This window comes from Sulfuriferula thiophila (genome assembly GCF_003864975.1).
In the GTDB taxonomy this organism is placed as follows: Bacteria; Pseudomonadota; Gammaproteobacteria; order Burkholderiales; family Sulfuriferulaceae; genus Sulfuriferula; species Sulfuriferula thiophila.
Window position 1 is genome coordinate 1 of sequence record NZ_BHGL01000007.1, and the last position, 115,343, is coordinate 115,343.

General features: G+C 51.4%; 104 protein-coding genes and 2 tRNA genes (1 of these 106 running past the window's edge). 27 read left to right on the forward strand and 79 right to left on the reverse strand.

The window, feature by feature from the left end:
- The 7 genes from EJE49_RS04795 to EJE49_RS04825 all read right to left on the reverse strand — a co-directional run.
- Window positions 1-2,975: beta strand repeat-containing protein (locus EJE49_RS04795; RefSeq protein ID WP_189941712.1), on the reverse strand; the 2,975-nt coding region annotated here is incomplete at its 3' end.
- 194 nt (window positions 2,976-3,169) lie between these two features.
- Window positions 3,170-4,219 carry a cytochrome-c peroxidase gene (locus EJE49_RS04800; protein ID WP_124949284.1) on the reverse strand — a complete coding sequence of 350 codons (1,050 nt, stop codon included), beginning with the start codon at window positions 4,217-4,219 and terminating at the stop codon, window positions 3,170-3,172.
- A 315-nt stretch (window positions 4,220-4,534) separates the two neighbouring features.
- The gene (locus EJE49_RS04805) at window positions 4,535-6,703 is read right to left on the reverse strand and encodes an LPD7 domain-containing protein (protein ID WP_124949285.1); all 2,169 of its coding nucleotides are present in this window, start codon (window positions 6,701-6,703) and stop codon (window positions 4,535-4,537) included.
- A gap of 40 nt (window positions 6,704-6,743) precedes the next feature.
- Window positions 6,744-7,100: a plasmid mobilization relaxosome protein MobC gene (gene mobC, locus EJE49_RS04810; protein WP_124949286.1), complete on the reverse strand. Its 357-nt coding sequence runs from the start codon at window positions 7,098-7,100 to the stop codon at window positions 6,744-6,746.
- A 112-nt stretch (window positions 7,101-7,212) separates the two neighbouring features.
- A complete protein-coding gene (locus tag EJE49_RS14405) occupies window positions 7,213-7,461 on the reverse strand; it encodes a helix-turn-helix transcriptional regulator (protein ID WP_124949287.1) in 249 nt (82 codons plus the stop codon).
- Window positions 7,462-8,179: 718 nt separating this feature from the next.
- Window positions 8,180-9,475 (reverse strand): tyrosine-type recombinase/integrase, encoded by a 1,296-nt coding sequence (locus EJE49_RS04820; RefSeq protein WP_124949288.1) that lies wholly within the window; start codon window positions 9,473-9,475, stop codon window positions 8,180-8,182.
- Between the two features lie 208 nt (window positions 9,476-9,683).
- Window positions 9,684-9,758, reverse strand: a tRNA-Thr gene (locus EJE49_RS04825).
- 430 nt (window positions 9,759-10,188) lie between these two features.
- Between EJE49_RS04825 and EJE49_RS14365 the strand changes: the two genes are divergently transcribed.
- Window positions 10,189-11,883, forward strand: a complete 1,695-nt coding sequence (locus tag EJE49_RS14365) for a methyl-accepting chemotaxis protein (RefSeq protein ID WP_124949289.1) — start codon at window positions 10,189-10,191, stop codon at window positions 11,881-11,883.
- Between the two features lie 123 nt (window positions 11,884-12,006).
- Complete coding sequence (locus EJE49_RS04835) at window positions 12,007-12,963, forward strand: chemotaxis protein (RefSeq protein ID WP_124949290.1); 957 nt, start codon at window positions 12,007-12,009, stop codon at window positions 12,961-12,963.
- 130 nt (window positions 12,964-13,093) lie between these two features.
- Here the strand turns inward: EJE49_RS04835 and EJE49_RS04840 are convergent, their stop codons facing one another.
- Window positions 13,094-13,939, reverse strand: coding sequence for a 23S rRNA (adenine(2030)-N(6))-methyltransferase RlmJ (locus EJE49_RS04840; protein ID WP_124949291.1), 846 nt, complete (start codon window positions 13,937-13,939; stop codon window positions 13,094-13,096).
- Between the two features lie 40 nt (window positions 13,940-13,979).
- The gene (locus tag EJE49_RS04845; RefSeq protein WP_124949292.1) at window positions 13,980-14,714 is read right to left on the reverse strand and encodes an rRNA pseudouridine synthase; all 735 of its coding nucleotides are present in this window, start codon (window positions 14,712-14,714) and stop codon (window positions 13,980-13,982) included.
- Window positions 14,715-14,854: 140 nt separating this feature from the next.
- Here EJE49_RS04845 and sbcB point away from each other — a divergent pair, with 140 nt between their 5' ends.
- From sbcB to EJE49_RS04865, 4 genes are all read left to right on the forward strand, one after another.
- Window positions 14,855-16,285, forward strand: a complete 1,431-nt coding sequence (sbcB, locus tag EJE49_RS04850) for an exodeoxyribonuclease I (RefSeq protein ID WP_124949293.1) — start codon at window positions 14,855-14,857, stop codon at window positions 16,283-16,285.
- 22 nt (window positions 16,286-16,307) lie between these two features.
- A complete protein-coding gene (locus EJE49_RS04855; protein ID WP_124949294.1) occupies window positions 16,308-17,123 on the forward strand; it encodes a potassium channel family protein in 816 nt (271 codons plus the stop codon).
- A 135-nt stretch (window positions 17,124-17,258) separates the two neighbouring features.
- The gene (gene djlA, locus EJE49_RS04860) at window positions 17,259-18,032 is read left to right on the forward strand and encodes a co-chaperone DjlA (protein WP_124949295.1); all 774 of its coding nucleotides are present in this window, start codon (window positions 17,259-17,261) and stop codon (window positions 18,030-18,032) included.
- 52 nt (window positions 18,033-18,084) lie between these two features.
- Entirely contained in the window at window positions 18,085-18,888 is an 804-nt protein-coding gene (locus EJE49_RS04865; protein WP_124949296.1) for a tetratricopeptide repeat protein, read from the forward strand.
- A gap of 30 nt (window positions 18,889-18,918) precedes the next feature.
- Here the strand turns inward: EJE49_RS04865 and EJE49_RS04870 are convergent, their stop codons facing one another.
- The 9 genes from EJE49_RS04870 to cysS form a co-directional block, all read right to left on the reverse strand.
- Window positions 18,919-19,620: a class I SAM-dependent methyltransferase gene (locus EJE49_RS04870; RefSeq protein WP_223246758.1), complete on the reverse strand. Its 702-nt coding sequence runs from the start codon at window positions 19,618-19,620 to the stop codon at window positions 18,919-18,921.
- Window positions 19,580-20,038 (reverse strand): VOC family protein, encoded by a 459-nt coding sequence (locus EJE49_RS04875; protein WP_124949297.1) that lies wholly within the window; start codon window positions 20,036-20,038, stop codon window positions 19,580-19,582. The genes EJE49_RS04870 and EJE49_RS04875 overlap by 41 nt, the downstream gene beginning before the upstream one ends.
- Window positions 20,039-20,207: 169 nt before the next feature.
- The gene (locus EJE49_RS04880; RefSeq protein ID WP_124949298.1) at window positions 20,208-21,734 is read right to left on the reverse strand and encodes a hypothetical protein; all 1,527 of its coding nucleotides are present in this window, start codon (window positions 21,732-21,734) and stop codon (window positions 20,208-20,210) included.
- Window positions 21,734-24,169, reverse strand: coding sequence for a DUF4062 domain-containing protein (locus tag EJE49_RS04885; RefSeq protein WP_145962014.1), 2,436 nt, complete (start codon window positions 24,167-24,169; stop codon window positions 21,734-21,736). The genes EJE49_RS04880 and EJE49_RS04885 overlap by 1 nt, the downstream gene beginning before the upstream one ends.
- A 169-nt stretch (window positions 24,170-24,338) precedes the next feature.
- On the reverse strand, window positions 24,339-24,788 hold the full coding sequence (locus tag EJE49_RS04890; protein WP_124949300.1) for a hypothetical protein: 450 nt from the start codon (window positions 24,786-24,788) through the stop codon (window positions 24,339-24,341).
- 353 nt (window positions 24,789-25,141) lie between these two features.
- Window positions 25,142-25,912: a TrmH family RNA methyltransferase gene (locus EJE49_RS04900; protein WP_124949301.1), complete on the reverse strand. Its 771-nt coding sequence runs from the start codon at window positions 25,910-25,912 to the stop codon at window positions 25,142-25,144.
- Between the two features lie 4 nt (window positions 25,913-25,916).
- A complete protein-coding gene (locus EJE49_RS04905; RefSeq protein WP_189941714.1) occupies window positions 25,917-26,561 on the reverse strand; it encodes a MarC family protein in 645 nt (214 codons plus the stop codon).
- A 10-nt stretch (window positions 26,562-26,571) separates the two neighbouring features.
- Window positions 26,572-27,948, reverse strand: a complete 1,377-nt coding sequence (locus EJE49_RS04910; RefSeq protein WP_223246759.1) for an HD-GYP domain-containing protein — start codon at window positions 27,946-27,948, stop codon at window positions 26,572-26,574.
- 44 nt (window positions 27,949-27,992) lie between these two features.
- Window positions 27,993-29,360 carry a cysteine--tRNA ligase gene (gene cysS / locus EJE49_RS04915; protein ID WP_124949303.1) on the reverse strand — a complete coding sequence of 456 codons (1,368 nt, stop codon included), beginning with the start codon at window positions 29,358-29,360 and terminating at the stop codon, window positions 27,993-27,995.
- A gap of 92 nt (window positions 29,361-29,452) precedes the next feature.
- Here cysS and EJE49_RS04920 point away from each other — a divergent pair, with 92 nt between their 5' ends.
- Genes EJE49_RS04920 through EJE49_RS04935 form a run of 4 tightly spaced genes read left to right on the forward strand, consistent with a single transcriptional unit; the run spans window position 29,453 to window position 32,967 of the window.
- On the forward strand, window positions 29,453-30,451 hold the full coding sequence (locus tag EJE49_RS04920; RefSeq protein ID WP_124949304.1) for a nuclear transport factor 2 family protein: 999 nt from the start codon (window positions 29,453-29,455) through the stop codon (window positions 30,449-30,451).
- 19 nt (window positions 30,452-30,470) lie between these two features.
- Window positions 30,471-31,697, forward strand: coding sequence for a L,D-transpeptidase family protein (locus tag EJE49_RS04925; RefSeq protein WP_124949305.1), 1,227 nt, complete (start codon window positions 30,471-30,473; stop codon window positions 31,695-31,697).
- A 34-nt stretch (window positions 31,698-31,731) separates the two neighbouring features.
- Window positions 31,732-32,223, forward strand: a complete 492-nt coding sequence (locus EJE49_RS04930; protein ID WP_124949306.1) for a peptidylprolyl isomerase — start codon at window positions 31,732-31,734, stop codon at window positions 32,221-32,223.
- Window positions 32,224-32,967 carry a UDP-2,3-diacylglucosamine diphosphatase gene (locus EJE49_RS04935; RefSeq protein WP_124949307.1) on the forward strand — a complete coding sequence of 248 codons (744 nt, stop codon included), beginning with the start codon at window positions 32,224-32,226 and terminating at the stop codon, window positions 32,965-32,967.
- Here EJE49_RS04935 and EJE49_RS04940 read toward each other — a convergent pair.
- The 20 genes from EJE49_RS04940 to msrA form a co-directional block, all read right to left on the reverse strand.
- Entirely contained in the window at window positions 32,943-33,620 is a 678-nt protein-coding gene (locus tag EJE49_RS04940) for a hypothetical protein (protein ID WP_124949308.1), read from the reverse strand. The two genes, EJE49_RS04935 and EJE49_RS04940, sit on opposite strands and share 25 nt — an antisense overlap.
- Window positions 33,610-34,788: an O-succinylhomoserine sulfhydrylase gene (locus EJE49_RS04945; RefSeq protein WP_124949309.1), complete on the reverse strand. Its 1,179-nt coding sequence runs from the start codon at window positions 34,786-34,788 to the stop codon at window positions 33,610-33,612. The genes EJE49_RS04940 and EJE49_RS04945 overlap by 11 nt, the downstream gene beginning before the upstream one ends.
- A 143-nt stretch (window positions 34,789-34,931) precedes the next feature.
- Window positions 34,932-36,452 (reverse strand): amidophosphoribosyltransferase, encoded by a 1,521-nt coding sequence (gene purF, locus EJE49_RS04950; RefSeq protein WP_124949310.1) that lies wholly within the window; start codon window positions 36,450-36,452, stop codon window positions 34,932-34,934.
- A gap of 9 nt (window positions 36,453-36,461) precedes the next feature.
- Entirely contained in the window at window positions 36,462-36,950 is a 489-nt protein-coding gene (locus EJE49_RS04955; protein WP_124949311.1) for a CvpA family protein, read from the reverse strand.
- Between the two features lie 9 nt (window positions 36,951-36,959).
- Window positions 36,960-37,799 carry an SPOR domain-containing protein gene (locus tag EJE49_RS04960; RefSeq protein ID WP_124949312.1) on the reverse strand — a complete coding sequence of 280 codons (840 nt, stop codon included), beginning with the start codon at window positions 37,797-37,799 and terminating at the stop codon, window positions 36,960-36,962.
- A gap of 15 nt (window positions 37,800-37,814) precedes the next feature.
- Entirely contained in the window at window positions 37,815-39,062 is a 1,248-nt protein-coding gene (folC, locus tag EJE49_RS04965; RefSeq protein ID WP_124949313.1) for a bifunctional tetrahydrofolate synthase/dihydrofolate synthase, read from the reverse strand.
- Window positions 39,062-39,931 carry an acetyl-CoA carboxylase, carboxyltransferase subunit beta gene (gene accD, locus EJE49_RS04970; RefSeq protein WP_124949314.1) on the reverse strand — a complete coding sequence of 290 codons (870 nt, stop codon included), beginning with the start codon at window positions 39,929-39,931 and terminating at the stop codon, window positions 39,062-39,064. Before accD ends, folC begins: the two co-directional genes overlap by 1 nt.
- A 42-nt stretch (window positions 39,932-39,973) precedes the next feature.
- Window positions 39,974-40,771 (reverse strand): tryptophan synthase subunit alpha, encoded by a 798-nt coding sequence (gene trpA / locus EJE49_RS04975; protein WP_124949315.1) that lies wholly within the window; start codon window positions 40,769-40,771, stop codon window positions 39,974-39,976.
- 31 nt (window positions 40,772-40,802) lie between these two features.
- Window positions 40,803-42,002: a tryptophan synthase subunit beta gene (trpB, locus tag EJE49_RS04980; RefSeq protein WP_124949316.1), complete on the reverse strand. Its 1,200-nt coding sequence runs from the start codon at window positions 42,000-42,002 to the stop codon at window positions 40,803-40,805.
- Window positions 41,989-42,612, reverse strand: coding sequence for a phosphoribosylanthranilate isomerase (locus tag EJE49_RS04985; RefSeq protein ID WP_124949317.1), 624 nt, complete (start codon window positions 42,610-42,612; stop codon window positions 41,989-41,991). The genes trpB and EJE49_RS04985 overlap by 14 nt, the downstream gene beginning before the upstream one ends.
- A complete protein-coding gene (gene truA / locus EJE49_RS04990) occupies window positions 42,613-43,413 on the reverse strand; it encodes a tRNA pseudouridine(38-40) synthase TruA (RefSeq protein ID WP_124949318.1) in 801 nt (266 codons plus the stop codon).
- Window positions 43,410-44,063 (reverse strand): CbiQ family ECF transporter T component, encoded by a 654-nt coding sequence (locus EJE49_RS04995; RefSeq protein ID WP_124949319.1) that lies wholly within the window; start codon window positions 44,061-44,063, stop codon window positions 43,410-43,412. Before EJE49_RS04995 ends, truA begins: the two co-directional genes overlap by 4 nt.
- Complete coding sequence (locus tag EJE49_RS05000) at window positions 44,063-46,843, reverse strand: motility hub landmark protein FimV (protein WP_189941716.1); 2,781 nt, start codon at window positions 46,841-46,843, stop codon at window positions 44,063-44,065. The genes EJE49_RS04995 and EJE49_RS05000 overlap by 1 nt, the downstream gene beginning before the upstream one ends.
- Window positions 46,844-46,900: 57 nt before the next feature.
- Complete coding sequence (locus EJE49_RS05005) at window positions 46,901-47,920, reverse strand: aspartate-semialdehyde dehydrogenase (protein ID WP_124949321.1); 1,020 nt, start codon at window positions 47,918-47,920, stop codon at window positions 46,901-46,903.
- The gene (gene asd, locus EJE49_RS05010; protein ID WP_124949322.1) at window positions 47,917-49,032 is read right to left on the reverse strand and encodes an aspartate-semialdehyde dehydrogenase; all 1,116 of its coding nucleotides are present in this window, start codon (window positions 49,030-49,032) and stop codon (window positions 47,917-47,919) included. Before asd ends, EJE49_RS05005 begins: the two co-directional genes overlap by 4 nt.
- Before the next feature lie 15 nt (window positions 49,033-49,047).
- Entirely contained in the window at window positions 49,048-50,112 is a 1,065-nt protein-coding gene (gene leuB / locus EJE49_RS05015; RefSeq protein ID WP_124949323.1) for a 3-isopropylmalate dehydrogenase, read from the reverse strand.
- Window positions 50,113-50,129: 17 nt separating this feature from the next.
- A complete protein-coding gene (leuD, locus tag EJE49_RS05020) occupies window positions 50,130-50,768 on the reverse strand; it encodes a 3-isopropylmalate dehydratase small subunit (protein ID WP_124949324.1) in 639 nt (212 codons plus the stop codon).
- 67 nt (window positions 50,769-50,835) lie between these two features.
- Entirely contained in the window at window positions 50,836-52,239 is a 1,404-nt protein-coding gene (gene leuC, locus EJE49_RS05025; RefSeq protein WP_124949325.1) for a 3-isopropylmalate dehydratase large subunit, read from the reverse strand.
- Between the two features lie 62 nt (window positions 52,240-52,301).
- On the reverse strand, window positions 52,302-53,456 hold the full coding sequence (locus tag EJE49_RS05030; protein ID WP_124949326.1) for an MFS transporter: 1,155 nt from the start codon (window positions 53,454-53,456) through the stop codon (window positions 52,302-52,304).
- On the reverse strand, window positions 53,449-54,000 hold the full coding sequence (msrA, locus tag EJE49_RS05035) for a peptide-methionine (S)-S-oxide reductase MsrA (RefSeq protein WP_124949327.1): 552 nt from the start codon (window positions 53,998-54,000) through the stop codon (window positions 53,449-53,451). Before msrA ends, EJE49_RS05030 begins: the two co-directional genes overlap by 8 nt.
- An 81-nt stretch (window positions 54,001-54,081) precedes the next feature.
- Between msrA and EJE49_RS05040 the strand changes: the two genes are divergently transcribed.
- From EJE49_RS05040 to EJE49_RS05055, 4 genes are read left to right on the forward strand one after another with little or no spacing between them, the layout of a single operon-like run.
- Window positions 54,082-54,498, forward strand: coding sequence for a hypothetical protein (locus EJE49_RS05040; RefSeq protein WP_124949328.1), 417 nt, complete (start codon window positions 54,082-54,084; stop codon window positions 54,496-54,498).
- A 1-nt stretch (window position 54,499) separates the two neighbouring features.
- A complete protein-coding gene (nth, locus tag EJE49_RS05045) occupies window positions 54,500-55,132 on the forward strand; it encodes an endonuclease III (RefSeq protein WP_124949329.1) in 633 nt (210 codons plus the stop codon).
- 5 nt (window positions 55,133-55,137) lie between these two features.
- A complete protein-coding gene (locus tag EJE49_RS05050; protein ID WP_124949330.1) occupies window positions 55,138-56,226 on the forward strand; it encodes an FIST C-terminal domain-containing protein in 1,089 nt (362 codons plus the stop codon).
- Complete coding sequence (locus EJE49_RS05055) at window positions 56,219-56,647, forward strand: DUF1841 family protein (protein ID WP_124949331.1); 429 nt, start codon at window positions 56,219-56,221, stop codon at window positions 56,645-56,647. Before EJE49_RS05050 ends, EJE49_RS05055 begins: the two co-directional genes overlap by 8 nt.
- A 33-nt stretch (window positions 56,648-56,680) precedes the next feature.
- On the opposite strand, the gene EJE49_RS05060 is transcribed toward EJE49_RS05055, so the two are convergent.
- From EJE49_RS05060 to tpiA, 18 genes are all read right to left on the reverse strand, one after another.
- Window positions 56,681-56,974, reverse strand: coding sequence for a DUF2818 family protein (locus EJE49_RS05060; RefSeq protein WP_124949332.1), 294 nt, complete (start codon window positions 56,972-56,974; stop codon window positions 56,681-56,683).
- On the reverse strand, window positions 56,971-58,416 hold the full coding sequence (gene nuoN, locus EJE49_RS05065) for an NADH-quinone oxidoreductase subunit NuoN (protein ID WP_124949333.1): 1,446 nt from the start codon (window positions 58,414-58,416) through the stop codon (window positions 56,971-56,973). Before nuoN ends, EJE49_RS05060 begins: the two co-directional genes overlap by 4 nt.
- Window positions 58,417-58,453: 37 nt before the next feature.
- Window positions 58,454-59,941: an NADH-quinone oxidoreductase subunit M gene (locus tag EJE49_RS05070; protein ID WP_124949334.1), complete on the reverse strand. Its 1,488-nt coding sequence runs from the start codon at window positions 59,939-59,941 to the stop codon at window positions 58,454-58,456.
- Between the two features lie 36 nt (window positions 59,942-59,977).
- Window positions 59,978-62,002 carry an NADH-quinone oxidoreductase subunit L gene (nuoL, locus tag EJE49_RS05075; protein ID WP_124949335.1) on the reverse strand — a complete coding sequence of 675 codons (2,025 nt, stop codon included), beginning with the start codon at window positions 62,000-62,002 and terminating at the stop codon, window positions 59,978-59,980.
- 31 nt (window positions 62,003-62,033) lie between these two features.
- Complete coding sequence (gene nuoK, locus EJE49_RS05080) at window positions 62,034-62,339, reverse strand: NADH-quinone oxidoreductase subunit NuoK (protein ID WP_124949336.1); 306 nt, start codon at window positions 62,337-62,339, stop codon at window positions 62,034-62,036.
- Window positions 62,340-62,352: 13 nt separating this feature from the next.
- Window positions 62,353-62,970 carry an NADH-quinone oxidoreductase subunit J gene (locus tag EJE49_RS05085; RefSeq protein WP_124949337.1) on the reverse strand — a complete coding sequence of 206 codons (618 nt, stop codon included), beginning with the start codon at window positions 62,968-62,970 and terminating at the stop codon, window positions 62,353-62,355.
- A 21-nt stretch (window positions 62,971-62,991) separates the two neighbouring features.
- Complete coding sequence (nuoI, locus tag EJE49_RS05090; RefSeq protein WP_124949338.1) at window positions 62,992-63,480, reverse strand: NADH-quinone oxidoreductase subunit NuoI; 489 nt, start codon at window positions 63,478-63,480, stop codon at window positions 62,992-62,994.
- Between the two features lie 22 nt (window positions 63,481-63,502).
- Complete coding sequence (gene nuoH / locus EJE49_RS05095; RefSeq protein WP_124949339.1) at window positions 63,503-64,531, reverse strand: NADH-quinone oxidoreductase subunit NuoH; 1,029 nt, start codon at window positions 64,529-64,531, stop codon at window positions 63,503-63,505.
- A 1-nt stretch (window position 64,532) separates the two neighbouring features.
- Window positions 64,533-66,881, reverse strand: a complete 2,349-nt coding sequence (gene nuoG, locus EJE49_RS05100) for an NADH-quinone oxidoreductase subunit NuoG (RefSeq protein WP_124949340.1) — start codon at window positions 66,879-66,881, stop codon at window positions 64,533-64,535.
- A gap of 9 nt (window positions 66,882-66,890) precedes the next feature.
- Window positions 66,891-68,165 (reverse strand): NADH-quinone oxidoreductase subunit NuoF, encoded by a 1,275-nt coding sequence (gene nuoF, locus EJE49_RS05105; protein WP_124949341.1) that lies wholly within the window; start codon window positions 68,163-68,165, stop codon window positions 66,891-66,893.
- Window position 68,166: 1 nt separating this feature from the next.
- Complete coding sequence (gene nuoE / locus EJE49_RS05110) at window positions 68,167-68,640, reverse strand: NADH-quinone oxidoreductase subunit NuoE (protein ID WP_124949342.1); 474 nt, start codon at window positions 68,638-68,640, stop codon at window positions 68,167-68,169.
- Window positions 68,640-69,893, reverse strand: coding sequence for an NADH-quinone oxidoreductase subunit D (locus tag EJE49_RS05115; RefSeq protein ID WP_124949343.1), 1,254 nt, complete (start codon window positions 69,891-69,893; stop codon window positions 68,640-68,642). Before EJE49_RS05115 ends, nuoE begins: the two co-directional genes overlap by 1 nt.
- Entirely contained in the window at window positions 69,893-70,492 is a 600-nt protein-coding gene (locus EJE49_RS05120; RefSeq protein ID WP_124949344.1) for an NADH-quinone oxidoreductase subunit C, read from the reverse strand. The genes EJE49_RS05115 and EJE49_RS05120 overlap by 1 nt, the downstream gene beginning before the upstream one ends.
- Before the next feature lie 19 nt (window positions 70,493-70,511).
- The gene (locus tag EJE49_RS05125) at window positions 70,512-70,988 is read right to left on the reverse strand and encodes a NuoB/complex I 20 kDa subunit family protein (RefSeq protein WP_087446148.1); all 477 of its coding nucleotides are present in this window, start codon (window positions 70,986-70,988) and stop codon (window positions 70,512-70,514) included.
- Complete coding sequence (locus EJE49_RS05130; RefSeq protein ID WP_124949345.1) at window positions 70,979-71,335, reverse strand: NADH-quinone oxidoreductase subunit A; 357 nt, start codon at window positions 71,333-71,335, stop codon at window positions 70,979-70,981. The genes EJE49_RS05125 and EJE49_RS05130 overlap by 10 nt, the downstream gene beginning before the upstream one ends.
- 161 nt (window positions 71,336-71,496) lie before the next feature.
- Window positions 71,497-71,582 (reverse strand) — tRNA-Leu (locus EJE49_RS05135).
- Between the two features lie 48 nt (window positions 71,583-71,630).
- Window positions 71,631-72,008, reverse strand: a complete 378-nt coding sequence (gene secG / locus EJE49_RS05140) for a preprotein translocase subunit SecG (RefSeq protein WP_124949346.1) — start codon at window positions 72,006-72,008, stop codon at window positions 71,631-71,633.
- A gap of 25 nt (window positions 72,009-72,033) precedes the next feature.
- Complete coding sequence (gene tpiA / locus EJE49_RS05145) at window positions 72,034-72,789, reverse strand: triose-phosphate isomerase (RefSeq protein ID WP_124949347.1); 756 nt, start codon at window positions 72,787-72,789, stop codon at window positions 72,034-72,036.
- Window positions 72,790-73,003: 214 nt separating this feature from the next.
- Here tpiA and pstS point away from each other — a divergent pair, with 214 nt between their 5' ends.
- The 4 genes from pstS (at window position 73,004) to pstB (ending at window position 76,736) form a co-directional block, all read left to right on the forward strand.
- Window positions 73,004-74,050, forward strand: a complete 1,047-nt coding sequence (pstS, locus tag EJE49_RS05150; RefSeq protein WP_124949348.1) for a phosphate ABC transporter substrate-binding protein PstS — start codon at window positions 73,004-73,006, stop codon at window positions 74,048-74,050.
- A gap of 88 nt (window positions 74,051-74,138) precedes the next feature.
- On the forward strand, window positions 74,139-75,101 hold the full coding sequence (gene pstC / locus EJE49_RS05155) for a phosphate ABC transporter permease subunit PstC (RefSeq protein WP_124949349.1): 963 nt from the start codon (window positions 74,139-74,141) through the stop codon (window positions 75,099-75,101).
- 4 nt (window positions 75,102-75,105) lie between these two features.
- Window positions 75,106-75,951 carry a phosphate ABC transporter permease PstA gene (gene pstA / locus EJE49_RS05160; RefSeq protein WP_124949350.1) on the forward strand — a complete coding sequence of 282 codons (846 nt, stop codon included), beginning with the start codon at window positions 75,106-75,108 and terminating at the stop codon, window positions 75,949-75,951.
- A 23-nt stretch (window positions 75,952-75,974) separates the two neighbouring features.
- Window positions 75,975-76,736 carry a phosphate ABC transporter ATP-binding protein PstB gene (gene pstB, locus EJE49_RS05165; protein ID WP_223246760.1) on the forward strand — a complete coding sequence of 254 codons (762 nt, stop codon included), beginning with the start codon at window positions 75,975-75,977 and terminating at the stop codon, window positions 76,734-76,736.
- Between the two features lie 104 nt (window positions 76,737-76,840).
- Here the strand turns inward: pstB and glmM are convergent, their stop codons facing one another.
- The 4 genes from glmM to EJE49_RS05185 form a co-directional block, all read right to left on the reverse strand.
- Entirely contained in the window at window positions 76,841-78,196 is a 1,356-nt protein-coding gene (gene glmM / locus EJE49_RS05170; protein WP_124949352.1) for a phosphoglucosamine mutase, read from the reverse strand.
- Window positions 78,193-79,020: a dihydropteroate synthase gene (folP, locus tag EJE49_RS05175; RefSeq protein ID WP_124949353.1), complete on the reverse strand. Its 828-nt coding sequence runs from the start codon at window positions 79,018-79,020 to the stop codon at window positions 78,193-78,195. Before folP ends, glmM begins: the two co-directional genes overlap by 4 nt.
- 72 nt (window positions 79,021-79,092) lie before the next feature.
- Window positions 79,093-80,991 carry an ATP-dependent zinc metalloprotease FtsH gene (gene ftsH / locus EJE49_RS05180; protein WP_124949354.1) on the reverse strand — a complete coding sequence of 633 codons (1,899 nt, stop codon included), beginning with the start codon at window positions 80,989-80,991 and terminating at the stop codon, window positions 79,093-79,095.
- Window positions 80,992-81,061: 70 nt separating this feature from the next.
- Complete coding sequence (locus EJE49_RS05185) at window positions 81,062-81,682, reverse strand: RlmE family RNA methyltransferase (protein WP_124949355.1); 621 nt, start codon at window positions 81,680-81,682, stop codon at window positions 81,062-81,064.
- A gap of 36 nt (window positions 81,683-81,718) precedes the next feature.
- On the opposite strand from EJE49_RS05185, the gene yhbY reads away from it, so the two are divergent.
- Entirely contained in the window at window positions 81,719-82,015 is a 297-nt protein-coding gene (yhbY, locus tag EJE49_RS05190; protein WP_124949356.1) for a ribosome assembly RNA-binding protein YhbY, read from the forward strand.
- Window position 82,016: 1 nt separating this feature from the next.
- On the opposite strand, the gene EJE49_RS05195 is transcribed toward yhbY, so the two are convergent.
- The 5 genes from EJE49_RS05195 to dnaE form a co-directional block, all read right to left on the reverse strand.
- Window positions 82,017-82,472 carry a DUF4149 domain-containing protein gene (locus tag EJE49_RS05195; RefSeq protein ID WP_124949357.1) on the reverse strand — a complete coding sequence of 152 codons (456 nt, stop codon included), beginning with the start codon at window positions 82,470-82,472 and terminating at the stop codon, window positions 82,017-82,019.
- 2 nt (window positions 82,473-82,474) lie between these two features.
- The gene (gene greA, locus EJE49_RS05200) at window positions 82,475-82,951 is read right to left on the reverse strand and encodes a transcription elongation factor GreA (RefSeq protein ID WP_124949770.1); all 477 of its coding nucleotides are present in this window, start codon (window positions 82,949-82,951) and stop codon (window positions 82,475-82,477) included.
- Window positions 82,952-82,971: 20 nt separating this feature from the next.
- Window positions 82,972-86,178, reverse strand: a complete 3,207-nt coding sequence (gene carB / locus EJE49_RS05205) for a carbamoyl-phosphate synthase large subunit (RefSeq protein ID WP_124949358.1) — start codon at window positions 86,176-86,178, stop codon at window positions 82,972-82,974.
- Window positions 86,179-86,316: 138 nt separating this feature from the next.
- Window positions 86,317-87,444: a glutamine-hydrolyzing carbamoyl-phosphate synthase small subunit gene (gene carA, locus EJE49_RS05210; protein WP_124949359.1), complete on the reverse strand. Its 1,128-nt coding sequence runs from the start codon at window positions 87,442-87,444 to the stop codon at window positions 86,317-86,319.
- A 123-nt stretch (window positions 87,445-87,567) separates the two neighbouring features.
- Complete coding sequence (gene dnaE / locus EJE49_RS05215) at window positions 87,568-91,014, reverse strand: DNA polymerase III subunit alpha (protein ID WP_124949360.1); 3,447 nt, start codon at window positions 91,012-91,014, stop codon at window positions 87,568-87,570.
- A 117-nt stretch (window positions 91,015-91,131) separates the two neighbouring features.
- Between dnaE and EJE49_RS05220 the strand changes: the two genes are divergently transcribed.
- The gene (locus tag EJE49_RS05220) at window positions 91,132-91,959 is read left to right on the forward strand and encodes a sulfurtransferase (protein ID WP_124949361.1); all 828 of its coding nucleotides are present in this window, start codon (window positions 91,132-91,134) and stop codon (window positions 91,957-91,959) included.
- Between the two features lie 15 nt (window positions 91,960-91,974).
- Here the strand turns inward: EJE49_RS05220 and def are convergent, their stop codons facing one another.
- The 3 genes from def to pgsA are packed head-to-tail and all read right to left on the reverse strand — an operon-like array spanning window position 91,975 to window position 94,988.
- The gene (gene def, locus EJE49_RS05225; RefSeq protein WP_124949362.1) at window positions 91,975-92,514 is read right to left on the reverse strand and encodes a peptide deformylase; all 540 of its coding nucleotides are present in this window, start codon (window positions 92,512-92,514) and stop codon (window positions 91,975-91,977) included.
- A gap of 2 nt (window positions 92,515-92,516) precedes the next feature.
- On the reverse strand, window positions 92,517-94,409 hold the full coding sequence (locus EJE49_RS05230) for a potassium transporter Kup (protein WP_124949363.1): 1,893 nt from the start codon (window positions 94,407-94,409) through the stop codon (window positions 92,517-92,519).
- Window positions 94,410-94,418: 9 nt separating this feature from the next.
- Entirely contained in the window at window positions 94,419-94,988 is a 570-nt protein-coding gene (pgsA, locus tag EJE49_RS05235; protein WP_124949364.1) for a CDP-diacylglycerol--glycerol-3-phosphate 3-phosphatidyltransferase, read from the reverse strand.
- Window positions 94,989-95,352: 364 nt separating this feature from the next.
- Between pgsA and EJE49_RS05240 the strand changes: the two genes are divergently transcribed.
- The 3 genes from EJE49_RS05240 to EJE49_RS05250 all read left to right on the forward strand — a co-directional run bounded on the left by EJE49_RS05240 (window position 95,353) and on the right by EJE49_RS05250 (window position 102,166).
- The gene (locus tag EJE49_RS05240) at window positions 95,353-98,232 is read left to right on the forward strand and encodes a CHASE domain-containing protein (protein ID WP_124949365.1); all 2,880 of its coding nucleotides are present in this window, start codon (window positions 95,353-95,355) and stop codon (window positions 98,230-98,232) included.
- 72 nt (window positions 98,233-98,304) lie between these two features.
- Window positions 98,305-99,981: a diguanylate cyclase gene (locus EJE49_RS05245; protein WP_124949366.1), complete on the forward strand. Its 1,677-nt coding sequence runs from the start codon at window positions 98,305-98,307 to the stop codon at window positions 99,979-99,981.
- A gap of 61 nt (window positions 99,982-100,042) precedes the next feature.
- Complete coding sequence (locus tag EJE49_RS05250) at window positions 100,043-102,166, forward strand: FAD-dependent oxidoreductase (RefSeq protein WP_124949367.1); 2,124 nt, start codon at window positions 100,043-100,045, stop codon at window positions 102,164-102,166.
- Window positions 102,167-102,252: 86 nt separating this feature from the next.
- On the opposite strand, the gene EJE49_RS05255 is transcribed toward EJE49_RS05250, so the two are convergent.
- From EJE49_RS05255 to EJE49_RS05305, 11 genes are all read right to left on the reverse strand, one after another.
- Window positions 102,253-103,380: an HD domain-containing phosphohydrolase gene (locus EJE49_RS05255; protein ID WP_124949368.1), complete on the reverse strand. Its 1,128-nt coding sequence runs from the start codon at window positions 103,378-103,380 to the stop codon at window positions 102,253-102,255.
- 135 nt (window positions 103,381-103,515) lie between these two features.
- Complete coding sequence (locus tag EJE49_RS05260) at window positions 103,516-103,908, reverse strand: translational machinery protein (protein ID WP_124949369.1); 393 nt, start codon at window positions 103,906-103,908, stop codon at window positions 103,516-103,518.
- A gap of 138 nt (window positions 103,909-104,046) precedes the next feature.
- Window positions 104,047-105,033, reverse strand: coding sequence for an alpha/beta hydrolase (locus EJE49_RS05265; protein ID WP_223246761.1), 987 nt, complete (start codon window positions 105,031-105,033; stop codon window positions 104,047-104,049).
- A 348-nt stretch (window positions 105,034-105,381) separates the two neighbouring features.
- Window positions 105,382-106,497: a porin gene (locus EJE49_RS05270; protein ID WP_124949370.1), complete on the reverse strand. Its 1,116-nt coding sequence runs from the start codon at window positions 106,495-106,497 to the stop codon at window positions 105,382-105,384.
- Entirely contained in the window at window positions 106,490-108,076 is a 1,587-nt protein-coding gene (locus EJE49_RS05275; protein WP_124949371.1) for a sensor domain-containing diguanylate cyclase, read from the reverse strand. The genes EJE49_RS05270 and EJE49_RS05275 overlap by 8 nt, the downstream gene beginning before the upstream one ends.
- Window positions 108,073-108,477, reverse strand: a complete 405-nt coding sequence (locus EJE49_RS05280; RefSeq protein ID WP_124949372.1) for a type 2 periplasmic-binding domain-containing protein — start codon at window positions 108,475-108,477, stop codon at window positions 108,073-108,075. The genes EJE49_RS05275 and EJE49_RS05280 overlap by 4 nt, the downstream gene beginning before the upstream one ends.
- Window positions 108,478-108,828: 351 nt before the next feature.
- Complete coding sequence (gene uvrC, locus EJE49_RS05285; protein ID WP_124949373.1) at window positions 108,829-110,622, reverse strand: excinuclease ABC subunit UvrC; 1,794 nt, start codon at window positions 110,620-110,622, stop codon at window positions 108,829-108,831.
- A 2-nt stretch (window positions 110,623-110,624) separates the two neighbouring features.
- Complete coding sequence (locus EJE49_RS05290; RefSeq protein ID WP_124949374.1) at window positions 110,625-111,257, reverse strand: uracil-DNA glycosylase; 633 nt, start codon at window positions 111,255-111,257, stop codon at window positions 110,625-110,627.
- Window positions 111,254-112,339 carry a beta-N-acetylhexosaminidase gene (gene nagZ / locus EJE49_RS05295; RefSeq protein WP_124949375.1) on the reverse strand — a complete coding sequence of 362 codons (1,086 nt, stop codon included), beginning with the start codon at window positions 112,337-112,339 and terminating at the stop codon, window positions 111,254-111,256. Before nagZ ends, EJE49_RS05290 begins: the two co-directional genes overlap by 4 nt.
- Window positions 112,336-112,719 carry a holo-ACP synthase gene (gene acpS / locus EJE49_RS05300; RefSeq protein WP_124949376.1) on the reverse strand — a complete coding sequence of 128 codons (384 nt, stop codon included), beginning with the start codon at window positions 112,717-112,719 and terminating at the stop codon, window positions 112,336-112,338. The genes nagZ and acpS overlap by 4 nt, the downstream gene beginning before the upstream one ends.
- Entirely contained in the window at window positions 112,716-113,519 is an 804-nt protein-coding gene (locus EJE49_RS05305) for a radical SAM protein (RefSeq protein ID WP_124949772.1), read from the reverse strand. The genes acpS and EJE49_RS05305 overlap by 4 nt, the downstream gene beginning before the upstream one ends.
- 422 nt (window positions 113,520-113,941) lie before the next feature.
- Here EJE49_RS05305 and EJE49_RS05310 point away from each other — a divergent pair, with 422 nt between their 5' ends.
- The 4 genes from EJE49_RS05310 to EJE49_RS05325 form a co-directional block, all read left to right on the forward strand.
- Entirely contained in the window at window positions 113,942-114,397 is a 456-nt protein-coding gene (locus tag EJE49_RS05310; RefSeq protein ID WP_124949377.1) for a hypothetical protein, read from the forward strand.
- Window positions 114,398-114,520: 123 nt separating this feature from the next.
- Window positions 114,521-114,712, forward strand: a complete 192-nt coding sequence (locus tag EJE49_RS05315; RefSeq protein ID WP_124949378.1) for a helix-turn-helix transcriptional regulator — start codon at window positions 114,521-114,523, stop codon at window positions 114,710-114,712.
- Window positions 114,709-115,251 (forward strand): hypothetical protein, encoded by a 543-nt coding sequence (locus EJE49_RS05320; RefSeq protein WP_124949379.1) that lies wholly within the window; start codon window positions 114,709-114,711, stop codon window positions 115,249-115,251. Before EJE49_RS05315 ends, EJE49_RS05320 begins: the two co-directional genes overlap by 4 nt.
- A 1-nt stretch (window position 115,252) precedes the next feature.
- Window positions 115,253-115,343, forward strand: partial view of a hypothetical protein gene (locus EJE49_RS05325; RefSeq protein WP_124949380.1) — the 5' end (the start) only. The gene runs 818 nt beyond the window's last position; only the first 91 of its 909 coding nucleotides appear in the window; the start codon lies at window positions 115,253-115,255; its stop codon lies off the right edge, out of view.

The window sequence follows — 115,343 nt, forward strand, 5'->3', positions numbered from 1 at the left end:
CCCACTGAGTTATATACATTGACAGCCGCATACGTCGAAGTCGTCGGGCTTAAGGTTAACCCCGTAATACCCAGACCCAGGTTCTGTCCCGCTGTGGCGTTAAAAAACAATCGCGCTGTTCCACCAGTCTGATTTATGCTTCCAGCTACTGCAACCCCATCTGTCACCATAACCTTGTCATGCGACACTGCAACAGACAGCGTTACGGTAGATGTTCCTGGTTTGAAATAAACCGCATAGGTTCCTGTTCTAGGCAGCAGCGGCAGGTGAATCGAAGTGGCGGTGGCGGTGATGGTGCCAGATGCTAACAGGCTGTTATCGGGCTTATACACTTCATAGGCGACTGAACCGCCAGTTGGGCTCACCACAAAGTTGGATACATCTATGGTGAGGTAATCATTTTGAGTGCCGTCAAACAATGCCACACCGACCTTATTTGCTGTGGTGATTGCCAACGATTGTGCCGCGCCATCCACGGTAAGCTGGGCGTTGGCGATAACGTCTGTGCTCAATATGGTAGATGGCGGGATGATGATGCTGGCCGCACTCGTCGCACTACCGTAAGGTGTCGTTACCTTGATTTTGCCGGAACCGACACCCGTCGGTATCACTGTATTCAGCGTGGTGGCGGTAGCTGCTGTGATTTTGACTGCCAAACCGTTAATGGAAACTTTGTCATTGACGAGATTAGTCTGGAAGCCAGCCCCTGTAATTGCTAGGGTCGCCCCAGCATTAGCTATGGTCGGGGTAAAGCTGCTGATAGTAGGGGCACTGGTAGAACTACCCGCTATACTCACAATGAAGTTGCTGCTACTGGTTGCTGACCCTGCAGAATTGCTGACACTGATAGTGCCACTGGTTGCCCCTGTCGGTACGGTAACAACCAGTGTGCTGGCTGTAGCGCTGGTGACTGTCGCCTGGGTGCCGTTGAATTTAACGGTGTTCTGACTGGCTGTGGTGCTAAAGCCTGTACCAGTAATAGTAACGGTGTCACCTACCAGGCCGCTGTCTGGAGTGAACTCCAGTATGGTGACCGCACCTGCGCTCTTGCGGCTGACGGCGAGGATGTTGCCCACTGCATCATAGGTGTAGCTGGCTGAGTTACCAATGGCGTCATACATACCTGTCAGCTTACCCACTTCATCATAAACGTAGTTAATAGGCGCAACCATGCTGGTGGAGGCATTGACGGTGACACTGACAGTTGCTGAGGTGGTCACTGCGCCTTTGTTGTCGGTGGCTTTGGCGGTGAAGTTATAGCTACCTGCAGGCAGGCTGCTAAGACTATAGGTGTATGGGGATACACCTATCGATCCCAACAAGGTGCCGTTCTGGTAGAAATCCACTTTCTGTATCGTGCCGTCGCTGTCCGTCGCAGTAGCACTCAAGGTGAAATTGGCAGGTGCGGTGTAGATTGCACCGTTGCTTGGCGCCGTGAGGCTGACTGCGGGTGGGTTGTTGACAGTGATACTGATGGCAGCAGAGGTGGTGACAGCGCCGAGGTTGTCGGTGGCTTTGGCGGTCAGGGTATAAGTACCTGAGGCGACATTGTTCCAGGTTGCTGTATAAGGCGATGTGGTAGCGGTGCCGATTAATGTTGCGCCGTTATAGTAGTCAACCTTGACGACTGAGCCATCGCTGTCAGCGGCATTGGCGGTGAGGCTGATGCTGGCTGGCGGGGTGTAGGTGCTGTTATTGGCCGGGGTGACGATAGCCACAGTAGGCGCCTGATTGGCTTTAACGGTAATCAGTATCGCCGCGCTGGTAGTGACGCCGCCGCGGTTGTCGGTGGCTTTGGCGGTAAGGCTGTAACTACCTACTGCAACGTTACTCCAAGTGGCAGAGTAAGGTGCTGTGGTGGCGGTGCCAATCAATGTAGCGCCGTTGTAGTAATCGACTTTGGCTATGCTGCCGTCGCTGTCAGTAGCAGTAGCCGTGAGATTGACGCTAGCGGGGGCAATATAGCTGGCATTGTTGGCTGGTGAAGTCAGGGTAACGGTAGGTAAGGCGTTGACGATCAGGGTAACAGGGGCTGAGGTGGTAACAGCACCGAGGTTGTCGGTGGCTTTGGCAGTCAGGGTGTATGTGCCCGCTGGCGCATTACTCCAGACAGCGGCATAAGGGGTCGCGGTGGCAGTCCCTATCAATGTGGTGCCATTATAATATTCAACCTTGGCGACGGTGCCGTCGCTATCTGCCGCACTGGCAGTGAGGTTGACTGTCGCAGGGGCGTTCACCACGCTGTTGGTGACGGGGGCAGTGATAGAGACTGTGGGCGCCTGATTGGCGTTGACGGTGATGTTGGTGATTGTTGAGGTTGTTGTGGCACCAAGGTTGTCGGTGGCTTTAGCGGTAATGCTATAAGTGCCGACTGCAACGTTATTCCAGGTGGCTGCGTAAGGTGCTGTGGTGGCGGTGCCTATCAGTGTTGTTCCATTGTAATATTCGACCTTGGCAATAGTAGTACCATCACTGTCGGCCGCATTAGCCGTGAGGCTAACACTGGCGGGCGCAATATAAGTAGCGTTATTGGTCGGGCTGGTAATAGATACGGTTGGAGGGGTATTGGCCACTACAGTGACAGTAATGGCGGTTGAAGTAGTGGTAGCACCTGCGTTATCGGTGGCTTTGGCGGTGATACTGTAAGTACCCACTGCGACATTGCTCCAAGTCGCTGCATAAGGCGCGGTGGTCGCACCTGTTGCGATCAGGGTTCTGCCATTGTAGTAGGCAACACTGGCAATGGTGCCGTCGCTATCTGCGGCGTTGGCAGTGAGGTTAATTGTGGCGGGTGCGGCATAACTGCTGTTATTAAGCGGGCTTGCTATGGATACGGTAGGCGGCTGATTAGTGCCTCCCCCACTTCCTCTTGCACAGGCATTGTCCATACCCTGCGTAAACATGACACCAATGATCAATACCAGCGGCACAAGTGCAACGAGACCGCGCATGATGCGGCTAGCAATATTTATCACAACCCTCTCCCTGTTCAGCGCTTTATGTCGTGTGAGTGTCGACGCTTTTATTTCGTGTGATGACCCGCTTCTTGAGCAGAGCCAATTTTTTGCCATTTTGCAGGACAAAAGACTACACGTCAAACAGAATATGTCGTGTAAATATTAAGAATTTATTACCGCACAGGGGATGCCTGAATTATCTGACACGCGTATCAGGGCGCTTGTTTTTTAAGCACATACGGGCTGGTGAGTGCTTGCAAGAACGTTACCAGGTCGGTGCGTTCCTGGGGGGTGAGAATGAGGGGGCGATTAAGTTCTATACCTCGATAATAGACTTCGATGTCAACAGCTTCTTCCAGCGTGGCAATACTGCCGTCGTGCATGTACGGTGCAGTGAGCGCTACGTTGCGCAGGCTGGGGGTACGGAATTTGGCGATGTCTCGTGGGTTGAGGGTAACAGCAAAGCGTCCTAGCTCGGAGATTTCTGCGTCGGAGATGATTTGATGATCCAGTGGCTGGCTGCGATTATTGGCCAGGTGGGTGGTGATCTCGGCCAGCCGGGGTTCGATCTTGCGGTAGCCTATGCCCAGGCTGTGAAATTGGTTGTCGGTAAAGGTGGCAACGGGCGCTTCCATCAAGTGGCAACTGACACAACGCGCCCTGCCCTGAAAGAGTTCCATTCCACGGCGCGCGGATTCAGAGATCACATGCGTATCATGAGTGCGTACGTAGTCATCATAGGGGGCATCGACGGCTATCAGACTGCGCTCAAACGCGGCTAGGGCCTGGGTGATGTGTGCCAAAGTGATAACGGAAGAAGATGCACCAAATACTTGCTTGAATGCGCTTTGGTAGCCAGTATCTGCCTGCACTGCTTTGACTATCGCTTCATGATCTTTAAGCCCCTGCTCACGCGGGTTGATAAATGGGTCCTGAGCCTGCTCTTCGAGGGTAGCGCGGCGTCCGTCCCAGAACAGGCTGGTGGCGTGGTTGACGTTTAACAGTGTGGGGGTATTACGGGTTCCCAGTTGCCCGCTAATACCTTTGGCGACACGGAGCCCGTCAGCAAAGGCTTTCTCAGGTATATGGCAGGTAGCACAACTGGTGGCGCCATCAGCGCTGAGGTGTTTGTCGTTAAACAGGCGTTCGCCCAGTTTGATTTTACTGATTGAGGTAACCATATCAGCTGAATAACCACTGCTAATCACAGAGCAGGCAAGGATCACCGCGCTGACCAAGGTATAAATCTGCTGTTTGTTCATAAGCTTTAATTCAGGAATAAAGTTGGATTTTTACACAACAATAGAAAACAGGTTGCAGCAACACCTTGACTGACAAGCAGAATCAAACTAGGCGGATCATAGATCACAGCAAAAATTAAGCCCAACCAAACATTTCGTGGTCGTAACAATCAAGATACTCACTTAGAACCTCGCATTTCAGCGTTCACCCAATTGGACAACGACTGTCATTTTATATCGTTTTTCTGAGAGTATTTCTATCGTCAAAGCAATTGCTTTGCTCTCGAAAAAAGTTGATATTTTGAGAGTAAAACTATCCGTTCAATGACGGACTCGCTAGGATGGGTAAGGCATGTTATGTGCAGCAGCGTCAATATAACCACTAACCGGTTGTGCCAATGCGCCTTTAAACGTATCAGCCTCAACTGCAGACCGCCCTACTACTGTCGCTAAAGCTGACTTCATATCTGATATCCTCCGCACTGCTTTAGTCTTGTTGTCTTTAAGTGCAGTAGTCGCCATTCTCAAAATATCCCCATTGACTTGAACTGCCGATTTACCTTTGATGGTAATGCGCTGGCGAGTCAATGTTGGCCCATACTGCCTTAGGTTATCCCGCACAGTGACCCAGTCATTCGGCATACCCGAGGCTCGCGTCAACTTCATTTTTTCAACAACAGACTTTGCTTCTGACTTTCGCGCCAGGATAGCGCTGACTCGTTGTTTAATATCAGGCGGTATTGATTTGACCATTTTTGACATCTCATTTGATTTTATGTCGTAATGCTCAGTCGCTTCAGTTAATTTAGCCTCTGCCTGTTTCTCATGTTTGCGTTTAAACATGCCAAGTATTCTGTGCTGCCCCGCTTCTGCCAGACGCGATTTTGCCGATTGTAGCTGTGTAAAAGCGAAGTCTCTGGCTTCAAATGCGCGTTTCAAATCTGGCATTTCGATATAGTAGATATCGTTTGTAGCTTCAGGCATAGCCGCAATTTCCCTTTCAAGCTCGGTGATTTCCTCGTTCAGCAACTGGTATGATGCGGCGCCATCCTTGATATTTTGATCTACTATTTTCTTTAGCTGAGATATGGATACGGTATCCAATGCATCCGCACCGGACTCAAATATCGCTCTGCCAAGACCGGCTATTTCCAATTCCTCTTCGATACGAGCATCGGCCATGGCCGCCAACTTTTTGTCATGCACATCAAATCCACGTTTACGTGCTTCTATTGCAGCCATTTTCTTAAACTCGACTGTGCCAGATAAATGCAATTTTTGCCAGCCCTTGCTTGCTGCCAGATCCATGATCAAATCAATACTTTTCTGGTTCGGTCTGTGACTTGTTGTTATGACAGACCCCTTGTCTATCACGCTTGCCCCAAAACTGTATATCGCTATATTGCCACCCGCTGTTTCTATGATATTTGCATTTTTAAGCATTTTTGCAAGATCGTCACCATACCTTGCAGCAATCGATTTTATGCGCATGTCATTATCATTAAGCACTTGTTCACTCGCGGATACCGAGTTTGCGTATTCTGATCCGCCCTGGGGCGTTTCTGTGAGTTTTGTACTGATTTTAGCTAGCTGCTTAGCGCGATCTTGTTGGTTACTGGCCAGCAGGGGTAATGAGCCGAAATCAATAATTTTATCAATGTCGTATTTTTTGATGGTGCGATTTTGCGCTATCACTAATATGGAGCGTGTAATTGACCTTAGCAGTGGATATTCTCCGCCGTCAGCAGCAACAACGATAGGTACTTTATAGCCTCTGAATAAATTCAGCCCCTGGACATTTAGTTTGTCGATGAATTCCAACTGACTTGATGAGGATAAAAAGGCTAGGGCTATCAAGTCTCGCGTTTCACTCAGGTCTGTACCAGTACGCTTAGCCAACTCATTTTCCCAAGATTTTATGTCGGCAATAGGCCGCTTACCTACAAGCAGTCCAGCTTGACTCATTGAGTCTGCGACACTCGTCTTGCCTTCATCTCGCAGCTGCGCCTCTACCGCACAATTGAACCGACCTTTGATATGCATCATGCCGAATGTTGACTCAAGCACACGCGCCAGTTTTTCTTGTCGTGCAAAATTATTCTTTTGGTCGATCGCTCTGCCTGTTAATAGATGAACTGCAGCGTAGACGCGATGACAATGTTTGATTTTGCTGCCATCCACCCGAGCTTTGACATGTTTTACATCCAGGAAGGGCTGCCCTTCAAGTCCGAATTCTGTTTCATATTCATGCCAGATTGTTTGCCATTCGACTAGACTTAAGTCGCGCTCCGGGCTGACCGACACATGCAGCAAAGTACGTTTGCATTTATCTCCCCGACTGCTCGCCGATAGGGACTGCGCTTTCATTTCTTCGCAAGCGAGTACAAAATCGCGAGCATCAGCGTCGGATTCTATTATTTCATTATCATCAGTCTTACCTAAGTGGCGACCTATGTTTTCTGCGCCATTGTGCAATGCCACTTTAAAAATAATGCCAGTCGCCATGTTTTCCCCCGTGCTTTTATCGGTGATGACACATACTCAATCAAGGTCGTAGCTGAAAGTTGATACTGGTGACCACGAATTTAACTTCTGATAGTGTTTCGTCGATCTCGGATTGGGTAACATCCGCATACTGATTTAGCCTTTTGGCAATCTGGTTGAGATTGGCACCGACTCTGGATAAATCAGATCGCATTTGTGCAAGAGTCGTTTCCGCACGCTCCGTCAGGATGGGCATATCAACAAATGCGCGACGTAATACGGCGGAATAGGACATGCCTGTCGATTCACTCATTTCGACAAGTTGATCAGCTAAGGCCAGCGGCAAGCTGACTGTGAACTCGCGGCTTTTGATTGATTTATGCGAGCGGTTTTTCCACGCGTCATTATCTTTGTACATAGCTTAACTCTGGTTAGAAGTTGGATGTTGGTGCTTTTGGCACGCTAAGGTTTCCCAGGCAAATTCACTTCCAGAAGAAGTGCATTGCCTGGAGGCTAGGGAGAAGCTATCCCTACTTTTTGATTAAACCCAATGCGTATGGCGGATCGCACCGAGTTTCATGTGTGATCGCTGATTCGAGCTGATTCAACCGACTGGCCGCAATTTGATCCGCTACCCACCCATTAATTTCAGACCCAATCCAAGCGCAAGCGCGAGGTCCGAGCTTGACTGATCGTGGGAACAGACCGCCAGCCATTTTTTTATACAGGGTTGATTTCGCCAAGCCGGTTATTTCCAGCACAGCAGGTAGCCGTATCATGATTTCGTGAGGTTTTACTGTTTGATACAAATTACATCCCCTTATTGTAAAGAGGAACGAATGCAATTGACTTACCGCACATTTACGTTACAATAAACCAGTTCGACCTTTTATCTGATCGAACCACAAGAAAATATCTGCCGACGTTTTTTTGTTGCATCTGTTCCAAATCTGCTCTAAAAATCCACCGCTGGCTGCATCAACAGTTTGCGGTGGTACACACACCCCCCTTACAAAACTCAGTAAGTGAAAACAGGGTAATCTGCCCATAAAAATCTAGCAAGCGATTTTATTTCTTTCTTAAAAAAACATTACAAATCAATTGATAGGGAAATTTAAATGAGAACAAACATCAAGTAAATGCGTCTTTTTACCTGTTTTTTTGTATATTGAAATGCAGTGTATCTGGCTAAAAACAACAATGCGACAAGCAAATGCTATGTGTATATTAAGCCCTACACTCGCCCCAACCCCAACTCAAAACCAGCCGCCCATCACCATTTAAAATCGACCACTTATTACAATTACAGCACCACTTACTTATAGTTGAATTGCACTCCAAATTGAATCTGATCACTTTAATTTACATAGCTTCAGGGGAGTTATTAGGTATTTAAACAGTCTAATTTACAGCCAATATTTATTCTAAAATCATTGATTTTATTTTTTAGATTTACTCAACCTAACATCACATACACCCCATTCAGACATAGACAAATCACGATACCTTTTTAAACTCTAATATATCCGTGCCCTGCTTTAAAGCATAGAGATAATCACTCCATACCTGCATCATCACCTTACGTTCTAACAAATATTTAGCATGGTTGTATGTTGCCCTAATTTTGTCTTTGTCCTTGTGTGACAGTTGAGCCTCTACCAAATCACCCTTAAACCCCATCTCATTTAGTAATGTAGATGCCATGTGTCTAAAACCGTGCCCTGTGATTTCTTCTTGCGTGTTGTAACCAAGCGTACGCAATGCGTTATTGATTGCTCCGTCGGACATGGGCTTAGTTTCATCATTCGCCCCACAAAAGACGTACCGCAACTCGCCTGTAAGCGGCTGCATACCCTTGATGATTTCCACCGCCTGTGTGCTCAATAAAACCACATGTTCACGCTTACCTTTTCGCATTTTTTCTTTTGGAATTGTCCACCGTGCCGCGTCTAAATCTAGTTCGCTCCATTCCATCTGCCTTAGCTCTCCTGGGCGTGAAAACAACAGGGGCAATAATATGAGCGCACTTCTTACAACGTGCGTACCTCTATGGGTGTCAATGCGTCGCAATAATTCTCCGATGTCTTTAGGTTCGGTAATATGCGCAAAATTTTTGCCTTGAACAGGCTTCAATGCACCCTGCAAATCGACACAAGGGTTGCGATCGATCTTGCCAGTAACAACCGCAAATCTAAATATTCGATTACATAAAGCTAAAACACAATGCGCGGTACTGATCACGCCACGTTCCTCAATACGCTTCATGACGCCATGCATATCAGGCGTGCTTATTTCATCAATCGCGCGCTTACCTATCCACGGAATTACATCATTTTTTAACCAGCCCTCCAATTTTTTATGATGCTTGTCTGTGTGGACGGCTTTCTGACTGTCGAGATACTCAACAGCGACATGATGAAATAATCTATCTTCTGCAATTTGCAGGACTGCATGTGCTTGCACAACTGCGGCTTTTTTAGCTTTCTTGGTGACGTATAGGCTAGGATCTTCACCGCCTGACAATAAGGTTTTAGCTTCATTGCGTTTGATACGAGCTTCCGCTAGTGTCAATGAAGGATATGTACCAAGGGCAATCGTCTTTTGTTTGCCGCCAAACCTGTACCCAAATTTCCATTCTTTACCACCACCTAAATCTGGCAATGGTTTATCTTCGGAACTCTTTGGATTCTTACGTACTGGATAGATTAGCAATTGCAAACCGCCGCCATCTGACAATTTCTGGTACTTGTCTGTGGGTTTGGTATTTTTAACCTTGAGGTCAGTCAATTTCATATTCCATAAGCCTTTCGTTTAATTTGCTGTTTGATTTTTTAAAAATTTTCACAAAATATAGCATCAAACAACAAATCAACCAACAATCATCATGGGATTACATGGAACGACTTGGGACTACCTAAGACGCAAAAAAGCCCGAAAACCTTACATATATTGGGTTTAACGGGCTTTTCAGGACTTCTTGGGACTGCTTGAAACTAGTCTATGGTGCCCGGTGTCAGAATCGAACTGACGACTAAGCGTTACGAGTGCCTTGTTTTACCACTAGAACTAACCGGGCTGACAGCCTGCCATTATAGCCTACGACTTGATTGCCATCAACACTGCATACACCAGCGGGGCATTTCATGGCTACTTAAACCATCTGTGATCAGCCAGTTACACAAGCTTGATAAAAAATTTGTGCTTTCATATAAAATCTGCAACGATGTCAAAATAACAATAATCAATATAATCGCATTCAACCACAATCCACAGGAGCAAACCGTTCGCGACCATGCTTGCTGTAACATCCTTACTACATCCATAGCCAGCATCAGTCTCGAGCAGAACAGATTGTTAATTTAAATTTACAATTTAATCTAAACCAGAACACAGTATTGCCGCTATCCTTGCAACACACCTGAAATGTATTGCCGTAGAAACACTGGTAACAGCTAATGCAAGTGAATAGCAAAACCTTAACAACCATTTTTAATGAGGACAACAACATGCTAGCCAATGTCAAAATAAAAACGCTGCTTATAACTGCAATTGGCATGTTCTCGATGATGCTCGTCATTATCGGCACCTTCGGTTTACGCAATCAGGCCACGACTAACGAATCATTGCGCACTGTTTATTCAGATCGCACAGTAGCTTTGGGTGCGCTGGACCAGGTAATACGGGCGTCAGCCAACAACCGCCTGGCTATTGCCACCGCCATCATTAATCCCACTCCCGAAAACATCCAGAAACAACTCAGCGTGATCGAAAATAACCGCGAACGCATAGATAAAAACTGGGATGCCTACATGGCCACTTATGCTGATGCTGACGAACAGAAACTGGCAGCAAAGTTTATTGAAGACCGCAAAAAATATAGAGAAGAGGGATTAAATCCAGCTACAGAAGCACTAAAAAGCAACAACATTGAGGAAGCAAAACGCATTGCAAATACAACACTAGCCGCTCTATTTACACCACAAAGAGACGACATTAACGACCTGATCAAACTGCAGCTCGATGTTGCAGAACACCTCTATGCTGACTCACAAAAAAATTACACCTTCAGCAAGTATCTCTCCATCATCGCCATTGCGCTGGGTGTAGCAATGGCTGCCTTCTTTGGTTACTTCCTGATCCGCGCCATTTCCGGCCCGCTGGAAACCGCTATCCGTATAGCCAGCAAGGTTGCCGACGGTGATTTAACTCAAAGAATCGAAATCAACTCTACCAATGAGTTCGGTCAGCTCTTGCAGGCATTGAAGAACATGAATGCCAGCCTGGTAGATATCGTTGGCGAAGTGCGTGTCGGCACCGAGTCTATTGCCTCGGCCTCCGGCCAGATTGCTGCCGGCAACCTTGATCTGTCGAACCGTACTGAATCCCAGGCTGGCTCGCTGGAAGAAACCGCTTCGGCGATGGAAGAGCTGACCAGCACCGTAAAACAGAACGCCGACAACGCTCGTCAGGCCAACCAGCTTGCCGCCACGGCTTCGGAAGTCGCGTCCAAAGGCGGTGCTGTGGTATCCGACGTGGTCAGCACCATGGGTGAAATCAACGAATCTGCCCGCAAGATCGCTGACATCATCGGCGTGATTGACGGCATTGCGTTCCAGACCAACATTCTGGCGCTCAACGCCGCAGTCGAAGCGGCGCGCGCCGGTGAGCAAGGCCGCGGTTTCGCTGTGGTCGCTACCGAAGTGCGTAGCCTGGCACAACGCAGTGCCGCTGCGGCGAAGGAAATCAAGCTTCTGATTGACGACTCGGTCGAAAAGGTCGAGCAAGGTAACAAACAGGCCGCACAGGCAGGCACCACCATGGATGAAGTGGTCTCCAGTGTGCAGCGTGTTACCGATATCATGAGCGAGATCAGCGCTGCCAGCCGTGAGCAGAGCCAGGGCATCGAAGAAGTCAATCAGGCCATCACCCAGATGGACGAAACCACCCAGCAGAATGCCGCGCTGGTGGAAGAAGCCGCTGCCGCAGCCAAATCATTGCAGGATCAGGCTAATCATCTGGAAGAGCTGGTCAATAAGTTTCAATTAGAAGGCACGCAGCGCCGTCCGCAACAGTCCCGCGCCCCTATGAAAACCATATCTGCCAGCCGGCCAGTTGCGAAAGCGGTGAGCAAGCCCAAGCCTGCGGCCAGCAAGAAGATCACTGCAAAAGCTGCCAGCGACGAGGAATGGGAAGAGTTCTGATTCAGCAAACCATTTAGCGCAATGTCGTACATTTGCACAGCGTGTTAACACTTGGGTAACACGCCAGCTCTAAACTGGTTTGCAAACTGTAATTGAAACCTATAATTAAACGAGGCAGACAACATGAAATCGGTACAACAGGAAATCGACGAACGCACCAACCTAACGGGCTCCAACAAATTTGAGTTGTTACTGTTTACACTGGGCGAGAGCGCCAACAGCGATCGCTCCGAGCTGTTCGGCATCAATGTATTCAAAATCCGCGAAATCGTGGCTATGCCCCAGATCACCACCGTTGCCGGAGCGCCTGCGCACATGCTGGGCGTGGTCAATCTGCGCGGCCAGGTTATCTCGGTGATCGACTTGCCTGCCATCGTCGGCTGCGTACCCAAAACCGGTTTGAACATCATGCTGGTGACCGAGTTTGCACGCAGCACACAAGCGTTCGCTGTCGAATCAGTGGAAGACATCGTTCGTCTGGATTGGGGTCAGGTACTCTCGGCTGAGTCCAGCGCTGCGGGTGGCATGGTCACCAGCATCGCACGACTGGACGGCAATTCTGACCAGTCACGTCTGGTACAAGTGCTTGATGTGGAAACTATTTTGCGCAACCTGATGCCGTCCGAAGGGCCGGATGTAAATCCCGATACCATAGGTGAAAAAATTAAATTGCGCCCCGGCACCACATTGCTGGCCGCAGATGACTCAGTCGTGGCGCGCGCTTTGATAGAACAAGGCCTGGATGCGATGGGCATTCCTTACATCATGACCAAAACCGGCAAAGAAGCATGGGATCAATTGCAATCCATCGCAGCGGCAGCCGAAGCGGAAGGCAAAACCATACATGATAAGATTTCGCTAGTGCTGACCGATCTGGAAATGCCGGAGATGGATGGCTTTACCCTGACCCGTAATATCAAGCAGGATCCGCGCTTCAAAACCATACCCGTCATTATTCACTCATCACTCACCGGCACGGCTAACGAGGACCACGTCAAAAATGTCGGGGCGGATGCATATGTAGCGAAATTTGTGGCTGAAGAATTAGCCGCTACAATCCGCAGAGTACTCTCGAACTAAACGCAAACGGCTGTAACTGGGCATCACACCCCGCCAAGACCTGTGCTTGGCGGGGAATTACGCAACAAAAAACACCATTTTATTAAACGAAGTAAGTCACGACCGCTTAACTCAACTCCGCTATCCGAAGTTATCCCTCATGCGCCTCAAGTATGTACGCTGCGCCTGTATCCTGCCCCAGCACCTTGGTCAGATAAGGCATGACTGTTTTCAGGGTAGACATCAGTGTCCACGGCGGGTTCAGCACAAACATACCGCTGCCATGCATACCGAAACCGTCAGCAGATGGCGTATTCACAGTCAGGCTGACATTCAACCAGCTTTTTGCCGGCAGCCGCTTGAGACTCTCGGCGAAATGTTGCGATTCGTGGCGTTGCAGTAACGGATACCACACCGCATACGTGCCGGTTTCGAAGCGTTTGAGCGCATCTTTCAGCGTGGCCGGGACGCGCTGGTAATCCTGCTTTTCTTCATAAGGCGGGTCAATCAGCACCAGCGCGCGCCGCGGTGCTGGCGGCAGCAATGCCTTAAGCCCGGCAAAACCATCCGTCGCCTCAATGCGCACACGCCGCCCGGCACTGGCAAAATTCTCATGCAGCACTTTGCTATCGGTTGGGTGCAGTTCAAACAAACGTAGCTGATCCTGCTGGCGCAGCACCTGCATTGCCACCCACGGCGAGCCGGGGTAAATCTTGAGTTCACCATCCGGGTTCAACCCGCGCACCAGCGCCACATATTCCGCTAGCGCCGCAGGTAAATCATCACGCTGCATCAGGCGCGCGATACCGCTCATGTATTCAGCATTTTTAACGGCATAACCCTGATCCAGCGCATACAGACCAGCGCCAGCATGGGTATCTATCATCCAGTAAGGCTTATCCTTCTGGTTGAGATACTGCAACAAATGCAGCTCGACAAAATGTTTCAAGACGTCGGCATGATTACCGGCGTGGAAGGCATGGCGATAGCTCAGCATAGTGAAGTTTGCATCATAAAATTAAGAGTTGTGTAGTGCATCAGAATTGCTCACCCGCCAGCAAATAGCGCCACTTGCCCGGTTGCAAGCCAGCCATGGGCACGCGACCGATACGGATGCGTTTGATGGCCAGTACAGTCAGTCCGACTTTCTCGCACATGCCTTTGATTTGCCCCGCCTGCACACCTTTAAGCGCAAAGCGCAAACGGGTTTCGTTCTGCCAGCTCACCTTGATCGGCGGCAACGGCTTGCCATTCCAGGTCAGGCCGTGGTTGAGCAATGCCAGGCCATTAGGCACTATCTCGCCCGCCACTTCGACCACATATTCCTGCTCGACCTTATCGGCATCTTCAAATAGCTTGCGCGCCACCCGCCAGTCCTGGCTGAATACCAGCAAGCCACTCGTGCTGATAACCAGCGGCATGAGCATGCGCAAATCGCGCAAATGCCGCTGCAGAAATTGCAGGTCCGACTTATCATCGGCGGCACGGTTTTCCAGCGTAATGAATTGCAGCAAAGGATTAATACCGTTCTCGTCAGCACTCGCATCCACACCAACCGGTTTATGCAGCAGGATAGTCACCGGGTCCACGGTGGCAACGCTGGCGTCAGGCGACAATTCGACCTGCTGCTCCGGCAGCACACGGTAACCCACTACCTCGACCACCTGGCCGTCGACTTTGACCCAGCCGCCCTCGATATATTGTTCGGCTTCGCGGCGTGAACAAGGCACCATTTCAGCAAGACGTTTGGCAAGGCGTACGGATTCAGTCATGGCAGCACAATAGAGACAAGGGCGTTTATTGTAACCGCATGAGACTGCACCCACATAACGAATTTGCCATTCCCTGCCAAACCCGCAATAATCCCACTCAAACGAAAACCATTCACTCAACCCGTCACCCTGTTCACTCCATGCACACTTTTCTCTGGCACGACTACGAAACCTTTGGCATCAATACCCGCAGCGACCGGCCGGCACAATTTGCCGCAATACGCACCGATGCCGAACTGAACGAAATCGGCGAGCCCATCATGCTGTACTGCCAGCCAACGCCCGATTACCTGCCTGACCCGCAGTCCTGCCTGATTACCGGCATCACGCCACAAGTGTGCCAGGAACGCGGCATTCCCGAGTACCAGTTCGCCAGCCAGATCGAACAAGCATTCAGCCAGCCCGAGACCATCGGCGTCGGTTACAACACCATCCGCTTCGATGATGAAGTCACCCGGTTTTTATTGTGGCGCAACCTGATCGACCCGTATGCCCGCGAATGGCAGAATAGTTGCGGCCGCTGGGACTTGCTCGATGTGGTGCGTGCCGCGTATGCGTTGCGCCCGGAAGGCATCAACTGGCCAACCAATGACGAAGGCCGCGTCAGCTTTCGTCTTGAACTCCTCACCAAGGCCAACAACATCGCGCATGAAGCCGCGCATGATGCGTTATCCGACGTACGCGCAACCATTGCGCTGGCACGACTGATCCGCCAGCACCAGCCACGCCTGTTCGACTTCTGCCTGAAGCTGCACAAGAAAGATGCCGTCGCCGAGCAAATCAGCCTGCATGCGCCGCGCCCGTTCCTGCACATCTCCGGCATGATCCCGGTCGAACGCGGCTGCGTCATGCTCGCCTGGCCGCTGGCGCAACACCCCACCAACAAAAACGAAGTCATCGTCTGGGATCTGGCGTTTGACCCCGCCGAATTATTCACGCTGGATGCCGACACTATCCGCACGCGCATGTTCAGCAAGAGCAGTGACCTGGCCGAAGGTGTGAGCCGCCTGCCGATCAAAACCATCCACCTCAACAAATCCCCGATCGTCATCAACCAGTTAAAAACACTGAGTGACGACATGGCCGCCCGCTGGGGTGTCGACATGGCACAAGCACAACAGTATGCACAAACGCTGGAGCACGCGCCGAACATGAGCGCCGTATGGGCAGCCGTGTTCCAGCGCCCGGCCAACGGCCCGCTGGATGTGGATGAGGATTTGTACAACGGCTTCGTCGGCAATAATGACCGCCGCACGCTGACCCGGCTGCGCGGCTTGCCAGCCGATGCACTGATGCAGGCGCACCCGAGCTTCGACGACCCACGACTGGAAGAACTGCTGTTCCGCTACCGCGCCCGCAACTACCCTGAACTACTGACCCCGGCAGACAGTCAGCGCTGGCACAGCCATTGCGCCGCGCGCTTGTTCAATGGCGCCGGCAATGCGCGTACACTGGAGCAATTGTTCAACAGCATAGATGCGCTGGCAGAAACCGCTGACGAAAAAGGCGAAGAAATATTAGCGGCACTGTACGATTACGCCGAAAGCATCGCCCCGGAACATCAGGACTGACCACAGCACACAACAAAACAACATGACGACTACACGCAATTATCGGGCTTTTATGGGCATGGGCGGTGTGCCGGAACAAGACCGGCCGATAGCCTACCTGTGGGAACGCCGCCTGCACTGGCTGATGGTGGCGGTGGCGCTGCTGACCCTGCCCGCGTTCTATCTGGAGATCAGTCAGCAAAGCGGGTTTTTCCGGCATATCGGGCAAATGCTCGACCTCATCATTCTGGTCGCATTCATTGCCGAATTCATCTGGATGCACCACGTGGTCGAGCAGAAATCGCTCTATGTGCTGCACAACTGGCTGAACCTGCTGATCATCTTCGGCGCTGCCATTAGCCTGACCGGTATCGAGGGAGAATGGCTGCCGCTGGCACGGCTGTTCCGGCTGGCGTATGTATCGCTGATGATCGCACGCCTGCTCGGCTCGGTACGCAATCTGTTCACCCCCGGCGCCACCCCTTATCTGCTCGGCTGGGCCGCGATTATCATGCTATTGTCCGGCGGCGGCTTTTACTGGCTGGAACCCACCGTCCACTCCTATTCCCAAGGGCTGTGGCTGGCATTTACCACCGGCGCTACCGTCGGCTATGGCGACCTGGTACCGACCACCGATGCTTCGCGTTTATTTGCGGCTGCCATCGTCGTATTAGGCTTTGCCATGCTGTCCGTAGTCACCGCGAGTATCGCTGCATTTTTTATTGGCGAAGATGAGAAGAAAATGCGCATAGAGCTGCATCACGACATACGCGAATTACGCGAAGAAGTGCAAAAGCTGCGCGCAGAACTGCACGCACACCGCGAACTTGAAAACAGACGCCATCACGCTGAGAAATAGCCTGGTCAGTGCGCTCACGCAAAGCAGCGAACCCAAGGCAAAAACATCCAAGCCAGCCCACAAATTTGCACAGCAAGACCTGATTCCCTTGTGCGTTTATAATGATCTCTTTTATCTGCAATTCAGGGAGTAACTTTGTTTAAACTTATTGGCGCCTTATTAGGGTATTACTTTCTTGGGTTCTTCGGGGCCATATTAGGTTATTTCCTGGGCAGCATTGCAGACCGCTACCGGGCATACGGTATCGGCGGCGTAAACCCGCTCAGCAGCGGTCAACGTCAGGCAGTATTCCTCGAAACCGTGTTTATCTTAATGGGAAAAGTGGCGAAAGCCGACGGCGTAATCACCCAGGCCGAAATTTCGCATGTCGAACAGTTCATGCTCAAACTCGGCATGTCAGCCGAGCATAGACAAATCGCCATCGCTGATTTTAAACGGGGAGCCGCCCCGGAGTTTGATCTTAACTCTACCCTCCGTCAGTTCATGCACGTCTGCGGCCAGACACACAGCTTAAAGCAGATGCTGCTGATCTACCTGATCGTGATGGCCCTGTCGGATGGCAGCATCGATACGGCTGAAGAACAGCTGCTGGTGACTATCGCGCTGCAACTTGGTTACGACCACGCCACCTTCAAGCAATTGCTGGACATGATCCTCAACCAGATGCACTTTGCTGGCGGCCAGGCCAGCTCAGCCAGTACACTGGATGACGCCTATAAAGCACTCGGCGTCAGCAAGGACAGCACCGACCAGGAAATAAAACGCGCTTATCGCAAGCTGATGAGCCAATACCACCCGGACAAACTCATGGGTCAAGGCGTGCCGGCAGACATGATCGCCGTAGCGACCGAACAAGCTCAGGAAGTCCAGGTTGCCTATGATCTGATCATGAAGAGCCGTAAACCTTAATCAACGACAATTTCACGCAAAACTGCGGGATTTGCCGATTTAAACAATACGAATGATGAACCACACATTACCGAAAGCACTGCTGCTCGTTCTCACCTTACTCGCAATCCAGCCCTGCCATGCAAACGGCACCGATGGGTTTCTCGCCTACAGCAAAGCGGATTACACCACCGCATTACACGAATGGCATGATGCAGCCGGACAAGGCGACGCCCTAGCCCAATTCGGCCTGGGACTCATGTACAAACACGGACGAGGTGTAGCTCAGGATGATAAACAGGCAGCAGACTGGTATCGCAAGGCCGCCGAACAAGGCCTGCCGGCAGCGCAAAACAACCTGGGTCGATGCTACGCCAGCGGACAAGGCGTAGCGCAGGATTATCAGCAAGCAGCCGCCTGGTATCGCAAAGCCGCTGATCAAGGTATTGCACAAGCCAGATACAGCCTGGGCATGCTCTACATCAGCGGGCAAGGCGTTACCCGTGACTACCAGCAGGCCGTCAACTGGTTGCAACAGGCCAGCACACAAAGCTATGCACCAGCCCAGACAGCTCTCAGCGAGCTGTATTACAACGGCAAGGGTGTCACCCAGAATAAGCCGCTGGCCTTAGCCTTACTGGGCACAGCAGCCGAGCTGGGCTACCTGCCCGCACAGAACAAGCTGGGTGCCATGTATGAAAACGGCACAGGCACTGCCGTGAATTACATAGAAGCGCGCAAATGGTTTGGTATCGCCAGTGTCATGGGTGACACCAGTGTAACCGCCGACAAAGAGCGCCTCGAAAAACGGATGACCCCCAAACAGATTGCCGAAGCCAAGAGTCTGGCACGGGCGTGGCTGGTGCAGCATCAGTAAAGCAGCCACCACAGCCGTCGCTAAAGCACATTATTTTGGGCGACTGTAACAGGCAAAGAAATGCTCAACCGGCGGCACCTGCTCGTCATCGTAAACCACGAAACACTCCTCACGCAGACCGGCGCGGATGAAGCCATCGATCTCCGGTCGATCCAGCGGCAGCGGAAAGGCATCTTCCTTTTCACCGCTGTTACGGCTACGGCACGAGATCAGCGCGTCACCGCCGGGCGCCACCATAGCAGCAATCGCGTTCAGCGCACGCACCCGGTAATCACCAGGCAAAACTTGTATGGTGTTGCACTCGAATACCAGATCAAACCCCTGCGTCCATTCATCAGGACAGTCGAACAGATCCGCCACCACATAATTGACGCAGCTATCCGGATAGCGCTGACGGCACAGCGCAATAGCCGCAGGAGAAATATCGAAAGCCGTGACCGCATAGCCGCAAGCAGCCAGCGCCTCGGCGTCATCACCCACGCCGCATCCCACGGTGATCGCTCGCCGCTGGGCGCCCGTAACAGGATGCTCTTGCAGCCAGGCCAGCAGATAAGGATTAGGCACCAGATCCGCCCAGAACACCGCACTCACGTCTCCACCCGCATCGCGGTACACCTGATCACACCAGCCGCTGGGGTCGCCACGCTCCTGATGCGCCCTGACCATACTGAGAAATTTGCTTCTGGCTGCTTCATCCATCACTGTTTGATCCCCCTGATTGCCAATTGTCATGCCGATCCCGCCGCTCCTGACGATAATTAGTCACTTCCAGACGAATGCCATCGGGGTCAGCAAAGTAAGTCGCCCAATAATCGGGCGCGTACTCCGGGTAGCACTGCGCTGCCGTAGCCTCGATACCGAGTGTACGCAACTGATCGGCAACCGCCACCACATCCACCACCGACGCCACACGCAGACACAAATGATGCAACCCCGGCATATATGCGTCGTGCCCGCCGGCAAGGCGCGCCGGACGCAGCACGTAACCAAAATGACGGTTGAAATACTGAATGTGCGGATCGCCACCCAGAGTGAATGTGTTTTTGCGAAAGCCCAACGTATCCAGCAACACCAGATCGTAAAAAGCCTCTGATCGCTGCAGATCAGAGGCTGTGATGTAGATATGGTCGATGCCGATAACGTCAGTCATGGTGTGAGAACAGGGATGAAAACATTACGTTAATCTAACATAGCGGGGCTTACAAGGAAGTGGCATCTGCCAATGTTGTTTTGCAAGACCCTTAATGACCCCCTCATCTGTGCCACCACGTAGTGGCTAGCCATACGGGGAAACCGACAACAGTTGCCGCTGACTGACTTCACCCTTTCATAAGACCAATTGGCCGATTTCTGTGAGTCAGTAGCCAATTTGAGAGCTCTGCGACACACTCGCCACCAAGTTCCTGAATGAGAGTTCGCCGCGTTTTCTCGTCGTCGAATCGCCAGATTTGCTGGCACCAGGTAAACGGTACAGCCATGGATCGGTAACGTGAGGCATCTTCTTCCCACCCACGGGTATGGGCGTAATGACTGATCGCACCGACTATCAGCAGAAGCATCCCTGACCCAAGGGTTGTGACACCCCCCCACTCGGCCTTGAATGCCCCAAGCCATGCCAGGATCACACCTGCCGCGAAGCAGGCGTTTGTGAACCAACGCGAATAACGCGCAGCAACCTCACTGGCCCTGCTTCTCCTCTCGTAATATCCCTGCTGATCGTCTATCCAGCTTGTCTTTACCAGTCCGAGATCTGGGGTAACTGAGGCATCTGGAATCCAGAGCGCATTGACAGCGCTTCTTACCCAGCGCAAGTTACCCCAATGCTGATTAAGAAAACGTTCCGTCGGCGTTGCTGTCACGCCAGCCAGTCGCCAAAAACACGCAACACGGAGAACTTCGGCCAAGGCGCGGTATTCCAGGTAACGTTCGAGATTCCTAGCACGAGTCGAAAGGTAGATAACGAGAAACGCCAAACTCAATAACAGACTCGCGGCAATCCGCCCGGATGTGGTCGCCCAAAGCTGCTGGATCATGTATCCGATGATCGCAAGGCCAACAGAGGCATTCAGAGCTGATTGAAATTTCCGCTGAAGGGTATTCGCTAGGCTGTCAGCCAAACCGAATGCATGATTCAGATTGGCCTTAGCAGGGAGCTGTTCGGGTAATTGTTTCAATGAATCACGCACGGATTCTCTGTCGACTTTGCTGGCCTCCTCATTAAATTCATCCAGCGGTGAGAGCAATTGCCCGAGGCTAGCCGTTCTAGCATCGGTATCTACCGGCCAGATCCACTGAGGTTTTTGTCTGCTTACACCTGAAGTTCGTGGGCAATGAAGATGTAGCACAGGGCCAAGGTAATCAGCAATACTGGAAAGTGTATGCCCTGACTCTCCAACATGGTATCGGAGTCTCACGGTATGTGCTGTTCCACCTGGAGCGGAGACTTCTTGTTCGCCATCCCACAACGCGATGATGATTTGGCAATGGCGGGCAATCCATCGGCTGGCACCCTCATAACCACTGAATTCCGACTCCGTGGCAACAAACGAACATTGCGCCTGACCCAACAAATCCTTGAATTCTTCGACTCTATCGGGGAAGTCCTTCTCGAACACCTCTGCCTCAAAGGGAAGTGGAATAATAAGTTCCATTCCCTTGCCAAGCCCTACCCGTGCGCCTAGGCGATCTGCCCCATCCGCCAGCGAGGAGACCAAAACGACAGGCGTATTTGGCATCTGTGAGCGTATATTATCCAAAGCTTGCGATAACTCCGCCTCCAAATCGCCCCGATATTCATCGGGTAATTCTCGATGTCCAATAATTCCGATCAGCATGGGAATACTCATTAATTCTCCTTTACGACAGAGTAAGCCTGTCGATGTGAAAGCACCAAACGCTCGGGAGATTCCTCCATCACTCGCAGCAGATGTGTCTTGGCTTTGGTCTTACCATCTCCAATAAGCCACTCATGCAAATCATTCTGTAGTTCAATTTCGCGAGCCGATTCATTTTTGACCTGATCAAACTGGCGATCAAAGACTCTGACAACATCACCCGCACGCGCACCGAAAATGGAGGGAAATGGCAGCAGTCTACCTCCCTTGCGCAGGCTGACGCCCTCGAAGCGTTCCAAAGCATCACGAGCCCGCGCCTTGGCATCTTCACAAGCGGTTTCGATGGTAACCAACTCATCACGGAGTGAAGCAAGCTTTTGTTCGTGCTGAGTCGCGCCATTAAGATATTGGCCTAACTCTTGCTCAACCTGATCCAATGACCGTCCCAATGCCTCTAGATTACTTCGATAAGCGTTACGGCTAGCGTTGCCAATGTTTGCGAAGTAAGCAGCTGCACCAATCAGAAGTGCGCCATATCCCCAGCGTCCAAAATAAAGCAATAGGAAGCCTGCCACAGCACCAACCACGCTTGCCAGCAGCATTCCCATTCCCGGGATGGACATACCCTGCCGTTGAAATGAATTCCGTGACTGTGTGGTTTCTTCTTTGCGTGCGCGAATTTCTGTCAACCGTTCCCTGGCAGCCTCCACGTTTCTCTCCGTGTTTTCGATCGCTTCGCGTAATTGCTGCAATCGGCTGGGCCCGGTGATTTGAACACTCGCTGCGATATGTTCAAAAAGGTAAGGGTTATCGGAAGAAACCCACGTTCCATTATTCCCAGTACGCGCTGTCATGCACACGGCAGCGCGCCCCCGGAGCGACCACGGCATAACCTTTGTCGATCCTTCGTAATGGTAGGAAAAAACCGCCTCTTCGGGCTGAATGACCTCACCTAGCTGCTTAAACCATTCGACGATTCTTGCTCGGCCCGGTCGGTTGAATCGCAACAGCTCCTGTGTGGCAGGCGGAAGCTTTGGCGCTTGGGCGCGAATTTCCTGCATCTTCTGATCGGCTTCATCCACGAGGGCACAGAGATACTCGTATTGCCGTCGGGAGGACTGACGTCCAGCCTCAATCAATTGCGGAATGGTTTTACCCTCAAGGGTGACGTTTACAGGAGATTTTCCTGCCAGCTTGGCGATTTCACCTTCGATTCGCGCCAAGTCAGCAACGTCGCGAGCAATCTTTGCCTTTAGCTCCTGTACCAGCGTATCAATCCCCTTGCGCATGGGGCGAAAGACGGGATCGCCAAAAACCTCGCGCAGGCTCCTAGGGTAAAGCACGAATGCCTGCCGGATCGCTTCCAGAGCGGCCTTGTTCTCGCGGCGCAGCGCGCATTGGCGTGCCAGTTCGATATGCGCTCGAGCAAAACGCGGGGCGACTTGAACAGCCTGCTTAGCAAAACCGAGCGCCTCATCAGAATGACCAGCGAGTCGCGCCGCCCGGGCCGCGGTCACATAGGCCGCAGACGCGCGATACGGCAGTGCGTCCCGCTCGGCGATGCGCCCCGCACGCTCTGCCATTTCCATTGCCTCGGGCGCCTTCTCCTTACGGCCAAGCGCCACGTAGAGCTGGGCCAACCAGTAGTTGCTGATCAATTCAAGCGGTTTGAATTCCAGTGCCCGCCTCAAATGACGGATTGCCACGCCGTATTCTCCGATATCCAGGGCGCGTTGGGCCTCTTCGCGCTGCTCCAGCGCGGCCACGGCCGCCGGTTGGGTGACTGCCGCCAATGTATTCGCAAAGCGCGCCCGGTCATCGACCAGTGATGGCCCTCGCGCATTACGCTCTTCCAGCGCGCTGACCTCAGCATCGTCGAGCAATGATTCATCTTCGATGGCGTCGAAAAGCTCGTCGGGAACATCTCCCCGAGCATCCACCGAAAGTGCCCCAAAGCGCATCTCGTACAGCGCAGCCAAGAGCTTATCAAAGATGGATTTGGCGATAATCTCCATGGAAGTTTCTGAATCAAAGAAACCTACCGTATGGTTTTCTTCCACCTGCTTTTGCCAGCCCGCAAGGTGCTCGTCCTCCGAATAATGGATGCGCCCCCCGCGATAATGCTCACCTATCCCGAATACCAGCACGCGCGTGCCAGCCCCTTCCTTAATTGCCTCTTCATATTCGAGGTGGGTGAAAGACTTGTCGGTTTTCGGAGCCAAACTACCGTATGAATCGCCCAGTAAGAGAATCATAAACTCAGCCCGGCGCACATAACCCAAGCATTCGGCAAGTGGTGGGCGATGGCTGACATTGCCATCATTCAGATCAACGGGCGCGAGTTGCACCACGGGGTAATTGGTTATGAGTTCCTTGAGTTGACTACGCAACTCAAGGAATTCATTAAATCTGGACGCCAAAAAAACGGCCGTCTTGAGCAAAGACATCTTGTTACTCTCCCCCTGTTCAACTTTCAATGAATGCCAAGGTCTTGCAATCACACTAAGTTTTATCGAACTGCAAGACCCAACTCCGCAACAAATTGTTGGAATGTACCCCACTATGAACAACTTGGTAGCCTGACCCCGGTATTTTTTAAAAACTAACACCTTACCTTTAAGGAGGTGATGTACCCGCAACAACTTGATCACTACCTTCAACAGTCAGCCACACTGACGTTATACCCATCGGTGGCTTTAACTGCGTCACTTTGAGTTGCCCATGCACCAGGTAAGTGCGACCGGCTTCAGTATCAAACGTGATTTTTTTAAAGCCGTGTAATGACAACCCGCCGTCGAAGTGACTGACTCTGACGTGCATAGTGTGTTTCCCTGGCAAGGCGATAACTTCTAGACCATTAGGCAAAGGCTCCGGTCTGCTAAATCGATCTCCTCTTCCATCAAAAACTGTAATTATTGTGGCACTGGATTCAGGACTTATCTTGATCACAGCAAGCTCGCGCACATCGCGCACAGGCCCATCGTACGCCTTCGATGGTGGCAAAGCCGCACAACCCGCCAGCAATGAAAATAAAAGTGGCGTTAGTAATCTGCCTAGCTTCATCATGTTTGAACACCTTTTTTAAGTGAAAATGTCAAGTATCATGCACAACGAATCTGTATAAAAAGCCGAAATACCGGAGTCTTGCAATCGCACATAAAATCAATTCTTATCGGACTGCAATCCTTAGCCCCGCAACAAACTGTTGGAATGTAACCTGTAAGTATGACTTGGAAACCCAGCTTTCAAATTCAGGGCGTCGGCTCCCATGAAATATCAATCTTATGATGAACGACACAATCCCGCAAATATGGATTGATAAGACTTTGATATGGCATGTCGGCCTCATCTGCCATTTGCCTGAAACAGCCGATGACATCTTTACTTAACTGCATATTCACTTATCAAGACGCTCCAAATCAAACCAAAACCGTCTGCCGTACCCGCTCAAACACGCACACAGCCAGTGCCGCTGCCGCATTCAGCGACTCGACATTGCCGGGCATGGGGATGCTGAATTCGTAGCTGGCGGCGGCACGCAGTTCGGCGCTGAGGCCTGCGCCTTCGTTGCCGACGGCAAACGCTACCGACTCGGTGAGGTCGGCGGCGAACAGGCTTTGCGGTGCGTTCAGCGCGGCGCTGCAGACTTTGCCGGGGAAGGCGTGGGCTATGGCAATCAGGTCAGCATGTTCGATAACCTGAGTGGCGAAGTGCGCGCCCATGCCGCCGCGCAGCACTTTGGGTGACCATGCATCAGCACAGCCGGTGGACAGGTACACGGCCTCTACCCCTGCCGCGGCAGCACTGCGCAGCATGGCGCCGAGGTTGCCGGGGTCCTGGATGGCTTCGAGCAGGACGATAAATTGCGGTGCGGCGGGTGCTGCCGCTTGCGGGATGTCGATCAGCAGCATCAGGCCGGTTGGCGTTTTTACCGGCGACAGCGTGTTGAACAGGCCATGCGCCAGTCGCAACACCGGCACCTGCGACAGTTGCGCCAGCAGCGGGTGATCCTGTGCGGATTCGTCGACGATGATCTGGCGCGGCACCTGGCCGGTGGCGAGATAGGCTAACAATAAATGTTCGCCATCGAGCAGGGTCTGCCCTTGCTCGCGCCGGGTGCTGGCGGATTCGGCCAGCTTTTTCAGTGCTTTGAAGTAGGTGTTGTGCGGGGATACGATTAGTTCAGACATAAGCTCAATGTGCCAGGCCCGGCAGCAGCACAACCAGACCATCCACCATAAATTGCACCGCCATCGCGGCGAGGATCAGCCCCATGACGCGGGTGGCGATATTCAGCCCGGCGGTTCCCAGGCGGTTGCCGATGGGCTCGGCCAGCAGCAGCACGACCCAGATGATCAGGCCCATCAACGCTATCGACAGGCTGAAAAACAGTTTATCCAGCAGGCTGGATGCCTGATGCGCGCCGACGATGACCAGACTGATGGCGCCGGGGCCAGCCAGCAACGGAATGGCCAGTGGCACCACGGATATATCGACCTTGGATTCGGCTTCCAGTTCTTCGGCATCGGTATGCCGTGCCTGACTGACTTTTGCATGGAACATGGCAATGGCGATCATCAGCACCAGCATGCCGCCAGCTATGCGGAATGCGGGGATGCCAATACCGAAGAAACCGAGCAGACTATCACCCGCCCACACCGACAGGATCAGGATGATGACCACGGCCACGGATGTCTTCGCGGCGGTGCGATGCATTTCCGCCGAGCGCCGGTCTGCCGCCATGCTCAGAAAAATCGGGATAGCACCCAAGGGGTTAACAATTGCGAACAGGCCGACCAGGAACTTGATCTGCTCGGTGAGGTGTAGTTGTGAGATCACGGTGTCTTCTTCATGGTAATTGCACAAAACCTTGTGCGGCCAGTTCCGGCAACGCCTGCTTCAGCGCTTCCAGACAATCGGGGTCAATCGCCGTACCGCACTCTTTTTCCATAATGGCGATTGCATCGGGTACCGCAATCGGCCCGCGGTAGGGGCGGTCGGCGGTGATGGCATCAAAGATGTCGGCGGTGGTAATGATACGGGTTTCCAGCGATATCTGCGCTGCGACCAGGCCGTGCGGATAGCCTTTGCCATCCAGCCGCTCATGGTGGGCGGCCGCAACCTGCGCCAGCTCGGCAAACACGTTGAGCCGCGACAATATCTGTTCGGAATAGAACGCATGGGCCTTGACCTGCTCCCATTCGCTGTCGTCGAGCTTGCCGGGCTTGTCCAGCACGCCGTTGCTCACCCCGAGCTTGCCAATATCATGCAGCAAGGCAGCGCGGTACAGCCACTGCTGCCGGGCCGGGGCAATGCCCATGCGCTTGGCTACCGCCAGCGTATATGCCGCCACCCGGCTGCTGTGGCCGTACGTGTACGGGCTTTTCGCGTCAACGACTTTGGCGAAGGCTTCGGCGATGGTGTCCAGCCGCTGCTCGTCAATTTCGATCACCTTGGAATGCGGTTCCAGCTGGCACACCAGATCCTGCAAGTTGTCGCAGGTGAAGCCGTCCCAGAAACCAGTCGCTTGTTGCGCGGTATCAAATGCGGCGACCAGCGCCGGATCAAACCAGCTGCCGGCACGTTTTTTTACTTCGGCTACGGCAAACTCCTTGCCGCCGGAGGCATAGAACACTTCGATCACCTGCGACAGCAGCGCGATACGCGCATTGACAGGAATGGCATCCCCCACCAGACCGAACGGCTTGCCCTTGCCGTTCCAGTGCTCGTCCAGATAGCGTACGCCCAAGGCCACTTCTTCATCAAAGCCGAGCTGGCGGGCGATATCTGCGCCGCGCTCGCAGCGGGTGGATACCAGCTCGCGGGCGAACTCTTCACCGCGCTCGGCCAGTGCCATCATTTTAGTGACGCGCTCATGCAGGGATTTACCGACGCCGACGTGCGACAGCACGAACTTGCCGAGCTGAAACAGGCTGTCGGTATCGACCAGTTTGAAATCGTTTTTTACCGTGCGGTCATCGGCGTCGTACAGCTCGAACAGCCGCGCGGCATTACTGCTGCAACCGGCGTCCTTGAGCAATATCGTGTAGTACAGGTGCGACAGGGCATCGTTATCCATGTCGTAGTGACGGCCGATGTGCATCCCTACCCAGCAACTGCGCAGGCAATGGCCGGGCGGCAGGCCTTCGGTTAAATCGAGTGCATAGCTGAGCGAGCCGATAATATCGGATAACAGTAATTTGTCGCTGATTACAGATTCAGTCACAGCTCGCCCCCCATTTATTAATCTGCCATAGTTGCGTTATTGATTTAATCACGCCGCCAGATAGTACCTTGTGCGCTGTCTTCCAGCACGATACCGGCATCCAGCAACTGCTTGCGGATGCGGTCGCCTTCGGCAAAATCCTTGGCCTTGCGCGCCGCGGCACGATCGGCGATAAGCTGCTCGATCTGTTCGGCGCTGTAGGCGCTGCTGGTCATCGCCTGCAAGTGGCTGGCCGGGTCGTTCTGCAACAAGCCGAGCACGCCGCCCAGCGCTTTGAGCAACCCGGCAGTTTGACCCGACTTGGTCTTGTTGGTTTCGGTGGCGAGATCAAACAGCACGGCAACCGCTTCCGAGGTATTAAAGTCGTCGTCCATTGCCACTTTGAACCGTGCCGCATGCGGTGCTTGCCAGTCGATTTCGACATCCGCTGCAGGCACCTCGCGTAACGCGGTGTAGAGCCGGTTGAGCGACTGTTTGGCATCATCCAGATGATGATCGGAATAGTTTAACGGGCTGCGATAATGGGCACGCACGATGAAAAAGCGCAGCGTTTCGGCATCGTAGCGGGTCAGCACTTCGCGAATGGTGAAGAAATTGCCCAGCGATTTGGACATTTTTTCGTTATCCACACGCACAAAGCCGTTATGTATCCAGTAATTCGCCAGGGTACAGCCATGCGCGCCCTCGGACTGGGCGATCTCGTTTTCGTGATGTGGAAATTGCAGATCCTGACCGCCGCCGTGGATGTCGAAGTGGTTGGACAGGTAATACTCGCCCATCGCCGAGCATTCGATATGCCAGCCCGGCCGTCCGGCACCCCACGGAGACTCCCATGATGGCTCACCCGGCTTGGCCGCTTTCCACAATACGAAATCCAGCGGGTCACGTTTACTCTGGTCGATTTCGACCCGTTCGCCGGCCTGCAGCTCATCCAGCGATTTGCCCGACAGCTTGCCGTAGCCGGGGAAAGCATGCACAGCGTAATACACGTCGCCATTGTCTGCTGCATAGGCCAGACCGCGCTCGATCAACACGCTGATCATGGCCTGCATCTGTTTGACAAAATCGGTAGCACGCGGCTCATGGCTGGGCGGCAATACGCCCAACGCTGTGGCATCTTCATTCATGGCGGTAATAAAACGCTGGGTCAGTTCGCCGATAGACTCGTTGTTTTCTGCTGCGCGCTTGATGATTTTGTCGTCGATATCAGTAATATTACGTACATATTCAACATCATAGCCGGAAGCCCGCAACCAGCGTGTAATCATGTCGAATACAACCATGACGCGGGCATGACCCAGGTGGCAATAATCGTAAACGGTCATCCCGCAAACATAGAGACGAACCTGTCCCGGGATAATTGCAACAAACGGCTGTTTTTCACGCCCTAATGAATTATAAATTGTGAGCATAATCGATCAAATATAAAAGGTAATAGTTTGAATCAGCGCGAGTTCTTGTTAGAATTGAACCCCCTGATTAGTGGTCGGTTGAGTATATCATAATGAAACGAACTCCCCTTTTAGCCCTGTTATTCGCGGTCGTCACTGGTTATGCGGCTTTCGCCTATGCAGCTCCCAACACAGAATTTCAAGAAATCAATGGCTTATTCAAACAAGGCCAATACGCTCCCGCCCTCGACAGGGTCAATGCCTATATCAGCAAGAACCCGCAAGATGCTCAAGCCCGCTTTCTTAAAGGCCTGATTCTGACCGAACAGAATAAAAATGCCGAAGCCATCAAGGTCTTTACCGGTCTGACCGAAGACTTCCCTGAGCTGCCAGAGCCGTACAACAACCTTGCCGTGCTGTATGCTGCACAAGGTCAGTATGAGAAAGCCAAGAACGCTCTGGAAATGGCGATCAACACGCACCCCAGCTATGCCACGGCACATGAAAATCTGGGTGACATTTATGCAAAAATGGCTTCCATTGCTTACGATAAAGCCCTGCAACTGGATAACCACAATGCTTCTGCACAGACTAAGCTTGCTCTGATCAAAGACTTGTTTGGTGGGCGCAAATCCACCATGATTGCCAAAGCCAATGATACCAAAGTCAAACCGGCTGCAGCCGTGGTCGCCGCCACACCAGTGGTAACCGCGGGTGTTGCCAAACCTGTTGAAGTCAAACCAGTTGAGACCAAACCAGCACCTGCCGCAACCGATAACAGCGGTGCAACCGAAGCCGTACAAGCCTGGGCCAAAGCATGGGCCAGCCAGAATGCTGATGCCTATCTGGCAGCGTATTCGCCCAAATTCAAAACGCCGGGTGGCGAGTCACGCAGCAACTGGGAAACCACACGCCGTGAACGTATCAATCACCCTAAGAAAATTGAAGTGACATTATCGGATATCAACGTCACTACCACGGGTAGTAACCAGGCTACAGTGAGCTTCAAACAGGCTTATCGGTCAGATCGTTTCAGCGCGACTTCACACAAGGCATTGGAACTCACCAAAACCAATGGCAAATGGCTGATTACCGAGGAACGCTCACGTTAATTCGTAGTCAGATCTATATATGTTAGCTAAATACGCCGCCACGCTTTTGTTTTGTTCCGCCTTGACGTCAGCGACGCAGGCGGATGAACAAATAGCCATGGCGGGGCCTCTATTCGATACCACCACTACGGCTCGTGTTATATCGCCCAAGAATTACACCGAGTCGTTGCTGGCACAGGCCTTACTATCCATCCAGCAAAACCGGTTGGACGTTGCCATTAAACAAATTGAAAATCTGATTCATCTGCATCCGGATTATCGTCTGGCTCAACTCATTCACGGCGATTTACTGCTGGCTCGCGCACAACCCCTGACCAATATTGGCAATGTCAGTGCTCCGGCTGCGAAATTGAATGATTTGCGCGATGAAGCGCGAGTGCGCCTGAACAGTTACCTCGATCGTCCTGTGGTCGGACTGATTCCACAACAGTTGCTACAGATTGACCCGGGCATCACGACTGCAGTTGTCGTCGACACTTCAAAATCGCGCTTATATGTTTTCAAGAACCAGAATGGTACGCTGACCAATATCGCCGATTATTACGTCACTATCGGTCGCAATGGTGCCGAAAAATCCCGTGAAGGCGATGGTCGCACTCCACTGGGCGTGTATTACATCACCAAAAAGCTGGAAGGCAGCAAGTTGCCGGATCTGTATGGCAGCTTTGCATTTCCGCTCAACTTCCCCAATGACTGGGACGAGAAACAGGGCAGCTTTGGTCACGGCATCTGGCTGCATGGCACCGTCAGCAGCACTTACAGTCGCCCGCCTAAAGCCAGCGAAGGCTGCGTAGTATTAACCAACAACGATCTGGTTGAGCTCGGAAAATACCTGACACCCGGCAGCACGCCGGTGGTGATTGCCGAACGTATCAAATGGGTGCCGCCACAAAGCGCTGAGGCCGATAAAGATGCGCTGATGAAACAGGTTGACGCATGGCGCCGCGATTGGGAAAGCCGCAATACCGATCAGTACCTGCGTCATTACGCCAGCAACTTTACTGCCAACGGCACCAAATTCAACGACTGGGCTGCTGCCAAGCGGCGCGTCAATCAAGGCAAAACCTGGATCAATGTCGATCTCTCCAGGATCAGCATATTCGAATACCCGGGCCAGAAGCAGATGTACATGGTCAGCTTCGATCAGAACTACCGTAGCAACAACCTGAACAACGTCATGCATAAGCGGCAGTATTGGGTGCAGCATAACGGCAGCTGGAAAATAGTTGCCGAAAACGGCGCATAACTCTTCATTTATCAACCACTTGGAATTAAATATCATGGTCAAATTACACACCAACTTCGGCGTTATCACTCTGGAACTCGACGCCGAAAAAGCACCAAAAACAGTCGCCAACTTCCTGGAATACGTTAACAGCGGTTTCTATGCAAACACCGTGTTCCATCGCGTCATCGACGGTTTCATGATTCAGGGCGGCGGTTTTGAGCCAGGCATGAAACAGAAGCCTACCAACGCGCAAATCGAAAACGAAGCGGCTAATGGCCTGACCAACGATAACTACACTATCGCCATGGCACGCACACCGGATCCACATTCAGCGTCTTCACAGTTTTTCATTAACGTCAAAAACAACAGCTTCCTGAATTTCAGCGCGCCTACTTCGCAAGGTTTCGGCTACTGCGTATTCGGTAAAGTGGTTGAAGGCATGGACGTTGTGGACAAGATCAAGAAAGTTAAAACCGGCAACAAGGCAGGTCATTCCGATGTACCAGCCGAAGATGTCATCATCGAGCGTGCCGAGGTAGTGTGAGTGCCAGTTACTGACACAGCGCACAGTCTGTTTATCTCCGATTTACACCTGTGCGACAGCCGACCTGCAATCAGTCGGCTGTTTTTTGATTTTCTGCAGAACACCGCTATTCATGCTGACGCGCTGTACATTTTAGGCGATCTGTTTGAATACTGGCTGGGCGATGACACGCTGGATGTCCCGCTTAACCAGCAGGTCAGTCTGGCATTGCGCCAACTGGCCGATAGCGGTGTCGCTGTTTATTTCATGCATGGCAACCGCGATTTCCTGATTGCAACGCAATTTGCCGATGCCTGCCATGCGCAACTGCTCACTGATCCGAGCCTGATTGATCTGTACGGCACACCGACCTTACTGATGCACGGCGATACGCTATGCACGGATGATGTCAGCTATCTGGCATTCCGCGCTCAAGTGCGCGACCCTCAATGGCAAAACCAGTTTCTGGCACAACCGCTTGCAGCACGTATTAGTATTGCACAACAGGCGCGCGCGCAAAGCGAATCATCCAAGCAGGAAAAAGCAACCGAGATCATGGACGTTAATACCGTTGCTGTGCACGAAGCATTACGCCAGCACGATTACCCACGCCTTATCCATGGCCATACGCATCGTCCTGCACAACACCCTATCGATATTGATGACCACCATTGCCAGCGCTGGGTCCTGCCGGACTGGTATGACAAGGGCGGCTATCTGCGCTGCGATACGCTCGGTTGTCAGTTCGTCAGCTTAACGGTCTGATAAGCCTTGGGCACTGTGAATAATTCTGCCTGTAACGGTGCCTCCCGGCTGGATTCATAACGTCGGGTACGCCCGTCACTGGCGATATCTTCGATCGGCAATCCAAACTGAAACAGACGCGGGATTTCCAGCACATAGCGCGCCAGATCACATTCATCACGCAGTTCAACTGGGGTGCGCAGCCAGGTGAGTGTCTGGCTCGGCGCCAGAGCCTGCCAATATTGCTGCAACGCTGTTACCGTATCCGGCAATAAACTATTCGTCGCCGTCACTTGCCCGCACACCTTGCCGTTAACCGACCAGGTAAATTGCTGGGTGCTCGCCGCAAGTTGCTTGACCGTTTGCGTCACTTGCCACGGTTGCGGTTTGGACAGTGGCGCCGCTTTGGCCTGATAACGATAAGCGCGCTGTTCGCTGCGGATGACATTCAGCAATACGCCATTGGAACGATTAAGCAGCACAAAATCGCCGTTATCATCACCGGTATCCATGCGCAGATACGCAGGTGTCACCAGTATGCGCGTAGGGTAGGCAGCACTACCGGGATCAGCATCCTGATAGTTCAGCACCGACATGGTTGGGGTGGCAGCGTATGTCGGCATTGCCCATAGCGCAGCACACAGCCCCAGACTACTCCAGGCTTTATAACGCATCCAGACCCCGCGCCAGATCGTTCTGGATATCACGCAAGGACTCCAGCCCTACCGCTACCCGCAACAAACCATCCCGAATACCGGCACTGGCCCGCTGTTCCGGGGTCAGGCGGCTATGCGTAGTCGTGGTCGGATGCGTAATCGTGGTTTTGGCATCACCCAGATTGGCGGTAATGGATATCATCCGCGTGCTGTCCACCACCTGCCATGCCGCATCCTTGCCGCCCTTGACTTCAAAGGCAACAATGCCGCCGCCGGTGCGCTGCTGACGCATCGCCAGCTCATGCTGTGAATGCGATGGCAAACCTGGGTAGTACACGCGCTCGACCTGTGGATGCGCTTCCAGCCATTGCGCCAACGCCAAGGCAGATGCCGAGTGTGCATCCATACGTAATTTCAGCGTTTCCAGTCCTTTGAGGAATATCCACGCGTTAAACGCACTCAGCGTAGGGCCTGCGGTTCGCAGAAAGCCATACACCCCTTCCAGCAGTTTATGATTACCCAGCACCGCACCACCCAGTACGCGCCCTTGCCCATCCAGATATTTGGTGGCGGAGTGAATCACGATGTCTGCACCTAACGATAATGGCCGTTGCAGCGCCGGTGAGCAGAAGCAGTTATCTACCGCCAATGTCACCCCATGCTGTTTGGCCAATGCCGCCAACGCGCCAATATCGCTGACTTCGGTCAACGGATTGGACGGTGATTCGACGAAAAACAGCTTGGTATTAGGCCGCAGTGCCGCCTGCCATTCGCTGATATCAGTCGGCGAGACGAAGGTCGTCTCCACGCCGAAGCGCCCGATAATGTTATTGAACAGCTGTACGGTAGAACCAAAAATGGAGCGCGAGGCAATAATGTGATCGCCCGCCGACAGCAGACCCATTACCGTCGCCAATATCGCTGACATGCCGGAGGCTGTCGCCACACAGCGCTCGGCGCCTTCCAGCGCTGCCAGCCGCTGCTCGAACATGGTAACGGTCGGATTGGTAAAGCGCGCGTAGATATTGCCGGGCTGTTCACCACGAAAGCGGGCTTCGGCTTCAGCTGCGTTCTTGAATATGAAGCTGGAGGTCAAAAACAGCGCTTCACTATGTTCACCAAACTGGCTGCGGCTGATCCCGGCACGGACTGCCAGGGTTTCTATGTCGTAATCTTCATTATCCATGTGCGACTCCTAATAAAAAACCCGTTTTGCTGGATAGCTAAAACGGGTTAGGGTTTTTAGCTGAATTTATAATGCGCCCGCAAGTTGGAAATCGGCGCGTTTGATAATACTAAACTCGTTGCTGGTTATTCGTCAACCAAGCATTAAGTCCCACGCGCCAGATTCAGATCCAGCTGCAAGGTATCGGTACTCTTGCTGTCCTTGTTGCTGCCGCAACGCATGGACTCAATCAAGTCCAGGTATTCCGAGGTGATGTCACCCGTCACATACTTGCCGTTAAAGCAGGAAGTATCGAAGTGCTGCAACGCGGGATTGATCTCCCGCACTGCTTCGATCAAGGCATCGATATCCTGGTAAACCAGGGCATCTGCGCCGATCTCGCGAGCGATCTCTTCATCGGTGCGACCAGTGGCCAGCAATTCCTGGCGTGTAGGCATATCTATGCCATATACGTTAGGGAAGCGTACTGGTGGCGCAGCCGAAGCAAAAAATACCTGGCTGGCGCCCGCATCCCGTGCCATTTGCACGATTTCACGGCTGGTCGTGCCGCGAACGATGGAGTCATCTACCAGCAATACGTTTTTGTCTTTAAATTCTATGCCGATGGCATTGAGCTTCTGACGTACCGATTTCTTGCGCATGGCCTGGCCAGGCATGATGAAAGTACGACCGATATAGCGGTTCTTGATGAAGCCTTCACGATAAGACAAACCCAGCGCATTCGCCAGCTGCAATGCACTCGGGCGACTGGTATCCGGTATCGGTATCACCACATCAATGCGCAGATGCGCCCATTGCTGGCGTATTTTTTCTGCCAGCTGCTCGCCCATGCGCAAACGGGTTTCATAGACCGATACGCCGTCTATCACTGAATCCGGACGCGCCAGATACACATATTCAAAAATGCACGGGAAATATTGCGGATTTTCTGCACACTGCTGGCTATGCAACTGACCTGCCGCATCAATATAAATGGCTTCACCCGGCAACACATCACGCATCACTTTGTAATCCAGTGCGTCGATCGCTACACTCTCGGATGCCAGCATGTATTCCATACCCATCTCGGTCTGGCGACTGCCGATGATCAACGGACGTATGCCGTAGGGGTCACGGAATGCCAGCAAACCATGGCCGGCAATCATCGCTACGACTGCATAAGCACCGCGACAACGACGATGTACGCCAGCCACTGCCTTGAATACACGCTCCACATTCAGGCTATGGGTGCTATTTGCTTCCACCAGTTCATGCGCCAGTACGTTCAACAGCACTTCGGAATCCGAACTGGTATTCACATGACGCAAATCCAGACGGAACAAATCTTCCTTGAGCTGATCGGTATTGGTCAGGTTGCCGTTATGCGCCAACACAATGCCATACGGCGAATTGACATAGAAAGGCTGCGCTTCAGCGGTGGAGGCTGCGTTACCCGCAGTAGGATAGCGCACATGGCCAATACCGGAATTACCCAGCAGGTTACGCATATCGCGCGTGCGGAACACATCACGCACCAGGCCGTTAGCCTTGTGCATATGAAACACATTACCCTCAGCGGTAACTATCCCCGCAGCATCCTGACCACGATGCTGCAACACCAGCAAGCCATCATAGAGCAACTGGTTAACGGGAGTATGAGAAACAATGCCGATTATGCCGCACATAGGAAGATCCTAAAAATGTATGTGTTGAACCAAACTATCAGGCAGCCATGGCTTAGCCATAACTGCCAACTTGACCAAAGAGGGTGCGAGTAGTGAATGTTGCCATAATTCGGTTTTTGGCAGCGCGGTTAACCCGGCCAGCAAAACCAGCATCAATACAATGGCTGCACCCCGTACCGCACCAAACAATATTCCAAGCAACCGGTCTAGTGCACCCAAACCAGCTGCTTTGAGTGATTCCGCCAGCAACAGACTCAACAACATGGCCACAGCCATGACGATCACAAACACTAAAATGAAGCCACCCAGATAACGTAATGCCGGGCTACTGATCATGGCCGGCATCCACACAGCCGCCACATCAGCAAAGGATTTCGCCAGCAAAAAAGCAACAATCCAGGCAGCCAGTGACAATATCTCTTTTACACCGCCACGCATTGCACCCAGCATCATTGATAAGACGACAATCCCTAAAACCACTAAATCGAAAGTAGTCACAATTTCACCTTACTTATGCAGCGGTACAATTTGTGCCTGTATGCCGGCAGCGCTGATTTTAGCCAGCGTTTTATCCGCCTGACCGCGTTCGGCAAATGGACCTGCACGTACCCGTGTTGCACCACTTGGCAACGTTTCGGTGTAAGTACTTACCCCAACTGCATTCAGACGCTCACGCAATTGCCGTACATTCTCAGCACTGCTGAATGCACCTAATTGCACAACATAATGGCCATTGTCCGCTTCGTGTGCATGTTTATCGGTTGCTGGCGCTGGAGACAGTTCCGTTTTAGTTGCTGCTACATCTGATTTGGCGGGTGCAGACTGCTTGGCTTTAGCAGCTTGCTGGGACTTTTCTGCTGCTAGCGCAGCCTGATGCGCCACTTCTTTGTCATGCGCTAATTTAGCTTGTTCTGTCTGCTTCGCTTTTTCAGCAGCCGCTGCTTTCGCCTCATTGGCTTTGTGTTCAGCCTCTTTTTGCTGAGTAAGCTTTGCCTCTGCACTTTGTTTCTGCTCGGCGACATCGTTATGCGCAACTTCTGCAGCAGGTTGAGTAATCGCAGTTTTGATCGGATCGAGCGACTTTTCAGCCGTTACATCACTTGTTTGAGGGGCAGGGGTCGGTGCAGGGACTGCGAGTGGCGGGGCGACAACAGATACGGGGGGAGCAGTCACACCCGCACCCGGCATTTCGATCGCGATATCCGGATTGACAGGGCGTGGGGTCTGATCCAGCACCATAGGCAAAACGATTGCGGCGCTGATCAGCAAAGTCGCAGCACCCAGCAAGCGCTGCCGGGCACGTTTTTTTAATCTCAATTGCTCTTCAGACGTGGCTTGAATGGCCATACATGTGTTTCCTAATTAGCCGGATATCAATTGCAATATGGCGGCGACAGTATAGAAGGAACCAAAGACGCAGATTCTATCATTTTCCTGAGCTTGTTCACAGGCTAAAGTCCATGCTGCGGGTACACTATCCAATATTTTTAGCTGAGCCACACCTGCCTCGGTCAACACTTGACGCAATACCGCAGCCGACGCGCCTCGCGGCATATCCAAACCTGCCACCAGCCAGACATCAACCACATCGCGCATGGCCGCAACCACGCCGGCTATATCCTTATCTGCCAGCATAGCGAACACGGCGAATGTTTTACCTGCCACCGGCGCCTTCGCCAGATTGCTCGCCAATGCCTGAGCGCCATGCGGATTGTGCGCAACATCCAGAATACGCTGGGGCAAACCCGGCAGCATCTGAAACCGTCCTGGCACTTGTGCGTGCTGCAGACCCTGACGAATCGCAATTTCCGGCACCACGAAACCCGGTGCCAGATTTTCCAGCGCGGCAATGGCGGTCGCTGCATTGCTTAACTGGTAATCACCGCGCATCACTGGCAACGGCAAATTCAGGTAGGTCACCGCGCCATGATAGTCCCAACTCGTTGCATGGCTCTGATACCGGTAATCTTCACCAATAGCGCGCCACAAGGCACCAAGACGCTGCGACACCTCCTGCAATACTTTCGGGGGGGCAATATCACCGCAGATTGCCGGATGCCCGGCACGGAAAATACCGGCTTTCTCTCGCCCGATCTGCTCGCGGGTAGTTCCCAGGTATTCAGTATGATCAATATCGATGCTGGTAATCACGGCACAACTGGCATCAAACACATTAACCGCATCCAGTCGGCCACCCAGCCCAACCTCCAGAATAGCGATATCAACAGCGGCCTGCTCAAATAGCCACATTGCAGCCAGCGTACCGAATTCGAAATAACTTAACGAGATCTCGCCGCGCGCGGCTTCTATCGCCGCAAACGCAGCGCACAAAGCAACATCTTCGACTTCGATTTGTGCGATACGCACGCGTTCGTTATAGCGCAATAGATGCGGTGAGGTGTACAAACCGGTGCGGTAACCCGCGGCGCTCAACATCGCTTCCAGATAGGCGCAAGTTGAGCCTTTACCGTTGGTGCCACCCACCAGAATGACGGGTGTGTGTATATTCGGGAGCAATACGGCGCGCACTTGCGCCACCCGCTCCAGCCCCAGATCAATGACCTGGGGATGCAAACCTTCCAGATACTGCAGCCATTCGGCTAAACTCATTAAGCCGCCACAGGAAGGCGCTGCATCTTTGCCAGCAAACCGGCCAGACGATCGCGCATTTCACGGCGGTCTATGATCAGATCTATCGCGCCATGTTCCTGCAAAAACTCAGCCCGCTGAAATCCTTCCGGCAAGGTTTCACGGACAGTCTGCTCAATCACGCGCGGTCCGGCAAAACCGATCAATGCCCGTGGCTCCGCTACAATCACATCGCCCAGCATGGCGAAGCTGGCCGATACACCGCCCATGGTAGGGTCAGTCAGCACTGAAATAAAGGGCAGCTTGGCTTCAGCCAATTTGGTCAGCGCTGCACTGGTTTTCGCCATCTGCATCAGTGAAAACAGACCTTCCTGCATGCGCGCACCACCACTCGCGGCATAACACACGAACGGAATCTTGTCCTGCAGACAGACTTCGATGCCACGCACAAAACGCTCACCCACTACCGCACCCATCGAGCCACCCATGAATTTGAATTCGAATGCGGCGACGACCAGTGGTACATCGCTGATTTTACCCTTCATGACGATGAGCGCATCTTTTTCACCGGTTGCGCGCTGCGCTTCAAGCAAACGATCGCTGTACTTCTTGCTGTCCTTGAATTTGAGTGTATCGACCGGCATCACTTCATTACCGATTTCAAAACGGCCATCGGCATCCAGCAACATCTCCAGCCGTGCCCGTGCGCCTATTCGATGATGATGGGCACAGTTCGGACACACCTCCAGATTGCGCTCAAGATCGGCACGGTACAGCACTGTCTCGCATGACGGACACTTGCTCCACAAACCTTCCGGCATAACTTTTTTTGGATCTTCCGCCAGACGACGGTTGATTTTCGGACGCAATATTTTCTGAAACCAGCTCATGACTATTCCTTTATTCGTAAAAACGCTTACCTGATGCCTGGATTAACCAGCCGCATCCATCGCTGCGCGTACACCGGCAACAAACGTTGTCAGGTTTGCCACGACTTGTTCGCGTGGCGAGTTTTCAATTTCTTCTACTATGCGACTGCCGATCACGACTGCATCGGCAAACTTGGCAATGGCAGCTGCAGTCTTGGCATCACGGATACCGAATCCTACCCCGACCGGCAAGCCGCAGCGTTCACGTATCACCGGGATATGCCCAGCCACTTCCGCCAGATCAAGATTGGCAGAACCGGTCACGCCTTTCAGTGAGACGTAATAGACAAAACCGCTGGCTTTGCTGGCTACCAGATTAATCCGCGCATCCGGTGTCGTTGGCGACAACAGGAAGATTGTATCGACACCTGCCGCCCGGAATATTTCCGCTACGCTCTCTTCCGGCGGAATGTCCACCGTCAGCATCCCATCCACCCCGGCAGCCGCAGCAGCCTTGGCAAAGACTTCATAGCCCATGTGCTCAATCGGATTGGCATAGCCCATCAGCACGATAGGGGTGGTGGTATTGGTGGTACGGAATTCGGCGACCATCGCCAGCACATCTTTCAAGCCGACATGATGTTTCAGCGCTCGCTCAGAGGCGCGCTGTATGGTTGGGCCATCCGCCATCGGATCGGAGAATGGCACACCCAGCTCAATAATGTCCGCCCCTGCAGCAGCCAGACCATGCAGTATCTGCACCGTCAATTGCGGATCGGGATCACCTGCGGTGATGAACGGAATCAGCGCAGCTTTGTGCTGCGCCTTAAGTTCGGCAAAAGTCTGTTTGATACGGCTCATATTTACTCTCTACAAAAATTTTCCACGCTGCTTACAGCGTTAAGCCGGACATCTTCGCCACGGTATTGATATCCTTATCACCACGGCCGGACAAATTTACCAGCAATATCTGGTCTTTGCTCATGCCTGGTGCGATTTTGGCAGCATGCGCCAGCGCATGACTGGATTCCAGAGCCGGGATAATACCTTCAAAACGGCACAGGTCATGAAAGCCACGCATCGCTTCATCGTCATTAATGGCGACATACTCCGCACGACCACTGTCTTTCAGCCACGCATGTTCAGGGCCCACACCGGGATAATCCAGACCGGCAGAGATGGAATGGGTTTCGATGATCTGGCCATTTTCATCCTGCATCAGATAGCTACGGAAACCATGCAGCACGCCTGGCGTTCCGGCTGAAAGCGGCGCTGCGTGACGACCTGTGGCGACACCATCACCACCGGCCTCAACGCCGATCAAGCGTACGTCTTTATGGCCAATATAGGGATAGAAAATGCCGATCGCGTTGGAACCGCCGCCCACACAGGCAATTACCGCATCCGGCTGACGACCTATCATATCCGGCATTTGGGTCAGGCACTCTTCACCGATCACGGACTGGAAGTCACGCACCAGCATAGGGTACGGATGCGGACCGGCTGCGGTACCCAGAATATAAAACGTGGATTCGACGTTGGTAACCCAGTCGCGCATAGCTTCGTTCAGCGCATCTTTCAGTGTTTTGGAACCGGAAGAGACGGGCACCACCGTCGCGCCCAGCAACTTCATGCGGTAAACGTTAGGTGACTGCCGCGCGACATCTTCTGCGCCCATGTACACCACGCACTCCATACCGTAACGTGCAGCCACGGTAGCTGAGGCGACACCATGCTGTCCGGCGCCGGTCTCGGCGATCACGCGCTTCTTGCCCATGCGCCGTGCCAGCAACGCCTGGCCGATGGTGTTGTTGATTTTGTGCGCGCCAGTGTGATTCAGATCTTCACGTTTGAGATAAATCTGCGCACCACCCAGATGTTCCGACCAGCGCTTGGCGTGGTAAATCGGGCTGGGCCGGCCGACATAGTGCTTAAGCTCATGACGAAACTCCGCCATGAAAGCAGCATCTTTGCGTGCCAGCTCATATTCCTGGCGCAATTCATCCAACGCGGCAATCAAAGTTTCCGCGACAAAAATACCGCCATACGGACCGAAATGGCCGTGCTCATCTGGGAGTTCACCGATACGCATTACTTACCTCTTGAATAAATTGCGCGACTTTCGTCACGTCTTTGATACCTTTACTGATTTCCACACCACTAGACACATCCACCGCCCAAGGCTGAGTTTGCTGTATAGCAGCAGCAACATTTTGCGCATCCAGTCCGCCTGATAATATCAGCGGCAACGGCAAATTGACCGGGATCAAATCCCAATCAAACCGGTGGCCGGTTCCTCCGGCTTCACCCGCGACATACGCATCAAGCAGAATACCCTGAGCATCATTAAACCGAGATGCGTATTGTACCAAATCCAGCCCCGGTCTAACGCGTACCGCCTTAATATATGGCAACTGAAATTGCTGACAATAGGCAGGCGATTCGTCGCCATGAAATTGCAGCAATGTTGGACGCACTGCCTCAATGACAGCCTGAACCATGGCGACATCCGCATCCACAAACAGCGCAACACTGCTGACAAACGCTGGCAATGCCTGTGCTATCCTGCGTGCCTGCACCAGTTCTACATGGCGCGGACTGGGCGGATAGAACACCAGACCAATCGCATCAGCCCCCGCATGCGCCGCATGAAGCGCTGTATCAACCTGGGTGAAACCACAGATTTTAATTCGTGTCCGCATTCAACTATCCCCGCTCATTGCTAAAGCCTGGCTGGCATCCCGCGCCCCCGGCAATCCCCAGACCGCATCATATTCAACATGACATAAATGCAATCCGGCGGCTGAAAATGTCGGCGCCGACAGCGTGCGGTCACGCTGATGCAACAGCTCACCCACCCAGTCTGGCGGATACTTGCCCTGGCCGACATACACCAGCGCACCCACAATATTGCGTACCATATGATGCAGAAAAGCATTGGCAGTCAGCTCGAATATAATCCGGTTACCCTGTTTAATCACATTCATCTGCTGCAATACCCGTACCGGTGAGTGTGCCTGACATTCAGCCGCACGAAACGCACTGAAATCATGCTCGCCCAGCAACATGTGTCCGGCCTGCTGCATCAAATCAACATCCAGCGGCGCGTGATACCAGCCTACTTGCCCGGAATCCAAGGCCGGGCGTACCGGATGATTCAACAACACATATCGATAACTGCGCGCGGTGGCACTGAAACGCGCATGAAAATCCTGATTAACCAACTGTGCCCAAAGTACCGCAACACCATCCGGTAAAAATGTATTCACACCTCTGACCCATGCCGTTAACGGACGCTCGACGTCAATATCGAAATGCACAACCTGGGCAGTCGCATGCACCCCGGTATCAGTACGCCCCGCCGCCACCACAGGCACCGCATGTCCGGCTATTTGTGCCAAGGCCCGCTCCAGCGCATCCTGCACGCCGCAACCCTGCGGCTGATGCTGCCAGCCACAAAACTGACTGCCATTGTATTCGATGCCTAGCGCTATACGTTTCATCTTACCCATATCCCCAGCATTGTCACGCTCATGATAAACACATAGTCCAACCAGCCCGAGCGATATACCGGCAGTAATAATGGCTGCATCATTTCGTGAGTCACAAGCGGTGGGGTGGACAATTGTCGCAGCCGTTGTTTAAACGATACTTGCTGCGTTTCCTGCAATAGCGACTCCGCATAACGCAGGGTAAGCCAGATACGCATCGCGATACGCTCAGACGGCAAGCCGACATGGTGTAGCGGTGCCAATAATGTATAGATTCCAGCCAGCAAGGCCACACGCGAGAGCCGCGTCAACAATAGCGCAAGCATGGCCAAAATCAGCAGCAGTCGCCAGCTTTGCAGCAAGCCGCTATACACACCGGACTCACTTGGACCATACCCTTGCAGCACAGGCCACAATGGCACGCCGGGCAGGCTGTAGGCATGCACCAGCAGCAGCACCAGCAACAATATACGGCTGCGGCGTACGTAACGGAAGAACTGCTGACGCACAGGCTGAGTAAATGACAGTAAAACCAGCACAGTCAATCCCAGCAACACAGGCTCACCTACCAGCATTACCCACACCATAAAAAACAGCCACAGCATAACTGCTGTGGCTGGATGACAGATATGGCGCTGTATATTCGTTATGCTGTTTGACATCAACCCAATTGATTTAGCAGTTCCTGGGCACTCGCTTGTTGCTGCGCATTCCCCTCTTTAATCACTTCCTGCAGAATTTCTCGTGCATTTTCATGATCGCCCATTTCCTGATAAACCTGCGCTAAATCCAGCTTGGTTTTAACTTCCTGCTCAACATCACTCAATTCTGTCGCAACATCCGTATCCGCAGGTTCATCAAAGTCCAGATTAATACCGGAAAAATCAAGTGTAAGACCATCATCTGGCTGAGTTACCGACTCTGCTGCGACAACCGCTTGAGGCTCTTCAACGACAGCAGGGGCCTCATGCTGCACAGCATCATGCGCATCCAGATCGAAATCAAAACTCAGCATGTCATCATGCGCAGATGTTTCCTGTTCCAACTTTAGTTCATCATCATGCGCAGCCACTGGCTCGGCAACTGGCTCCACAACAGTTTCAGCTTCTGTGGTCAGCGGTTCGAAATCAAGGTCGAAATCCAGTCCGGAGAAACTATCGGCTTCCGGTTCAGGCTCTGCCGTTACGCTGTCAGCTTTCGGCGCCTCATGTTCATTATCAGCCAGTGCTGGGAGCTCATCCGCCATAACATCCATGTCCAGCAACTCATGCACGGGCGCATCTGACCCAATCTCTTCTGCCTGCGAAACGACCGGCTGTGCAAGCGGTTCAGTATCAAAATCCAGCGCGGTAGAAAAATCCAGCCCCTGGTCATCATTCGATGAGAATACATCCTGAGCCACTACTGGCTCATCCTCAGGTTCAGCGGATACAAACTCATCCATAGCAACCATTGCCGCCGCACCACCAACTGCAGCTGCGGCTACCGCACCTGCACTTGGTGACTCACCAGCCTTAACGGTTTGGCCGCCATATAGCGGATTATTTGGATCCAGCTTGTGTCCCAATTCAGCCGCTTTTTCCCATACTGGCGTGTTCTCGCCACCCAGCGCAGAATACAATTCCGTAGCGACCGATTCAAACTCAGGCAAGTTTTTACGCGTTGCGTAAATTTCCAATAATTTCAGTTTGATTTCATGGCGGCCTGGATCTTTTGCCATTGCCTCTTTTAATATTTCTTCGGCTTGAGCATCACGTCCGTATGCCATATACACTTCGGCTTCGGCGATCGGATCCACATCATGCGTATCAAGATTACCCAGCCCGGACTGACTGAAATCAGTCAGGAATGATGTATTGTTGGTATTAACCGACGCGCCACCCTGCGTGCCATACACTGTGTTTGGCTTGGCTTCCACATTGGTCATGATGCTGTTCTCAAACTTGGACAGACCTTCACGACGACGCCGGCTCTTGGCCATGAAGCCCAGCAATGCAATCAACAATGCGCCTACAGCCGCACCACCTGCGTACAATGGGTTAATATCCTCGTACCAGCTACCCGTTTCAGCGACAGGCGCTACAGGACTTGGCAACGCTTTTTTCGGTTCGGCTTTAACGGGTGCAACTGGTTCCTTAACTTCGGTTGCTGGTTTCGCTACCGGCACTTCCGGCTTGGCTTCAGTGGCTGCGGGGGTCTCTGCATTTTTCTGCAAATCCGCCATCGACTGATTTTTCAATTCAACCAGACGTTGCATATCCTTGATATTTTTCTCCAAAGCAGCAGCACGATCATTCGCTTCCTTGAGCGCCTTTTGCTTTGCCAATGCTTCATCCTGTGCGGCCTGCTTCAGCTCTGCAGCCGTTGGTTTGGCTGGTTTCGCCGCACCGACTGCATTTTTATCAGCCGCAGGCGCCTCACCTTTGGACAATTTCAATACATCCTGCCCAGATTTGGCTGGGGCAGCTTTATCTTCTACCTTAGGCGTGATTTTGCCGCTGGTTTGAGCTGGTTTCTCTTCTGTTTTAGGTGCCGCAGCAACTTCACCGGCAAGTTTTTGCCGGTAATTATGCCAATCGGCAGACTGTAATTTAATTTCTCGCACCGCTTCTGCCTGGCTGATTGCAGAAACTTCTTCTTTAGTCGGTACTTTGAGAATCTGGCCTGTTTTCAGGCGATTCATATTGCCGCTAAATGCCTGGGTATTCTGACGATACAAACCGACCAGCATTTGCTCCAGTTTCACACCCTCTGGCTTGGTTTCTTTAGCAATTGCCATGAGCGTGGCCCCGCGCTTAACGGGACCTATCGTTTCCGCACCAGACTTGCTTCCAGCAGTGGAGTCACTCTCCGTTTTTTGCGGCACTTTGGATTCGATCTGTTTTTTTGCGGCCGGTTTAACAGAACTTACTCTGTTTTCGTGTACAGGCTGCTTTTCAACCTGCCCGGTTTCTGCAGCTGCTACAGGTCTGGTTTTTACCGGGGTGGCTGGCGTGATCACAGGTGTAACTGTCAGATTGCGATTGCTCTGATTGTTCGTCATTCCGGGAGGATCGAGCAGTAGCGTATATTCACGCACCATCTGACCACTACCCCAATTCAATTCAATCAGCATATCAACGAAAGGATCGTTGATGGGTTTATTTGAAGTGATTTTTAAAACCGTGCGTCCATCGGGTTTTTTATCAACGACAAACTTGACACCCGATAATGCATTGCTCATTTCTATATTGGCACTGCGAAATGCTTCGGTACTGGCCATCCGGGCCTGCAAGCTATTTAATTCAGTAGGATCGGCAGCAATGACTTCAATTTCTGCATTAAGCGGCTGCCCCAGCGCCGAGTTAATGGAGAGCTTACCTAAACCTGCACTGTATGCGGGTGTTTGTGCCAACAACAACATGGCGGCTGACAAACAACTCACAATTTTCTTTTTATGCATTGTACCGACCCCTCTAATTCGATTGCCTGATAGGCATTTCATGTAGTTATGAACAATCTAAATAAATTCGGCTACCCACTTCTCCGCAATTCGCACACTATTTAATGCCGTGCCCGCATGAATATTATCTGCCACCAGCCAATAATTCAAACCAAGATCATCACCAATCGCCTCGCGTACACGGCCGATCAGCACTTCATCATTTCCGGCAGTATCTATTGGTGTTGGATACCCACCTTCATCCGGCGAATTCACTACGACTATCCCGTCCATAGCTTGCCATGATGCAATTGCAGCAGCAGCGGTAATTTTCCGCTGCGTTGTTATTTGTACCGCCTGACCATGACCGTAAAATACTGGCACCCTTACTGCTGTCGGATTAACAGCTAAACTTGGCATAGCCAGCACTTTACGCGTCTCCTCCACCATCTTCATTTCTTCAACACTATAACCATTATCCATCAAATCACCAACTTGCGGCAAAATGTTAAAGGAAATACGTTTAGAATATACGATATTTTCAGTTTCGGTAAGATTAAAAATTGCGCGCGACTGATCCGCCAATTCATCCACAGCGGCCTTGCCGGAACCGGAAACTGCCTGGTAAGTGGCGATACTCACGCTGGTCAGACCTGCCACATCGACAATCGGCTTCAAACTTAGCAGCAAATGGGTCGTTGCCGCATTCGGACAAGCAATAATCCTGCGCGCTTTGTAATCAGCAATACACTCACTGTTCACACCCGCAACCACAAGCGGCACATCGGTATCCTGGCGGAACTGCGGGCTGGTATCAATCACGATACAGCCGGCAGAGACAGCTATTGGCGCGAAGTGAGCAGCCGCTTCCGCGCCGGCGGCACAGATAACTAACTGTACTTGATTGAAATCAAAGCTTGCTGCATCGAGCACAGTCATATCTTTATATTTGAACTGCACTTCGTCGCCTACCGACAAACTCGGTGACAGCAAGTACAACGTGCCGAGTGGAAAATCGCGTTCAGCCAGTTGAGCCAGAACAGCCTCACCCGTCAAGGTGGTCGCCCCCAGTACGGCGACATTCACCACCTTGGTCATTGCTCCTCCACCAGGATGCGTAGCATGCGGCGTAACGGCTCAGCCGCACCCCACAATAATTGGTCACCCACCGTAAATGCGGAAAGATATTCACCACCCATATACAACTTGCGCATACGTCCTACCGGCACAGTCAGCGTGCCGGTTACCGCAGCAGGCGTCAGATCGGCCATGCTGACTTCACGCTGATTGGGCACTACTTTAACCCAGTCATTGTGTGCCGCGATGATGGCTTCTATTTCATCCATAGGCACATCCTGCTTCAACTTCACCGTCAAAGCCTGACTATGACAACGCATCGCACCGATACGCACGCACAGACCGTCAATATTAACCTGACCATCATTCAGACCTAATATCTTGTTGGTTTCTGCCCGCGCTTTCCATTCTTCCTTGCTTTGGCCGTTACCCAGGTCCTTATCGATCCAGGGAATCAGGCTGCCAGCCAGCGGTACGCCGAAATTAGCAGTTGGGAACGCTTCATCGCGCAACACACCCGCCACTTCACGATCGATATCCAGAATTGCGGATGCAGGGTCATTCAGTAAATTTTGAGCTACTTTGTGCGCCTCGCCCATCTGGTTGAGCAGTTCACGCATGTTCTGTGCACCGGCACCCGATGCAGCCTGATAAGTCATGGCACTGATCCAGTCCACCATGTTCTCGCGGAATAAGCCGCCTAGAGCCATCAGCATCAGCGACACGGTACAGTTACCGCCGATGAAATCCTTGCCGCCCTTAACCAGCGCATCCTTGATCACGTGCTGATTCACCGGATCAAGGATGATCACGCTATCCTGCTCCATGCGCAATGTTGACGCTGCATCTATCCAGTAACCTTTCCATCCCGCGGCGCGCAACTGACCGAAAACTTCAGTCGTGTAATCCCCGCCCTGGGTAGAAATGATGGCATCCATCGCCTTGAGTTCATCGATATTGCGCGCATCTTTCAGAGCAGGAATATCGCGACCGATATCGGGGCCTTTGCCGCCGACTTGCGAGGTGGTGAAAAACACCGGCTCAATCACATCAAAATCACGCTCTTCACGCATACGCTGCATCAGCACTGAACCCACCATGCCACGCCAACCAACCAGACCTACTCGCATCATCTTACTTACCTTCTCTTAAAGTGCTGCAACGACAGCATCACCCATTGCAGCACACCCGACCTTGGTGGTGCCAGCCGTATAAATATCCGCAGTACGCAAACCCTGGGTAATTACCTTTTTCACTGCATTTTCAATGCGGTCAGCCACATCATCCAGACCGAAGGTATAACGCATCATCATGGCAGCCGACAATATGGTCGCTAATGGATTAGCAATATCCTGGCCAGCGATATCCGGCGCGGAACCATGGATAGGCTCATACATGCCTTTACGGTTTTCATCCATCGACGCCGAACCCAGCATACCGATAGAGCCGGTGAGCATGGACGCTTCATCCGACAGGATATCGCCGAAAATATTGCCGGTCAGTATCACGTCAAACTGCTTGGGGTTGCGCACCAGCTGCATCGCCGCGTTATCCACGTACATGTGCGACAACGCTACTTCCGGATATTGCTTGGCGGTTTCAATCACCACTTCACGCCATAACTCGCTGGTTTCCAGCACGTTAGCTTTTTCCACTGAACATAATTTCTTGCCACGCTTCATGGCGATCTGGAAACCGATATGCGCAACGCGGCGCACTTCGGATTCTGCATAGCGCATGGTGTTATAACCTTCGCGCTCACCGTTCGCATTCACATGGATGCCGCGCGGCTGACCGAAATACAGATCACCTGTCAATTCACGCACGATCATCAGATCCAGCCCTGATACCACTTCCGGCTTGAGCGTCGAAGCATCTGCCAGTTCGGGATACAACGTGGCCGGACGCAAATTGGCGAACAGATTCAGCTCCTTGCGAATACGCAGCAAACCTTGCTCGGGGCGCATCGGCCGCGGCAAACTGTCATATTGATAACCGCCGACAGCACCCAGCAAAACCGCATCCGCGGCCCGCGCCAAAGTCAGCGTAGCTTCCGGCAATGGGTCACCGGCGGCATCATAGCCCGCGCCACCGATGGTGCCATATTCCATTTCGATTTTCATGCCATCACTGTTGAGGGCTTTTAATACTTTTACTGCCTGTTCAGTCACTTCCGGGCCTATCCCGTCACCAGGTAAAACAGCTATTTTCATCTTAATTCTTTCAATAATCAGGTAAACAACCAGGGAGCGGACTGCCGACGCTGCGCTTCATAAGCGCGAATCTTATCAACATGCTGCAACGTTAAGCCAATATCATCCAACCCGTTCAGCAAACAGTACTTGCGATGTGCATCCACCTCAAAGGTATATACCGCACCAGTCGGCGTAGTCACCGTTTGTTGCGGCAGATCGACATGCAGGCGATAACCTTCGGTCGCCACCGTCTCCTTGAACAACTGATCAACTACAGTCGCATCCAGCACGATAGGCAACAACCCGTTCTTGAAACAGTTGTTATAAAAAATATCGGCAAAACTTGGTGCAATAATCGCACGCACGCCATAATCTTCCAGCGCCCATGGCGCATGTTCACGACTCGAACCGCAGCCGAAATTCTCCCGCGCCAGCAGCACTTGCGCGCTTTGGTAACGCGGCTGATTCAGCACGAAATCAGGATTGACCGGACGATGCGTACAATCCTGACCCGGCTCGCCGTGATCCAGATAACGCCATTCATCAAACAGATTGGGCCCAAACCCGCTGCGTTTGATGGACTTCAAAAACTGTTTGGGGATGATCGCATCAGTATCGACGTTCGCCCTATCCAGCGGCACGACCAACCCATCTAAAAGAGTAAACGCTCGCATCAGTTTGCCTTTTTCCGTATTGCCAACACAGGGGCTGACAGCATCAATGTACGCATGTCAGTTCCTTTCAAAATTCCCGCACATCCACAAAATGCCCTGCCAATGCAGCAGCAGCAGCCATCGCCGGACTCACCAGATGGGTACGTCCACCCTGCCCTTGGCGTCCTTCGAAATTGCGATTGGAGGTCGAAGCACAACGCTCACCCGGCTCCAGCCGATCGGCATTCATCGCCAGGCACATGGAGCAGCCCGGATCACGCCATTCAAATCCGGCCGCTATAAATATCTGATCCAGACCTTCCTGTTCGGCTTGCTGTTTAACCAGGCCCGAACCCGGCACTACCATCACCAATTTCACATTGGCCGCTTTTTTGCGACCTTTGATCACCACTGCAGCTGCACGCAAATCTTCTATCCGTGAATTGGTACAGGAACCAATAAATACCTTATCGATAGCAATCTGGGCAATTGGCGTATTGGCATTCAATCCCATGTAAGCGAGCGCTCGCTCCCAGTCACTATGTTTAACTGCATCGGGCGCGTTGACCGGATCCGGCACATTCCCCGTTACTGCCACCACCATTTCCGGTGAAGTACCCCAAGTCACCTGTGGTGCGATATCCGCTGCATTCAAAACGACTTCCCGATCGAATACGGCATCATCATCAGACACCAGCATGCGCCACCAGGCCACAGCCTGATCCCACATCGCACCGGTAGGTGCGGCCGGACGGCCTTGCACATAGGCTATGGTTTTTTCATCAACAGCCACCATACCGGCGCGTGCACCGGCCTCGATCGCCATATTGCACAAGGTCATACGACCTTCCATGGACAAGCCGCGTATGGCCGAACCGGCAAATTCTATCGCGTAGCCATTGCCGCCTGCGGTACCAATAGCACCAATGATGGCCAGCGCCACGTCTTTTGCCGTCACACCTACGCCCAGCTCGCCTTCGACCAGCACGCGCATGGCTTTGGATTTTTTGGTCACCAGACACTGGGTCGCCAACACATGCTCGACTTCGGAAGTACCGATACCGAATGCCAAGGCACCAAATGCACCATGCGTGCTGGTATGCGAATCGCCGCACACCACGGTCATACCCGGCAAAGTGAGTCCTTGCTCCGGCCCTATCACATGCACGATGCCTTGCCGCACATCATTCATTTTGAATTCCACAATACCGAATTCGGCACAGTTCTGATCCAGCGTTTCCACTTGCAAGCGTGATATAGGATCAACAATACCCTGCGCCCGATGCGTAGTAGGTACGTTATGATCAGGCACGGCCACAGCCGCACCTGCGCGCCACGGCTTGCGCCCGGCCAAACGCAGCCCCTCGAAGGCTTGCGGACTGGTTACTTCATGCACCAGATGCCGGTCGATGTACAGCAATGCAGAACCATCCGCCTCGGTATGCACCAAGTGCGACTGCCAAAGTTTATCGTATAGCGTTTGCCCACTCATGAATCTGACCAATCTTGATAATCGAACCGGAAATTATACACAGACTAGGACGAATTGATAAATCAAGCCGTCGTAGCCTCCATCTGCTGCCGCTGCCATGTCACCAGCAGCAATGCCAACAGCGCACACCCTGCTGCAATTGTGAATACCCAACTAGCACCCAGGCCATCCCAAATCGCACCAGCATATAAACCGCCCAGCGTACCACCTGCGCCAAAGGTCATGCCATTATAGATACCTTGACCACGTGCCTGGTTGCGCCCATGAAAGTAACGATGGATCAATGCCACCGCGGCCAGATGATGCGCACCGAATGTCGCCGCATGCAACACCTGCGCAAGAATTACCCATCCTAGCGAATCGATACCCCAGGCTATCATTAAGAATCGGACTACAGCGATGGCAAAAGTTGCCAGCAGCACTTTGACCATCGATATGTTTGGCAGCCAGCGCGGCAACCATAAAAACACCGCGATTTCACAAATGACACCCAGTGCCCACAACCAGCCCACCATACTCTTGCTATACCCGTGCTCTACCAGATAAATCGAATAGAATGCATAGTATGGCCCATGCGCTACCGCCATCAGGAAGCAGGCTACCAGCAAGCTCATTACCTCTGGTCGCCGCACCACATGCCAGATTGCAATATGCGCCTGCACCGGCGTGGTGATTTTGGCATCGGGTATCCACCGAGCCAGCAAAGCTATGCCTGCCATGGATAGCAGCACTGCCCACGGCAAATCGCTGACCGGTCGAAAACTGAGCCAGTAACCCAGCCCAAGCACGGTGACAATGAACCCTACCGAGCCCCACAATCTGATGCGCCCATAATAATGTGTACGCTCACCCAGGTGCGACAAGGTCGTCGCCTCAACCAGCGGCAGCGATGCGCTCCAGAAAAAACTCATACTCGCCATGACCACAAACAGCCAGACAAAGCCATTGCCCCAGAACACTCCCAGAAAACAGAGCAAACTACCCAGCGCCGCCACTTGCACAATCGACGAACGACGTCCGGTATGATCAGCAATCCAGGCCCAGATGTTCGGTGCAAAAATCCGCATCACCTGCAATAGCGACATCAGTACGCCTATTTGCCAGGCATTGAACGTCAATGATTTTAAATATAAGCCCCAGTACGGGGACATCGCACCTACGAAAGCAAAATAGAAAAAATAAAACCCTGACAAACGCCAGTACGGCAATCTACGCACTCGGCTGCACCCATTGCGGAAAATACTGCTCGAACTTCGCTACTTTGGGCGCAACAACAAACTGGCAATACGATTGCGCTGGATGACGGGCAAAATAATGCTGATGCTCTGCCTCAGCGGGATAAAACTCGACTGCGGGCGCCACCTCCGTCACTATCGGCTTGGTTATTTGCGACTGCACCTCTGCAATAACCTGTTCCGCAATGTTTTTTTGATCTGCATCATGATAAAAAATAACTGAACGATACTGGGTGCCATGATCGTTACCTTGCCGGTTTAACGTTGCAGGATCATGAATTGTAAAAAAAACCCGCAACAGGCTTGCAAAATCAACACTGCGCGTATCGTAGCTTATACGCACAACTTCGGCATAACCGCTTTGCCCAGTACAAACATCCGCATAAGTCGGATCAGGCCATGTACCGCCCATATAGCCGGATACTACACTTTGCACACCCTGCATCTGTTCATATACAGCTTCAAGGCACCAGAAGCAGCCGCCGCCCAATGTGGCGGTTGCAACATATTGATTTAATTGCGTCATGATAAGCACCTCACTGACATATACCAAACTTAAAAAAACAGGTTAAAATGACGGTTTTACTATCATAAAAGGATGTTAGGCATGTCAGGACACTTCCCTTTCAGCGGTAACACTAATCGTGTTAGCGTATTCGGTTTTTACGACCGTTACAACTTGAACGTTGGCATGCAGGAAAAATATTACAAATGGTGGTACGACTGGGCAAAGAACTTTGTCATGAACGACCCTGACCTGAAAGCTGTTAAAGGTTACGAATTTGTGGAATTTCCGTACGGCCAACATTCCCATACCGACTTCCATCTGCGCCAAGGTTTGTGGGCAACTGCACTGATCGACCTGGGTGGTTTTATTACCGGCACGCTGTTCGGCAAAATGTCAGATGATGACATGCACCATCTGGACGAAGAACATCACAAATTCCTCCATCATCTGCAGGAAGAAGCCAAGCAAAACCCACGTCCGGCATCGCCTGAAATCGGCTGGTTCCGTCATTTCTAATTTGAATGCCACACAACGCCGCGAAATATTTTCTCGTTTCGCGGCGATCAATCCCCATCCTGTAACTGAACTCGAATACAACAGTACATTTGAATTACTGGTTGCAGTTCTGCTTTCTGCGCAAGCAACAGACAAGAGCGTCAACCTAGCCACTCGCGTATTGTTTCGTGATGCCAATACACCTGCACAAATTCTGGCACTCGGTGAAGAACGTTTAGCCGGATACATACAGCGCATAGGCCTGTACAAGAGCAAGGCCCGTCATTTGATTGCCACTTGCCGCATATTAATCGAACAACACAACAGCATCGTCCCACAGGACCGCACCGCACTGGAAGCCTTACCAGGCGTTGGTCGAAAAACTGCAAATGTAATACTCAATACCGCATTTGGTGAGCCGGTCATGGCGGTAGACACCCATATTTTCCGTGTCAGCAACCGCATTGGCCTTGCACCAGGCAAAACCGTACTGGCAGTCGAGCATAAATTAATGAAAGCGATACCGAAAGACTATTTACTCCATGCCCATCACTGGTTAATCTTGCATGGGCGCTACGTATGCAAAGCCCGCAAACCGGAATGTGCGCAGTGCATCATTGCCGATTTGTGCAAATACCCTGAGAAAACAGCCTGAATACAATGATAGCTACCGGTTTCGCCACAGGTACTACAGCTGATCCTGCGATCGCCGCACAGGCTGTCGCGCAAGCCATGTCGCGTGCTTCAATCACTCATGCCAACAGCGTGTTGCTGTTCCTGAGTGACGCATTCGCCCGCGACCCGCAGCCTGCATTGCTTGCAGCATCCCGGCAAAGTCAGTGCATGCAAATCGCAGGGTGCAGTGCTGCAGGCATCTTCACCGAAGATGACTGGGTACTTGATGCACCAGCTGCTGCCGCGATGGTCTTCGGCGGCACTCTCAGCTTATCTACCGCCCATTCACCGGAAACGGATGATCTGGTACTCGCGCTTACGGCTCCCAATGCGATCAACCGCGGCTGGATTAACGCACCGGGCCAACGCTTCGGTGGAGTGGCCGGTGACGCAACCGGACATGGGCTTTATAAAGTCTGGAACAATGGCAAAGTAAATCCGGCCGGTCGATGCGAACTTTACATCCAGGGTGCTACCAGCGTTATCGGTGTGTCGCATGGCATTCGCGCGCTAACTGCACCTACCACAGTCACAACCAGCAACGGCTTCGATGTCATCACCCTGGGAAGACAATCCGCATTGAATTTGCTGGCACGCGAACTGCCTCTGGAGGTACGCGAGCTAGATCACATTCCGTTACATCTGATTATGGCCGCCGAGGTAATCGGTGAACCAGAAGCCGCGTTAGCCGAAGGCCGTTACAGACTGATACCTGTGATCGCCACTAATCCGGATGATCGCTCCGTAACCCTGGCAGCACGCCTTGCAGAAGGCAGCCAGATGTTCTGGGCAATGCGCCAGCCACTCGCGGCTGAACGCAGTATGCGCGTTGCACTGGATCGAACTGAACAGATTCTTGGACATCGACCTGATTTCGCCATTGTCACCAGCTCTTCAGGACGAGGCCCCAGTTTCTATGGTGGTGAGGATAAAGATTTGCAAGTAATCACCCGGCTCTATCCAGATATGCCGGTCATTGGTTTTTATGGTAACGGCGAAATTGGCTGGCTAAATAATGCCAATCAGTTATTGGAATATTCAACCGTATTTGGACTGTTTCATCACGATGTTTAATCCCAGCCGACAGGATGCTCGCCAGTTCTATTTTGAAACATGGCGTAAGCATCAAGAAAAACTTCCACTTGTTGGTGCGGAGCTGATTGCCATTGACATCATGCTCAGCCATCCTGAATATCATGCAATATTCAATCAGCCGGAACGATTTGAATCGCAGGAATACCCACCTGAGTTAGGCGAAACCAATCCATTCCTGCACCTGTCTATGCACCTGGCGATCCAGGAACAGCTTTCCATAGACCAGCCAGCCGGCATCCGTAAGCATTATCAGGCATTACTGGTTAAGCATCAGGATGCCATGATTGCACAACACGAAGTGATGGATTGTTTGGCAGAAATGATCTGGCAGGCGCAAAGGCAGCAAACTGCCTTTGACCCGGTCATTTATTTTAGTTGCCTGGAACGAAAACTGCTGTAACCCAGTTACCGGGTTACGCTATCACAGTGGCTTTTAATGCCGCCACAAAAAACGATACACGAATCCAGGAAAAGCCAGCACGATAAACATGCAGGCAGTGACCGCGTAAAACTCCCAATGCTGAGGTTGTGGCACGCCCGTTTTTTGTTCCAGCAAACGAGCCACAAACCCTACCACAAAATACAACACCACCAACTCCACCACGCGCCATATAAATGCCTTGTGCCCAGCCTTAGGCACCAGGACAAACGCTATCCGCTCACTGAAAAAAGGTAGATTAGCAGCGACTAAAGCGAGCAACAGCAGGGCGATAATTGGTGTATTCATAATGATTGTTGTATCGCATATGCACACAGCGCCATCAAAGGCTGCGGCAGGATACCCAATGCCAGCACCCCTAGACCGTTCGCGCTCATTAACATGCCCATATCTACTTGTGGCTTAATAGGGTGAGTATCGGTCGGTTTATCAAAATACATCAACCGCACCACCCGCAAGTAGTAGAACGCGCCTATCAACGAGAATATAACCGCAACCACAGCCAGCCAGGTATAACCCGCGTTTATAACCGCCTGCAGCACGGACAGTTTTGCATAGAAACCCACGGTAGGTGGTATACCAGCCAATGAGAACATGATCAGCAGCATCACAAATGCATACCATGGACTGCGTTGATTAAGGCCTTTCAAGTCATCCAGCGTGTCAGCTTCAAAGCCCTGACGGGATAACAGCATGATCATACCGAATGAACCCAAGCCGGTCAGCACATAGGTCAACATATAGAACATCGCTGAGCTATAGCCGTTAATATCAGCAGACAGCAAACCTAACAGTAAAAACCCCATGTGCGAGATGGTGGAATACGCCAGCATGCGTTTGAAGTTAGTCTGCGCAATTGCAGTAATATTACCAACCGCCATGGACAGCACAGCCATGATCACCATCATTTGCTGCCAGTCTGGTGACATGCTCTGCAGACCCTGCGCCAGAATACGCAGTACGAATGCGAATGCTGCGATCTTGGTTGCTGTACCAATAAACAGTGTCACAGCAGTCGGTGCACCATGGTACACATCCGGCAACCACATGTGGAACGGTGCCACACCCAGTTTGAATGCCAGACCAGCAACAATGAATACGAGACCAAATACCAGCACGGTATTATTGCCAATATCGGACTGAAGCACGGCAGCAATGCGCGCTATTTCCAGACTACCGGTTGCGCCATAAAGCATCGACATGCCATACAGCAACATGCCCGATGCAAGCGCACCCAGGACGAAGTATTTCATCGCGGCTTCACTGGCAACTGCTGAGTCACGCTGCAGTGCAACAAGAGCGTACAAAGACAAGCTCAATAGTTCGAGACCCATGTACAGTGTCAATAAATGACTGGCAGAGATCATCACCATCATGCCCAGTGTCGCAAATAGCACGAGTACAAAGAACTCGCCCTGATACATGCCACGTTCACGTATATATTCACGGGAATACACTAAGGTAACAGCGACCGTGAAATACAGCATCAGTTTCAATGTGTCTGACAGCAAGTCATCGACAAACATGCCATGCATGGTGTACGTGATCACGCCGGTGGCCGTACTAAGTGTAATCCAGCCACAACCCAGCAACGTTAACAGGCTTAGAATATAAGTAATGTAGCGTTGCTCATCCCCAAGGAACAAGTCCAGTATCAATATGAAAGATACCGCTGCCAATAAAAACAGTTCTGGTAACAGAGGTATCAAATCAGTAAACGCAAAGTTCATCCGTATTCCTTTGTTGATCTAACTTAAAGCAGCGAGCTTAAGGCAGTTTGCTTTGCGCAACATGCGCCAGCAGATTATTCACTGATGTATGCATGACATCAGTCACCGGTTTGGGATATATACCCATAGCCAGCACCAATACCGCCAACACCGCTAGAAAGCTGAACTCACGCGCGCTAACATCTTTCATTTCATCAACGTGGGGATTAGTCACGTTACCGAAAATGACGCGCTTATACATCCATAAGGTATATGCCGCGCCGAATATCAACGTTGTCGCAGCCAGGAACGCATACCAGAAATTAACCTTGATTGCGCCCATGATGACCATGAACTCACCGATAAAACCGCTGGTACCCGGCAAACCGGAGTTGGCCATGGAAAACAGCATCAGGAATGCTGCAAAAATCGGCATTTTGTTTGCAAGACCACCATAATCGGCAATCTGTCTTGAATGCAGGCGGTCATACATCACGCCCACGCTCAAAAACATGGCCGCAGATATAAAGCCATGAGAAATCATCTGCACCAGCGCACCTTCCATACCTATCGCATTAAACAGGAAGAAGCCCAGGGTTACGAATCCCATGTGCGAAATAGATGAATAAGCAATCAGCTTCTTCATGTCGCCTTGCACCAACGCAACCAGACCGATGTAGACCACCGCAATCAGGGAGATGGTAATAATGAATCCTGTCATGTAATGACTTGCATCTGGTGCAATCGGCAGATTAAAACGCAAGAAGCCATAAGCACCGATCTTCAGGGTGATAGCGGCCAACACTACGGAACCACCGGTTGGCGCTTCAACGTGCGCATCCGGTAACCAGGTATGCACTGGCCACATTGGCACCTTAACTGCAAATGACATGAAGAATGCGATAAACAATAATATTTGGGCGGTCATCCCCAATGGCAAACGGTGGTAGTCAAGAATCTCGAAGCTGCCACCGGACTGGAAATACAGATACAGGAATGCAACCAGCATTAACAAAGAACCCAGCAACGTGTACAGGAAGAACTTGATCGCCGCATAGACCCGTCGAGGTCCGCCCCAAACACCGATTACCAGAAACAACGGTATCAGCATCGCTTCAAAGTACACATAAAACAGGATCGCATCCAGTGCAGCGAACACGCCATTGATCAAGCCGGACATGATCAGGAATGCTGCCATGTATTGCGAAGTTTTGGTCTGGATTACCTGCCATCCAGCGATCACTACCAGTATTGTGGTGAAACTGTTGAGCAAGATAAACGGCATGGAAATACCGTCCACCCCCAAATGATAGTTGATATTGAAGGTTGGTATCCAATGTGCAAATTCGACAAATTGCATATTAGTCGCCAGCACATCAAAGCGCGTATACAGTGGCAAGGTAACAGCAAAAGCCAACACTGACCCGAGCAGAGCAATCCAGCGCGCTAATGACGCATTCCGATCTGAGCCGGTTGCCAGCACTAACACGCCGGCAATAATCGGCACCCATATGGCCAAACTTAAAAGTGGGTATCCAGCTAACATAAAATCCCTATTCGTTTGTATTTATCTGTTTATGGCTTAAGCCACGCGCACAAACCAAGTAATCAAGGCAAACACACCAATGATCATGGCAAAAGCATAGTGGTAAATATATCCGGACTGCCATTTACGGATGACGGTGGAGAACCAGCCAATCAGATTTGCAGTGCCGTTGACGAAAAAACCATCAATGATTTTGACATCACCTACACGCCAGAAGAAACCACCCAGCTTACGAGCACCACCTGCAAAGAACCATTCATTGAAACTGTCAAAGCCGTACTTATTATCCAGAATGCTATAAATCAGGCTGAAACGCTGTTTAATTGCAGCTGGAATGTCAGGGCGTTTCATATAGAAGAACCAAGACAGAGCAACACCGGAAACAGCCAGCCATAACGGCAAACTGGTCAAACTATGCATCGCCATAGCCGAAGCACCGTGAAATTCGTTTTTCAACTCTTCCATTGCTGGATGCAATTCCGGATTAATGTAAATCGCACCCTTGAAAAAGTCACCGAACAGCATAGGTTCAATCGCAACATAGCCGATCATGACGGACGGTATGGCCAATAATATAAGTGGCACAGTAATCACCCACGGTGACTCATGCGGGACGCCACCATGATGCCCATGGTCATGATGACCATGCTCCTCCTCGTCATGATGATCGTGATGTGCATGCGTATCAAATCGCTCCTTACCGTGAAATACCAGGAAGTACATGCGGAAAGAATAGAATGCAGTCACGAACACGCCAGCCACAACAGCAAAGTATGCGAAGCTTGAACCTGCTACTCCATGCTCCATGGCCACATGCACCGCTTCAATAATGCTATCTTTCGAGTAAAAGCCGGAAAAGAAGGGCGTACCAATCAATGCCAGTGAACCTATCAACGATGTAATCCAGGTGATCGGCATGTACTTGCGTAACCCGCCCATGTTACGAATATCCTGATCGTGATGCATGCCCATGATCACGGATCCGGCAGCAAGGAATAACAGCGCTTTAAAGAAAGCGTGTGTCATCAGATGGAACACAGCAACAGAATAAGCCGATGCGCCTAGTGCCACAGTCATGTAGCCTAATTGTGACAAAGTTGAATACGCCACAACCCGTTTGATGTCATTCTGAATAATACCCAGAAAACCCATAAACAATGCTGTAATTGCGCCTATCACCATCACAAACGACAAAGCAGTTTGCGACAATTCAAATACCGGTGACATACGTGCCACCATGAATATTCCGGCTGTCACCATCGTTGCCGCATGAATCAAAGCTGAAATAGGCGTAGGACCTTCCATGGAGTCTGGCAACCAGACATGCAATGGGAACTGAGCTGATTTACCCATGGCACCGATAAACAGCAGTATGCAAATTACAGTAAGTAACGACCAATCCATCCCCGGGATAAGACTAACAGTCTGACTTGCCATAGCCGGTGCTTGAGCAAACACGGATGCGTAATCCAGGGTGCCGAAATAAGCCAGCACCATACCAATACCTAACAGAAAGCCAAAGTCACCTACACGGTTAACCAGGAACGCTTTCAGGTTGGCATAAGTCGCTGTTGGGCGTGTGTACCAGAAACCGATCAACAGATACGAAACCAAACCAACTGCTTCCCAGCCGAAGAACAACTGCATGAAATTATTTGCCATCACCAGCATCAGCATGGAAAAGGTAAATAGCGAGATATAACTAAAGAAACGTTGATAACCAGGATCTTCCTGCATGTAGCCTATCGTGTAGATATGCACCATCAGCGACACGAAAGTTACCACCAGCATCATCATTGCAGTCAATGAATCAATCAGGAACCCCACTTCCAGGCGGATATCACCTGTAGTTAACCACGTGTACACCGTACCATTAAACACATGGCCGGCTTGCACGTCCTGAAAAATCACCCAGGATGCCCAGCAAGAAACGGCAACACCTGCGATAGTGACAATATGTGACAAAGTTCTTCCGATAGCCCAGCCAAACAAACCGGCTATTACCGATCCGAACAACGGCGCCAATGGAACTAAGAGATAAAGTTTCTGCATTTCAGTCATGGTTGATTCCTGTCAGATGCGTTCAGCACCATTAGCCTTTCAAATGGTCCAAATCGTCGACGTGTATGGTATGCAAGTTGCGGAACAACACCACCAGAATCGCCAAACCGATCGCAGATTCTGCTGCTGCAACAGTCAAGATGAAAAATACAAATATCTGACCTGCTGTGTCACCAAGATAATGTGAAAAAGCAATGAAATTCATATTCACTGCCAGCAACATCAATTCGATTGCCATCAACAGAATAATCACATTCTTGCGGTTCAAAAATATACCCAATACGCTGATTGCGAACAATATCGCACCCAGTATTAAATAATGTGAAAGTGACAACACAGCGCTTCCCCTTTTAAGACTTGGTTGATGACGGCTGCTCTGACGCCATAGCCACAATGCGGACTCGATCTGCGCGTTTGATTCTGACTTGCTGCGCTGGATCCTGATATTTACTGTTTTTACGACGACGCATGGTTAACGCAATTGCAGCTACGATAGCCACGAGCAGCACAACTGCCGCCAGCTCGAACGGATACACATAATCTGTGTACAGCAGGCTTCCCAGCTCTTTCGTATTGCTATAACCAGCGGCATGCGGCACCGGTGACGGCACTATATCCAGGCCAAAGCTACGACTACCCAGCACCACGGTCATTTCGATGACCAGCATCGTCGCGACAAAACCTGCTAGCGGCAAATAATCCCAGAACCCCTCGCGCAAGCGATCAAGGTTGATATCCAGCATCATCACCACAAACAGGAACAACACCATCACCGCGCCTACATAAACCAGCACCAGCGCGATTGCCAGAAATTCCGCTTCCAGCATTAACCACAAACCAGCCGAGGTGAAGAACGCCAAAACCAGATATAACGCCGCATGCACCGGGTTACGTGTAGTAACCACTCGAAAAGCGGCAAATAGCAATATTGCCGCAAAGAAATAAAACACTACGGTTTCAAAATTCATATTGATTCGCCCAATGCAAAATTAACGATATTTAGCGTCAGCTGCACGCGCTGCAGCGATTTGAGCTTCGTGTTTGTCGCCGACAGCCAACAACATTTCTTTGTTGTAATTCAAATCACCACGTTTCTCACCGTGATATTCCAGAATATGTGTTTCCACAATAGAATCCACCGGGCAGGATTCTTCACAGAATCCGCAGAATATACATTTGGTTAAATCAATGTCATAGCGTGTAGTGCGACGGCTACCATCATCGCGCTGTTCAGATTCAATCGTAATCGCCATTGCCGGGCATACAGCTTCACATAACTTACAGGCGATGCAGCGCTCTTCACCGTTCGGATAGCGACGCAGCGCATGCAATCCACGAAAGCGAACAGATTGCGGTGTTTTTTCTTCCGGGAATTGCACTGTGATTTTGCGTGCAAAAAAGTGTCGTCCCGTAAGCGCCATGCCGCGCAGCAACTCGATCAGCAGCAGACTAGTGAAAAAATGTTTAATTGCATTCATTAAATTACTCCATCATTCCACATTAGTGGAACAGGTATCCGTATCGGGTTTGCATCATCGCGCCAACAAACAGCAGCCATACCAGCGTAATTGGAATAAACACTTTCCAGCCGAGGCGCATAATCTGATCATAGCGATAACGTGGAAATGTCGCACGGAACCATAAGAACAGGAACAGTACGAAACCAATCTTAAACATCAACCAGACAAAACCCGGTATCCAGTTAAACGGTGCAATATCGAACAAGGGATTCCAGCCACCCAGGAACATCAGCGATGTCAGTGCAGCTATCAGTATCATGTTGGCGTATTCAGCCAGGAAAAACACCGCAAATGCCATACCGGAATATTCCACATGGAAACCGGCAACGATCTCGGATTCACCCTCAGCCACGTCGAATGGGGCGCGGTTAGTTTCCGCCACACCGGCAATCAGATACACCATAAACATCGGAAATAATGGCAACCAGTACCAACTGAACATGCCACCTGTCTGACCCTTCACGATTTCCACCAGATTCAGACTCTGCGAAGCCATCAGCACACCAACCAGAGCAAAGCCCATTGCAATTTCATAGGAAACGATCTGCGCAGCAGAACGCAGGCTACCCAGAAATGCGTATTTTGAATTTGAAGCCCAGCCGGCAATAATTACGCCGTATACACCCATCGAGGTGATTGCCAGTATGTACAGCAAACCTGCATCGACGTTAGCCAGAACCAGTTCCGGAGTGAACGGCACCACCGCCCATGCCGCTAAAGCTGGAGCGATAGTCAGTACCGGAGCCAGCACGAACAGGAACTTGTTCGCGCCACTCGGTATGATAATTTCCTTCATCAACAGCTTGATACCATCGGCAATTGGTTGCAACAAACCTTTGAAACCAACCCGATTCGGCCCTATACGAACTTGCATGTAGCCAATAACCTTACGCTCAGCATAAGTTAAATAGGCTACAGCCAGCATCATTGGACCGACAATGGCAATTATCTTGGCCAACGCCCATACTGCAGGCCAGGCATAACCAAACAAATTTTGCAGATATTCCATGTTATGCCCGCTCCAAGCTTATTTCGCCCATCACCGCTCCCAAACCAGCTGTATGCGCGTGACTGCTAGCCAGTCGCACACAATTCTGAGGCAAGCTGTCATTCACCTGCACACGCACCACAGCACGCGCTTCGCCCTGTTTTACGGTGACCATTCCACCAGAAACAATACCTAAGTTGGCTAGCATTGCGGAATTAACCTGTGCTACAGGCGCTTCCGCATTGTGGGTTTTCTGTAATGATTCTGCTCTGCGCACGATTGCATCAGCTTGATACATCGGCACTTCACCTATGCGCATTACTGCATCTGCCACAGCTACAGAGGCGACTTTGAAAGAAGACAAACTATTATTTAAAGCTCCGGCAGGCACTTCATCATGCGGCAATAGCGCCTGACGAACAGCTTCGGCTGTGTCATAAGCAAAACCATTCAATCCCAGCATGGTGCCTAAGACACGCAACACTTTCCAGGCAGGACGAGTTTCACCAAGAGGCTTAACTGCGCCATTAAACGATTGCACACGACCTTCTGTGCTTATAAAGGTGCCGGCGGTTTCGGTAAATGGTGCGATTGGCAACAGCACATCTGCATAATCCAGTGCCGCATGCTTATAGGCACTCATCGCTACGACCATATCCGCACTTTGCAATGCGCGTATGGCTTGCGATGGGTTTTGACTATCCAGCTCTGGCTCGGCACCTAGTAATAAATAGGCTTTGCGCGGTGTAGCCAGCATTGCAGCTGAGTTTAAACCAGCTTTACCTGAAACCGGTACAGCTCCTGCAATGTATGCGCCTACGCTGTTTGCAGCCTCGCCGAGGAAACCCAACGTTGCTCCTGACAACTCGGCGATGACTTGCGCCAGTGCATGCAGATCCGCATATTGCATATGGTGCTGAGCCATATTACCCAACAATACAGCCTTACGTTCACCGCTAGACAGACTGAGCGCAATTGCGTCATTTTCTGCATTAACAGCAATATCAGCCACTAAAGGAACGACTGTTGCTGGCAGCGTTTTACCGGTGTGCGTGGCTAATGTGGCTGCAATTTGTGCCAGCGTGTTAACCATAGCCTGCGGGGCGACGATAGCTTTATTGGCAATTTTCATCAGCAAATCATCATCAACCGGATTAACCAGATTGAATTGAGCGCCATGTTTAACTGCCTGACGCAGTCGATGCGCGAGCAAAGGATGATCTTGACGCAGCGTGCTGCCAATCAGCAGTACGCGATCCAGTTTGTCTAATTCTGCCACCGGCATACCTAACCAAGGTGCGCCTGTTAATGCCGTGTCGCTAGTAAAATCGGTCTGACGCAAGCGCGCATCGACATTACCTGTTCCCAATCCGCGCATTAATTTCTGCAGCAGATATAACTCTTCTACTGTCTGATGTGGCGTAGCTAATGCACCGATACTGTCTGCTCCATGCAGCTCACGAATTTGCTTCAACCCGTTTGCTACATATTCCAGAGCAGCCTGCCAATCGACTTCGATCCACTTGCCATCCTGTTTCACCATAGGCTTGGTCAATCGTTGCTCGGAATTCAGGCCTTCATAGGAAAATCTATCCTTATCGGATAACCAGCATTCATTGACGGCTTCGTTTTCCAGCGGCAGGACACGCATTACGCGGTTGTTTTTAACTTGCACTGCAAGATTACTGCCCAAACCATCATGCGGACTGACTGACCTACGGCGGGATAACTCCCAACTGCGAGCCGTGTAACGGAATGGCTTGCTTGTCAACGCACCTACCGGGCACAAATCAATAATATTGCCGGACAATTCCGAATCAATGGTTTTATTGATGAACGGCATAATTTCCGAATGCTCACCACGACCAACCTGCCCCATTTCCATAATACCGGCGATTTCAGTACCGAATCGCACACAGCGTGTGCAATGTATGCAGCGGGTCATGTCGGTGGAAACCAGAGGACCCAAATCCTTTTCTTTTACAACACGCTTAACTTCCTGATAACGCGATGCACTTCCGCCATAACCAACAGCAAGATCCTGCAGACTGCATTCTCCGCCCTGGTCACAAATCGGGCAATCCAGCGGGTGATTAATGAGCAAAAACTCCATCACGCCCTTTTGCGCTTTTACTGCGTAATCGGATTTGGTAAATACCTTCATGCCATCCGTTATGGGTGTGGCACACGCAGGCATAGGCTTTGCGGCTTTTTCCACCTGAACCAGACACATCCGGCAGTTCGCCGCGATGGATAATTTCTTGTGATAGCAAAAATGCGGGATGTATACACCGACTTGCGCCGCTGCATCCATAATTGTGCCACCCGCAGGGATAGCTATCTTGTTGCCGTCAATTTCGATTTCTAGCATTTGCTTCACCTAAACCATGCATTTGCCATGTTCGATGTGATACTCGAATTCATGACGATAATGTTTGAGCATCGCCTGGACGGGCATAGCAGCCGCGTCGCCAAGCGCACAAATGGTACGACCGCCGATGTTGTGGGCAATGTCGTTTAATAAATCAAGGTCCTCCGGACGTCCCTGTCCGTGCTCTATACGATGAATAATGCGATACAGCCAACCCGTGCCTTCACGGCATGGCGTGCACTGACCACAGGATTCTTCAAAATAGAAATAGGACAAGCGCTCAAGCGCCTCTACCATGCAGACAGTTTCGTCCATGATGATGACCGAACCTGCTCCCAAAGCAGAGCCTGCCTTGGCAATGGAATCATAGTCCATGGTGCATTCCATCATCATTTCTGCGGGTACAACCGGCGTAGACGAACCGCCTGGAATACATGCCTTGAAAGTATGACCGTTACGGATACCACCCGCCATTTCCAGCAGATCGGCAAAAGGCGTTCCCATTGGCACTTCAAAGTTACCCGGCTTATTCACATGCCCGGAAACTGAAAAAATCTTGGTGCCGCCGTTGTTTGGCTTGCCCAGTTCCAGAAACTTCTGACCACCCTCACGGATGATATAAGGAATACTGGCAAAAGTTTCCGTGTTGTTAATCGTTGTTGGCTTGCCATACAAACCAAAACTCGCAGGAAACGGTGGTTTGAAACGCGGCTGGCCTTTTTTACCTTCAATCGATTCCAGCAATGCAGTTTCTTCACCACAAATATAGGCACCATAACCATGATGATTAAACAGATTAAAGCTGAAATCTGTACCCATGATGTTATCGCCGAGGAACCCAGCAGCTCGTGCTTCATCCAGCGCAGCTTCCATGCGCTCGTAGGTCTGCCAGATTTCACCGTGAATATAGTTGTAAGCACGCTTAACACCCATAGTGTAAGCGGCAATCGCCATACCCTCGATCAGGGAATGCGGATTAAGCAGCATAATGTCACGGTCTTTGAACGTACCTGGCTCACCCTCATCGGAATTGCATACAAGGTACTTGTCGCCCTGATAATGGCGCGGCATGAAACTCCATTTTAATCCGGTAGGAAAGCCCGCACCGCCGCGACCACGCAATGCCGACTTCTTAACTTCAGCAATAATGGTTTCAGCCGAGATTTTCTCTGTCAACACTTTACGTAACGCTGCGTAACCACCGTTCGCAACGTAGGTCTCCAGCTTCCATGACTCAGGAAGATGGGCTGTGTTAAATATTACTTCGCCGCCTTTAATAACCATATTATTTCAGCTCTTCAAGGATGGAATTAATCTTCTCAGGAGTGAGAGAGCCTTCCATGCGATGATTATTGATAAGACATAAAGGCGCGTCACCACATGCCCCCATGCACTCACCCTCTTTTAACGTGAAGCGGCCATCGGCCGTGGTTTCACCAAATTCACAACCAAGATGCTGTTTCAAATGCGCAGCCATTTCCGGCGCACCCATCAGCATGCAGGAAATATTGGTACACAACGTTACTTTGTATTTACCAACCGGCGCTGTCTCATACATGTTATAAAACGTCGCCACTTCATATACTGCAATCGTGGGCATACCCAGGTAATTAGCAATGAAATCCATGGTATCGGTCGCTAACCAGCCTTTTTCTACCTGAGCAATACGCAACGCCGACATCACCGCCGACTGACGTTGGTCAGTCGGATATTTTGCGATCTCATGATCTATCTGGGCAAGGGATTCTGGGCTCAGCATTATCGGTCTATCTCCCCAAACACAATATCCTGCGTACCGATAATTGCGACTACGTCAGCAATCATGTGGCCACGCACCATTTCATCCAGCGCCGCCAAATGCGGGTAGCCGGGTGCACGAATTTTTAAACGATATGGCTTATTTGCACCATCCGAAACCATGTATATACCAAACTCGCCTTTCGGATGCTCAACTGCAGCATAAGCTTCACCCTCGGGCACATGCATCCCTTCAGTAAACAGCTTGAAGTGATGAATCAGATCTTCCATGTTCTGTTTCATGCCTACCCGTGAAGGCGAAGCAACTTTATGGTTTTCGGTAATAACCGGGCCAGGATTCTGATTCAGCCAGGATATGCACTGCTTAATGATGCGGTTGGACTGGCGCATTTCTTCCATACGTACCAGATAACGATCATAACAATCTCCGTTCACACCGACCGGAATATCAAAGTCCAGTCGATCATAAACTTCATACGGCTGTTTTTTGCGCAAATCCCATTCAATACCAGAACCACGCAACATAGGCCCGGAGAAGCCCAGCGCCAACGCGCGCTCCGGAGTCACAATACCAATACCGACGGTGCGCTGCTTCCAGATACGATTATCTGTTAGTAATGTTTCATATTCATCGACATAAACATCAAAGCGACGCGTAAAGTCCTCAAGGAAATCCAGCATGGAACCCTGACGATTCGCATTCATTTCACGTATTGCTGATTCGTTATGAATCTTGGAAGCTTTATATTGCGGCATCGTATCGGGCAGATCACGATATACGCCACCGGGACGGTAGTACGCAGCATGCATACGCGCGCCGGACACAGCTTCATAACAGTCCATCAAATCTTCCCGCTCGCGGAAAGCGTACAGGAACACGGTCATGGCACCGATATCAATTGCGTGCGCACCCAGCCACAACAAATGGTTCAAGATCCGCGTCACTTCATCAAACATGACACGGATATACTGGGCACGCTCAGGTACGGCAATACCCATCAATTTCTCGATAGCCATGACATACGCGTGCTCATTGCTCATCATCGACACATAATCGAGTCGATCCATATAGGGCAATGATTGCAGGAATGTTTTGCTTTCAGCCAGTTTTTCTGTACCGCGATGCAACAGACCGATATGCGGATCGGCGCGTTCAATCACCTCACCATCCAGCTCCAGCACCAGGCGCAACACACCGTGCGCTGCAGGATGCTGAGGACCGAAGTTCATCGTGTAATTACGAATTTCAGCCATTATGCACACTCTCCATAATTTGCTTCGCGAACTATGCGCGGTGTTATTTCTCGCGGATCAATACTTACCGGTTGGTAAATTACGCGCTGCTGCTCAGGGTCATAGCGCATTTCCACGTTACCTGAAACCGGAAAATCCTTGCGGAACGGGTGACCAACGAAACCATAATCGGTCAATATACGGCGCAGGTCAGGATGACCATCAAACACGATACCGAACAGATCAAAAGCTTCACGCTCAAACCAGTTTGCTGATGGCCACACATCGACCATACTGTTCAGAACCGGGAAATCATCTTCAGTCGCAAACACGCGCACGCGCACGCGGCGATTTTTAGCCAGGGACAGCAAATGATAAACCACAGCAAAACGTGCGCCCTGCCAAGCACCCTCCTGATAATCGGAGTAGTCCATACCGCATAAATCGATCAACTGCTCAAAACGCAAACCAGTATGATCACGCAACGTTAACATCACATCACGTAAATCGGCGGCACGCACTTCTATGGTCAACTCATCCAAAGCTTCGACCTGGCGTACAAGTTTAGTACCCAGCGTCGTCAGCAAGGATACGGACAGGCTTTCTAATGACGGATTCATAGCAACTCGCTCTTAATCATTAACGCGCAATGGTGTTTGTGCGCTTGATTTTGTTTTGCAGCTGAATAATGCCGTATAGCAGTGCTTCAGCTGTAGGGGGGCAGCCCGGTACATAAATGTCCACGGGCACAATGCGGTCACAGCCGCGCACGACGGAATAGGAGTAGTGGTAATAGCCACCTCCGTTAGCGCATGACCCCATAGAGATTACCCAGCGTGGCTCAGCCATCTGGTCATATACCTTACGCAGCGCCGGCGCCATCTTGTTGCATAACGTACCCGCAACGATCATCACGTCAGACTGACGCGGGCTAGGACGGAAGACCACCCCAAAACGATCCAGATCGTAACGTGAAGCACCTGCCTGCATCATTTCAACTGCGCAGCATGCAAGACCGAAGGTCATAGGCCATAGCGACCCGGTACGCGTCCAATTAATGAGTTTGTCTGCTGTAGTGGTGACAAAACCTTGCTCTAAAACGCCTTCTATTCCCATTCCAGCGCTCCTTTCATCCACTCATAAACGAAGCCAACTACCAAAATAGCCAAGAACATAACCATAGCCAGATAGCCAAACATACCTATCTTTTCGAGCACGATCGCCCAAGGAAACAGGAATGCGATTTCCAGGTCGAACAGAATAAAAAGAATAGCCACCAAATAATAACGCACGTCAAACCGCATACGCGCATCTTCGAAAGCCTCGAAGCCGCACTCGTACGGCGAGAGCTTTTCACTATCCGGATGATTTGGCGCAAGCAACCAGCCCAATAACATTGGACCCACACCAACCGCCAAACCCACTAAAACAAACAACAATACAGGAAAATAATTTTCAAGCATGGATACGCTCCCAAGCCATTTACAGGCACATAGCCTCTCAGTTTAATTGCCCTAAAAGCACCGCGTCAAGCTTAAATAAAGATTGTTAGAATTAAGCAAAATAATAATAACAATCAATTGATTACGATAAGCAGCAGCGTCGTGCCAAATCGAAAATCTTATGGTGCCGACGGCGAGACTCGAACTCGCACAGCTTTACGCCACTACCCCCTCAAGATAGCGTGTCTACCAATTTCACCACGTCGGCCGATTGACAGGACGGATCGATAATCCGCCCCACGGTAACACATTCCGATTACTTAGGAATTTCCCCGGCTTTTGACCCGGCGTTACCTGGAACTGCTTGACCTGCGGGTGCTGCCGGCACGGTTGAACCAACGGGCGCCACAGGTTTAACTACTTGCAATTTTTGTTGCGTTTGCATCACGCCAGCTGACCTGGTCTGGTGGCCTGAAAAATAGGTCAACACCAGACTGGTCATGAAAAAAGATGCCGCCAGCACTGCCGTGGTACGGCTCAGAAAATTTGCCGATCCAGTCGAACCAAACAAACTGCCTGATGCTCCGCTGCCGAATGACGCACCCATATCCGCACCTTTGCCTTGTTGCAAAAGCACCAATACGATCACGGAAACCGCGGCCAGCAAGTGCAAAATCCAAATTATCGTTTCCAAATCTTAATCCTTTAAAGCAAATCGCTTAAGATTGCGCGGCTTTGCAAATAGCAATAAATTCATCAGCCACTAACGATGCCCCACCAATTAACCCGCCATCAATATCCGGCTGAGAGAATAATTCTGCCGCATTGGCCGCTTTTACGCTACCGCCATATTGAATCACCAGACGGTTGGCAATATCCGCATCCTGCGCCGCCAACTTTTGACGAATGAATGCGTGCACTGCTTGCGCCTGCTCCGGGCTGGCAGTTTTACCCGTCCCTATAGCCCATACCGGCTCGTAAGCCAATACAGAGCGCGCAATACCAGCCATTCCTGCAATCTTCAATACCGCATCCAATTGCCGTGCAATGACAGCCTCTGCCGCGTCCGCTTCACGCTCGGACAATGTCTCGCCCACACACAAGATTGGTATCAATCCGGCCGCAATAGCCGCCATGAATTTAGCAGCCACAACCTCGTCCGTCTCGCCAAAAAGAGCGCGGCGCTCGGAATGCCCGACTATTACATAGCGGCAACCAAAATCCTGCAACATTGAAGCCGAAACCTCACCCGTATACGCACCCTTTGCATGCTCGCTCAAATTTTGAGCACCCCACGCAACTACTGAACCCGCTAATACAGATTGAGCTTGAGCAAGATAGGGAAATGGCACACATATAGCACTGGCCATATTCTGCATACCTGCCAACGAATCACGCAAATTGCCTAGCAATACTTGATTCTCAATCAAGTTACCATGCATTTTCCAGTTTCCGGCGACTAACTTTTGTCGCATTGCTCAACCCCACCTTCTAAAACCCTAGATAGTACACATAACACCCTACCTTGGTCAATCCTTAGCGACACTCAACCCCATTTGCATTACACTTAACCAATCCGTAACAATTATGTAACATTCAACAAGTATGATGCGAAAGAACAATCAGCACACACCAAGTTCCATGCTTTTTGTCATGTTTCAATATTTTACATATGGAGATCCAACGCACATGCAAACGACTACCCGCAATCTCGCAACCATACTTTTACTTGGCGCTGGCTATGCTTTCGCTGCAAGCAGCCAAGCTGCTGAAATCACTGGCGCAGGCGCTACTTTCCCTTACCCAATTTACTCAAAATGGGCTGAGGCGTACAAAGCAAAATCCGGCGTAAGCTTAAACTACCAGTCCATTGGTTCTGGCGGCGGTATCAAGCAAATCAAAGCAAAGACAGTTGATTTCGGCGCTTCCGATATGCCTTTAAAAGCTGACGTACTGGCAAAAGATGGTTTGATGCAGTTCCCAACCGTAATTGGTGGCGTAGTACCTGTTATGAACGTTGAAGGCATTGCTCCTGGCCAAATCCACATGACCGGTAAAGTATTGGCCGACATTTTCATGGGCAAAATCCTGACCTGGAATGACCCAGCAATCGCAGCATTAAACAAAACCGCTAAATTACCAGCCACACCTATTACAGTTGTGCACCGTTCTGATGGTTCCGGCACAACTTTCATCTTCACCAACTACCTGGCTAAAGTCAGCCCTGAGTGGAAAGAAAAAGTTGGCAATGACACATCAGTTGCCTGGCCAGCTGGTGTAGGCGGCAAGGGTAACGAAGGCGTAGCTTCATTCGTACAGCGTATCAAAGGCTCTATCGGTTATGTTGAGTATGCTTATGCCAAGCAGAACAAAATGACCTACACCTTGATGCAAAACAAACAAGGTAACTTTGTTGCTCCAGACGATACAACTTTCCAAGCTGCTGCTGCTGGCGCTGATTGGGAACACGCTCCTGGCTTCTATGAAATCCTGACTGACGAGCCGGGTAAAATGAGCTGGCCTATCACTGGCGCAACCTTCATTCTGATGCATAAAGCACAGGACAAGCCAGCCAATGCAAAAGAAGTGTTAAAATTCTTTGACTGGTCTTATGCAAACGGCGATAAAATGGCGTCTGAATTAGATTATGTTCCACTACCAGAAAGCCTGATCAAACTGATTGCCAAATCTTGGAAAAACGAGATTAAAGACACAAGCGGCAAAGCAGTTTGGTAAATTTGCATAAGCTGACTGTGTTTCTGTAACCAAACCAGATTAAGGGGGAGCGCAATCTCCCCCTTTGTCTTGCAATGCATATTATGCTATGAATAACTCAATATCTGATCGACGTACCAAACGTTTCCTTATCGAAGACGCGCTATTCCGCAATGCAACCCGCTTGTTTGCATTTATAGTATTAGCATTACTTGTGGGTATCATTGTCTCACTGGTTGTTGGCAGCATGCCATCCATTAAAGCCTTTGGTTTCGGATTCCTGACAAGCGACGAATGGAACCCGGTTACTGAAAAATTCGGCGCGTTAGTTCCCATTACCGGCACTATTGCCACCTCGGTTATTGCACTGCTGATAGGCGTACCTATCAGTTTTGGTATCGCACTATTTCTCACAGAGCTCTCACCCAACTGGCTTAAACGCCCATTAGGTATCGCCATCGAATTGCTGGCGGGTATCCCCAGTATTATTTACGGCATGTGGGGTTTGTTTGTATTTGCGCCATTATTCGCAGACCATGTACAACCCTGGCTGATTGACACCCTTGGCCCGTTACCTGTGATAGGTTTCCTGTTTCAGGGAGTACCGATGGGTATAGGCATGCTCACCGCCGGATTGATACTGGCTATCATGGTCATCCCATTCATCGCTTCGGTAATGCGCGATGTGTTTGAAATCGTCCCCCCGCTATTAAAAGAATCCGCTTACGGCTTAGGCGCAACCACATGGGAAGTGGTGCGTTATGTTGTACTGCCTTATACCAAGATAGGCGTTGTTGGCAGCATCATGCTTGGACTGGGCCGCGCGCTGGGTGAAACCATGGCGGTGACCTTTGTGATTGGCAATGCACACCAACTCAGCAACTCTTTGATGATGCCGGGCAATAGTATTTCCTCCGCACTTGCCAATGAATTTACCGAAGCTGACGGTGTGCTCTACACTTCGTCACTGATTGAACTGGGCTTAATTCTGTTCTTCATTACCTTCGTAGTTTTAACCATATCCAAGCTGATGCTGCTCCAACTGAGCAAACAGGAAGGCAAAAAGGGCTAGGAACATGCTATCAATTTACAATCGCCGCCGACTCATCAACCAATTCAATTTGCTAGTCGCTGCATTATCAATGCTGGTTGGCCTGTTGGCCCTGGGCTGGATATTATGGACGCTGCTAAGCTACGGCCTGCATGGCGTCAGTATGGACATGTTCACCAAAAACACGCCACCCCCAGGCAGTGACGGGGGATTGCTAAACGCAATTGCCGGCAGCTTCCTGATGTCGATGGTAGGTACATTAATAGGCACGCCGATCGGCATTCTTGCTGGCACATATTTAGCCGAGTTTGGTCAACGCGGCTGGCTGGCACCTGCTACCCGGTTTATTAACGACATTCTGCTGTCAGCACCGTCCATTGTGATTGGCCTGTTTGTGTATTCCGCGTATGTGATGACCGTCAGGCATTTTTCCGGTTGGGCCGGTTCACTGGCGCTGGCTTTGCTGGTAATACCGGTCGTGGTGCGCACTACCGAAAACATGCTCAGACTTGTCCCCAATACCTTGCGTGAAGCGGCAGCAGCCCTGGGTGCTCCGCAGTGGAAAATTGTCACCATGATCACCTGGCGCGCTTCCAAGGCAGGCATGATGACCGGCATACTGTTAGCCATTGCCCGCATCAGCGGCGAGACCGCACCATTACTGTTTACCGCCCTCAACAATCAGTTCTGGAGCACGAACATGAATGCGCCAATTGCCAACCTGCCTGTTGTGATCTTCCAGATGGCAATGAGCCCGTACGATGACTGGCATGATTTGGCCTGGGCTGGCGCATTATTGATTACCGTTACTGTGTTAGGGCTAAGTATCCTCGCCCGAGTCTTGTTCCGCCAAGAAAAAACATCTCATTAATATCGCAAACCATGAGCAAAACTATGGATACCAACACTAAAATCAGCCTACGTAATTTGAATTTTTACTATGGCAAGAATCATGCGCTAAAGAATATCAACCTCGACATCCCGAGCAATCATGTAACCGCCTTCATCGGCCCGTCGGGATGCGGAAAGTCTACCTTATTGCGCACACTAAACCGGATGTACGATCTCTATCCGGGACAGCGCGCTGAAGGGCAAATCATACTCGATGGCCAGGATATCCTCGATAAAGCTACCGACCTGAACAAGCTCCGTGCACGCGTGGGTATGGTGTTCCAGAAACCAACGCCCTTCCCCATGTCGATTTATGACAATATCGCTTTCGGCATTAAGCTATATGACAGTCCATCGCGTTCGGAACTGGATGACAGAGTGGAATGGGCGCTGAAAAAGGCCGCGCTATGGAACGAAGTCAAAGACAAGCTGAATCAAAGCGGATACAGTTTGTCCGGCGGCCAGCAACAACGTTTATGTATCGCTCGCGGCATCGCTGTAAAGCCCGAAGTCTTGCTGCTCGATGAGCCAGCATCAGCACTTGATCCTATATCTACGGCGCGTATTGAAGAGCTCATACACGAACTGAAAGCAGATTACACCATCACCATTGTCACGCACAGCATGCAACAAGCTGCGCGCGTGTCTGACTACACTGCCTATATGTATTTGGGTGAAATGGTCGAGTTTGGCAAAACCGACGTCGTGTTTACCAACCCGAGCAAAAAAGAAACCGAGGATTACATTACCGGAAAATTCGGCTAATTATTCCACACCAATAAAAAATGCGATGTCTCTACTGACACATCGCATTTTTTACTTTATAGACATAACTCAACCCGTATTAGCCGCTCGGCTATACACCTCGCTTAAGCCACTGAATAACGCACAGCTGTCGCAATATGTTCAGCCTGCTGTTTAGACTGTTCTGCCGACTGGCTTTCCACCATCACACGTATTAATGGCTCTGTACCGGATGCACGCAACACTACCCGGCCAGTATTGCCTAATACAGTCTCGGCTGTCTGTACTGCCTGCTGAATTGCGGTATGCTGCAGATCCACTTTTGCACTTACACGTACGTTCAAAAGCGTTTGCGGATACTGCTCCATATCCGCCGTGTATTGCGCCAATGACATTTTGGCTTCACGCAATGCGCGTAATACCTGCAATGCCGCAATGATACCGTCACCCGTAGTGTGCTTCTCCAGACACAGAATATGACCGGACGCCTCACCACCTAATTGCCAGCCGCGATCTGCCAGCATTTCCAGCACGTAACGATCGCCCACTTTTGCACGTGCAAAAGGGATGTCCAGACGGTCCAAAGCATGTTCCATCCCCAGGTTAGTCATTAGCGTACCGACAACGCCACCCTTCAATTTACCAAGCAGCTTTCGATGCTTGGCAATGATATAAATTAACTGATCGCCGTTATAAATCTTGCCGTCGCTGTCAGCCATCATCAGCCGGTCGCCATCGCCATCCAGCGCAATACCAAAATCAGCACGATGATGTCTTACTGCAGCGCTCAACGTCGCTGTATGCGTAGCACCACATTCACGATTGATATTGGTACCATCAGGATGGTTGCCGATAGGTATCACTTCCGCACCAAGCTCATGTAACACGGGCGGCGCCACATGATAAGTAGCACCTTGCGCGCAATCAACAACGATACGTAAACCGCGTAAATCCTGGTCAAAAGGAAAGCTGCTTTTACAAAACTCAATATAGCGTGCCGCTGCATCATCAATGCGTTTAACCCTACCCAACTCGCGCGATGACATGGTTTGCATAGGCTCAGCTAACTGCGCCTCAATCGCCAACTCTGTTTCGTCAGCCAGCTTCTGACCCGTCGCAGAAAAGAACTTGATGCCGTTATCTTCAAACGGGTTATGGGAAGCGGAAATAACCACGCCAGCCTGTAAACGCAACGCTCTGGTCAAATAAGCCACGGCAGGCGTAGGCATAGGCCCGACCAACCGTACGTTGACACCTGCGGCACACAGACCAGCCTGCAATGCCGCTTCCAGCATATAACCTGAAATTCGGGTATCTTTACCGATTAAAACAACCGGATTCTCTCCTGGCGCCAGCGCGCTGCGATCGCTTGCCAGAACTTTCCCAGCGGCATATCCCAAACGCATTACAAATTCAGGGGTAATCGGCGCATCGCCCACACGCCCACGAATACCATCCGTACCAAAATATTGCCTAATCATTGCGTATCCTCAATTGCCTGCCACACTGTTAATGCATCGCGGCACGCGACCACATCATGCACTCTAATAATATTCGCCCCGCGGCTTACCGCATACAAATGCGCGGCCAGTCCTGCGGCTTCCCGGTCGTTGACGTCACGGCCTGTCAGCGCACCGAGCATGGACTTTCGTGACATCCCCACCAATAGCGGGTAGTTTAACTCAACCAATGCATCCAGATGTTTCAACAATTGTAAATTGTGCTGCAAGCGTTTACCAAAACCGAATCCCGGGTCAATGGCGATACGTTCCCGCGCTATACCGGCACCCAGCACAGCCGCGATACGCTGCTGCAGGAATGCGCTTACATCCGCTACTACATCTCCATAGCTGGCATGGGCTTGCATCGTTTGCGGCTCTCCCAGCATATGCATAATACATATAGCAACATCCGACTCCGCGACGGCAGTCAACGCACCCTCCGCCTGCAAAGCCTGCACATCGTTAATCATGTGCGCGCCAGCCTCGATTGCCGCACGCATTACTTCAGTCTTACGGGTATCTACCGAGATAACTGCGCCGCATCCGCGCAATGATGACACAAGTGGCACAACCCTCTGCAACTCCTCTTCAACGCTAACTGGTTCAGCCATAGGGCGGGTCGATTCCCCGCCTATATCGATAATATCGGCACCAGCAGCGATCAATTTGTGTGCGTGCTCAAGCGCCGCTGCGCGTTTATCAAATTGGCCACCGTCCGAAAAAGAATCAGGAGTGATATTGACTATCCCCATAATCCGCGGACGTGACAGTTCCAGTTGAATATTGCCACAGCTTAAATACATAGACAGGCTCGTTGTTTACAAGACTACAAAAGAAAAAGCCGGGGTTTCCCCCGGCTCATGACGCGATTCGCTTTACGCTTCTGCTGCTGGCGTAACGGTGGGCGCTGGCTTCACGGTCGGCGCACCATCTTGCGGTGGTGGCGTTGGTGAACCAGTCGATACCGGTTTGGGTTCCCGTGGAGGCAAACCGTCCATGATATCTTTAATCTGGTTGGCGTCGATAGTTTCCCACTCAAGCAATGCCTTGGTCATCGCCTCTACTTTGTCACGATTATCTTCCAGAATTTTCCGTGCCAATGCATATTGTTCATCGATGATACGACGAATTTCCATGTCGACTTTCTGCATCGTTGCTTCAGACACATTCTTATGCGTCGTCACGCTACGACCCAAAAATACCTCACCCTCATTTTCCCCATAAACCATAGGGCCTAACGCTGGTGACATACCCCATTGGGTAACCATGCGCCGCGCCATCTCTGTGGCACGCTCAAAGTCATTGGAAGCGCCGGTGGTCATATGATTCATGAACACCTCCTCAGCAATACGACCACCAAACAGCACGGAAATATTCTGCAAAAGTTGCGCTCTGTCCATGCTGTAACGGTCTTCCGTTGGCAGTTGCATGGTCAAGCCCAATGCACGTCCACGTGGAATAATCGTCACTTTATGCACAGGATCAGTCTTATCCAGCAAGTAAGCAACTACAGCATGGCCAGACTCATGATATGCGGTATTACGCCGCTCTTCTTCCGGCATCACCATATTCTTACGTTCAGCACCCATCATGATTTTGTCTTTGGCACGCTCGAAGTCGTCCATTTCCACCACACGCTTATTACTCCGTGCCGCGAACAGCGCAGCTTCATTGACCAGGTTCGCCAGATCAGCACCTGAAAAGCCAGGCGTTCCACGAGCCAGAATGTCGGCACGCACATCAGGCGCACTCGGAATCTTGCGCATATGCACCAGCAAAATCTGTTCACGACCACGTATATCCGGTAACGGAACCACTACTTGACGGTCAAAACGACCTGGACGCAGCAAAGCAGGATCCAGCACGTCAGGCCGGTTAGTTGCAGCAATCACAATCACACCCGCTGAACCTTCAAAACCGTCCATCTCTACCAGTAGCTGATTCAATGTCTGCTCACGTTCATCGTTACCGCCGCCCATACCCGCGCCACGTTGCCGACCAACCGCATCAATTTCATCGATAAAGATAATGCAAGGCGCATTTTTCTTCGCCTGGTCAAACATATCACGCACACGCGCGGCACCTACACCGACAAACATTTCGACAAAATCAGAACCGGCAATACTGAAAAACGGTACTTTAGCTTCACCTGCGATGGCTTTTGCCAGCAAGGTTTTACCTGTACCCGGGCTGCCCGCCATCAGAACACCACGTGGCACTCTGCCACCCAGTTTCTGGAACTTGGATGGATCACGCAGAAAATCAACCAGTTCGGACACTTCTTCTTTTGCTTCGTCGCAACCAGCAACATCGGCAAATGTAATTTGATTAGTAGATTCATCCAGCATGCGCGCTTTGCTTTTGCCAAAGGAGAATGCTCCGCCTTTGCCACCGCCCTGCATTTGACGCATGAAGAATACCCATACGCCGATTAACAGCAGCATAGGGAACCAGGAAATGAAGATACTCATCAGGAACGAAGGTTCCTCTTCTGGCTTGGCTTCAACTGCCACGCCATTTTTGAGCAAGTCAGAAACCATCCATGGATCTGATGGCGCATAAGTGCTAAAGCGCTTACCGTCATTCTTAGCGCCTTTGATGACGTGGTTTTCAATCACGACCTTGGCAATCTGACCTTGTTTTACTTCCTCAATAAATTGAGAGTAATCCATTTGGGTTTGCGCAACCTGACGACTGCTGAACTGGTTAAATACCGTCATCAGCACCAACGCTACCACTAACCAGATAGCAATATTTTTGAACATATTATTCATTAATCAAGCTCCATTTGAGCATATATAGATATTTTAGCGACGATTTTTGATTCTAACTCTAATTTAGTGGCTATGTAACCGCTTTGCGTAGATTTTTACAAAGCAGATACACCTCACTACTACGATCTCTCGATGCTTTCGGCTTGCGGTTAAGTACTTGTTCAAAGGTGGCACGCAGCAGCTGGAAATACTCTTGATACCCCTCGCCCTGAAAAACTTTGACAAGAAACTGACCATTTGGTTTCAAATGCCCACAAGCAAACTCCAGCGCCAACTCGCATAAATACATGCTTCGTGCCTGATCAACACTTGCTACACCACTCATATTGGGTGCCATATCCGATATTACAAGGTCTACTTGCCGATTATTTACGACTTGAGCCAGCTTCTCTAACGTCACATCTTCGGTAAAATCACCCTGAATAAATGTCACACCGGCAATAGGATCCATCTCCAGTATATCCAGCGCGATAACCTGGGCACCCTGACGCACTGCCAACTGCGACCAACCACCAGGAGTTGCCCCTAAATCGACCAAAAGCGTACCAGGACGGATTAAATGATCGCGCTCATTGATCTCTTCCAGCTTAAATGCTGCGCGCGATCGATATCCTTTCGCCTTCGCCAATTTCACGTAAGGGTCATTCAAATGCTCTCGCATCCATGCTTTGCTGGTTCTACTTGGCTTCATCGGCTAAAATAACGGTTTAGTTAAAGGACAAAACTCATGACCACTCTCAATGCTGTTCAACGCCGCCATCTGCGCTCCCTGGCTCACCAGCTCCACCCTGTCGTCATGATAGGTGATGCCGGGTTATCCGAAGCGGTCATGCGTGAAATTGATCTTAGTTTAAAAGCCCATGAACTGATTAAAATTCGCGTACTGGGTGATGATCGTGATGCACGTATCGCCATGTTAGATCGAATCTGTGCCGATCTCAATGCCGCGCCTGTGCAACACATAGGGAAATTACTGCTGGTGTACCGCCCTGGCGAAAAACCAAAACTTACTTTACCTAAATAATTTATTTGCCTGACTGCTTGAACAGCAATACCAGGCCCAGCAAGCTTTCAATCAAGTAAACAATACTGGACACACCATGCCAATGCGCAAAACGGTCGCTAAACATACTTTGCATGACCGCCTTGGGCATGGCCTGTTCTTTCAAGCTTTCCATTATAGGCTGTATACCGAAATGGATACCCAGCGTTAGTAACAACATCACCAATGCAGTCCAGAAAAAAGCCTGCTTGAGTGCCGCTCCACCGAACTGTACCAATCGATGCAGCAGCAAATACACGCCGCAGACCATGCCAACGTAGGCAATTACGGTAAACATGCCACCGGCAAGATTACCTGCCAGCTGTTTATCTGCTAACTGGGTAAACAACACGGGCGCGGCTATATATCCGATAGCCCACAAACCACCTACCCATAAGGTAAGCGCTATTTTCGCCAGCGCGTCAGGAAATCTCGGCATGATCAGATATATTTCACATCCAGTACTTCATACTGACGCACACCACCCGGCGCCTGCACATCAGCAGTATCGCCGGCGTATTTACCAATCAGTGCGCGAGCTATCGGCGAACTGATTGAGATTTTTGACTGTTTAATATCAGCCTCATCGTCGCCAACAATCTGATAAGTGACGGTTTCGCCGCTTTCCAGCTCTTCCAATTCTACAGTAGCGCCGAATACAATCCGGCCTTCTGCTTCCACCTCAGCAGGATTGATAATTTGCGCTGAAGACAATTTACCTTCCAGATCAGCAATTCTGCCTTCGATAAATCCTTGCTTCTCTTTCGCGGCGTCATATTCGGCATTTTCCGACAGATCACCTTGCGCACGCGCTTCAGCGATAGCCGTAATTACAGAAGGACGCTCTACGGTTTTCAGATTATGCAGTTCCTCGCGCATCATTTGCGCACCTTTAACTGTCACCGGTGTTTTTGTCATCATATTCATGTTGCTTTTCCTCAGGCAGTCAACTGCCCATGTAATCCTTGTAAATCGTACACTTTCAGTTCGCTCATCGCCTGCATACCGATACACGCAGCGCGCGCACCTGCTAGCGTAGTGTAATAAGTGACACGTTGTGCCAGCGCAGCACGGCGTATCTCTACTGAATCACGCACCGCCCGCTTATCATCGACCACATTAACGATAAAACTGATTTCATTATTTTTGATCATATCCACAATATGCGGACGACCTTCTGCAACTTTATTCACGATGGTCACAGCCAGTCCGCCTGCACTCAATGCAGCGGCGGTACCGCGCGTCGCGTGCAATACGAAACCCAGTGCAACCAATTGCGCGCCAATCTCGACTATTTTTTCTTTATCTGCATTGCGCACACTGATAAACGCATGACCACCTTTAGGCAATTTAACGCTGGCTGCCAATTGCGACTTTACAAACGCTTCCGCAAATGTCTTACCTACGCCCATCACTTCACCGGTAGATTTCATCTCAGGACCAAGTAACGTATCGACACCCTGGAACTTGGCGAACGGGAATACCGCTTCCTTCACCGAAAAATACGGCGGCACGATTTCTTTGGTAACTCCCTGCGCCTTTAAGCTCATGCCCGCCATGCAGCGTGCAGCAACCTTAGCCAGCGGCACACCCGTAGCCTTGGATACAAACGGCACGGTACGTGATGCACGCGGATTGACCTCAAGCACATAAACCGTTTCGCCTTGCAGGGCAAACTGCACGTTCATCAGTCCGACTACATTTAAAGCACGCGCCATGGCCACTGTTTGCCGGCGGATTTCATCCTGTACTGCAGGTGTTAAACTGTATGGCGGTAATGAACACGCCGAATCGCCAGAGTGCACGCCAGCCTGTTCAATATGTTCCATAATGCCGCCGATAACGACATCAACGCCATCGGAAACAGCATCCACGTCGATCTCGATCGCATCATTCAAGAAGCGATCCAGCAAGACTGGCGAATCATTGGAGACTTTAACCGCTTCGCGCATATAACGCTGTAAATCCTGCTCTTCGCGTACAATTTCCATCGCGCGCCCACCCAGTACATAGGAAGGCCGCACCACCAATGGGTAGCCGATCTCTGCCGCAAGGCGGATGGCTTCTTCAGCAGAACGCGCTGTACGGTTAGGCGGCTGCTTCAGACCCAGGCCCATCAGCATCTGCTGAAAACGCTCACGATCTTCTGCACAGTCAATCATATCTGGCGTTGTACCGATGATAGGCGCACCAAAGGCTTCCAGGTCCCGCGCGAGCTTCAACGGTGTTTGTCCGCCATACTGCACGATCACGCCTACCGGCTTCTCGATACGTACAATTTCCAGCACATCTTCCAGCGTCAACGATTCAAAATACAAACGGTCGGAAGTGTCGTAGTCAGTAGAGACAGTCTCCGGATTACAATTGACCATGATGGTTTCGTAACCATCTTCACGCATCGCCAACGCCGCATGCACACAGCAGTAATCAAACTCAATACCCTGACCGATACGGTTAGGCCCGCCACCCAGCACCATGATTTTTTTACGATCGGTCGGATGTGACTCGCATTCTTCTTCATACGTTGAATACATATACGCAGTATGTGTCGCAAACTCGGCGGCACAGGTATCGACCCGCTTGTACACCGGATGGATACCCAGATCCCAGCGGCGCGCACGCACTGCATGCTTGTCACAGCCCAGCAGGCTGGACAGCCGGCGATCAGCAAAACCGTTGCGCTTCAAACGACGCAATTCTGCCGCATCGATATCCGCCAATTGACGGCCTTGCAGACTGGCTTCGTCTGCCATTAACGCCTGAATCTGCACCAGAAACCATGGATCGATTTTGGTAAACTCAAAAATCTCTTCCATGCTCATCCCGATACGGAAGGCATCTGCTACGTACCACAGACGCTCAGGGCCGGGATTGCCGATTTCAGCCTCGATCACATCACGATCGCTGGTCAGCGGATTAAGACCATCCATGCCGGTCTCCAGACCACGCAACGCTTTTTGCAAGGATTCGCGGAAAGTACGGCCGATCGCCATCACCTCGCCCACCGATTTCATTTGCGTGGTCAGGCGGTCATTCGCTTGCGGGAATTTTTCAAACGCAAAACGAGGAATCTTGGTCACTACATAATCGATACTCGGCTCAAACGAAGCCGGAGTAGCGCCACCGGTAATGTCGTTTTTCAGCTCATCCAGCGTATAGCCGATTGCCAGCTTAGCGGCGATTTTGGCAATCGGGAAGCCCGTGGCTTTCGATGCCAGTGCCGAAGAGCGCGATACACGCGGATTCATCTCGATCACCACCATGCGCCCGTCAGCCGGATTAATACCGAACTGCACGTTGGAACCGCCCGTCTCGACACCAATCTCACGCAGCACGGCTATCGATGCATTGCGCAATATCTGATATTCGCGGTCAGTCAGGGTTTGTGACGGCGCTACGGTGATCGAGTCGCCGGTATGCACGCCCATAGGGTCAAGGTTCTCAATGGAACAAACAATGATGCAGTTATCCTTGCGGTCACGCACCACTTCCATTTCGTACTCTTTCCAGCCGATCAGCGATTCTTCAATCAGCAGTTCATGCGTAGGCGATGCTTCCAGACCGCGCTCGCAAATCTCGGTGAATTCTTCCTTGTTGTAGGCAATACCGCCGCCCGTACCCCCCATCGTGAACGATGGTCGAATAATAGTCGGAAAACCCATCACTGCCTGCACTTGCAGGGCTTCTTCCATGCTGTGTGCGATGGACGACCGCGGCGAAGCCAGTCCGATACGGGTCATTGCCTGCTTGAACTTCTCACGGTCTTCCGCCATGTCGATGGCATCACGTGACGCACCGATCATTTCCACCTGATATTTTTCCAGCACACCATGCTTGGCCAGGTCCAGCGCGCAATTCAGCGCGGTCTGTCCGCCCATGGTGGGCAATAACGCATCAGGGCGCTCTTTTTCAATGATTTTTTCCAGCACCTGCCAGGTTATCGGCTCGATATAAGTCACATCGGCCATGTCCGGGTCAGTCATGATTGTCGCCGGGTTGGAGTTCACCAGAATGACTTTATACCCCTCTTCGCGCAAGGCTTTACACGCCTGTGCGCCGGAGTAGTCAAATTCGCATGCCTGGCCGATGACAATAGGGCCGGCACCGATAATCAGTATGCTATGTAGGTCTGTACGCTTAGGCATAATTTTTTAGGCAAGATTAACGAACACATTTAAACTTCAGAACTGCCGCACAACAACATACTGCCCGGCATCCCCAACTCTAAACATCTTCTAACAACAATAAACCGGCATACAGCCGCCGGTTTTTAAAGTAAACGATTAGCGCGCTTGCATCAGCGCAATAAAGCGATCAAACAGATAATCCACATCATGCGGCCCCGGGCTTGCTTCCGGATGGCCCTGGAAACTGAACGCAGGCACATCGGTACGCGCAATACCCTGCAATGAACCATCAAACAGCGACGTATGCGTCACCCGTATATTATCCGGCAACGTGTCTGCATCCACCGCGAAACCATGGTTCTGACTGGTAATCGCCACGCGTCCAGTATCCATGTCTTTCACCGGATGGTTTGCACCATGATGACCGAATTTCATTTTGACGGTTTTAGCACCGGAAGCCAGCGCCAGCAATTGATGCCCCAGACAGATACCAAACGTAGGGATACCGGTTGCCACCAGTTCGCGGATAGCCGTAATCGCATAATCGCATGGCTCTGGATCGCCCGGCCCATTGGACAAGAAGATACCATCCGGGTTCAGCGCCAGCGCGTCTTGTGCACTGGCTTGTGCAGGCAACACAGTGATTTTGCAACCACGTTGTGCCAGCATGCGCAGAATATTCCGTTTCACCCCATAGTCAAACGCAACCACATGGAACGGCGTTGCAGTAGGCGTAGTAAAGCCTTTACCCAGGCACCACTCACCCTCGGTCCAGGTATAAGCCGATTTCGCTGACACCACTTTTGCCAGATCCATACCTGCCAGACCAGGGAAACCACGGGCCAGACGTAAGGCTTCGGCATCATCCACATCACCCGCCATGATGCAACCAGATTGCGCGCCAGTTTCGCGTAACAACCGGGTTAAACGACGGGTATCAATATCGGCGATTGCAACTTTATTTTGCGCAATCAGGTAATCTGACAACGACTCGGTCGAACGGAAATTGCTTGCTAACAATGGCAAATCGCGCACTACCAGGCCAGCGGCATGTATTTGCGTTGATTCGACATCTTCTGGATTAACGCCAGTATTGCCAATATGAGGATAAGTAAGTGTGACGATCTGACGAGAATATGAGGGGTCAGTCAGGATTTCCTGATAGCCCGACATGGCAGTATTAAATACCACCTCGCCAACTGTTGAACCTAACGCGCCGATGGCAACACCGCGAAAAACTGAACCATCAGCAAGCACCAAAATAGCGGATTGAGCGTGCGACAAGGGAGTACTCCGGTGTGAGGCTTATACAAAGAAGCGGGCAAGGTTCACACCACGCCCGCCTCTGCAAGAATTACAGCATTTTACCGTATTAAGGCACTAAGTTCAATCTGCATTCGGCCTGGCCTAATAACATACCGTGACCGCTGCCGCACCCAGACCAGATTGCAGCGTAGCCAACAAGTCATCATGCAGCATCACCCGCCAGCTTGCCCCTAACTCCATATCGGTCTGCACTTGCGCCAGGCGATAGCGCAATTGCACCAGACAACCGCTTTCATCATTGCAATACGGACGCAACCAGCCCTGCAACTGACTTACCGTCAAAGTCGGGCCCGCTGTTATCTGCAACGATTTGGCATAACGCGTACGCGCACTGGTTACATCAAACAGTTTATCCACATTGATACGCAAGCCGCCCGAGTAGTCGTCTTTGCTGACTTTGCCTTCCACCAGCAACAAGCTGTCTTCCTTAAGCCAATCCCGATGGCGCTCGAACACCTCGTTAAAAATCGGCACTTCCACAGTTGCCAGACCATCATCCAGCAACACGAACGCCATTTTGCCGCGCCGTGTCATCTGCGTACGCATAGATACGATAATACCGGCCAGCAATACCGGCTGCGGGTTAGGCGCGAGTTTATCCAGACGGGTTTTGATCAGTGCCTTCAGCTCACTGGCGTATGCATTAAACGGATGACCGCTGAAATAGAACCCCAACGCCAGCTTTTCCTGCAGCAGCTTGTCCTTTTCCGGCCAGCGCGGCACATCCACCAATGCCGGCTGGGTATCCGGATGGCTGTCGAAATCATCGAACAAACCGCCCTGATTCACTGACGCCGCGGCCTGATCCGCCAGCTCCAGCGCCATACCCACCGATGCCAGCAGCGCAGCCCGATGATCATTAACACCGTCAAATGCGCCCGCGCGGATCAGCGATTCCAGCGTGCGCCGGTTGACGCTACGCTTGTCTACCCGCCGTGCCAGATCAAACAGATCAACAAACGGGCCATCCTGCTCACGCGCCGCCACAATGGCGTTGATCGCAGCTTCACCAGTGCCTTTAACCGCACCCAGACCATAACGGATCTGCCGCTCATTTTCCGGCGCAAACCGATAGCCGGAACGATTAATATCCGGCGGCAGCACTTCCAGCCCGCTCGCCAGAGTATCTTCATAAAAATTCTTGACCTTGTCGGTATCATCCATATCCGCCGATAGGGTCGCGGCCATGAACGCCGCCGGATGATGGGCTTTCAGGTAGGCCGTATGATAAGCCACCAGCGCATAAGCGGCAGAGTGCGACTTGTTGAAACCATAGCCGGCAAACTTTTCCATCAGGTCGAAAATATAAGTCGCCTGCTTGGCATCCACGCCTTTCACCACCGCGCCATTGACGAAAATATCGCGGTGTTCGGCCATTTCCTCGGCCTTTTTCTTGCCCATCGCGCGCCGCAGCAAGTCCGCAGAGCCCAGCGTATAGCCGCCCATGATCTGCGCGATCTGCATCACCTGTTCCTGATAGACGATGACACCGTAAGTCGGCTTCAGCGTACCTTCCAGCATCGGATGCATGTAATCAACCTTGGCCTTGCCATGCTTACGGTTGATAAAGTCGTCCACCATCCCCGATTCCAGCGGCCCCGGACGGAACAGCGCAACTAGCGCCACTACGTCTTCAAAGCAGTCCGGCTGCAAACGCCGGATCAGGTCTTTCATGCCGCGCGATTCCAGCTGGAATACTGCTGTGGTTTTACACGACTTGAGCAACGTAAAGCTGCCTCTATCATTGAGCGGCAAGGTCTCCAGACTGAACGGCGCCTTGCCATCCGGGGACAGTGCCGCCACGTAACGCATCGCCCAGTCGAGAATGGTAAGCGTACGCAGACCCAGAAAGTCGAACTTCACCAGCCCGGCTTTTTCCACATCGTCCTTGTCGAACTGCGACACCGCAGAGTCCGAACCCTCAGCCAGATAAATCGGACAGAAATCGGTAATCTTACCCGGCGCAATGAGCACACCACCGGCGTGCATACCGACGTTACGGGTCAGGTCTTCGAGTTTTTCCGCCAGCCCGAACAGCTCGCGCACATCTTCTTCATTGTCGTAACGCTCTTTGAGCTGCGGCTCCATTTCCAGCGCCTTGCGCAACGACACCGGCTTCACCCCTTCGATCGGGATCATCTTGGATAACTGGTCGCACAGGTTATATGGCAGATCCAGCACACGGCCGACGTCGCGGATCACCGATTTGGAACCGAGCGTGCCGAAGGTCACGATCTGCGACACCGCCTCACGTCCGTATTTGTCCTTGACGTAATTGATTACGCGCTCACGGCCGTCCTGACAGAAATCGACGTCAAAGTCGGGCATGGATACCCGTTCAGGATTCAGGAAGCGTTCGAACAGCAGGTCGTACGGCAGCGGATCCAGATCGGTAATCCCCAGCACGTACGCCACCAGCGAACCCGCACCGGAACCCCGCCCCGGCCCCACCGGCACGCCGTTATGCTTGGCCCAGTTAATAAAATCGGCCACGATCAGGAAGTAGCCAGGGAAACCCATCTGGATAATCGTGCCCAGCTCGAATTCCAGCCGTTCCTGATACTCCGGGTAACGTCGCTCACGTTCCGCCGCATCGGGATACAACACCTGCATGCGCGCTGCCAGACCTTCGGCAGAGCGCTGGCGCAGAAAGTCATCCAGGGTCATGCCATCAGGGGTGGGGAACTGCGGCAGTTTGCTTTTGCCCAGCTCAAGATTCAGCGAACAGCGCTTGGCAATTTCCACGCTATTGGCCAGCGCTTCCGGCAGATCGGCAAACAACTCCGCCATTTCTGCCTGAGATTTGAAATATTGTTCTTCGGTAAATACCCGCTGCCGGCGCCGATCGCCGAGCAAGGCGCCTTCGGCAATACATACCCGCGCCTCGTGTGCTTTGTAATCGTCACGATCCAGAAACTGGATCGGATGTGTCGCTACCACTGGCAACCCAAGCTCGGCCGCCAACGGCAAAGTCAGCTGCAGGCAATTCTCAGCGTCTACCAGACCGGTACGCTGTATTTCCAGATAGTAGCGTTGCGGAAACAATGCCGCCCAACGACTGGCTGCGGCACGAGCTGCAACATCATTCCCGGTCAGCAAAGCCTGTCCGACATCACCCATCTGTGCGCCGGACAAGGCAATCAATCCTTCCGTGTTTATCTCTTCCAGCCATGCAGGCTGCAGCTCGGCTCGCCCACGCGAACGATTCTCCCGATAGGCTCGCGTCAGCAATTCAGACAGGGTGCGATAGCCAGCAAGATTCTGCGCCAGCAGCAATAACCGGCTCGGACGGTCTCGCTCCAGGTCATTACTGACCCAGACATCGCAACCCATAATCGGTTTAACGCCTTTGCCGCGCGCGGCCTGATAGAACTTGACCAGCCCGAACAGATTGGACAAATCTGTCAGCGCCAGCGCAGGCATGCCGTCGCCAGCAGCACGCGCTACCGCGTCGTCAATACGCACGATACCGTCAGTGATGGAATACTCCGAATGGAGCCGCAGATGAATAAATTGGGGAGCAGACATGCTGACATTTTACCCCAGAAACCATGACCCCAACATTACCGAAACCACGCTTAGCGCATTCAGCACTCCGCCAATACGCTATAATGCTGTTTAATCAAATCGCTACAGCCACACATCATGTCCAGCATATTAAACATCGCCGCCTATCGTTTCGTCGAACTCGAGCAACTCCCGGAATTGCGCGAGCAGTTCCGCCAGCGTAGCGCCGCCCATAAACTCAAGGGCACCATTCTGCTTACACCGGAAGGCATTAACATGTTCCTGGCAGGTGAAGCCACAGAACTGGAAGCCTTTATCGACTGGCTTACCGCTGACGCCCGCTTTGCCGGGATCGAAATCAAACGCAGCTGGTCGGATGAAATCCCGTTCAACCGCATGCTGGTTAAACTCAAAAAAGAAATCATCACCTTCCACCAGCCCGATTTTCAGCGCACCGCACATCCGGCACCGCAACTGCCGGCAGCCGAGTTAAAAAAATGGTACGACGAAGGGCGCGAATTCATCATCGTGGATACCCGCAACGACTTTGAATACCAGGTCGGCACGTTCAAAAACGCAGTTAACCTGCAACTCAATACCTTTGGTGATTTTGCTGCCGCAACTGAACAGCTCAAAGACTACCGCGACATCCCGATTGTCACCTTCTGCACCGGCGGCATACGCTGCGAGAAGGCCGCCCCCTTCATGGCCGGCGAAGGCTTTAATCAGGTGTATCAACTGCAGGGTGGCATACTGAAATATTTTGAAGAATGCGGCGCGAGCCACTATGACGGCGAATGTTTCGTGTTTGATAAACGCGTTGCGCTGGATGGCGACCTCAAGCCGACGGAAACCAATATCTGCTTTGCCTGCCGTACCGTGCTTACCCCGGCAGAACAGACGTCACCGGATTATGTGGTCGGTATCTCCTGCCCGCATTGCGCAGGCAAACAGGCTGCCGCCTGACCATCGACCCAGCACTCAGTCGTCAGCAGCAGCGGCACCGAGGTCAGGAAACAGCACCTCGGTAAAGCCGAAATAGCGCAAATCCTTAATCCGCATGGGGTAGAGCACACCCCACAGATGATCGACCTCATGTTGCACCACACGGGCATGAAAGCCCGATACGGTACGGTCTATGCTGTTACCAAACTGATCAAAGCCCTGATAGCGCAACTGCGTGTAACGCGGCACCAGGCCGCGCATCCCCGGAACGGACAGACAACCCTCCCAGGCTTCGTCCTGCTCCTCAGTTAACGCCGTGAGTGTGGGATTGATCAGTACGGTTTCCGGCACCGCTTCAGCATCGGGATAACGCGGGTTATTCGCCACACTGAATATCACCACCTGCAGGCTGACGCCGATTTGCGGCGCAGCCAGACCAGCGCCGTTGAGCGCAGTCATGGTATCGCGCAAATCTGTTACCAGCGCATGCAACTCCGGCGTATCAAACTCCGTCACTGGCAATGCCTGCCGCAACAACAACGGCTCACCCATTTTTAACGTGGAGCGAATCGCCATGCTTATAGCTCTACCTGGGTACCCAGTTCGATCACGCGATTAGTCGGGATATGGAAAAACGCAGTCGCGCTACTGCCGTTGCGTGCCATACTGACGAACAGTTTTTCACGCCACAACGCCATACCCGGCACTTTGGTCGCAATCAAGGTTTCACGACTGAGGAAGAATGATGTTTCCAGCATATTGAAACCGTGCTCGTGTATCTTCACACCCTCCAGCGCAAGCGGAATATCCGGTTCATCCTTGAAGCCATAGAACACCGTGACCAGATAAAACTCGTTGCCTACTGCCTCCACTGCAACTCGCTCTTCATCCGGCACCCACGGCACATCCCGGGTTTTCACGGTCAACAAAATTACGGTTTCATGGATGACTTTGTTATGCACCAGATTATGCAGCATCGCATGCGGCACACCGTCCAGATTGGTGGTCAGGAATACCGCCGTACCGGGGACACGTATCGGCGGATGCGCGGCAATACCACCCAGAAACGGCAGCAAGGCAATTGATCCAGCCTGCTGGCGTTCGGCCAGTATCTGCCGGCCACGCTTCCAGGTAGTCATCAGTGTAAACATCAGCACACCAATCGCCAACGGAAACCAGCCGCCCTGGAAAATTTTGATGGCATTCGCACTGAAGAAGGCCAGATCCACGCTCAGGAAAAACAGCATACCCACCAACGTCGCCGGCCATCCCCATTTCCACATACCGCGCACTACTACAAAGGCCAGTATCGTATCGATCGCCATGGTACCGGTCACGGCAATACCATAGGCCGAGGCCAGATTACTCGACGTCTGGAATCCCAGAATCAACGCCACAATACCCAGCAGCATGGCCCAGTTCATCACCGGCACATAAATCTGCCCGATTTCGCGCGCCGAAGTATGCACAATATCCATACGCGGCATGAAGCCTAATTGCGTAGCCTGGCGTGTGACTGAAAACACCCCGGAAATCACCGCCTGCGACGCAATCACCGTCGCCAGCGTCGCCAACCCCACCATAGGATACAGCGCCCAGTCTGGTGCCATGTTGTAAAACGGATTGCTGACCGTACTGGGGTCATGAATCAGCATCGCGCCCTGGCCGAAATAATTGAGCAGCAATGCCGGCAACACAAACAGAAACCAGGCCGCCCGGATCGGATGCTTGCCGAAATGGCCCATATCCGCATACAACGCCTCGGCACCAGTCAGTGCCAGCACCACCGCACCCAGCGCCAGGAAACCATGCATACGGTGTTCCGCAAAAAATTCAAATGCATAGCTCGGGTTCAGCGCCTGCAATACTGCAGGATAGGCTATGATTTTGACCACACCCAGAATCGCCAGTGTAATGAACCACACAATCATGATCGGTCCGAACAGGATACCCACAGTCGCCGTACCTTTGCGCTGGATGAAAAACAGCGCACCCAGCACCCCCAGTGAAATAGGAATCACAAATTCTTTTAACGCCGGTGTGGCAATCTCCAGCCCTTCAACTGCAGACAGCACCGAAATAGCCGGGGTGATGATACCGTCACCAAAAAACAGCGCTCCGCCAAACAGCCCCAGCATCAGTAGCGGCCAGCGCAATTTCGAATCCGTACCCACTACCCGCTGCATCAAGGCGATCAAGGCCATAATTCCGCCTTCTCCACGGTTATCGGCACGCATGATGAACACCACGTATTTCAGCGACACCACGATCAGCAGTGACCAGAAGATCAGCGACAGGATACCCAGTACGTTCTCATGACTGGTAGCGATGCCATGCGCAGGGCTGAATACTTCTTTCAGGGTATAAAGCGGACTGGTTCCAATATCACCGTACACCACGCCAATTGCGGCAACCGACAATGCTGCCAGACTTTGTTTATGAACAGCATCAGCTGAATGAGCTGCTTGCATATAAATTCCTTAACGATGACGTATAACTTCAGGGATAGCCCGGCGCAGATAATACACCATAGACCATATAGTCAGCAGAGCTGCCAACCAGATCAGCCATGTACCCAGTTGCTGTATATCCACTCCCAGCCATGATTCATGGAACAGCAGCAACAGAATCGCAATCATTTGTGCGGCTGTTTTAAATTTACCTATCATGGAGACCGCAACACTGGAACGCGCACCGATACTGGCCATCCATTCCCGTAAAGCTGAAATCGTAATCTCACGGCCGATAATGATCAAAGCAATCAGCGCATCCACGCGCCCCAATTGCACCAGCACGATCAGCGCAGCAGCCACCATCAGCTTGTCTGCCACCGGATCCAGAAAAGCACCAAATGCCGAAGTCTGATTGAGGATGCGCGCCAGATAGCCATCCAGCCAGTCCGTTACTGCCGCTACCGCAAACATCACTGCCGCCAGCAGGTTTACCTGATGCTCATCCAGCCAGCCATCCGGCAAATAAAACACTGCCACCACCAGCGGAATCAACAAAATACGCAGCCAAGTCAACAAATTCGGTACATTAAGCGGCATGATGAATAATAAAGACGAAGTAAGCCTGCATTTTAACCCAGAAAGCCATGATTGCTTAACGCAGTGTGCTGGAAAACAACAACGGAGATACTGCATACCATGACTAACACTCCACGACCAGAATCAACTGTTGCGCAAAAGAGTATTCTCTTTAAATTACCGATACCTGCATTCCATGGATTTATGGCACTATGCTATAAACAGAATAGTCGACACGACTTCACTACTCATAGCAACAGCAATACTAAAATATTTATCGATACATCATGGTGGTATCTTGATTGCATCGTGCATAAAGCTTATGTTACACACACAAGAACGCTAACAATAAAGCCGTTAACCATCATGTGAGGCTGCACCGGTCATGAACAACAATAGCAACTATTCTGCAAAACTGGCTGTGGCTGCACTTGCTCTGACCGCTCTAGCAATTACCTTCTCTGCGTGGCGCTATACGAGCCAAGGCACCGAGCAACTGGCTAATGAGCGCTTCCATACCAGAGTCGCGCAAATCGACACAGCGATACAGGATCGCATGCTGGCCTACGAACATGTCTTGCGTGGCGGAGTCGGCTTATTTTCCGCCTCCCACAATGTCAGCCGGCAGGAATGGCATGATTATGTAGCTAATCTACAACTTCACGAAAACTATCCCGGCATACAGGGCATGGGATTTTCACTTTGGATTCCATCCGCCGAACTCGCTGCACACATAACGCAAATCCGCCATGAGGGCTTCCCCGATTACACGGTAAAGCCTGCTGGAACACGTCCCGCTTACACCAGCATCATCTATCTGGAGCCATTCGACGCGCGCAACAAACGCGCTTTTGGTTTTGATATGTTTTCTGAGCCAACACGGCGTGCCGCCATGGAAATAGCTCGCGATACTGGCAAAGCCAGTGTTTCAGGCAAAGTAAAACTGGTGCAGGAAACCAAGCAGGATGTGCAGAATGGCTTTCTGATGTATATGCCGGTTTATCGTGGCGCGCGGCCTGACACTGTCGCACAACGCAAAACCGCGTTGATGGGCTTCGTTTACAGCCCGTTTCGCATAAATGATCTGATGCAGGGAATTTTGGGCAAAGCCATACCCGACGTAACCCTACAAATTTACGATGGCACCAACATAACTAACGATGCCATGTTGTACAAAAGCAATAATTCGCACCACACGGCGCTGTTTTCCGACACCCGGAAAATAGATATCAATGGTCACACATGGACTTTACGCTTCTCCTCCCTGCCTGTTTTTGAACAGGAAGTTGATCGGCATACACCCAACATCGTTGCCGTTTCGGGTCTTGCTCTCTCAACCCTGCTGACCTTACTGCTCATCTCGCTGTTAAACACCCGCGCACGCGCGCTTGAACTGGCAAAAGCCATGACGGTGACTGTCAGAGAAAACGAAGAACGCTTTCATTCTGTTGTAGATACTGCAGCTGACGGCATCATCGTCATCAGTGAAACCGGCCTCATCGAATTTTGCAACCTGGCAGCACAACACATATTTGGCTACCCGGCTGAAGAAATGATCGGCAACAATATCAGCATGCTCTTGCCCGAACTGCATCATAGCCAGCATGATGGCTACCTCGCACACTATTTGCGCAACGATGAAGCCCATATCATTGGCAGCGGAAGCGAAGTGGTCGGACTGCATAAGGATGGCACAAGCTTCCCGATGGAACTGTCAGTCGGGGAAATGCATGCTGACGGCCAGCGTAAATTTACCGGCATGGTGCGCGACATCACCGAACGCAAAAAAATCGACAAATTAAAAAGTGAATTTGTCTCCACCGTCAGCCATGAGTTGCGCACCCCCCTCACCTCCATCCGTGGCTCACTGGGTCTGGTTGCAGGAGGCGTCACCGGCGAGATACCAGCTAAGGCCAAGGAACTCATCGACATCGCGTACAAAAACAGTGAACGCCTGGTACGTTTGATCAATGACATACTGGATATCGAGAAAATCGAATCCGGCATAATGACGCTGGATCTGAGACCGCATGCATTAATGCCGCTGATAGAACAGGCAGTAGAAGCCAATCGCGCCTATGGCGAGGCCTATGGTGTAACGTTCAAAATCACCGAAACCATGCCGGGCGTACACGTGCAAGTTGATCAGGATCGCTTACTGCAAGTCATGGCCAACCTGCTCTCCAACGCCGCCAAATTCTCACCAGCCAACGGCCTGGTAAAAATCGCTGTGACCCCCGGCAAGCTGGGTATCAGAGTGATGGTAATAGATCAGGGGACAGGCGTACCGGATGCATTCCGCAACCAGATTTTCCAGAAATTCTCGCAAGCAGACTCGTCAGACACCCGCCAAAAAGGCGGTACCGGCCTGGGCCTCAGCATTACCAAAGCCATTATGGAAAAAATGCACGGGGTTATCGGATTTGATTCCGAAGCCGGTGCAGGCTCGGTGTTTTATATTGAACTGCCTGAATATTGCGATAAGGGAATATGCTTAACCCATCCGATCGCAGAACCCGGCATTTTACAAAATAAATTGCCGCGTATATTAATTTGCGAAGATGATGATGACATTGCCAAGCTGCTCAGCATTATGCTCAACGACGGCGGGTTCATTACCGACATTGCTCATGACGCGCAGCAGGCCAAACAATTACTGCAATCCAGCCACTATGACGCCATGACTCTGGATATCGGCTTACCCGATCAAGATGGCCTTTCACTGCTTCAAGAACTGCGCACCAACACCGCAACTGCCAAGTTGCCTATTGTGGTGGTATCAGCAAAGGCAGAACAGGGACGTGCCGAGATCAATGGCAGTTATGCCTTGGTAGGCTGGCATGACAAACCGATTGATCGCGAACTTTTACTGACGCAGCTACATGCTGTCATAACACTGCGGCACGACAACCACCTCCCACGCATACTGCATGTGGAAGATGACCCGGATGTCCGACAGATTTTGAGTTCGATAGGACGGGGTATCGCCGAATTTGACCACGCCGGCTCAGTTCAACAAGCCGCTGCCAAACTGGCGCAGCAACATTACGACCTGATAGTGCTGGACATTAACTTACCGGATGGGTCTGGCTTGTCGCTGATGCCACACTTCCAGAAGCTGAATGCGACAACACCGGTTATGCTATTTTCAGGTGCGAATGTCACCCGGCTAGAGGCTAGCCAGGTAGCATCCGTACTCATCAAATCATGTACGACCAATCAGGAACTGCTAAGCGCCATCACGAAACTGATAACCAAAACCTGACCGATCACAGCAAGCGTTTGTTTCGGGCATTGCTGACTTGAAACAAGCACCAAAAGGAAATGGGAATATGCAATGAGCACACCTTCCACTATTAATGAAGCGCTACGTGCAATGCGTGCACAATATCAAACCAGCCTCCCTGGCAAACTTGCTGAAATTTCAGCTTTATGGGAAACACTGCGCCATGCAGAAACACTTGACGCAACAACAACGCAGACCCTGCATCGTCTTGTGCACAGCCTGACAGGTTCCGGGGCGACATTTGGCATGAGCGCCCTCAGCCTGGCGGCTAAAACGCTGGAGCTCACACTTAAGGATGAGCTGCAGAGCGCTGAGCGACTCAGTACAGAACTAAGCAACCGGATTCAGGCGCAATGGCACGAAGTCACTCTGGCTGCAGAAAACCCGGATGCCGCAAGGCCGGAAAAAACCAGCAAAATAACACTGGAAATGGAAGCCAAAGCAGCGACGAAACAAAGCAGCAGCACTATCCTGCTGGTGGAAGACGATCTGGATCAGGCCCGCAATCTGGAGCTGCAGCTTGGCCATTTCGGCTATACGGTGAAAATACTGCACGAAACGGCATCGCTAAATGCGACCATCGCAGAAACACACCCGGCCGTTATCATCATGGACGTGGTTTTTCCTGATAGTGACATGTCTGGCCCCTTGGCGATAACCGCTCTTGCTGACGAAATCAAAGCCAGCATTCCGGTTGTTTTCCTCTCCAGTCGCAGTGACATCAATTCACGTTTAACTTCGGTGCGCGCAGGAGCGGCGGCTTATTTCACCAAGCCAGTGGATATGGGCATGCTCATAGACAAACTTGATAGCCTGACCAGTGACATTTCACCTGATCCCTACAAAGTTTTAATCATAGATGATTCAACGTCCCTGGCCGCTTTTTACGCGCTGACATTGCAATCCGCGGGCATGGATACCCGCGTGGTGACCGATCCGATGACCATGCTCGACGCAATCAGCGATTTCACACCAGAGCTGATCCTGATGGACATGTACATGCCGGGCTGCAGCGGGCTGGAACTGGCCAGAATCATTCGCCAGCAAGAGGTCTACGTCAGCACTCCCATTGTGTTCCTGTCTGCAGAAACCGACATTGATATCCAACTCGAAGCCAAGCAGTTCGGCGCGGATGATTTTCTGACCAAGCCTATAGATGCAACGCACCTGATTTCCTCAGTCACGTCCAGAGTAGAGCGTTATCGCACATTACGGACATTTATGGTGAGAGACAGCCTGACCGGTTTGCTAAACCATACCAAAATCAAAGAAGAGCTGGATGTCGAGGTATTACGCGCACAGCGGCAAAAATCCTCACTGGTATTTGCGATGATAGATATCGATTTCTTTAAAAAGGTTAATGATACCTATGGCCACGCTACCGGAGACCGGGTCATCAAAAGCCTGTCCCGGCTATTGCAGCAGCGCTTGCGCAAAACCGATATTATCGGGCGCTACGGTGGTGAAGAATTCGCTGTGGTATTAAGGGATACCGATGGCGTCAGTGCAACTGCCGCCATGGAGCATATTCGCAAGGCATTTGAACAGATAGTGCAGTATTCGGACGATACCGAATTTACCGTTACATTCAGCTGCGGACTGGCCGAGTTTCCTGCGTTTGCCAGTGCAGATGAAGTCAGCATTGCCGCCGACAAAGCGATGTATGAAGCAAAAGCCCTGGGACGTAACCGTGTCGTGTTGGCAGCAGCGCACGCCGACAAACCATGAAAATGCACCGGCATGACGTTCACAACGTCGTGTTTAATGCATGAATGCCACATCAACTTAAATGAAAGGATGCAACATCATGCCGGGCGGAATAGCAGTTGATGACAAAATCCCACATAGAATTGTGATTGTCGGCGGGCATAGCGGTGGCAACGGATTCATGTCTCAAGCACGCCGCTATACCGATGACACCGAGATCATCCTGCTGGAAAAGGGGCCGTATGTAGGCACAGTCAAATGTGGCCTGACACATCATCTCGCCGGCACAGTGCCTGACCGCGCCACGCTGGTGTCTACCGATGCCACCAGCCTTGCCAAGCGTTTCCGTACAGATATCCGCTTACGCCATGAAGTCACCGCCATCAACCGGATATCCAAAACGCTTAATGTACATGATCTGAAGTCTGACATGCATTACCAGCTTGGCTATGACAAGCTGCTACTCGCCACCGGTGCAACACCGGCCATCCCCACTGCGTTACCGGGCATTAACCTGGCTGGCGTACGCTGCCTGCGCACCATTGCCGATATGGATGGCATTATTGAGCAATTACGTACGAAACCGGCTACCCATGCAACCGTCGTCGGTGCCGGCACCATAGGTCTGCAAGCTGCCGAAGCGCTACGCAAGCGCGGGCTGGCCGTCACCCTGCTCGATCAAGCCAATCAGGTTATGCGCCATGTGGATCAGGACATGGCGACACTATTGCATCAGGCAATTCAAGCAGACGGGGTGCAGCTATTGCTGAGTACTGCCCCCCTAGGATTTTTCGAGGACAGCGAGCGTATCCGAGTACGGCTGAACAACGGCCATGAATTTGCCACTGATCTGGTGATCCTGGCAACCGGTATCCGCCCCAACAACAACCTGGCTCAGGCTGCTGAATTGGTTACCGGTGCCAGCGGCGCAGTCAGCGTCGACGAATATATGCGTACCTCGGACCCTGACATTTATGCCGTAGGGGATCTCATCGAGACACCCAGCGTCATCACCGGAAAACCAACAGCCGTGCAGATTTCCGTACCCATAGGTCGACAGACCCGAGTCGCTGCTGCGCATATGTTTGGCAACCCGATTCCCTATCGCGGTGCACTGGCCAGTTTCGCCTGGCATGTCTTCGGCCAGAGCGTCGCCTCGACCGGTGCCAGTGAAAAACTGTTAAAAGAAGCGCAGCGGCCATATAGCCGGGTGTTTATCCCGACCACCAATCATGTGGGATTCTTCCCGGGAGTTGCGCCACTGTATCTCAAGCTCCTGTTTTGTCCCAAAGAGGGGAAAATCCTGGGAGCTCAGGCAATCGGAGACGGTGCCGACAAACGGATTGACGTGCTGGCCACCGCCATTACCGGTGGGCTTGCCGTGCAGGATCTGGAATATATCGAGCTGTGTTACTCTCCCCATTTCGGCAGCCCCAAGGATGCCATTAATCAAGCAGGTGGCATGGCCAGCGGCATCATGCGCGGCTCGAAACAGGTAATTCAACCGGAAAGGGTCGTCGGCAATATCGACCAGCTCGTACTGGACGTACGCAGCCAGGATGAGTTTGCTGCAGCCCATATCCCGGGCTCACTCAACATCCCGGTCGAACAATTACGCACGCGCCTCAATGAACTGCCCAAGGACAAATGCATCGTCGTATGCTGCCAGATCGGATCAAAAGCGCATACCGTACAGCGCACACTGATGCTGCATGGTTATGATGCAGTCACGCTGATGGGCGGATTTACCGGCTGGCGGCTTTGGCACGAAGCCGATACCACGGGAACAGCCAGAACATCACCTCAGCCTGTCCATAGCTCGGTATTTTTTGAAGAGCGTCGACGCGGCAATCGCATACGCACACCTCAGGAACGAAGAACGCAGCAGGCACAATTAGCCACAACTGAGCATGAACGCCGCGCTGCGCCTCAACGTAGCGGCACCGACCGGCGCATGGTCTGGCAACACTCCAGCCTTGACACCCGAGGCATGACATGTCCGGGACCAATCCTGACCTTACACAAAAAAATTGCTGAACTGGCGCCCGGTCAGACTATCTGCATCAAAGCCAGTGACCCCGCATTCCCTCGTGACCTGGAAGCATGGTGCAACAAAACCGGGGTTGTGCTTGAACGAGTCTACCTCTCATCAACCAGCAGCGAAGCGTATTGCTCAAAAAAATCGGATGATATAACGACGACTTAACTGAGTGACCAGCAAGAAATACCGGGCGGAGGTCAACTGCGCGAACGGATGTTTGCCAGCTAACCGAAACCGTTCCGGGGTAGACCCTATGCAAAAACTTCTTCTTTGAATTGCGCCTGTATCGCTACGATTTCAGCACGGTTGTTAACCAGCGCTTCGATACACTGCCGGTCCAGCTTGATATCCGCCAAGGCAAATAAATTCTGGAACGCATCCTCGTTACTCCAGGCCTTTTTATAGGGCCGGCGACTGGTCAGCGCATCAAACACATCGGCAACTGCAATAATTCTGGCTTCAATGGGGATTTCATCTCCAGACAATCCCTGCGGGTAACCTTTACCATCCAGCGTTTCATGATGAAATTCAGCAATATTTCTGAGCATATCGATATGCTGGAACCCCTCCAGAGCAAATCCCTTGAGGATAGTATCGATAATCTGCCGACCCTTAATGGTATGTGTTTTCATGATTTCGTACTCGGCATCAGTTAACCTGCCGTTTTTTAACATGATACTGTCAGGGATACCGATCTTGCCGATATCATGCAGCGGAGAAAACAGGAACACATGCTCGACAAATTCATCATTATAGCCATGCACAGGTGCCAGTTCGCGCGCAATAATGCGAGAAAAATGCGACATGCGATCCAGATGTGCACCGGTTTCGGTGTCGCGCAAATGCGCCATATCGCGCGCGGCTTGAACGGTAGACACCAGCGTCCTGACGGTAGCAATTTCATTCATCACCATCAACGAAACCAGATGCCCGATCACATCCAGAAAATGCAGCAACTCTTCAGTCATTGCATTTTTCTGGTAGGAATCAAAAAATACAAAGCCAAATAAGTGCCCGCTCATGTACATCGGCAGGGTATAGCTGGAGCCATAACCCTGCACGGCAATTTTTTGCGTATGTTCGTGCTCACCACCCGCAAAGACAGTCATGTCATTCACCACCCGGGGTTTGCCGGTTTTGACAATTTCCATCAGGGATGGCGCCTCACTCAGAAATGCCTGATAGTGACTGAGGGGCTGATCGCCGCCACTGCTATGAATGAAGGTCTTGAGCAGGTCGGTTTTGGGGTCGTACAAGGCTACAGCGATGCGACTCACTGCATCAAAATGAACCAGCAGCGTGTCATGGATTCTTTGCAGCTTTTCCAGCAGCGGGGAGTCGGTATTCAGTGCAGAAAGACTATCGTTATATTCAAACATGAACACACCCATTCGGTCAGAGCATGCCCCCATGCTAACACATTGAAGACACTGTGAAACAACCTGCAGCGCGATTCCGGCAACCACGCAAAAAGCATTAAAACTGCGTGACAGCCAGAACCCGTCTTGCGTATGTTATTGCTGTGGCAGCATGCGATCAGCCGCTTCAAAATATTTGCGCGCATAAGCAACAAGCTGCGCATCGGTTGGATGATCCACTGTTTCTACGCCGATGATGCTGGCAACAAGCTCATGGTCATGAGCATGAATATGCTTGATCAGGTTAAGTTTTGCACTTGATGGGCCAACGATCAACACCTCTTGGGTGCCGCGCAACGCATCGACTACTTCGTGGTAATAATGCTGATCTTCCGGTGCATGACCTGAACCCACCGCGCCACTCTTGTGATGTAAATGCTTGTGCGGATCGGATGGCTTGACAATCGAACTCTCAACATCATCCGGATTGATGTTGATTACATGGGCTTCAGCGTGATCGATCCAGACAATAGCATGACTATGTGACATAAATTTCCTTTATTAAACGTTAATAATATCTGCTTGTCTTCATTATGAGCCCTGTCACCGGCTATTTCAATGCGAGAATTATTTTACTTATCCGGAATACCCAATAGGTGTATGGCATGCGCCGTTGATATGGTAATTTTAATGCTCTGATTTGGACTGATTTGTTAACACATGCTGCACAGATGCATCAAGGCTAGACATGAATGATTCAACCGCATCAGTGTAGTCGCTTGCAACGCCCAACTGCCGGTTGATCTCCCGATGTGACATATCCTGCTGCAACACCTTAACGCGCACATTCAGCGACTGCGCCCTGCTGGCAAAGCGGATCGCTTGCGAACATGAGTCACTGCGGCGTGTTGAACACACTGCCAATAATGGTGTGGCCATACCGGTTAGCTGATATAAAGGCGACACCAGCTTCCAGTAGGCGGAATCATCACCGAATGCGCTATCGTATAAGCGTTCATGTTTACCCAGCATGATTTCGGCGACATCCAGTGCGGCGCTATCCAGCGCCACTGTCCCCAGCCAAGGTTGTGCACCTGCCTTATAGGCCTGCTCCGGCGCAGCGGAAAGCAGGGCAACGAGATGTGCGCCTGCCGAATGCCCCATCAAGATGAATTTAGCCGGGTCTCCACCCCACTGCTCAGCCTGCGATTGCGCCTGCGCAAGCGCACTGGCGATGTCTGCGGCTTGCTCCAAAATGGCTGTCCTGGGCAATAACCGATAATTAACCGAGATCAAAATAAAGCCCTTGCTTACCCAGCGGTTTACTTTGTTTTCAATCACGGCTCTGGCTGTCTTATCACCAAATCGCCATGCACCGCCATGCACCATGAAAATTACCGGTGTGCCGGTAGCGTGCTGAGGCAGATAGACGTCCATGCGCTGCTTGTCATTTTTGCCATAAGGTACATCGCGTAGCAGTCGCACACCGGTTGGCAGAGACATAGGTTCGGCAGGTTCACCATCTTCCCTGTCTTCGGCTTGCTGCGCGGAACGGTATTCAAGAATCCGACCGAGGAACTGGTCAGCGTAAGACATCTGCCAAACAAGCAACAGCCCGGTGGCGAACATTGCCCAGCAGAATAAATCATGGAGACACACGAATAGCCGCATCATGCTTCCTTTCCAATAACCCATTGTACATAATCCGTACTGGCAAGCTTGTTGACAGCCTCACGCTTGCGCAACACACATTCGCGCTACAAAATTGATTAATCAGAAAATTCGGATTACATTATGCGAGGATGCTGGCACTAATTCAAGCACCTCAGTCGAGACTGACTCAATATTCCCTGACAACTGAGTCATGAGCGATAACGCTATCCGCATAACGAACAAACACCCCAACCACTTCTTATATCTGCTGGCAGTTTACCCAGCAAATGCTGACAATTTGCTAACGTTACTATGCAAGCCATACTACGGCCGGACATAGGCAATTGAACTTACCGAGGGATAAATAAACTAGAATACTCTATCGTAAGATGCAGAAAGCACATCCGCGTTACCTGAAGTTGAGCCAGGCAAGGAAAGCTCACGGAACTTGTCATACTGCACTTTGATGGCGCTGGTGGCGTTCAGGTCATAACGCACGGAAAGCATCAAGCTATCATTCTCCCAATTTGGATCACCATAAGAATTCGCATCCATAAAGCGCGAATAAGTCACCATCGGCGTGTAATCACCGACATGGTAGCCGACCCCCAGCATGCCGGCTTTACTCTTGTAGCCCATATCTTTCCAACGATCAAAGTAGCTCAGTTCGGAACGCACCAGCCAGTTGTCATAATTAGCATTGGCGGAAAGCCCATAAATATGTTGCACCCCACCCTCAACGAGGGGGCCGCTGACGTTACTCTTCATATCGATCTTGGACTGGATATATACCATACGCAGATTGAACCAGTCCCGCGTCAACTCCAGATCAGCCCCCAGAATATTCCGCCAGGTCACATCCACACTCTCTCCCGGATAATCCAAGCCGGCATAGAGGTTGGACGACGAATTTTCTCGCCCATAAAATACACTGGCACGCGAATCCCACTCACCCCAGCGCCCGGTTCGAGCAACGGTGACTGCATTGAAATTATTGACCTCCCAGCCATACAGGTCTTGAGGTGGGCGTACCCACGGGTAGGCAAACCCTACATCCTGAAAATCCGAATAATAATAAATAGGCAAGCGCTTGCGTCCCAACTGCACCACCCAGTCATCAGCAGGCACATAGGACAAATACGCCCATTCCAGCGTTGCCCCACTGCTGCCTTGGGTAGCGCGCGCATCAACCTGCACAACCGCGCTTAATGTATCGCTGAGCTTGGCATTCATGCGCATACCAACACGACTTTCCGGACGCACGCTGAAGCTCTTGTTATATACCCCCATATTCGTCCAGTCGGCTACAAAACAGGGGCAATCGACCCCAGCATAACTCGATGTGCCACCACCACTTAACACCTGACCACCCACCAACGACATAAATCCGGAAAAACTGACCGTTTCTGCGTGCCCTGTTGTGGAGAGAAGCACTGTCATCAGGAACACGATGGCGCGAATAACACCAAAATTCCGCCTAATCATAAAATTGGTAACCTTTCTTGCCACGCTGCTTGACCTGATACATTGCACGATCAGCCAGCGTTATTAACTGCCCCATTGCAGTACCATTTTCAGGACTGAGCGCAACCCCGATGCTGGCACCGACCCTGACAGATACCCCCTCACCGATATCTATATCCTCAGCAAGATTATTAAGCAGTTTATCCAGCAGCAACTCGATATCTTTATGCTGTCCAATGCCCTGGATGACCAGCAGAAATTCGTCTCCCCCCAGACGTGCGACGATGTCGCTGCTGCGTAGCACCATACTCATGCGCTGAGCTATTTCAATCAATACCCTATCGCCTGCATCATGCCCATAGGTATCATTAACCGGCTTGAAGTTATCCAGATCAAGCATACAGACAGCAATACAACTTCCTTCGTAGCCGGCCTTCTCCAATAGTAGAAACAACCCATGCTCCGCAGATCGGCGATTGAACAAGTTCGTTAATGGATCACGCTCTGCCTGCAATCGGATAAACTGCTCCTCGCGCCTACGATCCGAAATATCCGTGATGATGCCTTGTACAAGAATCTGATTATCCGGGGCAGTAGTTGATTCGTCTCGCAACTGTGTCAGTAGACAGTGCACCCAGCGATCTTCAGTGCTATTTACCTGCGCAATCTGCAGATCCATGGCCGACAAATTCCCGCGGGCGAAGGTTTCATCAAGCATGCACAGTGTCTTATCCAACTCACTAAAAAGCGCCATCATGCAGTTAATATCCTTACCCAGAATATGCTCATAGAGTGGCTTGCCGATAATCTCCTGAAATGCAGGATTAGCTATCACCAGCCTGGCACGCTGATCCATCAGAAAAATACCAACCCCGGCCCGCTCGTAAATCATACGGAACTGTTTTTCCAGCATTTCCATCTGGCTGAGCAATGCGCGTTCATTATCAAGTTTGCTCTGCACCAAGCCTAGCAACTGATTGATATTTTCAACCAGCCCACCAATTTCATCATATTGATGCTTAGCCGGAATATGCAGGCGCTCGTTCTGGCCAGGAACGATCTTTTTCAGGCTCACCGCTATTCTTTTAATGCTGGAAATAAACTGCCACTGTATTAACAAGAACACCAGGAGCGATACGAATAATGTATATCCAGCCAGCATCGCAGCATTGGTCCAGGCAGCGCTATTCGCTCGCGTTTCAACTAGTTGCTGGCGCAGGGAAATTTTCAAGTCACCCACTATTTCGCCAGGCACAAAAGGCGATTCCAACTTAATATGGACAGGTTGCTTGTTGATTTCCTCGCCTTTCAAGCCAGAACTTGCGGAAAACCCACCACCGCCAGTCAACTCCACCGCAGCGACTAGCTGGTTTTTCAATAAGCCCTGAACCACCTCATTTGCCAATTCACGATCAGCCAAGTAGGCGGCAATAGACGCAGTGCGCTGCACAGTTTGCCCTAACTGCGCTAAATCATGTTGCGCGCTCATCACTTCTTTGGAATAAGTACTGTAATAGTACAAAACCGATACAGCCGCCGAACCTAATAAAGCCAGCACACTGACGGCAACCGCAATCTTAACGGAAACGCGTCTTTTCATGGCAGCCGGTACACCACTTTGACATTATCATTCAAAGACAGGCTATCAACATACCCAATTGCTCCTCGATTATGCATGACGACATTTGTCACCGCTTTAGCGTCAGGCGCCACTTGTGGCGGTGTTGCACGGCCGGTAAATAACAGCCGCGCCCAGAACGAGTTGATCTGGGCGACTGTTTTATTTACCAGTTTCTGGTAATAAGCCACCCGAACCGGTGACTCCGGATCCATATCAATGGGCGCAGCAATTTGGCCATTAGGGAAATGTGTGTAGCGCCCCATATAGATATCGATCACCTGTTCACGCGTCAGATGATCAACAGGATTATCAAGATTGACAATAACCACTACATCAGCCGCAACCGGTTGAATTACAGAAAGGAACAGCAAAGCCATCACGGTAATGAATCGCGCTAAGATAGCTCGCTTACCTTGAGTACATGTAGCGCAGAAACGCTGAATGCGCCTGTTTAGCACCGAACCATCCGTTGTATTTTATTACTCGTCATTATTTTCGCCCAACTCCCGGATGCTCATCAAAAATACAGCCACATCAATTGACGGGATGCTGACAATGATACTTTATACAAAACAATACGCAAAGCCAAAAAAATCAAATAGAAACAAAATCCTACATTGAGTGAGCACACTAACCATCTGTCAGATACAGATTATGATGTTTATGCGTGCGATTTCTCACTCAATCCCACGCTGTCTGTTTTTATCAATATACGTCTTGCACGCATAAAACTAACGCAATGCACGGTATATCTGCTCAGCCAGTACTTTACTAATCCCTTCCACCTGAGCTATCTCTTCGATACCGGCATTTTTCAATTCACGCAACCCGCCAAAAGTTTCCAACAGTTTCTGCCGCCGTTTCGGCCCGACACCAGCGATATCTTCCAGACTGGAAGAAGTGCGCGCTTTAGCTCTGCGCGCTCGGTGACCGGTAATAGCAAAGCGATGCGCCTCATCGCGGATCTGCTGAATCAGATGCAAAGCCGGATCATCGGCAGGCAAACGGGTGGTCTGACCATCGGTAGTAATAAGCTGCTCCATACCAGCTTTGCGTTCCACGCCCTTGGCCACGCCGATGAGCACGATGTCGCTGATGCCGAGGTCATCCATCACCGCCTTGGCAATATTCAACTGACCGGCACCACCGTCGATGAGTATCAAGTCAGGACGTTTGGCATCCGTTTGCTGGATCTTGGTATAGCGCCGGGTCAGTGCATCACGCATGGCGGCGTAGTCGTCACCCGGGGTGATGCCGCTAATGTTATAGCGCCGGTATTGGCCTGGCTGCATGGCTTCCTGATCGTAAACGACGCACGATGCCACGGTGGCCTCGCCCATGGTATGACTGATATCGAAACATTCGATTCGCTGCAGGTTAGGCATGTTCAACGCATTTTGCAATGCGGCAAGCCGTGCATTCTGGGTAGATTTCTGTGCGACCTGACGGGTAATCGCCAGTTGTGCGTTATTTATGGTCATTTGCAGCCAGCTCTTGCGCTCGCCACTGACGTTTGCACTGATGCTAACCTTGTAACCTGCCTGCTCGCTCAACATCGCCGTAATGGCATCATGCTCGATCACCTCGGAAACAATAATCTGCGAGGGAATGGCGCGACCAGAGTAATGCTGGGTCAGAAATGCTGCCAATGCTTCCTGCGTGTCTACATCCTGTGCATTTTGCGGGAAGATGCTGCGGTCACCCAAATGCCGCCCGCCACGTATCATCAATAAATTAACACAGAGCAAACCTTGCGCCGCGACCACAGCGATAACATCGGCATCCGCCTGACTTTGGCTGGTCACAAACTGCTTCTCGCGTACCGCAGTCAGACTTTTAATCTGGTCGCGATACAGTGCGGCCTCTTCGTAATGCATCAATTCCGCGGCCTGCTGCATTTTCCGGGTGATTGTCTGCAACACTTCGTTGGCTTTGCCCGCCAGGAACAATGCTGCATTGCGTACATCGGCGCCATAATCCTCAGCGCTGATCACGCCGACACACGGCGCGGTACAGCGCTGGATCTGATGCAACAGGCAGGGGCGCGAACGATGATTGAATACACTGTCCTCGCAGGTGCGCAGACGAAACACTTTTTGCAGGATGTGGATGCTTTCACGTACGGCGTAAGCATTGGGAAAAGGCCCGAAACATTGATCCTGGCGCTGCGGTGTACCACGAAAATACACCAGTCGCGGATACTGATGGCCGGACAGCATCAAATACGGGTATGACTTGTCATCACGAAACAGGATGTTATAACGCGGCGACAACGCTTTGATCAGGTTGTTTTCCAGTACCAGCGCTTCGGATTCGGAACGGGTAACGGTAATTTCAACCGCAAGGATTTTACCAACCATCAGCCGGATACGCGGCGACAGATCAGTCTTCTGAAAATACGAAGACACCCGCTTTTTCAGATCACGCGCTTTGCCCACATACAGCACCGCGCCATCCTCGCCCAGCATGCGATACACGCCGGGCAAATTTGGTAACGTTGCAAGTAAGTGCGCACTATCAAACATACTCAGTTTTTATCGGCGACTATCTGGGCAAACACGGCATGGAACATGTCGGTGGTCAGCCGCCTGGTCTGGGTGTTGTAACGACTGCAATGATAACTGTCATACAGCTTGCTGCCATTTGCCAGTTCATGCACCGCGCCATGCCCGAACTTGGCAGTTTTGGCCGGTAATCCCAATGCCATCAGCACAGCGGCATGGGCAACGCTGCCCAATGCCAGTATCGCTGCACCGGCGGGCAGTGCCGCAATTTCGGCAGCAAGATAATGATTACACTGGCGCACTTCACCCGTCTCCGGCTTGTTTGCCGGCGGCAGACATTTCACTGCGTTGGTAATACGACAGCCATGCAATACTAGCGCATCATCTGCACTCACCGATTCCGCCTGACTGGCGAAACCAAATTGGTGCAAAGTTTGATATAACAATATACCCGCATGATCGCCGGTAAATGGTCGCCCGGAGCGATTGGCACCATGTAATCCAGGCGCCAGGCCAACAATCAGCAACCACGGCTGTGCATCGCCAAACGGCGGTACCGGTCGCGCATAATACGTTGGATAGTCAGTACGCACTTGTTGCAGAAACCCCGCCAGACGGGGGCACTCCACACAACCAGCATCAAACAAGGTACTCATGCAATGCCGCTCAAACCACAGCTATTGGTGCTGTCGGTTGCCCATAATTCGCCACTGTCATGACCTAATGCTGCCACCGCATGCAGCGCTTCTACATAACGCTCCTGTTCATGCAGGGCAGTCATCCCCAATGGATGAGGGCGTCCATGCAAGCGTGCCATGCGGGTAATGCTCACCGCCGGCTTTTGCCATTTCAAACCATGCAATACCGCGTCAGCAGCTGCACAGTTGTTGCATACCAGTACCATATCGCAGCCGGCATCCAGCGCAGCCTGTGCACGCTCAACGATGCCGCCGGCGACACTGGCGCCTTCCATCGACAGATCATCGCTGAAAATCACGCCATCAAATCCCAATTGCTGACGTAATATGGTTTGCAACCAGTACGCCGAGAACCCGGCTGGCTGGCTATCAACTGCCGGGTAAATCACATGCGCAGGCATGATCCCGGTCATGCCATCCGCCACCAGTCGTGCAAATGGCAACAAATCCGCCTGCTCGATTTCGTGCAAACTGCGTTCATCCACCGGTATCGCCAGATGCGAATCAGCACGCACATAACCATGACCGGGGAAATGCTTACCCACACTGCCCATCCCTGCGGCTTTAAGCCCCAGCATCAGCGCATGCGCCAGATCTGCCACCACTTCCGGCTGCGGATGAAAGGCGCGATCACCGATAACACCTGATGCACCGTAATCCAGATCCAGTACCGGAGTGAAGCTCAGATCCACGCCATGCGCACGCAGCTCGGCAGCCAGTACATAGCCGCAATCCAGCGCCAGATGGCGGGCCTGTGACGGATTATGTTCCCACAGCTTGCCCAATTCGCGCATCGCCGGCAGTCGGGTAAATCCATCGCGGAAACGCTGCACCCGCCCACCTTCCTGATCTACCGCGATCAGCAAATGTGGCGTGCGTAATGCGCGAATCTCTGTGGTCAACGCCTGCAACTGACCCGGTGACTGATAATTACGCGCAAACAGTATCACTCCGCCCACCAGCGGATGCATCAGGCGCTGCCTGTCATCGTCGGTCAACACCAAACCCGGCACGTCGACCATTACAGGACCTAAACTCATGCACCACCCTCCAGAATTACAAATGCCACCACAGTATCCACCTCATCGCTTATAGATAAATGGCTGGACGTCATTCCCCTGACATCCAGCCACACTTGTAACTCAGGCGCAAATTCGAATTGCGGTTGCCCTAAATGATTATGCCCCACAGCGATATTCGCAAACGAAACCGGTGTCCGCAGCCCGGTGCCTGCAGCTTTGGAAAACGCCTCCTTGGCGGCAAAACGTTTAGCCAGCAGCCGCGCAGGATCAGTATGTGCAGCAAAGGCAGCCATTTCCGCCTCAGCCAGCAGCCGCAGCGCAGCCCGTTCGCCATGCCGCGCAAGCATTGCAGTAATACGCGGGATACTGACAATATCTGTACCTATTCCGTAGATCACACACTCACCTTGATTTGGATTCCACACGCTTCAATTCTGGCAGAAAATTCAGTTAACCACGATGCCGGCAAAGCTGACAAACGCGATGCCTCAGGTTGCTGCGAATCGCGCGCCAAACCATAGAGCAACACACCTTGCAAGGACACCCCGTGGGCAATGGCTCGCTTGATAAAATCGAGATAGGCAGTTTGTTCAGCCGCTGATGGCGGCATACCATCCTGTGCAAACACACAGGTTTGCAACCAGGTTGGGCATAGACCGGCAGCCGTTTCCAGGTTGGCCAGTACTCGCTTTGGCGCAATTTCAGTATTATTAATCCGGCGCAATCCTTCGCGCGTCGCACTGTCCAGCTTAAACCAGACTTCGCCACCCAGACTTGCCATCTGCTGTAATCCTGCCTGCACGTAGGCTTTCTCTATCAGGCTACCATTGGTAATCAGCACCAGTTTGATTTTACCAATCAAATCGAATTGCGCCATTACCCACCCAATCACGCTGATGACTTCGGCAAACTCCCTGGCGCTGGTCGGCTCCCCGTTGCCGGATAACGCTATATCGTTCAGGCGCCTCGCCGCTTCCGGCACATGCATTTGCATGAAGTCGCCGTGCACCAATTGCTGCAGAAAATCCACCAGTTCGCTTTCCAGCACTGCCAGATCAATTACCGGGGCGGCACCCCGTTGCAGATCCGGTACCTGACAATACAGACAGCGCCAGTTACAGGCGTTATTCGGATTCAGGTTCACCCCTACCGACACGCCACCCGCACGGCGCGATACGACAGGATAGACGTAAGTCATCCCCACAACATCACGCGGGTGTTGTGTCACATTAAGGGTAAATTCGGGGGTATTTGGCTTGTTGATAGCGACTTGCTCGAGGCGGGCTGTGAGATTCGAAAAAATCAACAACCACATGTTTTAAATAGTATAAAAAAATTCACTTTTGCTTTGTACCGTCAAATATACCGTCAGAATATATTCTGATAAAGAATCGTAACTGAAGAACGTGCATTTAGGATCCTTCCACAAGTTCGGTTTGCAGTAATTATAGCAGTGGTGAGGCGTTTTTATCTCTTGTTTTTTCCTTGGCAAAATAGCCATGCTGGATTAGTTTAAAACTAATCAGGCGATGAATAAATGGTTACGCAACAACATGAATAAATTGAATTAAATTCAATGTAACGCTTGACGCCATTAAATGGCTTTGATAGCATTTGAACATGGATAAAGGCATTAAAAACCACCTTGCTATAATTTGCGCAGAACGCACCCATGTAAAAATGGATGCAAGTCACAGTTTTGCAAAAATAAAGCGGTTTTTAACTTCGTACAATGTGGCCATATCTAAACGTGACAGCTTTCGTGACGAAAGCGGGGAGCTTCGATACTGGCCAGTCGCCCATCCTTCTGTAGTTGATGCAGAATCGAACGCAGAATATCTTGAGACTCTTGAGGCGTATAAGAAGTATTTAATGCCCACATTTCAATGGCTGGAAAAATTAATCAATGAGCTGGCTAAGTCATTAATTGTTGTTGCCGCGCTATTGATAGCAGCAATAATTGATGATTTCAAAAAAATATTTGAAACGTACCCAATCAAAGAACATAAACTTAAAATAGAGCTTCCACCCACCCTAGCACCTCGCCTGCTTCAATCTCCAGCCGCGCATCTCTGATTTTATCTTTCCAGCCAAACTTTTGAGTTTGGTATTTAGATTAAATCGAGCAAGCGCGTAGCCTAACACACCATCAAATCTTAAATATGGCTCCGCCTTGCTCTTCAGCAAAGAGGTGGTCTTATGTCAGCGCTATTAAGCAAATTACTAAAAACGAACGATGTATTAAATGAGTTTCATTTATCAAAATCAACCCTATTTAGATTAATAAAGTCAGGACAATTCCCAGCTCCAATCAAAATCGGCGGCGGCTGCTTCTGGAAAGCAGATGAGCTGGAAGCATTCCTTAATAAGAAAACGGGGAGTGCAGCATGAGCCGCCTCAGCCAAATCTTGCAATACTCAGATAGCTTTACCCCTTCTGCAAAAGACAAATTTGGTTGTTTTACCAAAACCTACAATTCTGTTTTTTGTAGATGGATGGACGAAAGTCTTGTGCAAGAATTTGCTGATATTTTGTCTGCTACCTACCTTGTTTTTAAACAAACAGAAAACATCGAACAGATCGAAAATAAAAAAATTTTCGGCAAAGTATGTAAAGAAATGGGGGTTAAGCAGCTAAATGGTAGATGGATGACCTGCGACCCATCCTTATCAAACAGCCAAAGCTTTCAAAGCTTTGCAGATGCAGGCTTTGATGTTGCCGATGAACGCGATAAGTACGAAGAGCCAGCCAACCAATTTGAAGCGCTGGCTGGCGTTATAGCCGACCCTAAGAACTTCGCCAGCAGAACGCGGAAAGGAATCCGCAATGCTCAGCTTCAGATCAAAAGGCAGACAGAAAGTCTTGTTGCTTACCATGCTGGCTCAGCAGACGTGCACGGGCAGCTCGGTTTGTTTGGATTGGGGGTGTGAGATGGCTATTATCAGAGCACCTAGGCCAGATCGTGGCTGGGTTGAAATCAAAAATGAGACGGCGCGGGACGCGCGCCTAAGTTATCGGGCGA

Coding starts and splice junctions, on each gene's coding strand:
- EJE49_RS04870 (WP_223246758.1), bottom strand. CDS start 19,620: ATGACAATTGGCAATCAGGGGGATCAAACAGTGATGGATGAAGCAGCC.
- leuD (WP_124949324.1), bottom strand. CDS start 50,768: ATGCGAGCGTTTACTCTTTTAGATGGGTTGGTCGTGCCGCTGGATAGG.
- glmM (WP_124949352.1), bottom strand. CDS start 78,196: ATGATTAGGCAATATTTTGGTACGGATGGTATTCGTGGGCGTGTGGGC.
- EJE49_RS04880 (WP_124949298.1), bottom strand. CDS start 21,734: ATGAGTATTCCCATGCTGATCGGAATTATTGGACATCGAGAATTACCC.
- folP (WP_124949353.1), bottom strand. CDS start 79,020: ATGTATTTAAGCTGTGGCAATATTCAACTGGAACTGTCACGTCCGCGG.
- EJE49_RS05130 (WP_124949345.1), bottom strand. CDS start 71,335: ATGCTTGAAAATTATTTTCCTGTATTGTTGTTTGTTTTAGTGGGTTTG.
- EJE49_RS05255 (WP_124949368.1), bottom strand. CDS start 103,380: ATGTTTGAATATAACGATAGTCTTTCTGCACTGAATACCGACTCCCCG.
- EJE49_RS04930 (WP_124949306.1), top strand. CDS start 31,732: ATGGTCAAATTACACACCAACTTCGGCGTTATCACTCTGGAACTCGAC.
- EJE49_RS04845 (WP_124949292.1), bottom strand. CDS start 14,714: ATGACTGAATCCGTACGCCTTGCCAAACGTCTTGCTGAAATGGTGCCT.
- purF (WP_124949310.1), bottom strand. CDS start 36,452: ATGTGCGGCATAATCGGCATTGTTTCTCATACTCCCGTTAACCAGTTG.
- nuoL (WP_124949335.1), bottom strand. CDS start 62,002: ATGACTGAAATGCAGAAACTTTATCTCTTAGTTCCATTGGCGCCGTTG.
- EJE49_RS14405 (WP_124949287.1), bottom strand. CDS start 7,461: ATGATACGGCTACCTGCTGTGCTGGAAATAACCGGCTTGGCGAAATCA.
- leuC (WP_124949325.1), bottom strand. CDS start 52,239: ATGAGTGGGCAAACGCTATACGATAAACTTTGGCAGTCGCACTTGGTG.
- cysS (WP_124949303.1), bottom strand. CDS start 29,360: ATGCTCACAATTTATAATTCATTAGGGCGTGAAAAACAGCCGTTTGTT.
- pstB (WP_223246760.1), top strand. CDS start 75,975: ATGGATACCAACACTAAAATCAGCCTACGTAATTTGAATTTTTACTAT.
- pstS (WP_124949348.1), top strand. CDS start 73,004: ATGCAAACGACTACCCGCAATCTCGCAACCATACTTTTACTTGGCGCT.
- EJE49_RS05185 (WP_124949355.1), bottom strand. CDS start 81,682: ATGAAGCCAAGTAGAACCAGCAAAGCATGGATGCGAGAGCATTTGAAT.
- EJE49_RS04985 (WP_124949317.1), bottom strand. CDS start 42,612: ATGCGGACACGAATTAAAATCTGTGGTTTCACCCAGGTTGATACAGCG.
- EJE49_RS04800 (WP_124949284.1), bottom strand. CDS start 4,219: ATGAACAAACAGCAGATTTATACCTTGGTCAGCGCGGTGATCCTTGCC.
- EJE49_RS04820 (WP_124949288.1), bottom strand. CDS start 9,475: ATGAAATTGACTGACCTCAAGGTTAAAAATACCAAACCCACAGACAAG.
- tpiA (WP_124949347.1), bottom strand. CDS start 72,789: ATGCGACAAAAGTTAGTCGCCGGAAACTGGAAAATGCATGGTAACTTG.
- EJE49_RS04805 (WP_124949285.1), bottom strand. CDS start 6,703: ATGGCGACTGGCATTATTTTTAAAGTGGCATTGCACAATGGCGCAGAA.
- asd (WP_124949322.1), bottom strand. CDS start 49,032: ATGATGCGAGTAGGTCTGGTTGGTTGGCGTGGCATGGTGGGTTCAGTG.
- trpB (WP_124949316.1), bottom strand. CDS start 42,002: ATGCGTATCGGTGAACTCCCAGATGAGCACGGCCATTTCGGTCCGTAT.
- greA (WP_124949770.1), bottom strand. CDS start 82,951: ATGACAAAAACACCGGTGACAGTTAAAGGTGCGCAAATGATGCGCGAG.
- nuoN (WP_124949333.1), bottom strand. CDS start 58,416: ATGAACTTTGCGTTTACTGATTTGATACCTCTGTTACCAGAACTGTTT.
- folC (WP_124949313.1), bottom strand. CDS start 39,062: ATGAGTTTAGCCGAATGGCTGCAGTATCTGGAAGGTTTGCATCCCCAG.
- mobC (WP_124949286.1), bottom strand. CDS start 7,100: ATGTACAAAGATAATGACGCGTGGAAAAACCGCTCGCATAAATCAATC.
- EJE49_RS04885 (WP_145962014.1), bottom strand. CDS start 24,169: ATGTCTTTGCTCAAGACGGCCGTTTTTTTGGCGTCCAGATTTAATGAA.
- EJE49_RS05220 (WP_124949361.1), top strand. CDS start 91,132: ATGTCCAGCATATTAAACATCGCCGCCTATCGTTTCGTCGAACTCGAG.
- pstC (WP_124949349.1), top strand. CDS start 74,139: ATGAATAACTCAATATCTGATCGACGTACCAAACGTTTCCTTATCGAA.
- EJE49_RS05275 (WP_124949371.1), bottom strand. CDS start 108,076: ATGAAAAGACGCGTTTCCGTTAAGATTGCGGTTGCCGTCAGTGTGCTG.
- EJE49_RS05085 (WP_124949337.1), bottom strand. CDS start 62,970: ATGAATTTTGAAACCGTAGTGTTTTATTTCTTTGCGGCAATATTGCTA.
- dnaE (WP_124949360.1), bottom strand. CDS start 91,014: ATGTCTGCTCCCCAATTTATTCATCTGCGGCTCCATTCGGAGTATTCC.
- nagZ (WP_124949375.1), bottom strand. CDS start 112,339: ATGAGTTTAGGTCCTGTAATGGTCGACGTGCCGGGTTTGGTGTTGACC.
- EJE49_RS05240 (WP_124949365.1), top strand. CDS start 95,353: ATGAACAACAATAGCAACTATTCTGCAAAACTGGCTGTGGCTGCACTT.
- EJE49_RS04920 (WP_124949304.1), top strand. CDS start 29,453: ATGAAACGAACTCCCCTTTTAGCCCTGTTATTCGCGGTCGTCACTGGT.
- EJE49_RS05305 (WP_124949772.1), bottom strand. CDS start 113,519: ATGACTTACGTCTATCCTGTCGTATCGCGCCGTGCGGGTGGCGTGTCG.
- EJE49_RS05125 (WP_087446148.1), bottom strand. CDS start 70,988: ATGGGAATAGAAGGCGTTTTAGAGCAAGGTTTTGTCACCACTACAGCA.
- EJE49_RS05050 (WP_124949330.1), top strand. CDS start 55,138: ATGATAGCTACCGGTTTCGCCACAGGTACTACAGCTGATCCTGCGATC.
- EJE49_RS14365 (WP_124949289.1), top strand. CDS start 10,189: ATGCTAGCCAATGTCAAAATAAAAACGCTGCTTATAACTGCAATTGGC.
- yhbY (WP_124949356.1), top strand. CDS start 81,719: ATGACCACTCTCAATGCTGTTCAACGCCGCCATCTGCGCTCCCTGGCT.
- EJE49_RS04875 (WP_124949297.1), bottom strand. CDS start 20,038: ATGACTGACGTTATCGGCATCGACCATATCTACATCACAGCCTCTGAT.
- EJE49_RS05040 (WP_124949328.1), top strand. CDS start 54,082: ATGTCAGGACACTTCCCTTTCAGCGGTAACACTAATCGTGTTAGCGTA.
- trpA (WP_124949315.1), bottom strand. CDS start 40,771: ATGAGCCGTATCAAACAGACTTTTGCCGAACTTAAGGCGCAGCACAAA.
- EJE49_RS05230 (WP_124949363.1), bottom strand. CDS start 94,409: ATGCAAGCAGCTCATTCAGCTGATGCTGTTCATAAACAAAGTCTGGCA.
- EJE49_RS05315 (WP_124949378.1), top strand. CDS start 114,521: ATGTCAGCGCTATTAAGCAAATTACTAAAAACGAACGATGTATTAAAT.
- EJE49_RS05070 (WP_124949334.1), bottom strand. CDS start 59,941: ATGTTAGCTGGATACCCACTTTTAAGTTTGGCCATATGGGTGCCGATT.
- EJE49_RS04855 (WP_124949294.1), top strand. CDS start 16,308: ATGACGACTACACGCAATTATCGGGCTTTTATGGGCATGGGCGGTGTG.
- nuoF (WP_124949341.1), bottom strand. CDS start 68,165: ATGGTTATTAAAGGCGGCGAAGTAATATTTAACACAGCCCATCTTCCT.
- nuoI (WP_124949338.1), bottom strand. CDS start 63,480: ATGAATGCAATTAAACATTTTTTCACTAGTCTGCTGCTGATCGAGTTG.
- EJE49_RS05320 (WP_124949379.1), top strand. CDS start 114,709: ATGAGCCGCCTCAGCCAAATCTTGCAATACTCAGATAGCTTTACCCCT.
- carB (WP_124949358.1), bottom strand. CDS start 86,178: ATGCCTAAGCGTACAGACCTACATAGCATACTGATTATCGGTGCCGGC.
- ftsH (WP_124949354.1), bottom strand. CDS start 80,991: ATGAATAATATGTTCAAAAATATTGCTATCTGGTTAGTGGTAGCGTTG.
- EJE49_RS04890 (WP_124949300.1), bottom strand. CDS start 24,788: ATGATGAAGCTAGGCAGATTACTAACGCCACTTTTATTTTCATTGCTG.
- EJE49_RS04940 (WP_124949308.1), bottom strand. CDS start 33,620: ATGCGTTATAAAGCCTGGAGTAGTCTGGGGCTGTGTGCTGCGCTATGG.
- EJE49_RS04960 (WP_124949312.1), bottom strand. CDS start 37,799: ATGGCCATTCAAGCCACGTCTGAAGAGCAATTGAGATTAAAAAAACGT.
- EJE49_RS05115 (WP_124949343.1), bottom strand. CDS start 69,893: ATGGCTGAAATTCGTAATTACACGATGAACTTCGGTCCTCAGCATCCT.
- EJE49_RS05290 (WP_124949374.1), bottom strand. CDS start 111,257: ATGAGTACCTTGTTTGATGCTGGTTGTGTGGAGTGCCCCCGTCTGGCG.
- EJE49_RS04945 (WP_124949309.1), bottom strand. CDS start 34,788: ATGGATAATGAAGATTACGACATAGAAACCCTGGCAGTCCGTGCCGGG.
- EJE49_RS05195 (WP_124949357.1), bottom strand. CDS start 82,472: ATGCCGAGATTTCCTGACGCGCTGGCGAAAATAGCGCTTACCTTATGG.
- EJE49_RS04900 (WP_124949301.1), bottom strand. CDS start 25,912: ATGTCTGAACTAATCGTATCCCCGCACAACACCTACTTCAAAGCACTG.
- EJE49_RS05245 (WP_124949366.1), top strand. CDS start 98,305: ATGAGCACACCTTCCACTATTAATGAAGCGCTACGTGCAATGCGTGCA.
- nuoE (WP_124949342.1), bottom strand. CDS start 68,640: ATGCTGAGCCCAGAATCCCTTGCCCAGATAGATCATGAGATCGCAAAA.
- EJE49_RS05260 (WP_124949369.1), bottom strand. CDS start 103,908: ATGTCACATAGTCATGCTATTGTCTGGATCGATCACGCTGAAGCCCAT.
- EJE49_RS05270 (WP_124949370.1), bottom strand. CDS start 106,497: ATGATTAGGCGGAATTTTGGTGTTATTCGCGCCATCGTGTTCCTGATG.
- nuoG (WP_124949340.1), bottom strand. CDS start 66,881: ATGCTAGAAATCGAAATTGACGGCAACAAGATAGCTATCCCTGCGGGT.
- nuoH (WP_124949339.1), bottom strand. CDS start 64,531: ATGGAATATCTGCAAAATTTGTTTGGTTATGCCTGGCCTGCAGTATGG.
- EJE49_RS05055 (WP_124949331.1), top strand. CDS start 56,219: ATGTTTAATCCCAGCCGACAGGATGCTCGCCAGTTCTATTTTGAAACA.
- msrA (WP_124949327.1), bottom strand. CDS start 54,000: ATGACGCAATTAAATCAATATGTTGCAACCGCCACATTGGGCGGCGGC.
- EJE49_RS04865 (WP_124949296.1), top strand. CDS start 18,085: ATGATGAACCACACATTACCGAAAGCACTGCTGCTCGTTCTCACCTTA.
- EJE49_RS04840 (WP_124949291.1), bottom strand. CDS start 13,939: ATGCTGAGCTATCGCCATGCCTTCCACGCCGGTAATCATGCCGACGTC.
- sbcB (WP_124949293.1), top strand. CDS start 14,855: ATGCACACTTTTCTCTGGCACGACTACGAAACCTTTGGCATCAATACC.
- EJE49_RS04925 (WP_124949305.1), top strand. CDS start 30,471: ATGTTAGCTAAATACGCCGCCACGCTTTTGTTTTGTTCCGCCTTGACG.
- pgsA (WP_124949364.1), bottom strand. CDS start 94,988: ATGCCGCTTAATGTACCGAATTTGTTGACTTGGCTGCGTATTTTGTTG.
- accD (WP_124949314.1), bottom strand. CDS start 39,931: ATGAGCTGGTTTCAGAAAATATTGCGTCCGAAAATCAACCGTCGTCTG.
- EJE49_RS04995 (WP_124949319.1), bottom strand. CDS start 44,063: ATGTCAAACAGCATAACGAATATACAGCGCCATATCTGTCATCCAGCC.
- EJE49_RS05310 (WP_124949377.1), top strand. CDS start 113,942: ATGGATAAAGGCATTAAAAACCACCTTGCTATAATTTGCGCAGAACGC.
- EJE49_RS05060 (WP_124949332.1), bottom strand. CDS start 56,974: ATGAATACACCAATTATCGCCCTGCTGTTGCTCGCTTTAGTCGCTGCT.
- EJE49_RS05250 (WP_124949367.1), top strand. CDS start 100,043: ATGAAAGGATGCAACATCATGCCGGGCGGAATAGCAGTTGATGACAAA.
- EJE49_RS05005 (WP_124949321.1), bottom strand. CDS start 47,920: ATGACCAAGGTGGTGAATGTCGCCGTACTGGGGGCGACCACCTTGACG.
- EJE49_RS05265 (WP_223246761.1), bottom strand. CDS start 105,033: ATGATGCGGCTATTCGTGTGTCTCCATGATTTATTCTGCTGGGCAATG.
- truA (WP_124949318.1), bottom strand. CDS start 43,413: ATGAAACGTATAGCGCTAGGCATCGAATACAATGGCAGTCAGTTTTGT.
- leuB (WP_124949323.1), bottom strand. CDS start 50,112: ATGAAAATAGCTGTTTTACCTGGTGACGGGATAGGCCCGGAAGTGACT.
- EJE49_RS05000 (WP_189941716.1), bottom strand. CDS start 46,843: ATGCATAAAAAGAAAATTGTGAGTTGTTTGTCAGCCGCCATGTTGTTG.
- pstA (WP_124949350.1), top strand. CDS start 75,106: ATGCTATCAATTTACAATCGCCGCCGACTCATCAACCAATTCAATTTG.
- EJE49_RS04835 (WP_124949290.1), top strand. CDS start 12,007: ATGAAATCGGTACAACAGGAAATCGACGAACGCACCAACCTAACGGGC.
- def (WP_124949362.1), bottom strand. CDS start 92,514: ATGGCGATTCGCTCCACGTTAAAAATGGGTGAGCCGTTGTTGTTGCGG.
- EJE49_RS05120 (WP_124949344.1), bottom strand. CDS start 70,492: ATGAATCCGTCATTAGAAAGCCTGTCCGTATCCTTGCTGACGACGCTG.
- uvrC (WP_124949373.1), bottom strand. CDS start 110,622: ATGTTTGATAGTGCGCACTTACTTGCAACGTTACCAAATTTGCCCGGC.